At 58.9% G+C, this 115343-nt stretch carries 103 protein-coding genes, 2 tRNA genes, 3 rRNA genes and 1 riboswitch (2 of these 109 only partly in view); of the genes, 36 read left to right on the forward strand and 72 right to left on the reverse strand.

The genetic code is table 11. The annotated features are described in order from the left end of the window. The 14 genes from CFter6_RS22095 to tyrS all read right to left on the reverse strand — a co-directional run. Positions 1-1218 carry the 5' portion of a UDP-N-acetylmuramoyl-L-alanyl-D-glutamate--2,6-diaminopimelate ligase gene (locus tag CFter6_RS22095; RefSeq protein ID WP_061541738.1) on the reverse strand. Its footprint begins 330 nt before the window's first position, so only the first 1218 of its 1548 coding nucleotides appear in the window; the start codon lies at positions 1216-1218; its stop codon lies beyond the left edge, outside the window. Beyond that, the gene (locus tag CFter6_RS22100) at positions 1215-2996 is read right to left on the reverse strand and encodes a peptidoglycan D,D-transpeptidase FtsI family protein (protein ID WP_014007923.1); all 1782 of its coding nucleotides are present in this window, start codon (positions 2994-2996) and stop codon (positions 1215-1217) included. The genes CFter6_RS22095 and CFter6_RS22100 overlap by 4 nt, the downstream gene beginning before the upstream one ends. Beyond that, complete coding sequence (gene ftsL, locus CFter6_RS22105; RefSeq protein ID WP_014007924.1) at positions 2993-3265, reverse strand: cell division protein FtsL; 273 nt, start codon at positions 3263-3265, stop codon at positions 2993-2995. Before ftsL ends, CFter6_RS22100 begins: the two co-directional genes overlap by 4 nt. After that, positions 3262-4245: a 16S rRNA (cytosine(1402)-N(4))-methyltransferase RsmH gene (gene rsmH / locus CFter6_RS22110; protein WP_061541739.1), complete on the reverse strand. Its 984-nt coding sequence runs from the start codon at positions 4243-4245 to the stop codon at positions 3262-3264. Before rsmH ends, ftsL begins: the two co-directional genes overlap by 4 nt. Before the next feature lie 10 nt (positions 4246-4255). Further along, positions 4256-4684, reverse strand: a complete 429-nt coding sequence (gene mraZ, locus CFter6_RS22115) for a division/cell wall cluster transcriptional repressor MraZ (RefSeq protein ID WP_061534628.1) — start codon at positions 4682-4684, stop codon at positions 4256-4258. Positions 4685-5177: 493 nt separating this feature from the next. Next, complete coding sequence (ruvC, locus tag CFter6_RS22120; protein WP_014007927.1) at positions 5178-5720, reverse strand: crossover junction endodeoxyribonuclease RuvC; 543 nt, start codon at positions 5718-5720, stop codon at positions 5178-5180. Between the two features lie 61 nt (positions 5721-5781). After that, a complete protein-coding gene (gene purH, locus CFter6_RS22125; RefSeq protein ID WP_061541740.1) occupies positions 5782-7347 on the reverse strand; it encodes a bifunctional phosphoribosylaminoimidazolecarboxamide formyltransferase/IMP cyclohydrolase in 1566 nt (521 codons plus the stop codon). 138 nt (positions 7348-7485) lie between these two features. Then, positions 7486-7719 carry a Fis family transcriptional regulator gene (locus tag CFter6_RS22130; protein WP_014007929.1) on the reverse strand — a complete coding sequence of 78 codons (234 nt, stop codon included), beginning with the start codon at positions 7717-7719 and terminating at the stop codon, positions 7486-7488. Between the two features lie 117 nt (positions 7720-7836). Continuing rightward, positions 7837-8853 carry a tRNA dihydrouridine synthase DusB gene (gene dusB / locus CFter6_RS22135; protein ID WP_061541741.1) on the reverse strand — a complete coding sequence of 339 codons (1017 nt, stop codon included), beginning with the start codon at positions 8851-8853 and terminating at the stop codon, positions 7837-7839. Positions 8854-8938: 85 nt separating this feature from the next. Beyond that, entirely contained in the window at positions 8939-10069 is a 1131-nt protein-coding gene (locus tag CFter6_RS22140; protein ID WP_061541742.1) for a GGDEF domain-containing protein, read from the reverse strand. A 175-nt stretch (positions 10070-10244) separates the two neighbouring features. Beyond that, positions 10245-10904, reverse strand: coding sequence for a histidine phosphatase family protein (locus CFter6_RS22145; protein WP_061541743.1), 660 nt, complete (start codon positions 10902-10904; stop codon positions 10245-10247). 22 nt (positions 10905-10926) lie between these two features. Beyond that, complete coding sequence (locus CFter6_RS22150) at positions 10927-11562, reverse strand: YbhB/YbcL family Raf kinase inhibitor-like protein (protein WP_061541744.1); 636 nt, start codon at positions 11560-11562, stop codon at positions 10927-10929. Between the two features lie 48 nt (positions 11563-11610). Further along, positions 11611-12069, reverse strand: a complete 459-nt coding sequence (gene dtd / locus CFter6_RS22155) for a D-aminoacyl-tRNA deacylase (RefSeq protein ID WP_061541745.1) — start codon at positions 12067-12069, stop codon at positions 11611-11613. Further along, positions 12066-13337, reverse strand: coding sequence for a tyrosine--tRNA ligase (tyrS, locus tag CFter6_RS22160; RefSeq protein WP_061541746.1), 1272 nt, complete (start codon positions 13335-13337; stop codon positions 12066-12068). Before tyrS ends, dtd begins: the two co-directional genes overlap by 4 nt. A gap of 243 nt (positions 13338-13580) precedes the next feature. Here tyrS and CFter6_RS22165 point away from each other — a divergent pair, with 243 nt between their 5' ends. Together CFter6_RS22165 and CFter6_RS22170 are read left to right on the forward strand one after the other, a co-directional pair. Then, positions 13581-14987, forward strand: coding sequence for a M23 family metallopeptidase (locus CFter6_RS22165; protein WP_061541747.1), 1407 nt, complete (start codon positions 13581-13583; stop codon positions 14985-14987). Between the two features lie 95 nt (positions 14988-15082). Further along, positions 15083-16255: an anhydro-N-acetylmuramic acid kinase gene (locus CFter6_RS22170; protein ID WP_061541748.1), complete on the forward strand. Its 1173-nt coding sequence runs from the start codon at positions 15083-15085 to the stop codon at positions 16253-16255. Between the two features lie 112 nt (positions 16256-16367). Here CFter6_RS22170 and erpA read toward each other — a convergent pair whose 3' ends face one another. From erpA to argC, 4 genes are all read right to left on the reverse strand, one after another. Continuing rightward, positions 16368-16730: an iron-sulfur cluster insertion protein ErpA gene (gene erpA / locus CFter6_RS22175; protein ID WP_014007938.1), complete on the reverse strand. Its 363-nt coding sequence runs from the start codon at positions 16728-16730 to the stop codon at positions 16368-16370. A 234-nt stretch (positions 16731-16964) separates the two neighbouring features. Further along, the gene (locus CFter6_RS22180) at positions 16965-17360 is read right to left on the reverse strand and encodes a bactofilin family protein (RefSeq protein WP_061541749.1); all 396 of its coding nucleotides are present in this window, start codon (positions 17358-17360) and stop codon (positions 16965-16967) included. A gap of 13 nt (positions 17361-17373) precedes the next feature. After that, a complete protein-coding gene (locus tag CFter6_RS22185; protein ID WP_061541750.1) occupies positions 17374-18081 on the reverse strand; it encodes a DUF6776 family protein in 708 nt (235 codons plus the stop codon). A gap of 67 nt (positions 18082-18148) precedes the next feature. Then, a complete protein-coding gene (gene argC / locus CFter6_RS22190) occupies positions 18149-19186 on the reverse strand; it encodes an N-acetyl-gamma-glutamyl-phosphate reductase (RefSeq protein WP_061541751.1) in 1038 nt (345 codons plus the stop codon). A 67-nt stretch (positions 19187-19253) separates the two neighbouring features. On the opposite strand from argC, the gene CFter6_RS22195 reads away from it, so the two are divergent. After that, the gene (locus CFter6_RS22195; protein WP_061541752.1) at positions 19254-19493 is read left to right on the forward strand and encodes a hypothetical protein; all 240 of its coding nucleotides are present in this window, start codon (positions 19254-19256) and stop codon (positions 19491-19493) included. A 1-nt stretch (position 19494) separates the two neighbouring features. Here the strand turns inward: CFter6_RS22195 and rpsI are convergent, their stop codons facing one another. Together rpsI and rplM are read right to left on the reverse strand one after the other, a co-directional pair. Continuing rightward, positions 19495-19887: a 30S ribosomal protein S9 gene (gene rpsI, locus CFter6_RS22200; RefSeq protein WP_014007942.1), complete on the reverse strand. Its 393-nt coding sequence runs from the start codon at positions 19885-19887 to the stop codon at positions 19495-19497. A 9-nt stretch (positions 19888-19896) separates the two neighbouring features. Beyond that, positions 19897-20325 carry a 50S ribosomal protein L13 gene (gene rplM, locus CFter6_RS22205; protein WP_014007943.1) on the reverse strand — a complete coding sequence of 143 codons (429 nt, stop codon included), beginning with the start codon at positions 20323-20325 and terminating at the stop codon, positions 19897-19899. A gap of 527 nt (positions 20326-20852) precedes the next feature. On the opposite strand from rplM, the gene CFter6_RS22210 reads away from it, so the two are divergent. Beyond that, the gene (locus CFter6_RS22210; protein ID WP_014007944.1) at positions 20853-21299 is read left to right on the forward strand and encodes an OsmC family protein; all 447 of its coding nucleotides are present in this window, start codon (positions 20853-20855) and stop codon (positions 21297-21299) included. A gap of 165 nt (positions 21300-21464) precedes the next feature. Here the strand turns inward: CFter6_RS22210 and coq7 are convergent, their stop codons facing one another. The 16 genes from coq7 to CFter6_RS22290 all read right to left on the reverse strand — a co-directional run bounded on the left by coq7 (position 21465) and on the right by CFter6_RS22290 (position 38393). Continuing rightward, the gene (coq7, locus tag CFter6_RS22215; RefSeq protein ID WP_061541753.1) at positions 21465-22091 is read right to left on the reverse strand and encodes a 2-polyprenyl-3-methyl-6-methoxy-1,4-benzoquinone monooxygenase; all 627 of its coding nucleotides are present in this window, start codon (positions 22089-22091) and stop codon (positions 21465-21467) included. A 61-nt stretch (positions 22092-22152) separates the two neighbouring features. After that, a complete protein-coding gene (locus CFter6_RS22220) occupies positions 22153-22974 on the reverse strand; it encodes a DUF3025 domain-containing protein (protein ID WP_061541754.1) in 822 nt (273 codons plus the stop codon). A gap of 32 nt (positions 22975-23006) precedes the next feature. Next, a complete protein-coding gene (cobA, locus tag CFter6_RS22225; protein ID WP_061541755.1) occupies positions 23007-23789 on the reverse strand; it encodes a uroporphyrinogen-III C-methyltransferase in 783 nt (260 codons plus the stop codon). Between the two features lie 20 nt (positions 23790-23809). After that, the gene (locus CFter6_RS22230) at positions 23810-24622 is read right to left on the reverse strand and encodes an ABC transporter ATP-binding protein (protein ID WP_061541756.1); all 813 of its coding nucleotides are present in this window, start codon (positions 24620-24622) and stop codon (positions 23810-23812) included. A 17-nt stretch (positions 24623-24639) separates the two neighbouring features. After that, complete coding sequence (ntrB, locus tag CFter6_RS22235; protein ID WP_417924814.1) at positions 24640-25416, reverse strand: nitrate ABC transporter permease; 777 nt, start codon at positions 25414-25416, stop codon at positions 24640-24642. Between the two features lie 182 nt (positions 25417-25598). Next, positions 25599-26888 (reverse strand): CmpA/NrtA family ABC transporter substrate-binding protein, encoded by a 1290-nt coding sequence (locus CFter6_RS22240; RefSeq protein ID WP_082814941.1) that lies wholly within the window; start codon positions 26886-26888, stop codon positions 25599-25601. A 300-nt stretch (positions 26889-27188) separates the two neighbouring features. After that, positions 27189-27809, reverse strand: a complete 621-nt coding sequence (locus CFter6_RS22245) for an ANTAR domain-containing response regulator (RefSeq protein ID WP_061541759.1) — start codon at positions 27807-27809, stop codon at positions 27189-27191. 163 nt (positions 27810-27972) lie between these two features. Then, complete coding sequence (pyrC, locus tag CFter6_RS22250; protein ID WP_417924780.1) at positions 27973-29019, reverse strand: dihydroorotase; 1047 nt, start codon at positions 29017-29019, stop codon at positions 27973-27975. A gap of 196 nt (positions 29020-29215) precedes the next feature. Further along, positions 29216-29941 carry an amino acid ABC transporter ATP-binding protein gene (locus tag CFter6_RS22255; RefSeq protein WP_014007953.1) on the reverse strand — a complete coding sequence of 242 codons (726 nt, stop codon included), beginning with the start codon at positions 29939-29941 and terminating at the stop codon, positions 29216-29218. A gap of 83 nt (positions 29942-30024) precedes the next feature. After that, positions 30025-30720 (reverse strand): amino acid ABC transporter permease, encoded by a 696-nt coding sequence (locus tag CFter6_RS22260; protein WP_061541760.1) that lies wholly within the window; start codon positions 30718-30720, stop codon positions 30025-30027. Positions 30721-30722: 2 nt separating this feature from the next. Then, entirely contained in the window at positions 30723-31475 is a 753-nt protein-coding gene (locus CFter6_RS22265; RefSeq protein ID WP_014007955.1) for an amino acid ABC transporter permease, read from the reverse strand. A gap of 134 nt (positions 31476-31609) precedes the next feature. Continuing rightward, on the reverse strand, positions 31610-32563 hold the full coding sequence (locus CFter6_RS22270) for an amino acid ABC transporter substrate-binding protein (protein WP_061541761.1): 954 nt from the start codon (positions 32561-32563) through the stop codon (positions 31610-31612). A 157-nt stretch (positions 32564-32720) separates the two neighbouring features. Further along, positions 32721-33626 (reverse strand): amino acid ABC transporter substrate-binding protein, encoded by a 906-nt coding sequence (locus tag CFter6_RS22275; protein WP_061542522.1) that lies wholly within the window; start codon positions 33624-33626, stop codon positions 32721-32723. Between the two features lie 254 nt (positions 33627-33880). After that, the gene (locus tag CFter6_RS22280; protein ID WP_014007958.1) at positions 33881-35167 is read right to left on the reverse strand and encodes a Glu/Leu/Phe/Val family dehydrogenase; all 1287 of its coding nucleotides are present in this window, start codon (positions 35165-35167) and stop codon (positions 33881-33883) included. Between the two features lie 254 nt (positions 35168-35421). Beyond that, positions 35422-36414, reverse strand: a complete 993-nt coding sequence (locus CFter6_RS22285; protein ID WP_061542523.1) for a LysR family transcriptional regulator — start codon at positions 36412-36414, stop codon at positions 35422-35424. A gap of 98 nt (positions 36415-36512) precedes the next feature. Further along, positions 36513-38393 (reverse strand): ABCB family ABC transporter ATP-binding protein/permease, encoded by a 1881-nt coding sequence (locus CFter6_RS22290; protein WP_061541762.1) that lies wholly within the window; start codon positions 38391-38393, stop codon positions 36513-36515. A 72-nt stretch (positions 38394-38465) separates the two neighbouring features. On the opposite strand from CFter6_RS22290, the gene CFter6_RS22295 reads away from it, so the two are divergent. Next, a complete protein-coding gene (locus tag CFter6_RS22295; RefSeq protein WP_014007961.1) occupies positions 38466-38873 on the forward strand; it encodes an acyl-CoA thioesterase in 408 nt (135 codons plus the stop codon). Positions 38874-38892: 19 nt separating this feature from the next. Here CFter6_RS22295 and CFter6_RS22300 read toward each other — a convergent pair whose 3' ends face one another. After that, positions 38893-39711, reverse strand: a complete 819-nt coding sequence (locus CFter6_RS22300) for an IclR family transcriptional regulator (RefSeq protein ID WP_061541763.1) — start codon at positions 39709-39711, stop codon at positions 38893-38895. A gap of 154 nt (positions 39712-39865) precedes the next feature. Here CFter6_RS22300 and CFter6_RS22305 point away from each other — a divergent pair, with 154 nt between their 5' ends. The 4 genes from CFter6_RS22305 to CFter6_RS22320 all read left to right on the forward strand — a co-directional run bounded on the left by CFter6_RS22305 (position 39866) and on the right by CFter6_RS22320 (position 44171). Further along, positions 39866-40867, forward strand: a complete 1002-nt coding sequence (locus tag CFter6_RS22305) for a 2-dehydro-3-deoxygalactonokinase (protein ID WP_061541764.1) — start codon at positions 39866-39868, stop codon at positions 40865-40867. Positions 40868-40891: 24 nt separating this feature from the next. Continuing rightward, positions 40892-41560, forward strand: coding sequence for a 2-dehydro-3-deoxy-6-phosphogalactonate aldolase (locus tag CFter6_RS22310; RefSeq protein ID WP_061541765.1), 669 nt, complete (start codon positions 40892-40894; stop codon positions 41558-41560). A 16-nt stretch (positions 41561-41576) separates the two neighbouring features. Next, positions 41577-42725 (forward strand): galactonate dehydratase, encoded by a 1149-nt coding sequence (gene dgoD, locus CFter6_RS22315; RefSeq protein ID WP_061541766.1) that lies wholly within the window; start codon positions 41577-41579, stop codon positions 42723-42725. A 102-nt stretch (positions 42726-42827) separates the two neighbouring features. Continuing rightward, the gene (locus CFter6_RS22320; protein WP_205631417.1) at positions 42828-44171 is read left to right on the forward strand and encodes an MFS transporter; all 1344 of its coding nucleotides are present in this window, start codon (positions 42828-42830) and stop codon (positions 44169-44171) included. Between the two features lie 95 nt (positions 44172-44266). Here CFter6_RS22320 and CFter6_RS22325 read toward each other — a convergent pair whose 3' ends face one another. The 10 genes from CFter6_RS22325 to CFter6_RS22370 all read right to left on the reverse strand — a co-directional run bounded on the left by CFter6_RS22325 (position 44267) and on the right by CFter6_RS22370 (position 58708). Then, positions 44267-45961 carry a long-chain fatty acid--CoA ligase gene (locus CFter6_RS22325; RefSeq protein WP_061542525.1) on the reverse strand — a complete coding sequence of 565 codons (1695 nt, stop codon included), beginning with the start codon at positions 45959-45961 and terminating at the stop codon, positions 44267-44269. Positions 45962-46079: 118 nt separating this feature from the next. Further along, positions 46080-48695 (reverse strand): alpha/beta fold hydrolase, encoded by a 2616-nt coding sequence (locus CFter6_RS22330; RefSeq protein WP_061541767.1) that lies wholly within the window; start codon positions 48693-48695, stop codon positions 46080-46082. Positions 48696-48719: 24 nt separating this feature from the next. Beyond that, positions 48720-49772, reverse strand: coding sequence for an aminopeptidase (locus tag CFter6_RS22335; RefSeq protein ID WP_061541768.1), 1053 nt, complete (start codon positions 49770-49772; stop codon positions 48720-48722). Next, the gene (locus tag CFter6_RS22340; RefSeq protein WP_061541769.1) at positions 49769-51856 is read right to left on the reverse strand and encodes a molybdopterin-containing oxidoreductase family protein; all 2088 of its coding nucleotides are present in this window, start codon (positions 51854-51856) and stop codon (positions 49769-49771) included. Before CFter6_RS22340 ends, CFter6_RS22335 begins: the two co-directional genes overlap by 4 nt. Before the next feature lie 79 nt (positions 51857-51935). Beyond that, a complete protein-coding gene (gene argE, locus CFter6_RS22345; protein WP_061542526.1) occupies positions 51936-53123 on the reverse strand; it encodes an acetylornithine deacetylase in 1188 nt (395 codons plus the stop codon). 10 nt (positions 53124-53133) lie between these two features. Then, positions 53134-54174, reverse strand: coding sequence for an ABC transporter ATP-binding protein (locus CFter6_RS22350; protein WP_061541770.1), 1041 nt, complete (start codon positions 54172-54174; stop codon positions 53134-53136). Further along, a complete protein-coding gene (locus CFter6_RS22355) occupies positions 54171-55154 on the reverse strand; it encodes an ABC transporter ATP-binding protein (protein ID WP_061541771.1) in 984 nt (327 codons plus the stop codon). The genes CFter6_RS22350 and CFter6_RS22355 overlap by 4 nt, the downstream gene beginning before the upstream one ends. A gap of 7 nt (positions 55155-55161) precedes the next feature. Continuing rightward, complete coding sequence (locus CFter6_RS22360) at positions 55162-56067, reverse strand: ABC transporter permease (RefSeq protein WP_061541772.1); 906 nt, start codon at positions 56065-56067, stop codon at positions 55162-55164. Position 56068: 1 nt separating this feature from the next. After that, complete coding sequence (locus tag CFter6_RS22365; protein ID WP_061541773.1) at positions 56069-57046, reverse strand: ABC transporter permease; 978 nt, start codon at positions 57044-57046, stop codon at positions 56069-56071. A 75-nt stretch (positions 57047-57121) separates the two neighbouring features. Beyond that, positions 57122-58708 (reverse strand): ABC transporter substrate-binding protein, encoded by a 1587-nt coding sequence (locus tag CFter6_RS22370; protein WP_417924815.1) that lies wholly within the window; start codon positions 58706-58708, stop codon positions 57122-57124. A gap of 126 nt (positions 58709-58834) precedes the next feature. Between CFter6_RS22370 and CFter6_RS22375 the strand changes: the two genes are divergently transcribed. The 3 genes from CFter6_RS22375 to CFter6_RS22385 all read left to right on the forward strand — a co-directional run bounded on the left by CFter6_RS22375 (position 58835) and on the right by CFter6_RS22385 (position 61738). Then, complete coding sequence (locus CFter6_RS22375) at positions 58835-60028, forward strand: M20 aminoacylase family protein (protein ID WP_061541775.1); 1194 nt, start codon at positions 58835-58837, stop codon at positions 60026-60028. Positions 60029-60113: 85 nt separating this feature from the next. Continuing rightward, positions 60114-61001 (forward strand): SMP-30/gluconolactonase/LRE family protein, encoded by an 888-nt coding sequence (locus tag CFter6_RS22380; RefSeq protein WP_061541776.1) that lies wholly within the window; start codon positions 60114-60116, stop codon positions 60999-61001. Between the two features lie 188 nt (positions 61002-61189). Continuing rightward, positions 61190-61738, forward strand: a complete 549-nt coding sequence (locus tag CFter6_RS22385) for an acyloxyacyl hydrolase (protein WP_014007979.1) — start codon at positions 61190-61192, stop codon at positions 61736-61738. 184 nt (positions 61739-61922) lie between these two features. On the opposite strand, the gene rrf is transcribed toward CFter6_RS22385, so the two are convergent. From rrf to CFter6_RS22415, 6 genes are all read right to left on the reverse strand, one after another. Next, positions 61923-62035, reverse strand: a 5S ribosomal RNA gene (rrf, locus tag CFter6_RS22390). Positions 62036-62211: 176 nt separating this feature from the next. Continuing rightward, positions 62212-65085: ribosomal RNA gene (locus CFter6_RS22395) — 23S ribosomal RNA — on the reverse strand. 331 nt (positions 65086-65416) lie between these two features. Beyond that, positions 65417-65492 (reverse strand) — tRNA-Ala (locus CFter6_RS22400). Positions 65493-65501: 9 nt separating this feature from the next. Then, positions 65502-65578 (reverse strand) — tRNA-Ile (locus tag CFter6_RS22405). A gap of 125 nt (positions 65579-65703) precedes the next feature. After that, positions 65704-67234, reverse strand: a 16S ribosomal RNA gene (locus tag CFter6_RS22410). The 16S, 23S and 5S rRNA genes sit together here with 2 tRNA genes alongside, the layout of an rRNA operon. A 503-nt stretch (positions 67235-67737) precedes the next feature. Then, positions 67738-68682 carry a methyltransferase domain-containing protein gene (locus CFter6_RS22415; RefSeq protein ID WP_061541777.1) on the reverse strand — a complete coding sequence of 315 codons (945 nt, stop codon included), beginning with the start codon at positions 68680-68682 and terminating at the stop codon, positions 67738-67740. Between the two features lie 181 nt (positions 68683-68863). Here CFter6_RS22415 and CFter6_RS22420 point away from each other — a divergent pair, with 181 nt between their 5' ends. The 3 genes from CFter6_RS22420 (at position 68864) to CFter6_RS22430 (ending at position 70725) form a co-directional block, all read left to right on the forward strand. Further along, the gene (locus CFter6_RS22420) at positions 68864-69562 is read left to right on the forward strand and encodes a ComF family protein (protein ID WP_061541778.1); all 699 of its coding nucleotides are present in this window, start codon (positions 68864-68866) and stop codon (positions 69560-69562) included. Positions 69563-69628: 66 nt separating this feature from the next. Next, entirely contained in the window at positions 69629-70111 is a 483-nt protein-coding gene (gene trmL / locus CFter6_RS22425; protein WP_061541779.1) for a tRNA (uridine(34)/cytosine(34)/5-carboxymethylaminomethyluridine(34)-2'-O)-methyltransferase TrmL, read from the forward strand. Positions 70112-70248: 137 nt separating this feature from the next. Then, the gene (locus tag CFter6_RS22430) at positions 70249-70725 is read left to right on the forward strand and encodes a copper chaperone PCu(A)C (protein ID WP_061541780.1); all 477 of its coding nucleotides are present in this window, start codon (positions 70249-70251) and stop codon (positions 70723-70725) included. A 68-nt stretch (positions 70726-70793) separates the two neighbouring features. On the opposite strand, the gene rfaE2 is transcribed toward CFter6_RS22430, so the two are convergent. The 4 genes from rfaE2 to CFter6_RS22450 form a co-directional block, all read right to left on the reverse strand. Beyond that, positions 70794-71273, reverse strand: coding sequence for a D-glycero-beta-D-manno-heptose 1-phosphate adenylyltransferase (gene rfaE2, locus CFter6_RS22435; protein WP_061541781.1), 480 nt, complete (start codon positions 71271-71273; stop codon positions 70794-70796). A gap of 89 nt (positions 71274-71362) precedes the next feature. Continuing rightward, entirely contained in the window at positions 71363-72220 is an 858-nt protein-coding gene (locus CFter6_RS22440) for a ferritin family protein (protein ID WP_061541782.1), read from the reverse strand. A gap of 215 nt (positions 72221-72435) precedes the next feature. Further along, entirely contained in the window at positions 72436-73092 is a 657-nt protein-coding gene (locus tag CFter6_RS22445) for a PhaM family polyhydroxyalkanoate granule multifunctional regulatory protein (protein WP_061541783.1), read from the reverse strand. Positions 73093-73183: 91 nt separating this feature from the next. Continuing rightward, positions 73184-74464 (reverse strand): branched-chain amino acid ABC transporter substrate-binding protein, encoded by a 1281-nt coding sequence (locus tag CFter6_RS22450; RefSeq protein ID WP_082815054.1) that lies wholly within the window; start codon positions 74462-74464, stop codon positions 73184-73186. 115 nt (positions 74465-74579) lie between these two features. On the opposite strand from CFter6_RS22450, the gene CFter6_RS22455 reads away from it, so the two are divergent. The 4 genes from CFter6_RS22455 (at position 74580) to CFter6_RS22470 (ending at position 78460) form a co-directional block, all read left to right on the forward strand. Beyond that, entirely contained in the window at positions 74580-75716 is a 1137-nt protein-coding gene (locus CFter6_RS22455) for a DUF3108 domain-containing protein (protein ID WP_061541784.1), read from the forward strand. A 49-nt stretch (positions 75717-75765) separates the two neighbouring features. After that, positions 75766-76527 carry a DUF3108 domain-containing protein gene (locus CFter6_RS22460; protein WP_236904447.1) on the forward strand — a complete coding sequence of 254 codons (762 nt, stop codon included), beginning with the start codon at positions 75766-75768 and terminating at the stop codon, positions 76525-76527. Between the two features lie 75 nt (positions 76528-76602). Then, positions 76603-77313 carry a 7-cyano-7-deazaguanine synthase QueC gene (gene queC, locus CFter6_RS22465; protein ID WP_061541786.1) on the forward strand — a complete coding sequence of 237 codons (711 nt, stop codon included), beginning with the start codon at positions 76603-76605 and terminating at the stop codon, positions 77311-77313. A gap of 355 nt (positions 77314-77668) precedes the next feature. Further along, on the forward strand, positions 77669-78460 hold the full coding sequence (locus tag CFter6_RS22470) for a M48 family metallopeptidase (protein WP_061541787.1): 792 nt from the start codon (positions 77669-77671) through the stop codon (positions 78458-78460). A gap of 69 nt (positions 78461-78529) precedes the next feature. Here CFter6_RS22470 and CFter6_RS22475 read toward each other — a convergent pair whose 3' ends face one another. Then, on the reverse strand, positions 78530-82165 hold the full coding sequence (locus tag CFter6_RS22475; RefSeq protein ID WP_061541788.1) for an indolepyruvate ferredoxin oxidoreductase family protein: 3636 nt from the start codon (positions 82163-82165) through the stop codon (positions 78530-78532). A 377-nt stretch (positions 82166-82542) separates the two neighbouring features. After that, positions 82543-83436: a phenylalanine 4-monooxygenase gene (gene phhA, locus CFter6_RS22480; protein ID WP_061541789.1), complete on the reverse strand. Its 894-nt coding sequence runs from the start codon at positions 83434-83436 to the stop codon at positions 82543-82545. 182 nt (positions 83437-83618) lie between these two features. On the opposite strand from phhA, the gene CFter6_RS22485 reads away from it, so the two are divergent. Then, positions 83619-84137 (forward strand): Lrp/AsnC family transcriptional regulator, encoded by a 519-nt coding sequence (locus CFter6_RS22485; RefSeq protein ID WP_061541790.1) that lies wholly within the window; start codon positions 83619-83621, stop codon positions 84135-84137. Here the strand turns inward: CFter6_RS22485 and CFter6_RS22490 are convergent. Genes CFter6_RS22490 through CFter6_RS22505 form a run of 4 tightly spaced genes read right to left on the reverse strand, consistent with a single transcriptional unit; the run spans position 84134 to position 88864 of the window. After that, complete coding sequence (locus tag CFter6_RS22490) at positions 84134-84844, reverse strand: GNAT family N-acetyltransferase (RefSeq protein ID WP_061541791.1); 711 nt, start codon at positions 84842-84844, stop codon at positions 84134-84136. The genes CFter6_RS22485 and CFter6_RS22490 overlap by 4 nt on opposite strands. A 34-nt stretch (positions 84845-84878) precedes the next feature. Beyond that, positions 84879-86105, reverse strand: a complete 1227-nt coding sequence (locus tag CFter6_RS22495) for a multifunctional CCA addition/repair protein (protein ID WP_061541792.1) — start codon at positions 86103-86105, stop codon at positions 84879-84881. Positions 86106-86123: 18 nt separating this feature from the next. Then, positions 86124-86819: a glutathione S-transferase family protein gene (locus CFter6_RS22500; RefSeq protein ID WP_061541793.1), complete on the reverse strand. Its 696-nt coding sequence runs from the start codon at positions 86817-86819 to the stop codon at positions 86124-86126. A 32-nt stretch (positions 86820-86851) separates the two neighbouring features. Beyond that, the gene (locus CFter6_RS22505) at positions 86852-88864 is read right to left on the reverse strand and encodes a lytic transglycosylase domain-containing protein (RefSeq protein ID WP_061541794.1); all 2013 of its coding nucleotides are present in this window, start codon (positions 88862-88864) and stop codon (positions 86852-86854) included. A 33-nt stretch (positions 88865-88897) separates the two neighbouring features. On the opposite strand from CFter6_RS22505, the gene CFter6_RS22510 reads away from it, so the two are divergent. Beyond that, complete coding sequence (locus CFter6_RS22510; protein WP_236904448.1) at positions 88898-89494, forward strand: 5-formyltetrahydrofolate cyclo-ligase; 597 nt, start codon at positions 88898-88900, stop codon at positions 89492-89494. Here CFter6_RS22510 and metF read toward each other — a convergent pair. From metF to metK, 5 genes are all read right to left on the reverse strand, one after another. Next, on the reverse strand, positions 89489-90343 hold the full coding sequence (gene metF, locus CFter6_RS22515; RefSeq protein WP_061541796.1) for a methylenetetrahydrofolate reductase [NAD(P)H]: 855 nt from the start codon (positions 90341-90343) through the stop codon (positions 89489-89491). The genes CFter6_RS22510 and metF overlap by 6 nt on opposite strands. After that, entirely contained in the window at positions 90344-90688 is a 345-nt protein-coding gene (locus CFter6_RS22520; protein WP_041742591.1) for a phage holin family protein, read from the reverse strand. It lies immediately after the preceding gene. Between the two features lie 62 nt (positions 90689-90750). Next, positions 90751-92193: an adenosylhomocysteinase gene (gene ahcY / locus CFter6_RS22525; RefSeq protein WP_041742593.1), complete on the reverse strand. Its 1443-nt coding sequence runs from the start codon at positions 92191-92193 to the stop codon at positions 90751-90753. A 26-nt stretch (positions 92194-92219) separates the two neighbouring features. Continuing rightward, positions 92220-92294, reverse strand: a riboswitch (S-adenosyl-L-homocysteine riboswitch). A 79-nt stretch (positions 92295-92373) separates the two neighbouring features. Next, positions 92374-93441: an AI-2E family transporter gene (locus CFter6_RS22530; protein ID WP_061541797.1), complete on the reverse strand. Its 1068-nt coding sequence runs from the start codon at positions 93439-93441 to the stop codon at positions 92374-92376. 150 nt (positions 93442-93591) lie between these two features. Further along, the gene (metK, locus tag CFter6_RS22535; RefSeq protein ID WP_061541798.1) at positions 93592-94752 is read right to left on the reverse strand and encodes a methionine adenosyltransferase; all 1161 of its coding nucleotides are present in this window, start codon (positions 94750-94752) and stop codon (positions 93592-93594) included. A gap of 276 nt (positions 94753-95028) precedes the next feature. Between metK and CFter6_RS22540 the strand changes: the two genes are divergently transcribed. From CFter6_RS22540 to dapF, 3 genes are read left to right on the forward strand one after another with little or no spacing between them, the layout of a single operon-like run. Next, positions 95029-95892: a lysophospholipid acyltransferase family protein gene (locus CFter6_RS22540; RefSeq protein WP_061541799.1), complete on the forward strand. Its 864-nt coding sequence runs from the start codon at positions 95029-95031 to the stop codon at positions 95890-95892. Continuing rightward, positions 95889-96797, forward strand: coding sequence for an LpxL/LpxP family acyltransferase (locus tag CFter6_RS22545; RefSeq protein ID WP_061541800.1), 909 nt, complete (start codon positions 95889-95891; stop codon positions 96795-96797). The genes CFter6_RS22540 and CFter6_RS22545 overlap by 4 nt, the downstream gene beginning before the upstream one ends. Before the next feature lie 24 nt (positions 96798-96821). Continuing rightward, on the forward strand, positions 96822-97691 hold the full coding sequence (dapF, locus tag CFter6_RS22550; RefSeq protein WP_061541801.1) for a diaminopimelate epimerase: 870 nt from the start codon (positions 96822-96824) through the stop codon (positions 97689-97691). A gap of 3 nt (positions 97692-97694) precedes the next feature. On the opposite strand, the gene CFter6_RS22555 is transcribed toward dapF, so the two are convergent. Further along, positions 97695-99305, reverse strand: a complete 1611-nt coding sequence (locus CFter6_RS22555) for a tetratricopeptide repeat protein (protein ID WP_061541802.1) — start codon at positions 99303-99305, stop codon at positions 97695-97697. A 419-nt stretch (positions 99306-99724) separates the two neighbouring features. Here CFter6_RS22555 and CFter6_RS22560 point away from each other — a divergent pair, with 419 nt between their 5' ends. From CFter6_RS22560 to hslU, 12 genes are all read left to right on the forward strand, one after another. Beyond that, positions 99725-100843 carry a porin gene (locus CFter6_RS22560; protein WP_061541803.1) on the forward strand — a complete coding sequence of 373 codons (1119 nt, stop codon included), beginning with the start codon at positions 99725-99727 and terminating at the stop codon, positions 100841-100843. Between the two features lie 361 nt (positions 100844-101204). Then, positions 101205-102374: a porin gene (locus CFter6_RS22565; protein ID WP_061541804.1), complete on the forward strand. Its 1170-nt coding sequence runs from the start codon at positions 101205-101207 to the stop codon at positions 102372-102374. 193 nt (positions 102375-102567) lie between these two features. Beyond that, positions 102568-103242 carry a DUF484 family protein gene (locus tag CFter6_RS22570; protein ID WP_061541805.1) on the forward strand — a complete coding sequence of 225 codons (675 nt, stop codon included), beginning with the start codon at positions 102568-102570 and terminating at the stop codon, positions 103240-103242. Between the two features lie 30 nt (positions 103243-103272). Then, the gene (gene xerC / locus CFter6_RS22575) at positions 103273-104247 is read left to right on the forward strand and encodes a tyrosine recombinase XerC (protein WP_061541806.1); all 975 of its coding nucleotides are present in this window, start codon (positions 103273-103275) and stop codon (positions 104245-104247) included. 147 nt (positions 104248-104394) lie between these two features. Next, positions 104395-104943, forward strand: a complete 549-nt coding sequence (locus CFter6_RS22580; protein ID WP_236904449.1) for a Fur family transcriptional regulator — start codon at positions 104395-104397, stop codon at positions 104941-104943. Positions 104944-105043: 100 nt separating this feature from the next. Continuing rightward, positions 105044-106099, forward strand: coding sequence for a CobW family GTP-binding protein (locus CFter6_RS22585; protein ID WP_061541808.1), 1056 nt, complete (start codon positions 105044-105046; stop codon positions 106097-106099). A gap of 628 nt (positions 106100-106727) precedes the next feature. Continuing rightward, complete coding sequence (gene dksA, locus CFter6_RS26850; protein WP_041743743.1) at positions 106728-107132, forward strand: RNA polymerase-binding protein DksA; 405 nt, start codon at positions 106728-106730, stop codon at positions 107130-107132. 113 nt (positions 107133-107245) lie between these two features. Further along, positions 107246-107629, forward strand: coding sequence for a hypothetical protein (locus tag CFter6_RS22595; RefSeq protein WP_236904451.1), 384 nt, complete (start codon positions 107246-107248; stop codon positions 107627-107629). Between the two features lie 152 nt (positions 107630-107781). Further along, complete coding sequence (locus CFter6_RS22600; protein ID WP_061541810.1) at positions 107782-109803, forward strand: TonB-dependent receptor; 2022 nt, start codon at positions 107782-107784, stop codon at positions 109801-109803. A 397-nt stretch (positions 109804-110200) separates the two neighbouring features. Then, complete coding sequence (locus CFter6_RS22605) at positions 110201-111580, forward strand: STAS domain-containing protein (RefSeq protein WP_061541811.1); 1380 nt, start codon at positions 110201-110203, stop codon at positions 111578-111580. A 202-nt stretch (positions 111581-111782) separates the two neighbouring features. Beyond that, entirely contained in the window at positions 111783-112319 is a 537-nt protein-coding gene (hslV, locus tag CFter6_RS22610) for an ATP-dependent protease subunit HslV (protein WP_041743744.1), read from the forward strand. Between the two features lie 11 nt (positions 112320-112330). Further along, entirely contained in the window at positions 112331-113698 is a 1368-nt protein-coding gene (hslU, locus tag CFter6_RS22615) for an ATP-dependent protease ATPase subunit HslU (protein WP_061541812.1), read from the forward strand. Positions 113699-113765: 67 nt separating this feature from the next. Here hslU and CFter6_RS22620 read toward each other — a convergent pair whose 3' ends face one another. From CFter6_RS22620 to CFter6_RS22630, 3 genes are all read right to left on the reverse strand, one after another. Then, the gene (locus CFter6_RS22620; protein WP_150118840.1) at positions 113766-114233 is read right to left on the reverse strand and encodes an Ig-like domain-containing protein; all 468 of its coding nucleotides are present in this window, start codon (positions 114231-114233) and stop codon (positions 113766-113768) included. Positions 114234-114246: 13 nt separating this feature from the next. Beyond that, the gene (locus CFter6_RS25810) at positions 114247-115149 is read right to left on the reverse strand and encodes a hypothetical protein (protein WP_150118841.1); all 903 of its coding nucleotides are present in this window, start codon (positions 115147-115149) and stop codon (positions 114247-114249) included. A gap of 82 nt (positions 115150-115231) precedes the next feature. Continuing rightward, positions 115232-115343, reverse strand: the 3' portion of a protein-coding gene (locus CFter6_RS22630) for a type II secretion system protein N (protein ID WP_061541815.1). Its footprint extends 449 nt past the window's final position; only the last 112 of its 561 coding nucleotides appear in the window; the start codon falls outside the window, past its right edge; the stop codon is at positions 115232-115234.

Below are 115343 nucleotides of genomic sequence, written 5' to 3' on the forward strand. Positions count from 1 at the left end.
GGGATCGCGATCGCCGCCGCAACCGAATACGCACCACAACTCGCCGTTGCGCTGCTGCGCTACTTGCCGCAGGGTATTCAAGGTTTTGTCCAGCGCATCAGGGGTATGTGCATAATCGATCACTATCAGCGGCGCGTCCTGGCCGCCGAACTGCTGCATTCGACCCGGCACGGCAACCAACAGTTCAATCGCATTCAGCGCGGCATCCCAGGCCACGCCTTTAGCCAGCAGCACGCCCAGGATGCCCAGGGCATTGCTGACATTAAACTGCCCCACCAGCTGGGTCTTGACCAGCGCCGAACCGAAAGGCGAATCGACATGGAACGCCGTGCCGGTAGCATTGGTGCGGATCGCCGAGGCGCGCAGCAGCGGCACGCCGGATGGGGGTTCCGTTTCTCCGCAGCTATAGGCGATCACCGGCACCGCTGGCTGCTTCTGCTGTAAATGATCAATCAAGCGCAAGCCCATGGCGTCGTCGAGGTTGATCACTGCCTGCCGCAATCCGGGCCAGTCGAACAACATGCGCTTGGCGGCTTCATAGTGTTGTTCGTCGCCGTGGTAGTCCAGGTGGTCGCGGGTGAAATTGGTAAACAGGGCGATGTCGACATGCATGCCGTTCAGGCGCCCTTGTTCCAGCCCGATCGAGGAAGCTTCGATGGCCAGCGCCGCTACTCCTTGCCGGCGCATGTTGCTCAGCGCCTGCTGCAATAGCAGCGCATCGGGCGTGGTGTTGCCGGTTTCCTCGAACTCGCCGCGCTCGCCTTGCGTATAGATTCCTGTGCCCAGGGTGCCGATCACGCCGGTGGCCTGGCCCAGGTGCGACAGCGCATGGCCCAGCCATTGGGTGCAAGAGGTCTTGCCGTTGGTGCCGGTGACGGCAACCACCAGCATGTCTTTGTCTGCCTGGTCGTAATAGCCGTGCGCGATCTGGCCGCTGAGCCGCTTGAGCCCGCTCACTGCGCGATGGGCGACACGCCATGCCGCATCTCCATCCCTGTCCCAGGCAAATTTTTCCTTCTCGTACAACACGGCGGACGCGCCGTTTTCCAGCGCCTGTGCAATATAGGCGCGACCGTCCGCGGCATCGCCGGGATAGGCGAAAAACACATCGCCGGCTTTCACCTTGCGCGAATCCGACACCAGTTCTGCGCCGGCCGGAGCCACGCTGTCCAGCCACTGCTGGATCTCCGGCAATTGCTGTAGCTTAGGCTTTGTCACAAGCCCTCCTGCGGACCGTCGGTCGGGATGATGATGTCGGTGACGCTGGAATCCGGCGGCACGTTCAGCGCCCGCAAGGCGTTTGCCGCAACCGTCGCGAACACCGGGGCGGCGACGTCGCCGCCGAAGTGCGAGCCAACGCTAGGTTCGTCCACCATGACCGCAATGATCAGGCGCGGATCGGAAGCCGGCGCAAAACCGACAAAATCGGCGATATATTTTTTAACGTATTTGCCGCCTTCGATCTTGTAGGCGGTGCCGGTCTTGCCGCCCACCCGGTAGCCAGGGACCTGGGCCTTGGGCGCGGTGCCGCCGGGCGCGGTAACCCGCTCCAGCATGGCGCGCATGGTCAGCGCGGTTTTTTCCGATACCACGCGCTGGCCGACCGGAGGCTCGTTGACTTTCTGGAACGACAGCGGGATCAGGTCGCCGTTGCGGGCAAAGATCGTGTAGGCATGCGCCATCTGGATCAGCGATACCGAAATGCCGTGGCCATAGCTCATGGTGGCCTGTTCGATAGGCCGCCACGATTTGAACGGGCGCACGCGGCCGGCGACCGCTCCGGGGAAACCGAATTTCGGCTGCTGGCCAAGGCCGACAGTAGTGAACATCTCCCACATTTCCTCGGCCGGCATTTGCAGCGCGATCTTGGCGGTGCCGATATTCGACGACTTCTGGATGATCTGCGCGACACTCATGTTCCACACCGGATGCGGATGGGAATCGCCCACGGTGGCGGTGCCGATCGTCATTTTGTCGGGAACCTGGAAGGTGGTGGTGGCCTGCACCCGGTTGGTATCGAGCGCGAGCGCCACGGTAAACGGCTTGAGCGTCGAGCCCGGTTCGAAGGTGTCGGTCATCACGCGGTTGCGCAGCTGCGCGCCGGTCAGTACCGAGCGGTCGTTCGGGTTGTAGCTGGGCAGGTTGGCCAGCGCCAGCACTTCGCCGGTCTTGGCGTCAACTACCACAATGCCGCCAGCCTTGGCCTTGCTCTTGGCCACCGCTTCTTTCAACTGGGTAAAAGCGATGTACTGGATCTTGCTGTCGATCGACAGCACCAGGTCCTTGCCGTCATGCGGCTCCTTGACCGCTTCGATATCCTCGACGATACGCCCGAGCCGGTCCTTGATCACGCGCCGGCTGCCGGTGGTGCCAGCCAGGTTTTTCTGCTGCGACAGCTCCATGCCGTCCTGGCCGGCATCTTCCACATTGGTGAAACCGACCACGTGCGCCATCACCTCGCCTTCCGGGTAGAAGCGCTTGTATTCCTTGCGGGTCTCGATGCCGTCGATGCCAAGCTTGATGATCTGGTCCGACACATCCTGCTCGACCTGGCGCTTGAGGTAGACGAAATTGCGGTCGGAATCGAGTTTTTTGCTGAGTTCGGCATAGCTCATGTCGAGCAGCTTCGCCAAGGCCTGCAGCTTCTCTTTCGGCGCCGCCTGCACATCCTCAGGAATGGCCCAGATCGCTTTCACCGGCACCGACGAGGCCAGCACCTGGCCGTTGCGGTCGGTGATCTTGCCGCGCGTGGCCGGCAGCTCCAGCGTGCGCGCATAACGCGACGCGCCCTGCTTTTGCAGGAAGTCGGTGGAAATCCCTTGCAGCCACAAGGCCCGCACGATCAGCGCCAGGAAGGCCGCAAACATGGCGAACAGCACCACCCGCGAGCGCCAGACCGGCAGCTTGACCTTGAGCATCGGGCTGGCCGAAAACGGCACCCCCTTGCCGGCGGCAATCCGTCCTGCGTGGGAGCTGCGCGGGGGATTGCGCGTCATTTTTCCCCCACCGTCAGGTATTGGGTGCGAGCAGCGGTCAGCGGCACCATGTTCAGGTCGCGCGTGGCGCTGGCTTCAATCCTGGCGTTCTTGCCCAGCGTCGACTGGTCGAGCTGCAGCTGGGCCCATTCGATATCGAGCTGGCGCGACTGGCTGGCCGCCCGTTCCAGCTCGATGAACAGCTGGCGCGCCTGGTACTGCGCGTTGACCAGCGCCAGTGCGCACAGCACCAGCGCCAGCGCCAGGACAAAATTGAGGCGCCCGCTCACGGCTGGACTCCGGCGGCAGCAGAAGCACCGGCAGCAGCCAGGCGCTCGCCGACCCGCATGATGGCGGAACGCGCGCGCGGATTGTCGGCGACTTCGGTATCGGATGGCTTGACCCGCGCCACCAGCTTCAACTCCGGCTGCGGCAGGTCAATGGCGCGAATCGGCAGGCGACGGTCGGGCTGCGGCAGCCTGGCTTTGGAAGCCATGAACTGCTTGACGATCCGATCTTCCAGCGAATGAAAGCTGATCACGACTAATCTCCCTTGCTGGGCCATCTGCCGAAATGCCTGATCCAGTACTATCTCGAGTTCTTCAAGCTCTTGATTGATGAAAATCCGTATAGCCTGAAAGGTACGAGTGGCCGGGTCTTTGCCTTTCTCACGGGTCTTGACGGCGTTTGCCACGATCTGGGCAAGCTGTCGTGTGCCAGTAATGGGCTGGACTGTCCGGCTAGCAACAATCGCCTTTGCAATCTGAACAGCAAACCGTTCTTCCCCATAATCACGTACCACCTTTCCGATTGTTTGTTCATCTGCGACTGCCAGCCAGGCTGCAGCCGACATGCCGCGCGTCGTATCCATGCGCATGTCGAGCGGGCCGTCGGCGCGGAAACTGAATCCGCGGCTGGCGTCGTCCACCTGCGGCGACGAGATGCCCAGGTCCAGCAACACCCCGTCGACTTGTTGAATGCCTCTTTCCTGCAATGCCTGCGCCATCGTCGCAAAGCTGTCGTGCACGATCTCGAAACGTGGGTCGGCTATCTCGGCCGCGGTCGCGATAGCCTGCGGATCCTTGTCGAAAGCGATCAGGCGGCCGCGCGGCCCCAGGCTCTGCAAGATCTTGCGGCTATGGCCGCCACGCCCGAAAGTGCCGTCGACATAAATGCCGTCCGCACGCGCGCCGATAATCGCCAACGCACTGACAGCCTCATCCAATAACACGGTGCGGTGCTGGAACTCGGGCACCACTGGTTCACTCATGGCCGGCCCGTCAGAACGAAAAATTACTTAACACTTCGGGCATGCCAGCCGCAACTGCTTGCGACTCGCTCTCGGCCAGCTTGGCCGCATCCCAAATCTCGAAATGGCTTCCCATGCCCAGCAACATCACCTCGCGCGTCAGGCCGACGGCCGAACGCAACTCAGGCGCCACCAGGATCCGGCCAGCCGAATCCAGCTCGACGTCGGAGGCATTGCCCAGGAAAATCCGCTGCCAGGCGCGCGCCGACATCGGCCAGGCTGCGATCTGTTCGCGGTGGCTTTCCCAGGTCGGGCGCGGAAACAGCAACAGGCAGCCATGCGGGTGCTTGGTCAGCGTCAAACGCCCCTCGCACTGGACGGTGAGCGCGTCACGATGCTTGGACGGCACTGCCATCCGTCCTTTCGCATCGAGATTTAATGCTGACGCACCCTGAAACACCGCACACGCTCCTTAAATTGATCTTGAAAAGTTCTCTGCCGGCACGTAAAAACGTCCTGCAAATGCCCCACAAAAAAACACTTTTCCACACTTCCACCCACTTTAGAGGATGCACTATTCTAGGTCAAGCCATTTAGCTGCCGGCAATTGCAAAATATTCGAGTAAAGTCAATGACTTAGCGCGGGTATCTAACAATGGGGCGAGGATGTTCTTACATTGAATTACTAAATAAATGAAGGACTTAGCGCTGTATGTAAATGTCAGCTCTTAGATATACACATGTGTTTGCCACGATTCTGCTGAAACAAAGGTTCACAATTGAATGAGCCTTCCTACATGCAAAATGAGACAAATCACAGATAAAGCGGGGAGTAGGCGGCTTGATAGCGCGGGATGAACTTCTGCAGATCACGGAACATGATTAATTCCTGCTGCAACGACAGAAACCAGCTTTGAACATTGCACCACAATCGGGAACAGAGCGGAAGCACCTCAACCCACCAGCCGGCCGCCGCGCACCCGCAAGCCCTTCTTCGCCAAGCCTGGCGCCAGCGCACTCAAGTGCGCCAGTGCATCGCCGCTGTGAGCATGGCAGATCGCTACGGCCAGCGCATCGGCGGCATCGGTGCCCGGCAGGCCGGGCAACTGCAGCAGCCGCTGCACCATATCCTGCACCTGCTGCTTTTGCGCCTTGCCATGGCCGGCGACCGCCTGTTTGATCTGCAAGGCGGTATATTCAGCCACCGGCAAATCCGCGCTGACCAAAGCGCAAATCGCTGCACCACGGGCTTGCCCGAGCAACAGCGTCGATTGTGGATTGACGTTGACGAAGACTTTTTCGATCGCCGAGCAATCCGGCGCATAGGTGCGGATGACTTCCGAAACGCTGGCCAGGATCACCTTCAGGCGCTGCGGCAGATCGGCGTCCGGAGTCTTGATGGTGCCCGACGCGATATAGCTGAGCTTGTTGCCCTGCTTGTCGATGACGCCAAAACCGGTGGTCCGCAGACCGGGGTCGATACCGAGGATTTTCATATAACCAGACGATGACCGAAGCGCTTCGCCGTGGCAAGCACGAAGCGCCGGTCGCTGCTACTTAGTGACGGAAGTGACGGGTGCCGGTGAGCAGCATGACCACGCCATGTTCGTCGGCGGCATCGATCACTTCCTGGTCGCGCATCGAACCGCCAGGCTGCACCACGCAAGTAGCGCCGGCGTCGACCACCACATCCAGGCCGTCGCGGAATGGAAAAAACGCATCAGAAGCCACCGCCGAACCGACCAGCGACAAACCCGCATTCTGCGCCTTGATCGAAGCGATGCGGGCGGAATCGACCCGGCTCATCTGGCCGGCGCCGACGCCCAGCGTCATGCCGTTGCCGCAAAACACGATGGCGTTCGACTTGACGAACTTGGCGACGCGCCAGGCAAACATCAGGTCCTGCAGCTGCTGCTGGGTCGGCTGCTTCTTGCTCACTACCTTCAGTTCGCTCAGGGCGACGTTGCGCGCATCCGGCGATTGCACCAGCAAACCGCCGCCGACGCGTTTGAAATCGTGCAAGTTGATGTTGTGCGCCAGCGGGATTTCCAGCAAACGCACGTTCTGCTTGGCAGCAAAAACCTGCTTGGCCTGCTCAGTAAAGGAAGGTGCGATGATGACTTCGACGAACTGCTTGGCCACCGCTTCGGCGGCATTGCCGTCCAGCTCCTGGTTGAAGGCGATAATGCCGCCGAAGGCCGAAGTCGGGTCGGTCTGCAGCGCCTTGCTATAGGCTTCCAGCGGATTGTTGCCGATCGCGACGCCGCAAGGATTGGCGTGCTTGATGATGACGCAGGCGGTTTCGTTGAAAGTCTTGACGCATTCCCACGCCGCATCGGCATCGGCGATATTGTTGTAAGACAGTTCCTTGCCTTGCAGCTGCTTGTAATTAGCCAGCGCGCCTTCGACATGGCGGGTATCGCGGTAAAACGCCGCCGACTGGTGCGGGTTTTCGCCGTAACGCATTTCCTGCACTTTTTCGAAATGCAGGTTCAGCGTCTCCGGATAGGCGCTGCGCGTAGCGTGCTGCTTGTCTTCGCCCAGCGAAGTGAAATAATTGGTGATCGCGCCATCGTACTGGGCGGTATGGGCAAACACCTTCTTCGCCAGCGTAAACTTGGTGCCGTAGCCGACTTCACCGTCATGCGCCTTCAGCTCGCCCAGCACGCCGGCGTAATCGCTGGGGTCGCACAGCACGATCACATCCTTGTGGTTCTTGGCTGACGAGCGCAGCATGGCCGGGCCGCCGATGTCGATATTCTCGATCGCGTCCTCCAGCGAGCACTGCTCCTTGGCGATGGTCTGCTGGAACGGATAGAGGTTGACCACCACCATATCGATCAGCGGGATCTGGTGCTGCGCCAGGGCCGCGACATGCTCTGGAAAATCGCGGCGCGCCAGGATGCCGCCGTGCACTTTCGGATGCAGGGTCTTGACGCGGCCGTCGAGCATTTCCGGGAAACCGGTGTAATCCGCCACTTCGGTGACCTTGATGCCGTTATCGGCCAGCAACTTGGCGGTGCCGCCCGTCGACAGAATATTCACGCCCAGCGCCGACAACTCTTTTGCGAAATCAAGTATCCCGGTTTTGTCGGATACGGAAATGAGGGCTTGTTTAATCATGATGAAAACTCTGGAAGGGAAGGAAAACGGATAAATACATCACTGGCGGATACTCGGCGGGAAGCGCCCCATCCTTTGGCGAGGATGGCAGCTTGCTGTCAGTTTCAGGCTTGGCGCCGCTGATCCCTGGACTGCCTGCTACAAAAGACCGTGCTGCTGCAATTTCTTGCGCAGGGTGTTGCGATTGATTCCCAGCATTTCTGCCGCATGCGACTGATTGCCTTCGGCGCGCGCGATCACGGCTTCCAGCACCGGTTTTTCGACCGTGGAAATCACCATGTCATACACATTCGACGGCGGCTGTTCGCCCAGGTCCTTGAAATATTTTTCAAGGCTTTGCTTCACCACGTCTTGGATACTTTCTTTGCTCATTCTTTTTTACTGTTCTTTTTTTAGGATTCAGGCAATTTCATCGGCGTTGGCTCAACGGCATCATGCCTGATGCCCGCCTGCCGGGAAATTCCTGGTTCTGTTTCTTGTTGATCTGATTCAGGCCGCCAGCATCTGCTCGGCCACACCGTATTGTAACCGCTCCCCAAACGCAAACTGCGATTCGAAGAAGCTATTTACTGCGGCCAGCTGCTGGCCGCAGTCTTCCAGCAGGTTCATGCGTTGCCGGAATGCCTCGCCGCCAGGTAAATCGCGCACATACCAGCCGATATGCTTGCGGGCGGTGCGCACCCCCAGGTAATCGCCATAAAATCCATAATGCGCACGCAAGTGTTCATCCATCAGCTGTTGCACTTCCGTCACCAGCGGCGCCGGCAAATATTCCCCGGTGCGCAGATAGTGTTCGATCTCGCGGAAAATCCATGGCCGGCCCTGCGCTGCGCGTCCCACCATGATGGCGTCGGCCTTGGTGTACTCCAGCACTTGCCTTGCTTTTTCCGGCGTCGTGATGTCGCCGTTGGCCACCACCGGGATCGCGACTGCGGCCTTGACCGCGGCGATGGTCTGGTATTCGGCATCGCCGCTGTAGCCGTCAGCGCGTGTGCGGCCATGCAAGGTCAGCATGGCGATGCCGCTGGCCTGCGCCAGCCGCGCGATATTCAGGGCGTTCTTGTTGAGGCGGTCCCAGCCGGTGCGGAATTTCAACGTGACCGGCACGTCGACCGCGTTCACCACCGTTGCCAGGATCTTCGCCACCAGTTGCTCATCTTGCAACAAAGCGGAACCGCACCAGCTGTTGCATACTTTCTTGACCGGACATCCCATGTTGATGTCGATGATTTGCGCACCGTGATCGACATTGTATTTTGCGCACTCCGCCAGCATCAGCGGATCGGCGCCGGCGATCTGCACCGCCCGCGGCTCCATCTCGCCATCGTGGTTGATGCGGCGCGAGGTCTTCTCGGTCTGCCACAGGCGCGGATTGGAAGCCGCCATTTCCGACACCGCATAGCCGGCGCCCAGCTCTTTGCAGAGCTGCCGGAACGGTCTGTCCGTAACGCCCGCCATGGGCGCTACAAAGACGTTGTTACGCAGGAAATAAGGGCCAATATTCACGACGGCGTCACTGACTCGGGATGGAATCACAAGGGGAAAGGCGTCATTTTATCCCGATTGCCAAGGCAAGCGGGGTTTTGCACAATCAAAGTTCGTCTTCGGCCAAGGTGCTGGAGCTGCGCAGATGCTGGGTAGCGTAGTGGATCAGCTCATCCAGGCCGCGGCCGTCGGCGCCGTAAGTGGCCACTCCTATCGACAACGCGAGCCGGATCGACCAGTTTTCGATGTTCACCGGATGGTGCTTGAAATGGCCGAGGAAAGTCTCGGCCAGGTTATCGGCATCGACCGTGTCGGTAGCCGGCAACACATACAGGAATTCGGTGGCGTTCCAGCGCCCGCCGCTGTCGCTCTTGCGCAGCTGGGCGCCGGTATCCTTGGCGAACGCCGCCAGGATATTGTCGGCCACCGCCCAGCCGTACAGGTCGTTGATCTTGTGGAAGTCGTCCAGCTGGCAGTAGAGGATGGACAATGGCGACTCGTCGATGACGGTGGCCGCCACCGCTTCTTCATAGACGTGCACGATACGGCGCCGCGTCAGCAAGCCGGTCAGCGAATCAAGCTGCGCCTGGCGCGTGAGCAGGTGCGACAGGTTGGACTGTTTCCAGATCACTTCGCAGACATGGCCGAAAGCCTGGAACGAGGCAAACCCGGTTTCCGAAAAATAATCCTCGCTGTCGGCATAAAACACCATCATGCCGTGCATGCGGGCTTTTTCGGAACGCAGCGGTATGGCCAGCGCAGCCTTGGCCGAGCAACGCTCGGGGTGCGCTTGCCAAGGGGTAAACAAGGCATGGAAATCGCTGTCGTGGCCAGCCTCCCAATCGGCGACCTGGGCAAACGGCGCGACGTAGTCGAAACAATCCTTGGCCAGCTGCCAGTTCTCCGACTCGCCCAGCGCCTTGCCGACAATCGCCGCCGGCTTGATGGTTGCTTCCGAATCGTCCTGGCAGAAACCGACCCACACCAGCCGGATATGCGGACTGGCCGGCAGGATCATCTGGCACAGGCGCTTGACGCTTTCACGTCCGCTATAGGCCTGGGGCAGGGTCTGCAACAGCTGGTGCAATACGCCGACCAGCGCCAGCTGCTCATCGTTCAGCGCCGGCGCGGTGACGGCGGGCGCACTCTGTTTCCCCGCGGCCGCATCGACCACATCAGCCAACGGCACAGGGTCAGCGGCACGCTGCGCCCAGGAGGGAAAGAGATTAAGTTTCATGCTGGCAGTCCCGCTGTTGTTTTAATTCTTGTTAGCAAGATTAGCACAAGCACGCTGCTTTTATCGCAACTGTTTTTGCAACAGCTTATACAGATTTATAGCGATTCCCGGCACTTGCCGCGAAAGCCCAACATAAGCGGAAAACCGCCGGCGGCATCAATGTTGCAAACGGCGCTTATTGGTCGATTTCATCCAGCGACAAGGCGTCCAGGTGCGCCACGTCGGCCCAGCCGTCCATCCGCAATGGCTGCGGCCATTCCGGGTTCCAGCTCAGGCGGTTGATGCTGGCATTGAAAATATTACAACTGCGCGCCTGTTCCAGCGGCTGCTTGTGGGCAAAACGGTAAATGCAGTCGAGTACGCCGCCATGGGTCACAACCGCAATCCGGCGCAGATCGCCCGGCGCCAGCAAAGCCGACAAGGCCGCCACCACCCGCGCGTAGAATTCGCGCATGGTTTCCGCCACGTGCTGGCCGGCCGGATAACGGACATCGACAGCGCGCGCCATCAGCGCCGCATAAGCATCAGGAAAACGTTCGGCTGCTTCCGGATAACGCAAGCCTTCCAGCGCGCCGTAGCAACGCTCCCGCAATCCGGCTTCGAGGCGCAGTGCCATGCCGCGTGTCTCAGCCAAAGGCGCGGCGGTCTGTTGCGCACGCTGCAAGTCGCTGCAGAAAACGGCGTCCAGGGCGAGGCCGTCCAGGCTGCGCGCCAGTGCCAGCGCTTGGCGCCGGCCGGCCGGATTGAGCGGGATATCCAGGTGGCCTTGCAGGCGGCGCTCCAGGTTCCAGTCGGTTTCGCCGTGGCGTATCAGCAGGATTTCGGTAGTTGGCATGGGTTTTCTGCAGGGCTGACGCTCACAAAGCGGGATTCAGGGTGTACAGGCTGACGATCGAGGTCTCGGCCAGGATGTGTCCGCGCATGGCGGCCAGCGCTTGCTGCCCGGTGAATTTGCCGTCTACCGGCAAGCGCGCGATGTCCAGCGCGTACACGGTGAAAACATAGCGGTGCACGGTCTCGTCGTTCCACGGCGGGCATGGGCCGTCGTAGCCGAAATAATCGCCGGCCATCGCGGCATCACCGGCAAACCAGCCGGTATAGTCGTTCAGGCCGTGACGCGCGCCTGGGATCGGGCTGCCGTAGATTTCCGGACCTGGCTTGCCGCGCGACGTGACGCGGTCGCTGAAGGTTCCGGCTTCAATCGACGTCGCATGCGGCGGCAGGTCGACCAGCACCCAGTGGAAAAAATCGACGCGCGGCAGCTCGGCCGGCACCGTCTTGCCTTCCTGGTTGACGTCGTCGCCGCGCGACGGCACATCGGGATCGCAGCAGATCAGCGCCAGCGACTTGGTACCGGCCGGCGGTTCGCCCCAGCCCAGGTGCGGGTTGTGGTTGGCGGACAAGGTGACATGGGTCTCGGGATGCACTACCGCGAAAGCAAATTCGCCAGGAATATATGCACCGTCGTTGAAAGAGTGGCTCCAGAGGTTCACGGTAAGCTCCTGTCTGTCGTAAAGTTGTCAGGCTACAGCAAAAGCGGATTACGCTTTAGCGGCCGACGGTTTTACCTGCAGCCAGAAGGTCACCGGACCGTCATTCGTCAAAGACACTTTCATGTCGGCGCCAAAACGGCCGGTCGCAACCTGCTTGTGCCTACTTGCGGCCTGGCTGGCGAAATAGTCGAACAGGCGGCGTCCCTCTTCCGGCGCCGCCGCCGGCGTGAACGAAGGCCGGGTGCCGGACTGGGTATCCGCCGCCAGCGTAAATTGCGGCACCAGCAGCAGGCCGCCGCCGATGTCGCTCAGGCTGCGGTTCATCTTGCCGGCATCGTCGGCGAACACGCGATAGGCCAGCAACTTGGCCAACAGAGCGTCCGCTTCTTTTTCACGATCGCCGCGCTCGGCGCACAGCAGCACCATCAGGCCGCCATCGATGGCGCCGATAGTCAGGCCGTCGACCACCACGCTGGCGTGGCTGACTCGCTGCAGCAGGCCGATCATGCCGTCAAGGTCACCCGGGCGAACTTGCGCTTGCCGACCTGTATCACGAAGGTGGCGGCGTCGACTTTCAAACCCTTGTCGCTGACCACGGCGCCGTCGATCCGCACGCCGCCCTGCTCCACCATGCGCAGCGCTTCCGAGGTCGACGGACAAAGATTGGCTTGTTTCAGCAGTTGGCCGATGCCCAGCGGCGCGCCGCTCAGCGTCAGTTCAGGAATGTCGTCCGGGATGCCGCCCTTGGCGCGGTTGTTGAAATCGCCCAAGGCGTCTTCCGCCGCTTGCTGGCTGTGGAAGCGCGCCACGATTTCCTGCGCCAGCGCAACCTTGATGTCGCGCGGATTCTGGCCGCCGTCGACTTGCGCCTTGTAGCCGGCGATCTGCGCCAGCGACTTGAACGACAGCAGCTCGTAGTAACGCCACATCATGACGTCGGAAATGCTCATGATCTTGGCGAACATGGTGTTGGCCGGTTCGGTGATGCCGATGTAGTTGCCCTTGGACTTGGACATCTTTTCGACGCCGTCCAGGCCTTCCAGCAGCGGCATGGTGAGGATGCACTGCGGCTCCTGGCCGTAATCCTTCTGCAGCTCGCGGCCGACCAGCAGGTTGAATTTCTGGTCGGTGCCGCCCAACTCCAGGTCGGATTCCAGCGCCACCGAATCGTAGCCCTGCATCAGCGGGTACAGCAGCTCGTGCACCGAGATCGGGGTGCCGGCCTTGTAACGCTTGGTGAAATCCTCGCGCTCCAGGATCCGCGCCACCGTGTATTTTGCCGACAGCTGGATCATGCCGCGCGCGCCCAGCTTGTCCGACCATTCCGAGTTGTAGCGGATTTCCGTGCGCGCCGGGTCCAGCACCAGGCTGGCCTGGGCAAAATAGGTCTTGGCGTTTTCTTCGATCTGTTCGCGCGTCAGCGGCGGCCGCGTCACGTTGCGTCCCGACGGATCGCCGATCATCGAGGTAAAGTCGCCGATCAGGAAAATCACGTTATGGCCGAGATCCTGCAGCTGCCGCATCTTGTTCAGCACCACCGTATGGCCGAGGTGCAGGTCGGGCGCGGTCGGGTCCAGGCCCAGCTTGATGCGCAGGGGTTTGCCGCTTTGCTCGGAACGCTGCAGCTTGCGCGCAAAGTCGCTCTCGATCAGCAGTTCGTCGACGCCGCGCTTGGTGATCGCCAGCGCCTCCTGGGTCCGGTCCGACAGGACCAGGGGGGTGTTTTCAACAGCAGCGGCTGCCTTCGGTGATGCGTTTTGGGAATCGTGAGCCATATAGGGAATAAAAATCCAGCGAAAATGAAATCTGAAAAGCTGCGCTTGTGCCTGCGCGAAACGAAATCACGGACATAACGGAAATATAAAACGAATACAAAGGGTTACCATAAAATCAGACTAGTCCTACAACCGCCCAAGATGCCCTAAGGTATAATCCCTGATCCTTTTAACCCGCCGCAAGTCGTTCAATCAAACAACAACACAAGAATCGGTAGCAAACGGCAAATTTTAACGTATTGCATGTCTCTCAAAGATAAAATCATCAACTTGCGGTCCAGTATCAAGCCGTTTTTCAAGCAGATACCCACCCGGGTCTATGCTTCATTTGCTGATTCGACGCCTAAAACCCGTATTGTCTCCGCTTCCGCCGTGTTGCTGACCCTGGTTGCCTTTGGCGCGGCCGGTGTTGCTCCATTGCCAACGGATCCTGACGAAGTATCGGTGAAAGCCATTTCCGCCGAACTGGAACTGCCTAGCCTCAGCGAACAGATCGCAAAACTTGAAGCTCAGCAACAACTTTACGTTGCCGAAGACAAGATGCGCGCCGGCGACACGCTGGCAACCTTGCTGACCCGGCTTGGCGTGGACGACGACCAGGCCAGCAGTTTCATCAAGTCGGACAGCCGCGCACGCGCCGTGCTGCGCCTCAAGACCGGCACCACGGTGCAGGCGCAGACCAGCAATGACGGCGTGCTGCAGATGCTGCGCGCGACGATTGCCGACGGCGACGATACGCCGACCAATCTGCTGATCCACCGCGACGGCGACAAGTTTACCGTCAGCGAAGAAACCGCCACGGTTGAACGGCGCGTCGAAATGCATACCGGCGTGATCCGCTCCTCGCTGTTCGCCGCCACCGACGCCGCCGATATCCCCGACAGCGTGGCCTCGCAAATCGTCGCCATGTTCGGCACCAACATCAATTTTGCTTCCGACCTGAAGCGCGGCGACCATTTTAATGTCGCCTACGAAACATTCTGGCAAAACGGCCAGTTCCTGCGCGCCGGACGCATCCTGGCCGGCGAATTCGTGAATGGCGGCAAGCCGTTCCAGGCAGTCTGGTTTGACGAACCTGGCAGCGGCCAGGGCGGCTACTACGGTTTCGACGGCAAATCGCTGAAAAAGGCCTTCCTGAAATCGCCGCTGACCTTTACCCGTATTTCTTCCGGCTTCTCGATGCGCGTGCACCCTATTCTGGGCAAGTGGAAAAAACATACCGGCGTTGATTTTGCTGCGGCTGCCGGCACGCCTATCCATGCCACCGCCGACGGCGTGATCGACTTTGCCGGCGTTGAAAGCGGTTATGGCAACGTGGTCATCATCAAGCACGATAGCAAATACTCAACGGTGTATGCGCACATGAGCCGCTTTGCGCCGACCTCGCGCAAAGGCGGCAAGGTCAGCCAGGGCGATGTCATCGGCTATGTCGGCATGACCGGCTGGGCTACCGGCCCGCACTTGCATTACGAATTCCGGGTCGCCAACGAACCGCGCGATCCGATGTCGGTGGTGGTGCCTACCGCCAGCCCGCTGGCCGGGGTTGAACTGGAGCGCTTCAAGACGGTGGCGGCCGACATCACCCATCGCTTTAACTTGCTGAGCGGGGAAACGGCTGCCGTGCCAGCGACCAAACTGGCGTCAAAATAAACTTTCGGCGAGCCTGGGGTTTGCCGAATTCGGAATAAACTTAGAACCGTTGTCGAGTCGCTAGTAAAATCAGCTGATCTCACAACGGTTTTATTATGCCCACTCCAACTATCCAAAGCGGCTTGTTCATCGGCCTCATGTCCGGCACCAGCCTGGATGGCGTCGATGGCGTCATCGCGGCATTTCCCGGCACCCCGGGGCAGCATCCGGTAGCCACCCTGGCGTCGGCCTACGTGCCGTTTTCTGCCTCGCTGCGGGCCGAACTGATGGCGCTGCAAACCGCCGGCCAGGACGAAATCGAACGCGAAGCGCTGGTCGCCAATACCCTGAGTTCACATTACGCTGCTTGCGTCGAGCGCCTGCTGGCGGACGCTGGTTTGCGGTCAGACCAGATCCGTGCCATCGGCGTCCACGGCCAGACCATCAGGCACCGGCCCGAACTGGGCTTCACGCGCCAGGCCAACAATCCGGCGCTGCTGGCCGAGCTGACCGGGATCGACGTCATCGCCGATTTCCGCAGCCGTGACATCGCCGCCGGCGGCCAGGGCGCACCGCTGGTGCCGGCTTTTCACCAGGCCGTGTTCGCCGATCCGGCGCAAACCCGAGTGGTGGTGAATATCGGCGGCATCGCCAACATCAGCGTGCTGTATGACCATGAGACGCTGGGCCATGCAACGCCGGGCCAGAGCCGAGACGTCATCGGCTTCGATACCGGCCCGGGCAATGTCCTGATGGATTTATGGATCAAGCGCCATCACGGCAAGGACTACGACGAGAATGGCTTGTGGGCAGCCAGCGGCCAACCGGCGCCGGCCTTGCTCGACGCCATGCGCAAGGAAGACTATTTTGCCGCCGCGCCGCCCAAAAGCACCGGGCGCGATCTGTTCCATGAAGCCTGGCTGGCGCGCCATCTCGGCGGTTTGCCTCAGCTTGCCGCCGCCGACGTACAGGCCACGCTGGCGCTGCTGACCGCTACCACCATCGCCGACGCGATCGCGCAACATGCGCCAGCGGCGCAAACCGTGTATGTCTGCGGCGGCGGCGCTTATAACCCCTACCTGATGCAGCAACTGGCGCAAGCGCTGCAAAAACGCCACCTGGCGGCAACCGTGCAATCTACCGAGGCGCTCGGCATTGCTCCCAACCATGTTGAAGCAGTGGCTTTCGCCTGGCTGGCGCTGCGTTTTGACCAACGTCAGCCGGGTAACCTGCCGCTGGTGACTGGCGCGCGCGATTTACGGATCCTGGGAGCGCTGTATCCCGCTTGAGGGCATCCTGCCGGACACGCAAAGCAATAAAACGGGCAATAAAAAAGGACGCCCGGGGATTCCTCCCGGCGTCCTTTTTCAAGAGCCGCGTGTTGCTTAGGTAATTACTTCATCAAGCCGAGAAGGAAGAACCGCAACCGCAGGTAGTCGTCGCATTCGGATTCTTGATCACGAATTGCGCGCCTTCCAGGTCGTCCTTGTAGTCGATTTCAGCGCCGACCAGGTATTGATAGCTCATCGAATCGATCAGCAGTTGCACACCGTTCTTGCTCATCGTGGTGTCATCTTCGTTGACGATTTCATCGAAGGTGAATCCGTACTGGAAACCGGAGCAACCGCCACCTTGCACGAAAACGCGCAATTTGAGGTCTGGATTGCCTTCTTCTTCGATCAGTTGCGCAACCTTGGCGGCAGCGCTATCGGTAAACACGATCGGCGAGGCGACTACATCTTGAATTTCAGCGACAGCATTCATTTTTGGCTCCTGCGGGGTACATACAATACTGCATTATAGGCGCTTGCCCGGATTCTTGCAGGCTAGTGCAGTGTCTCGCAAATAATGCAACTTCATAAGCGGCGTCTTTTCACGCCAGGCGTCGTTGCAAATCCTCGCGATAGTCCCGCTATCGCTCCGGTTTGCGCCTAGCCTGACGCAAAAATACACCACTTCTGAAGCTCCATTACTTACGAAACACTACACACCCAAATCTCAGCCAGTTTGCGACATGGCAAGTTTCAATACCGGCTCAGCCACATTCTGTTCATGGGTCAGTTTGCCGCTTACCAGGGCGCCGCTGTGCATTTCCAGCGCCTTGTAATTGACATCACCGGTTATGCGGGCTTTTGGCTGCAATTCAAGCAGTTCGGCAGAATAAACATTGCCGCTGATTTCACCGTTGACCACCAGGTGGGCGACCCGCACGTCGCCTTCCACCTTGGCGCTCTCGGAAATCACCAGGACGCTGGTTTCGCCAGGCTCCGCCACTACATTGCCTTTCACATTGCCGTCGATGCGCAGACCGCCCTTGAAGTGGACATCGCCCTGGATGCTGGTCGACGAACCAATCAAGCTATCGATAGTGCTCTTTGCTTTACGGTTGAACATGATGTTTCCTTTTTTACAAATTAGAGGTTTGCTGCGCCCGCATCTGGCCCTTTTCCATGACCTTGGCCTGAATCGCCTTGACCACGGCGCCTTCCGGCAAGGTCAGTTCGGCCTCGACGCGCTGGTAATACTTGAAATCCAGCTGGGAAGCGGTCTTTTCTGCAGCCGTGGCGCTGGCGCCCGGGAAAGTCAGCACCGTGCTTTTACCCGCCACAGTCGCAGTCACCAATAGTTGCACATTTCCAACAAAATTGGCACCCTTGCCGCCCTGCATGATCAACATTCGATAGCGCAATTGTGTAGGCGTCAACAATTCGGCGGTCAGGCGCTGGATGGTGATGCCCTGGCTGCCCGTCGCATTCGGCAGCAGGCCCTCGAAGAATGCGAGGTCCTCTTTCAGCTTGGCATTCTCGGTTTCCAGCACCTTGATTTGCTGGCCCAGCTGTTCCTGCGCCGCTTTCTCGATATTGAGCCGGCTTTCGGCGGCATTGACGGTGCTCGAGAAACGGTCCCGCTCCGCCGTCAAGGCGCCCACTTTTTCATTCAGGTCGGCCAGCTGCTGTTTGCTGACTACCGGGCTGTGGCCGGTGAAATCGCGCCCGAGGTCATATATCCAGAGTGCAATCGCGCCGCCAAAACCCAGCACCAGCGCCAGGAAAAGCGCTTTCAGCGGCCATGGGTAATGGCTCTTCACCGTCATCTTCGGCGCCGAAATCGACATGCGCCGAACCCACAATTTATACTTCATCGCTGCCGGCTCGGCCGCTCAAAAACGCAAACGGATGGCGTCATGGCATGACTGGCACGTGCAGCAAGCCGGTAGTCTCTTCCAGGCCGAACATCAGATTCATGCATTGCACCGCCTGGCCGGCAGAACCTTTGACCAGGTTGTCCTGCACCACCAGCAGCACCAGGGTGTCGCCGTTGTCGGGACGATGCAAGGCGATCCGCAGCATGTTCGAAGCACGGGTGGAACGGGTTTCCGGATGCGAGCCTAACGGCATCACGTCGACAAACGGCTCATCCTTGTAGGCATCTTCAAACAGCGCCTGCAAGGCCGCGTTGTCGATGTCCTTGGTCAGGCGCGCGTAGATGGTCGAATGCATGCCGCGGATCATCGGCACCAGATGCGGCGTGAACAACAGGCCGACTTTCTTGTCGGTCAGCTTGCCGAGCTGCTCCAGAGTTTCCGGCGAATGCCGATGGCCGGACACGCCGTAAGCCTTGAAATTGTCGCTGGCTTCCGAGAACAGCATGCCGATTTCCGTCTTGCGGCCGCCGCCGGATACGCCCGATTTGCAATCGGCGATCAGGTGCGAAGCGTCGACCACGTCGGCTTTCAGCAACGGCGCCAGGCCGAGCTGCATGGTGGTCGGGTAACAACCCGGATTGCCGATAATGCGCGCGCCCTTGATGGCGGCGCGGTTCAGCTCCGGCAAACCGTATACGGCTTCCTTCAGCAGCTCAGGGCAGCTGTGCGGCATCTTGTACCATTTCTCGAACACCGCAGTGTCCTGCAGGCGGAAATCGGCAGCCAGGTCGATCACTTTGACGCCGGCTTCCAGCAGCTCGGGCGTCTGCGCCATGGCGACGCCGTGCGGAGTGGCGAAGAACACCACGTCGCAGTCGGTCAGGCGGGCTTTTTCAGGCGCAGAAAACGCCAGCGCAACACGGCCGCGCAAAGACGGGTACATGTCGGCAATCGGCATGCCGTCTTCCTTGCGCGAAGTCACTGCCTGCAGCTGCGCATGCGGATGGGTTGCCAGCAAACGCAGCAACTCGACCCCTGTATAACCCGTACCACCCACAATCCCGACTTTGATCATCTTTTTTCCTTGCATGGAGCTGTACATTTTCGCAATCCGTCTTTAAACCCGATATGAAAATAGTACGATGTTGGACCCGGTATTCTGGGTGAATTGCCGCCAAGAGCTGGCTATTTTATCAGCCAATGAATCGTTAGGGCGGCTTAACATTGAAATCGGAAATCCCTTGCTGGCGCAGGCGCTGCAGCGTGTTTCCCAATGTTACCTTTTGATAAAGAGCGCAACAGTCAACACAATAATCCAACAGCAAATGGCAAAAAGCCGCCAGGCGCAAACCTGGCGGCTTTTCGATATTCTGAAAGCGTAGATTAGCGCTTGGAGAATTGTTTTGCGCGGCGTGCCTTGCGCAGACCGACCTTCTTACGTTCAACTTCACGTGCATCACGTGTAACGAAGCCGGCTTTGGACAGCTCCGGTTTCAAAGTTGCATCGTAGTCGATCAGTGCACGAGTGATGCCGTGGCGAACTGCGCCAGCCTGGCCGGATTCACCGCCGCCGCTGACATTGACCTTGATGTCGAAAGTTTCGACATGGTTGGTCAGTTCCAGTGGCTGGCGAATCACCATCAGGCCGGTTTCGCGCGAAAAATATTCATTCGCTGGCTTGCCGTTGACGACGATTTGGCCGGAGCCGGACTTGATGAAAACGCGAGCCACTGCACTCTTGCGACGGCCGGTTCCGTAATTGTAGTTACCGATCATGTCTATTCCTTAGAGTTCAAGTGCTTTAGGTTGCTGCGCGGTGTGCGGATGGCTGCCATCTGCGTACACTTTGAGCTTCTTGATCATGGCGTAGCCAAGCGGACCCTTAGGCAGCATGCCCTTGACCGCTTTTTCCAGCGCACGACCTGGAAAACGCTGTTGCATTTTCTGGAAATTTGTTTCGTAGATGCCGCCTGGGTAACCGGAGTGACGGAAATATGTCTTGTCGGTTGCCTTGGCGCCAGTGACGCGCAGTTTGCCTGCATTGATGACGACGATGAAATCGCCGGTATCAACGTGTGGAGTAAATTCCGGTTTGTGTTTGCCGCGCAGTCGGAGTGCCACTTCGCTGGCAACACGTCCGAGGACTTTGTCCGTCGCGTCAATCACGAACCAATCACGCTGGACTTCATGGCCCTTAGCGGAAAAAGTTTTCATGTTGACTTCCTAACTAGTTTAATTCGCTCAAATGGTGGTTCCGCCGCTATCGAAAACCCGGCTTTTAGACCGGAACATCGTCCTGCATCAGCGACAGACTCTTCCTTGTTATCTTTTCCTGAGCAAACGGAAAAGCCGTAAATTATAGCCTTTTCAAGGACTTGGCGTCAAACCGATTGAAAAAAATGACCGTTTGCGCTATGGAATGTTGTAAATGCGGTTGTAACCCAGGTCCTAAACACCTGCAACCGGTGTTCCGGATAAAAGAAAACCCGAACTGCGCTGTGGCGTCGGGTTTAAATCCACTCCTGTGGAGGGGTGGAGGAGACATGGTGTTCGTTGCCGAGAATCAATCTTGCAACGATTAGATTGATCTTAGCAAACAGAATTGTGCATCGCAAGGTAGAGAATCGAGATTTTTAGTAAAAATTTACGGTTTAATTTTCTTTTATGCAACAAAATCCGGCTAAACCGGGTCCGCCAAGAGCAGTTAGAATATGACGACACAATCACTCTCACGAGATCATATGGAATGCACTGTTCGCTGGACCGGCTCGTCCGGCATGACGTTTTTGGCAGAAACCGGCTCCGGCCACATATTGACGATGGATGGTGCGCCGGACGGCGGCGGACGCGACCTGGCGCCGCGGCCGATGGAAGTGGTGCTGGCCGGCACCGGCGGCTGCACCGCTTATGACGTGGTGCTGATCCTGCGCAAAAGCCGCCAGGACATCCGCGGCTGCGACGTCACGCTGAAATCGGAACGGGCAGAGACAGAACCCAAGGTATTCACCAAGATCCACTTCCACTTCACCGTGCGCGGCCGCAACCTGAAACCCAACCTGGTGGAACGCGCAATCAAGCTGTCGCATGAAAAATACTGCTCGGCCTCGATCATGCTGGAAAAAACCGCCGTAATCACCCACTCCTTCGACATCGTCGACGACCTGGCGGAAACCGCAGTCGAAGCCTAGTGTCGTGTCATGCCTCATCTGTCGGTATATCGCGCCGGCCTTGGCCCGTAGCGCTAGGCGTGCCGAGGAGACATAGCGGGGCTATGGCGACGAGGCGCAACGACGCGATACGGGTCAAGGACAAGCGAGATGCCGACAGATGAGGCATGACACGACGCTAGTTCTTCAGATATGGTAGGCGACTGTCGTCATCACTTTCGACATCGCCTGCATCACCTTTTGCACCGGACGCGGCATTTCTGCCGCCCCCAACGCGCGCGCTGCTGCGCCATGGGCGATTTCATCTTCGCGCATCTGCTCGACGATGGCGCGCGACTTGGCGTCCTGCAGCGGCAGCTGTTCCAGATGGCTGCTGAGATGTGCTTCAACCTGACGCTCGGTTTCCGATACAAAACTCAGGCTGCGCACATCGCCCAGGCGCGCCGCCAGCGTCCCCAGCGCATAAGAACCGGCATACCACAGCGGATTGAGCAAGCTGACATGCGAACCCAGCTCGCGCAAGCGTTCCGCGGTCCAGGCCAGGTGGTCTTCCTCTTCCCTGCCCGCTTCGGCGAATTGCTGCTTGATCGGATCGCCTTGGGCGAAACGGCCTTGGGCGTCATACAGTGCCTGGGCGCAAACTTCACCGACATGATTGACCCGCATCAGGCCGGCGCTGTGGCGCTGCTCGGCCGCATCCAGCACGCCGTCGGCAGCCAGCAGCGCCGGATTCGGACGCGAAGCCGAAGCCTGTCCGGTGATCACCCGCAAGGCGTTGTCGAAATCGGTAATGGCTTTGTCCAGGAATTGCATGCGATGAGTCACTTTTAAAATTAAGTAAGTCGATTTTATCAGGCCGGCATCATTTGCCGCCTCACTTGCCGCGCTTTGGGCGAAACACCGCGACGTCGGCATAGAAGGCCTGGTCCTGGCCGCCGCTCCAGCCCGGCACGCCCAGCACTGGCAATGGCGTCAGGCGCCCGATCAGCGCATCAGGCTGCGCCAGTTCGGCGGCAATGCGCTGATCGATCCAGCCGCGCCTGGCTTCATCGGTCAACGCGAAATAGGATTCCGGCACGCCAAGCACCAGGGTGTGCGCCGTAATCGCCTTGTACGGCTGCACCAGTTTTTCCAGCAAGGCGTGGCCGAACAGCCAGATCTCGGCTTCGCCGCCAAACATGTGGCCTTGATCGACAAACACTTGCTGCCATTGGTGCTGGCGCAGGGCAGCGCTGAGCGCCAGCCCCGCGGCGTTATCCGGCACCAGCAGCAAAGCGGCGTTTTCATCAAAGATGGTAGCGGCATCGCGCGCTGCGCCACGCGGCTGGCTAGCGCCGGAGACAGTGCCGGCCTTGGCCAGCTCGGCCGCCTGCAGTGCATTCAGGCGCGCCTTGATGGCCGGGAACGAAAGCCAGATCAGGGCATTCAGGAAATCGTGGAGGTTGTCGCGGGTCGGCACTTTGCCGCTGCTGCCGATGAATGCTTCGTAAGCGGTCGCCGGCGGCAATTCGGCCTGCGCCACAAAACTGATCGGCAGCCCCTGGTAATTGCGGATGCCGCGCTCCTGGGCGAGCGCATTCAAGGCCAGCCGCCAATTATCGGAAACTGAGGCCGCAGTGCTCAGGCGCCGGCCGAGGATGCGGAACGGCTTGAGCCAGGGTTGTGACCAATCGATGAGGGCGGCGGGAGTAGGCATTTGCCGCGCATTTTACCTTGCGCGCAAGCGGTTCAGCCCACAGCCCGCTGCAAATTCTGCTGGCCGAGATCGGCGCAAACCTCGGCGAAAGTATCGGCGCAACGCACTACTTCGCCGATGACGATAATGCTTGGACTGCCAAGGCCGCTGTCTTGCAGGGCCTGCGGCAGCTGGCCGAGGCTGGTCAGCAGTTGCGCCTGCGTCGCCAGGGTCGCCGACTGGATCACCGCGGCGGGCATGGCAGCTGCCATGCCCGCCGCCAGCAGGCTGCGCTGCAATTGCGCACAGCGGGCCACGCCCATGTACACCACCAGCGTCATGCCCGCCGCCACCAGCGCTTTCCAGTTCGGCTGTGCGCTCTCGCTCTTGCCATGGCCGGTCACGAAAATCACGCCCTGGCTATGGTCGCGATGGGTAGCTGAAATGCCGATGCTGGCTGCGGCCGCCATGCCGCTGGTAATGCCCGGCACCACTTCGACCGCCACGCCTTGCCGGCGCAAATGCGCGCGCTCTTCGCCGCCGCGTCCGAACAGATACGGATCACCACCTTTCAGGCGCACTACGCAATGACCCGCCTGCGCTTCCAGCACCATCAGGCGTTCGATGAATTCCTGCGAGGCCGACTGGCAACCGCCGCGCTTGCCGACATGGATCACCCTGGCGCGGCCTGGCGCATGCATCAGCACCTCGGGATTGACCAGGTCGTCCACCAGCAGCACATCGGCTTGCGCGATGGCCTTGACTGCCTTCAGCGTCAGCAGATCGGGATCGCCGGGGCCGGCGCCGACCAGCATCACTTTGCCTTGTGGTTTCATATCTGCACTCCAGGCCGCTTTCACGCCGCTTGCGCCGCCGGATGCGCCTGTTTGCGGTACAGGAATTCCAGCACCGAGGTCCGGTACTCCGCATACAAAGGATCCTGCGCCAGCGCCACGCGTTCACGCGGCCGCTCTAGCCGCACCTGCACGATATCGCCGATGGTGGCGGCCGGACCGTTGGTCATCATCACGATGCGATCGGACAGCAGCACGGCTTCGTCGACATCGTGTGTCACCATCACCACCGTCGATCCGGTCTTGGCGACGATCTTCAGCAACTCGTCCTGCAGGTGGGCGCGGGTCAACGCGTCTAGCGCGCCGAACGGTTCATCCATCAGCAAGACCTTGGGCTCCATCGCCAAAGCGCGGGCGATGCCGACCCGCTGTTTCATGCCGCCGGAAATTTCATGCGGACGCTTTTGCCCGGCCGCGGTCAGCCCCACCATCGCCAACGCGGCCTTGGTGCGCTCCTTCAAGGCGCTCTTGTTTTCGCTGGCGGCAAATACGCGCTCGACGCCGAGATGGATATTTTCGTGGCAGGTCAGCCAGGGCAGCAGCGAATGGTTCTGGAACACCACTGCCCGTTCCGGCGACGGTCCGCCAATTTCACGGCCGGCGCAAATCAGCACGCCGTCGCTCGGCAGCAGCAAGCCGGCGATCAGGTTCAGCAAGGTCGACTTGCCGCAGCCCGAATGGCCGATCAGGGTCACGAACTCGCCCTTGCGCACGGTCAGGTTGATATCGCGCAGCGCGTGAAACTGGCCTTTGCTGGTGTTGAACACCATTTCGGCCTGATGGATATCGATGAATTTGGCGTCGCGTTGTTCCATGTTGTCCTCGACTTCGGTTAATTCGATACCTGTTCATAGGTAAACGTCTTAGCCAGCGCCACCAGCAATTGCTCCAGCAGCAGGCCGACCACGCCGATCACCACAATGGCGATGATGATGTGCGGCACGTTAAGGTTGTTCCATTCATCCCAGACCCAGAAACCGATGCCGACGCCGCCGGTCAGCATTTCGGCGGCGACGATCACCAGCCAGGCGGTGCCGATCGCCAGCCGCACGCCGGTCAGCATGTACGGCAATACCGAAGGGAACAGGATCTTTGTGATGATTTTCCATTCCGACAGGTTGAGCACGCGCGCCACGTTCATGTAATCCTGCGGCACTCGCTGCACGCCGACCGCGGTGTTGATGATCATTGGCCAGATCGAGCAGATGAAGATCGACCAGATCGCCGCCGGATTGGCCGACTTGAACACCAGCAGGCCGATCGGCAGCCAGGCCAGCGGCGATACCGGCTTCAGCAAGCTGATGATGGGACCGAACATGCTGGACAGGAATTTGAAGCGGCCGATCATGAAGCCGAGGGGAATCCCGACCAGCGCCGCCAGGCCGAAGCCGACGCCGACCCGCTGCAGCGAAGCCAGGATGTTCCAGCCTATGCCCTGGTCGTTGGGGCTGGTCCGGTAGAACGGATCGGCAAACAGCTTGAGCGCTTCCTGCAAGGTCAGCAGCGGCGTCGGGAACTGGCTGTTACTCATCGCGATGATCTGCCAGACCAGCACCAGGAACGCCAGGCCGAGCAGCGGCGCGATGATCTGCATCAGCCAGGATGGCATGCTGCTGCGGCGGCTGCCGGTTTTCGGCAACGGCCGGGGCGCAATGGCGACAGTATCGGCGGCAGCCTCCGCCGCCTTGTTATCCATGGTCGCCGCCTGGCGATTTGCATTTGCCGCTGTGTCCATGATTGCGCTCATGATGGCTCCCAAATAAACCGCGGTTGTGACGTATCTGGATTGATCTATGCATGGATCTTGAAGGAGGCGGCATAAGCGGCTGGATTCTTGCCGTCCCACACCGTGCCATCCATCAGTTTCGAAGTCCGCAAAGCGTCTTTCGGCACTGGTGTGTTGGTCATCGTCGCCGCCTCCTTGTAGAGGGCGATCTGGCTGACCGACTTGGCTACCGCCAGGTAGTCCGGATCGGTTTTCAGCAAACCCCAGCGCCGGTGCTGCGTCATGAACCACATGCCGTCCGACAGGTAAGGAAAATTGACCAGGCCGTCGTTGTAGAACTTCATGTAGTTCGGATCGTCCCAGGTCTTGCCGAGGCCGTTCTGGTAACGCCCCATGATGCGCTGGTCGATCACGTCCTTGCTGGTGTTGACATACGATTTGTCAGCGATCGCTTCAGCCATCTTGTTCTTGTTGGCGAGCGAAGCATCTATCCATTTTCCCGCTTCCAGCACGGCAGCGATCAAGGCGCGGCAGGTGTTCGGATTCTTGGCGGCGAACTCTGCGGTGGTGCCCAGCACTTTTTCCGGATGGTCTTTCCAGATTTCCTGGGTGGTGATGGCGGTAATGCCGACGCCGTCGACGATCGCCCGGTGACCCCAAGGCTCGCCGACGCAGAAGCCATCCATGTTGCCGACCCGCATATTGGCCACCATCTGCGGCGGCGGCACCGTAATCACCTTGGCGTCCTTGAGCGGATTGACGCCGTTGGCGGCCAGCCAGTAATACAGCCACATGGCGTGGGTGCCGGTCGGAAAAGTCTGGGCGAAGGTGTATTCGCGCTTGTCGCTGGCCATCAGCTTGGCCAGCGAAGGGCCGTCGACAGCGCCCTTGTCGGCCAGCTTCTTCGACAGCGTAATGGCCTGGCCGTTATTGTTGAGCCCCATCAGGATCGCCATGTCTTTCTTCTGGCCGCCTATGCCCATCTGCACGCCGTAGATCAGGCCCGACAGCACATGTGCCCCATCCAGCTCGCCGTTGGCCAGCTTGTCGCGCACGCCGGCCCATGAGGCTTCCTTGCTGAGCACGATCTTGATGCCGTATTTCTTGTCGAAACCGAGCAGCGACGCCATCACCACCGATGCGCAATCGGTCAGCGGAATGAAGCCGATCTTGACCTCGGTCTTTTCCGGTTTGTCCGAACCCGCGGCCCAAGCTCCAGTTGCGGTGCTGGAAAGTCCTAACATGCTGGCTCCTGCCGCGAGAGTCGCGGTTTGTAATAGTTGACGGCGCTTGCCGTCGACAAGCGTGTTAGGCGTCTCCGGGGTGTCTAGCTGCAGTGCATTGCTTGATTCCATCGCGTGGCTCCAGATTGTTTCCTGCAACAAAAAAGGCGCAAAAAAAGGCGTCGTCCCGCAATGAACAAGTCATGCGGAAAGACACCTTTGTCTTATGTGGAGAAGGCCGCCGTTAGCCGATTCCAGCAGCGCCAGCGTTGGCGCTTGAAATTGACTATGCAAACCACGTGCCAGGAATTTTTTGCAGGGAAAACGCGTAACGGTACACAAGCATGCCGGTTTTTCGCTCAAAAAGCGCACCGGCCTTGTGCAATGCACCAAACAAGCTCGCAGCGATTGGGCGTGCAGTTGACGGCTTGATCAGCCCAACAGGTCAGCAGCGTCGATAATACGTTGCGCCACTTCGGACAGTTTGAGGTTCTTGTCCATCGCCAGCCGCCGCAGCTTTTGATAAGCCTCCTGCTCGCTCAGCTTATGGTGATCCATCAGCAAACCCTTGGCGCGGTCCAGCAGCTTGCGCTCAGCCAGCTTCAGCTTGGTGTCGGACAGCTCCGCCAGCAGCTTCTGCTCTTGCCGGAAGCGCGCCAGCGCCACTTCCAGCACCGGCTTGATGCGCGCCGTCTGCAGCCCCGCAACGATGTATGCGGAAACGCCGGCGGCCATTGCCGCATCCATGCTGGAAGTTTTTGCATCCTCGGTAAACAGGACGATGGGACGGCGCGCATCGCGCGTCGCCACCACCACATGCTCCAGCACGTCGCGGGCGTCGGATTCAGCATCGATGATGACCATGTCTGGTTGCAACTGAGCAATTCTTTCGGGCAGGTAAAGGTCGGCCGGCAATGAAGCGATGATGTTGTAGCCAGCCTCCAGCAAGCCGATGCGCAAAGCCTTGCCACGTGCGGCCTGCGCTTCGAACGCAGGATCGTCGTCGCCTTCGATGGCGACTGGATTGACAACAACGATACGTAGACTTTGCATGCTTGAAATCCGCGTCCCTAACAGGGCCTTTGCTACGATTAGACAGTATGGAGGACAGCTTTATCCACTCCTGCCATTCAAGCATGCAAAAATCGCACCATGTCGATGCAAAAGATGAAAAACGAGGCTTTAAGCGAAGCTTAAAACGAAGCTTTGAATAACTTTACGCGAATTGCCAGTCTATCGTTTCGCCGCCGTTCAGCGGCACCAGGGTGGTTTCCCCCAGCGGCAGTTCCGCCGGTAAAGTCCACGGCTGGCGCTTCAACGTCACCGTGCCCTGGTTGCGCGGCAGGTTGTAGAAGGCCGGGCCGTTAAAACTGGCGAATGCTTCCAGCTTGTCGAGCGCACCGACCTGGTCGAAGGCTTGTGCATACAGCTCCATCGCATGCAATGCGGTATAACAGCCGGCGCAGCCGCAGGCATGCTCTTTCAAACCCTTCGGATGCGGCGCCGAATCGGTGCCGAGGAAGAACCGGCTGCTGCCGGAAGTCACCGCCTGCACCAATGCCTGCCGATGTTCTTCCCGCTTCAGTACCGGCAGGCAGTAATAATGCGGCCGGATGCCTCCCTTGAAGATTTCGTTGCGGTTGTACAGCAGGTGATGCGCCGTGACGGTAGCCGCCACCGGTCCACTGGCGCTCTCGACATACTGGGCGGCGTCCTTGGTGGTGATGTGCTCGAACACCACTTTCAGTTCCGGCATGTCGGACCGCAGCGGCTGCATCACACGGTCGATGAACACCGCTTCGCGGTCGAAAATATCGATCGCCGGATCGGTGACTTCGCCATGCACTAGGAATGGCATGCCGAGCTCCTGCATCACTTCCAGCGTCTTGTAGCATTTGCTGAGGTCAGTCACGCCGGCGTCGGAATTGGTGGTGGCGCCGGCCGGGTACAGCTTGACAGCATGCACGAAGCCGCTGTCCTTGGCGCGCCGGATTTCGTCGGGCGGCGTGTTGTTGGTCAGGTACAACGTCATCAGGGGCTCAAACGCCAGATCGGGCGGCAGCACCGCCAGGATGCGGTCGCGGTAGGCCGCGGCCTGCGCGGTAGTGGTCACCGGTGGCTTCAGGTTCGGCATCACGATGGCGCGGCCGAACTGGCGTGCGCTATGCGGCAGGACGGCGGCCAATGCCACGCCGTCGCGCAGGTGCAAGTGCCAGTCGTCGGGGCGGGTGATGGTCAATGTATCGGTCAAGGCGTCAGTCATGTTCATTCTCTTCTGCAAAAAAACGCTCCGGCATGGCTTGCGGATTAGGGCGTCATTTTACCGCAGCCGGAGCCGGCGCTTCGCGAAATGCCGACGGTTTGCGGCTGGCCGGCGCTGCTGCAGCCGGCTACCCGCAATAAAAAAGCCGCCCGGATATGCTCCGCGGCGGCTTACTGTCTTGGGCGATACTCAGCGATCAGTGGATGATTTTCGCCAGGAAATCGCGAGCGCGGTCGGAGCGCGGCGCACCGAAAAATTCGTCCTTGGTGCAATCTTCCACCACCAGGCCCTTGTCCATGAACACCACGCGGTTGGCGACCTTCTTGGCGAAACCCATTTCATGCGTCACCACCATCATGGTCATGCCTTCTTGCGCCAGGCCGACCATCACGTCCAGCACTTCATTGATCATTTCCGGATCGAGCGCCGAAGTCGGCTCGTCGAACAGCATCGCAATCGGATCCATCGACAACGCACGGGCAATCGCCACGCGCTGCTGCTGGCCGCCGGAGAGCTGGCCCGGGAACTTGTCTTTCTGCGCGATCAGGCCGACGCGGTCCAGGTACTTCAAGCCTTTTTCATTGGCTTCATCCTGGCTGCGGCCCAGCACCTTGACCTGGCCGATGGTCAGGTTTTCGCGGATCGACATGTGCGGAAACAGTTCGAAGTTCTGGAACACCATGCCGATGCGCGCGCGCAGTTTCGACAGGTTGGTCTTGGGATCGCCGACCGAGATGCCGTCGACCGTGATATCGCCCTTCTGGAACGGCTCCAGGCCGTTGACGGTCTTGATCAGCGTCGATTTACCGGAACCGGACGGTCCGCACACCACCACCACGTCGCCCTTGGCCACTTGCGTAGTGCAATCGGTCAGGACTTGAAATTGGCCGTACCATTTGCTGACGTTGTTAAGCTTAATCATGAGTATTTCTCCTAATTCCTGAATTCTGTTTTGCAGTCCGGGCCCTGCCCTTCCTCGGACAGGGCCTGAATTTTATCGAACGATTATCGAATGATTGCAACCCTTTGCTGCAGCTTCTTGACCAGCGTCGACAAACCGAAACTCATCACGAAGTACACCACGGCGACAAACATGTACATTTCCACCAGGCGGCCGTCGCGCTGCGCGATCTTGGATGCAACGGTAACGAAATCCGGCACCGAACCCAGCACATATACCAGCGAGACGTCCTGGAACAGCACGATGGTCTGGGTCAGCAAGATCGGGATCATGTTGCGGAACGCTTGCGGCAGCACCACGTTGCCCATCATTTGCCAGTAGTTCATGCCCAGCGCGTAACCGGCGGAAACCTGGCCGCGCGGAATCGACTGGATCCCGGAACGCATGATTTCGCAATAATACGCTGCTTCAAACAAGATGAACGTGATCAATGCCGACGAAAATGCGCCGACCTGCACCGGCTGTGCCGCGCCGATAATCCAGGCGCCGATATACGGTACCAGGAAGTAGAACCAGAAAATCACCAGCACCAGCGGTACCGAGCGGATCAGGTTGACGTAGCTGGTGGCGATCAGGGAAATCGCCTTGTTGTGCGACAAACGCATCATCGCCAGCACGGTGCCGAACAGGATGCCGCCCACCATCGCCACCAAGGTCAGCGTCAGCGTGAACTTCATGCCGGTAGTGAACAGGTACAGCCAGGAGCGCTGGATGACGTCAAAATCGAAATTCGAAAACATGATTAATGACCTCCCGTGTTGGCGCTGCCGGCAGCAATGAAGCCAGGAATCGCGATGGCTTTTTCAAGCCAGCGCGCCAGCAGCAAGGCAATCCCCGAGATGATCACGTAGATCACCGTGGCGCCCGTGAGGGCTTCGAAAGTCTGGAAGGTGAATTCACGCATCGAGTAGGTAGCGGCGGTCAGTTCCACCAGGCCGATCGTCAGTGCGACCGAGCTGTTCTTGATGATTGCTGCGAATTCGTTGGTCAGCGACGGGATGATGATCCGGAACGACATCGGCAGCAATACGTAGCGATATGTTTGCGGCAACGTCAGACCGAGTGCAGTACCCGCCAGCTTTTGGCCACGGGGCAGTGCATTGATGCCAGCGGATACCTGTACGGCGATCCGCGACGACGTAAAAAAACCCAGCGCCAGGAAGGCGGTGATGAATGATGCGTTCGGCAGGCTCTTGAGCCAGTTGCCTATGCCCGCAGGGACGATTTCCGGCATCACGAAATACCAGAGGAACATCTGCACGATCAGCGGGATGTTGCGAAATAATTCAACGTAGCCGTTGGCCACGCGTACTGCCCATTTGTTCGGCATGGTACGGATCGTACCGATCACGGTGCCGATGACCAGCGCCATGATCCAGGCCGACGCGGACAGCGCAAGCGTCCACTTCAGGCCGGCCAGCAAGGTGTCCATGTAGGTGCTGACACCGTCGGGAGACTCTTGCCAGAAGATGCCCCAGTTCCAGTTGTAATGCATATTAAGTCCCCTCTATTACTCAAATCTCCATCGTTGCGCTGCCAGCCGGCAAGCGCCGATTGTGCATCGCAGCAATTCAATTTCAGAAACAAAACGGGAGGCTTGCGCCTCCCGTTTCATTCTTATCGCCGTTCTTATTTTTTCTTCAACTTCAACGATTGTTTCTGCGCTTCAGGGACGGCAGCATAGGCAGCCGGATCGCCCGAATCGGTAGGCTTGGCAAACGCAGCCTTCAGCTCAGGGCTGACTGGAACGTTCAGGTTGATGCCCTTAGGCGGAATCGCCTTCAGGAACCATTTTGCGTAGATGTCGTTGATCTGGCCCGAGGTGTAGACATTGCTCAGCGCAGTGTCGACCGCTTTCTTGAATGGCAGGTCGTCCTTGCGTTCGATGATGCCGTACGGCTCGACCGACAGCGCTTCCTTGGTGATTTCATAGTCGGCAGGCGCTCTCGAGCTGGCCGCCAGCGATGCCAGCAGGATGTCGTCCATCACGAACGCCGTGGCACGGCCGGTTTCCACCATCAGGAAAGCTTCAGCATGGTCTTTGGCAGCCAGGATGTTCATGCCGAGGTTGCGCTCGCCATTGAGGATCGTGACTTGCTTCAGGTTCGAAGTGCCGGAAGTGGAAACAATGGTCTTGCCCTTGAGGTCGTCCAGCGTCTTGATGTTGGAGGATTTCTTGGCCAGGATGCGGTTCGCGGTCACGTACATGGTCGGCGCAAAGGAAACAACCTTTTGGCGCTCAGCATTGTTGGTGGCGGAATCGCAGGACAGGTCGATGGTGCCGTTGGAGATCAGCGGGATGCGGGTGGCCGAAGTCACTGGAACCATCTTCACGTTCAAGGCGGTCAGGCCGAGCTGTTTCTGAATGGCGGTCGCAGCTTTCAGGCACAAGTCGATCGAGTAACCTTGATACGATTGTTTGTCATCAAGGTAAGAGAATGGAATGGAGGAATCGCGCACACCCAGGGTAATGCTGCCGGTATCCTTGATTTTTTTGAGTGTTCCGGTCAGTTCTTGCGCTTGTACGGAGCCAACCATTACTCCCAAGCCAACCAAAGCAACGACTAATTTTGATGACATCATAACAACTCCCGTAAAAAAATTATCTGTATAGTTTAACAAACTCGCTGCCTCAGCAGCAGACTTAAACCTATGCTTATTTATTATTCTCACCTCTCCTCCAAAAACGTCTGTCTCCACCTTTGCATAAATTACCGATTACAGCCAATTCTGTTTACTTTTAGTTGCCGACCTGGTCCGACGGAAAGCGCAACGACTCCCTGAAAAGATAGCCCATGGGCATGTTCAACACGAGATTGTTTTTTGCCGGAATCGGACTCAGGAACCACTTGGTGTACAACTTGTTGATCTCGCCATCGTGGATGATGCGTCCCATTTCACGGTCGACCACTGCCTTGTAGTTCGGGTCGCCCTTGGGCAGCATGATCGCGTAAGGTTCGGTTGTCAAAGGCTCGCCGACAATGGCGTATGCCGCCGGATCCTTGGCGGTCGCCTTCAGTCCGTACAGCAGCACGTCATCCATCACAAATGCGTCGGCCGCCTTGTCTTCCACCATCTTGAACGATTCGTTGTGATCTCGTCCTTCCACTATGGTCATGTTCAGGGAACGGACCTGGCCGCGGTCGACCAGGGATTTGACGCTGGTCGTGCCTTTGGTCGTCGCCACCTTCTTGTCGCGCAGGTCCGGCCAGTTCTTGATCTTGTCCTCCACCCGCACCAGCATGCGCGACGACGCCATGAAATGCGCGATGGTGAAGCTGACCTGTTTGCGCCGCTCTGCGTTGTTGGTGGTCGAGCCACACTCCAGGTCGATTTTTCCGCTTGCGATCATATCAATGCGATTAGATGAAGTCACTGGCACATAGGCGATATTCAATTGCGGCAGTTTCAATTGCTGCTTCACCGCATCGGCTATCTTGAGGCACAGATCGATTGCATAACCGACCGGCTTTTTATCCTGGTCCACAAACGAGAACGGGAACGACGCTTCCCGGTAACCGATCGTGATGGTCTTGCTGTCGCGAATCTTCGCCAGCACATCTTCCGCATGGACAGCTGTTGCGGCGACGCCCAACGTTACCGCTAACACCGCGCCCAGACCGCCCTTGCGCCACGCGGCCGCAATGCTCCCCTGGCCGCCCTTACCTTTCCCGATTCCCACGCTGCTCTCCCCGTTGACTTGCGCTGTCGATAATGTTTTTATGCAATGAATATACTTAATGCAATATTCAAGCCAGCTGTGTGCATGTCGGCGGCGACTGCTGTTGCGTCGCTCTTTTGCAGACAAGTCCCCGGATGCGACCAGGGCCAGATGACACGCGCTCAGCTGGCTGGCAGCTTGAGCGCGCGCAAAACATCCCGACTATAACGCAACATCAATCAAGGATACAAACCGCGCATTTCACGCGCCTGCAGGACACGGGTACAGGCAACGATAAATGCGGCGGTGCGCAGCGATACCTTCTTCTCTTCGGCCAGTTGCCAGACCGCGGTAAACGCTTCGCGCATGATGCGGGTCAGGCGCAGGTTGATTTCATCTTCAGTCCAGAAGAAGCTGGAGAAATCCTGCACCCATTCGAAATAACTCACCGTCACGCCGCCTGCATTGGCGATCACGTCAGGCACCACCAGCACACCCTTTTCATGCAGGATGTCGTCCGCAGCCGGGCTGGTCGGGCCGTTGGCGCCTTCCAGGATGATCTTGGCGCGGATGGTGGGCGCATTCTCCACGGTGATTTGTTGCTCCAGAGCAGCAGGCACCAAAATATCGCAATCGACAGCCCAAAACTGCGCACGGTCGCTGATTTCTTCGCCGCCCTTGAAGCCGGCAACGCTGCCGGTTTCATTGACGTGGGCTTGCAACGCCGCCACATCGAGGCCGCTGGAACGCACCACGGTCGAGATATGGTCTTGCACCGCCACCACTTTGGCGCCGGCTTCCGAGAACAGGCGCGCGGCAATGCCGCCGACATTGCCGAAACCCTGCACCGCAATCTTGGCGCCATGGATATCCAGGCCGCGCTTGACCGCCGCTTCACACCCCACCACGAACACGCCGCGGCCGGTGGCTTCGCGCCGTCCCAGGCTGCCGCCCAGTGAAATCGGCTTGCCGGTGACCACGCCCGATGCGGTGCTGCCCTGGTTCATGGAATAGGTATCCATCATCCAGGCCATGATCTGTTCGTTGGTGTTGACGTCGGGCGCCGGGATGTCCTTGTTGGGGCCGATGATGATGCCGATCTCGCTGGTGTAACGCCGCGTCATGCGCTGCAATTCACCTTGCGACAAGGTCTTCGGATCAACCCGGATGCCGCCCTTGGCGCCGCCGTACGGCACGTTCACGGCCGCGTTCTTGACCGTCATCCAGGCCGACAGGGCCATCACTTCGGACAACGTCACGTCCTGGTGGAAACGCACGCCGCCCTTGCCTGGGCCGCGCGAGGTGTTGTGCTGGACGCGATAGCCTTCGAAGTGGGCAATGGTGCCGTCGTCACGTTCGATAGGGACGTCGACGATCAGCATCCGCTTCGGACGTTTCATGGTCTCGACCCAGCGGGCCAGATTGCCGAGGTAAGGTGTTACGCGATCGATTTGTTCGAGATAGTCGCCCCATGGGCCGATGCCATGTTGCGTGAGATAGGATGGAACTTCGTGCTTGATAGTCATATTTTTGCGCGCTCCTGGAAGTTGCAGACCGGCCCCCTGAACAAGGACAACAATAAGGACAACAGGGGAACTGACAGCGGGGGCTAAATCGATCTAGTGGCGAATCGTAGGACAACGGCACAGGGCAAAGCCAATGCTTTGTGCGCATGTAACTATGCATTTTTTGCATTAATATCAAAAATACAATTTCACCATGGCAGACACGACTTTCGCGCAACATCCTGCATGTGCAGCGGGCCGGCGCTTTCGGCGATTTATGCGAGCGCTGCCGGCGTTTTACGTTTTGCGTTTTTGGCGGCTTCCTTGGCTGCTTCTTTGGTTGCCTGTTCCTGCTGCTGCAGCAGGTAAGCCCATAACCGCGCCACCACCGGCTTGCCCGGCCTTTGCACGGTAGGACGCTCGCGGTACAGGCGGATTTCCATGGTCGCTTCCCACTCGGGAGCGTTATGGTCGACGCTGGCCAGCTGCTTCAACTTGACTTCGCGGGTCACCGCCGACTCTGGCAGAAACGCCACGCCATGCCCTTCCAGCGCCATCATTTTCAAACCTTCCGCCATGTCCGTCTCGTAGCGTTTCTCAAGGTAGAGCGGCTTCTTGGCGTCGGCCAGAATCAATTCCACCATACGCCCGAGATAGGCATTGCTGGTATAGGACAAGAACGGCAAAGGCGCGCCGGCGCTGCCGGGAAAGACATAGTCCGGCACGCCGGCCTTGTTGCAATGGGCATAGGCGCGCAGCACCTCGCTGCCCAATGTGATCAGGTCGTAGCGCCCGGTATCGAGCTGCACCGGCTGGCGCGGATGGTGATAGCACAGCAGCAGGTCGCAGCCGCCGTCCACCATCGCCATCACGGCGTCATGCACGTTCAAGGCCAGCAGGCGCGTATTGAGCGGCCCGAAACCGCTCTCCAGCAAACGGATCCAGCGCGGCACATAAGTCAGCGACAAGGTATGCGGCACGGCGAAATCGACCGTGCTCAAAGCGGTCGGACGCTTGCCCCGCATCAGCGCACGGGCATTGTTGATCTGGCCCAGCATCTCCAGCGCCTGCTCGTAAAACACTTCGCCGGCGGCGGTCAGCCGCGTCGGATAGGAAGTGCGGTCGATCAGATCGGCGCCCAGCCATGCTTCCAGCGACTGGATGCGGCGCGAGAAGGCCGGCTGCGTGACATGACGCAATTCTGCAGAGCGGCTGAAACTATGGGTTTCCGCCAACGAAATGAAGTCTTCTAACCATTTGCTTTCCATGCCGCTATCGTAACGCGAGTCGGCGGCGGCAGCATAGAAAATTGGCGCAGCCGCGGCTGACAATCTGCATCGGCGTTGTACTTCTGCACCTTGTACTTCTACACCACCTGCACCACGTTCTCAGGATAAGCGCCATCGATTCCCGGCGACGGGCTTTCCACTTCTTCCGGATGCGCTTGCTGGCGTTGCCACATCTGCGCGTAAGCGCCGTCTGCCGCCAGCAGCTGGACGTGGGTGCCGCGCTCGATGATGCGGCCGTGGTCCAGCACCAGGATCTGCGCCGCGTCGGCAATGGTCGACAGGCGGTGGGCGATCACCAGCGTGGTGCGGTCCTTGGCGATTTCCTTTAACTGCGCCTGGATCGCCTGCTCCGATTTGGAATCGAGCGCGGAAGTGGCTTCGTCGAAAATCAGCAGCGCGGGATTTTTCAGCAAAGTGCGCGCGATCGCCACCCGCTGCTTTTCGCCACCCGACAATTTCAAGCCGCGTTCGCCCACCATCGAATCGTAGCCGTCCGGCAGCGACTCGATGAAATCGTGGATATGCGCGGCCTTGGCGACCGCGACGATTTCCGCCTTGCTGGCGCCCGGCTTGCCGTAGGCGATGTTGTATTCGATGCTGTCGTTGAACAGCACCGTATCCTGAGGCACGATGCCGATCGCCTGGCGCAGCGAAGCCTGGGTGATGTCGCGCAAATCCTGGCCGTCGATCGTGATGCGGCCGTTGCTGATATCGTAAAAACGGAACAGCAAACGCGACAGGGTCGACTTGCCGGAGCCGCTGTGGCCGACCACCGCGGTGGTGGTGCCGGCGGCAATCGTGAAATCGACATCGAACAGGATCTGGCGTTTGCTCTCGTAGCTGAAATCGACGTGCGTAAAACGCACTTGCGCGCCGCCGGTCAGCAGCGGCCGCGCCTCGGCGGCATCGGCGATTTCGCGATTCTCGTCAAGCAGGTGGAACAACCTTTCCATGTCAGCCAGGCTCTGCTTGATTTCGCGGTAGATGACGCCGAGGAAATTCAGCGGGATATACAGCTGGATCATGAAGGAGTTGACCAGCACCAGGTCGCCCAGCGTCATCTTGCCGTCGATCACGCCCTGCGTGGCGCGCCACAGGATCAGCGTCACCGCGATGGCGATGATCAGAGATTGCCCGGTATTCAACAGGGACAGCGAGGTCTGCGATTTCACCGCCGCGGTTTCGTAGCGCATCAAGCCATCGTCGTAGCGCCGCGCCTCGTATTCTTCATTACCGAAATACTTGACGGTTTCGTAGTTGATCAGCGAATCGATGGCCTTGGTGTTGGCGCTCGAATCGAGGCTGTTCATGGTGCGCCGGAAATGGGTGCGCCATTCGGTGACCGTGACAGTAAAAAAAATGTAGCTGACCAGCGCCACCACGGTGATGCCGGCGAACCAGATATCGTAGTGCAGCACCAGGTAACCCAGCACCAGCGAGATTTCGATCAGGGTCGGCAAGATGCTGAATAGCGCGTACGACACCAGCGACGAGATGCCGCGCGTGCCGCGTTCGATATCGCGCGTCATGCCCCCGGTCTGGCGGTTCAGGTGAAAACGCAGCGACAGCGAATGCAGGTGGCGGAACACTTGCAAGGCGATGGTCCGCACCGCACGCTGGGTCACGCGCGCGAACACGAACTCGCGCAATTCGGTGAACAAGGTGGTACTCAGGCGCAGCGCGCCGTAGGCCACCAGTATCCCCAGCGGCAGCACCAGCATCGCCTGCGGATGGCTGACCGTGATGGTCATGCTGTCGACCAGTTTCTTCAGCACCAGCGGCACGCCGACATTGGCCAGCTTGGCGCCCAGCATGAACAGCAGCGCCAGCGAGACCCGCCACTTGTAGGTCCAGAGATAGGGCAGCAAAGTCTTGAGCGTGGCCCAGTCGCTACGCTTTGGCTGGCCGCTGCCGGTAACTGCGGCAGGCTCTGGCGACGTGGAAGAATGGTGGCGCATAGGGTGACAATCTTAAAGAATAGTTTAAGCTACGGATACAAAGCCAATTGTAGCTCTCAGGGGAAATAACAGATGACTGATCAAAACAACAATCAATTGCCGCCCGACACCATGCCGCAACTGCGGGTGATGCCGATGCCGTCCGACGCCAATGTGCACGGCGACGTCTTCGGCGGCTGGATCATGGCACAAGTCGACATTGCCGGTTCCCTGCCGGCCACCCGTCGCGCCAACGGCCGTGTCGCCACGATCGCGGTGAACTCTTTCCTGTTCAAGCAACCGGTGTTTGTCGGCGACCTGCTGTCGTTTTATGCCGAGATCGTCAAGGTCGGCAATACGTCGATCACAGTCAACGTCGAGGTGTATGCCGAACGCAACCGGCTGCAGACAGAGGTCGTGAAAGTGACCGAAGCGACGCTGACTTATGTCGCCACCGACGCTCAGCGCAAGCCGCGTCAGCTGCCGCCGCTGGCATCCTGACGATTTCCTGGCTCGGTTCCTAGGGCGCGCCGAGCTCGCTGGAGATGCCGGCCGCCGCCGCCTGCACTACAGCGATCAATGACTGCATCCGTTCCAGCGACATGTAAGGCAGGGTGCTGGAAACGCTGATGGCGGCGACAATCGCGTGGCTGGCGTCGTAGATCGGCGCCGCCACGCAGCGTATCGACGGCTCGTTGTCTTCCAGGTCGAAGGCATAACCGCCTTTGACGTATTCACGCATCTGGTCGCGGAACTCAGTCCAGCTACGCTTGGGCAACAAGCCGGAAGCATGGCTGCCGGCCGCGCTGCTGCGCTTCTGGTACAAGTTTTTCCATTCCTCTTCGTCCATGCCCAGCATCAAAGCCTTGCCGACGCCGGTAGTGGCGATGGGCATCCTGTGCCCCACGCGCGAACGCATTTCCAAACCCTTCTTGCCCGGAATCTTGTCCAGGTAGAGCACATCGTCGGCGTCCTGCAAAGCCAGGTGGATGGTGTCGCCCGACTGTTCGGCCAGCCGCTCCAGGTAGGGCCGCGCCGCTATGCTCAGCGAGACTTCTTCGCGCGCCTGGAAACCCAGTTCGATCAGTTTCGGGCCGAGCACATAACCTGCGCTCGGCGTAAAACGCAGATAACGCTCCTGCACCAGGCAGTTCGCCAGCCTGTGGGTAGTGCTGCGCGTGGTGCCCAGCATTTGCGCGATCTGTTTCAGGTCGCGCGCGCCACCGGCCACCGCCTGCAATACTCCCAGCCCGCGTGTCAGGGTCTGGGTGCCGGTCGGGGCGGCAGTTCCCTCGCCCACATTGCCAGGCAACTCCGCTGAGTCCTGCGATTTGCGCATGATTAGAACCTGTCAGAAAATATCCAAAATCCCATATATTGGGACATAATATCATATATTGACAGAAAATTGCAGCCGGAATAAAGTACGCCACATCACGGGCCACGCAGATCCTGCCCGCAATTTTTGAAACGCATTTAAAACCAAGCAACCCATGCCGCCTGTACCGCATCAAACGCACTTGATCGCCCTCGACTGGGGGACTTCGTCGCTGCGCGCCTATCGGCTCGGAGCGCATGGCCAGACGCTGGAGTTGCGCGCCCTGCCCTGCGGCGTCATGCAATTGCCGGCAGCCGATGGCGACGGCAAAGACGGTTTCGAAGCCGCTTTCGAGCAAGCTTGCGGTGACTGGCTGCACGCTGCGCCGGGCACGCCGGTGATCGCGGCCGGCATGGTGGGCAGCCGCCAGGGCTGGCTGGAAGTCCCGTATCTGGAAGTGCCGATCGCCGTCGACCGCATCGGCGCCAGCTTAAGTACGCTGTGCAATCGCCATGGCCAGATGATCCACCTGGTGCCGGGCCTGATCGAAAACTCCATGCTGCCGAACGTCATGCGCGGCGAAGAGACCCAGGTGGTCGGCGTGCTCAATGCCCTCAACCAGGACTTGGCAGAGACCGATATCCTGGTCGGCCTGCCCGGCACCCATTCCAAGTGGGTGCAGATACGGCGCGCAGGCAAGCAATGCCAAGTAGCGCATTTTGATACATTCATGACCGGCGAAGTGTTTGCCGCCTTGTCCGGACATACCATCCTCGGGCGCGGCATGCAGGCTGGCGGCGACCAAGCGGAGGCCGGGCAGCGCGCGTTTGAGCGCGGCGCCCTGGTGGCGCGCAGCGCGGCAGGCCAGGCCGGCGTATTGTCGACCATATTCAGTACGCGCACGCTGGGACTGACCGGCGTGCTGGACGGCGCCGGCCAGCGCGAATACCTGTCCGGACTGCTGATCGGCCACGAAATCGCCGCCTTAAAAACCATGTTGCTGGAACAAGGGCGGCAACCCTCGCAAGTGATGCTGGTCGGCGAAGCCGGCTTGTGTGCACGCTACACGCAAGTGCTGCGCGCCTATGATTTTGGAGCAGTCGAAGTCGTCGCCCAGGCCACCGAACGCGGCCTGTGGCAACTGGCGCTGACGGCTGGACTATTAAAACATGCCTAGCAACGGGAATACCGGGAAACCATCATGTTAAGAAATGCAATGAAACAATGCGGACTGATCGCCATCCTGCGCGGCGTCGAGCCGCATGAAGTGGCGGCGATCGGCCTGAAACTTTACGAAGCCGGTTTCCGTATCATAGAGGTGCCGCTTAATTCGCCCCAGCCGTTCGACAGCATCCGCAGCCTGCGCAACGCCTTGCCTGCCGACTGCATGGTCGGCGCCGGCACGGTCTTGACGACCGACCAGGTGGCGGCGGTCAAGCGCGCCGGCGGCGAGATCATCGTCATGCCGCACAGCGATCCGGAAGTGATCGCTGCCGCCAAACAGGCCGGCCTGGCTTGTGCGCCGGGCGTCGCCACGGTAACCGAAGCATTCGCCGCGCTGGCCGCCGGCGCCGATGTCTTGAAAATGTTCCCGGCCGAACAGCTGGGGTCGAACGTAGTCAAGGCGTGGCGGGCGGTAATCCCGCGCGAAGTGGCGTTGCTGCCGGTAGGCGGCATCACGCCGGAAAACCTGGCGACATTCATCAGCGCCGGCGCTTCCGGATTCGGCCTCGGGTCTGCCCTGTACAAACCGGGCCTGAGCGCCGAACAGGTCGGCCAGAACGCCAACCGGTTTGTCGCGGCATGGTGCGCAATACAAGAAAATTCAAACACTGCAGAAACAGCGGAAACGCCAGAAACAAAAAATTGAACAGGAGACGAGCTTAATGAAGATCACCAAACTGACCACTTACATCGTACCGCCGCGTTGGTGTTTCCTGAAGATAGAAACCGACGAAGGCGTGGTCGGCTGGGGCGAACCGGTGGTCGAAGGCCGCGTGCACAGCGTGGCGGCGGCTGTCGAAGAACTGTCCGACTACCTGATCGGCAAGGATCCGCGCCATATCGAAGACCATTGGACGGTACTGTACCGCGGCGGCTTTTATCGCGGCGGCGCCATCCACATGAGTGCGCTGGCCGGCATCGACCAGGCGCTGTGGGATATCAAGGGCAAGGCGTTAGGCGTCTCGGTCAGCCAGCTGCTGGGCGGCCCGGTGCGCGACAGCATCCGCGTCTATTCCTGGATCGGCGGCGACCGCCCGGCCGACACCGCGGCAGCGGCCAAGGACGCCGTGGCGCGCGGTTTTACCGCGGTGAAGATGAACGGCACAGAGGAACTGCAGTTTGTCGATTCCTATGAAAAAGTGGAAGCGACATTGGCCAACGTCGCCGCCGTGCGCGCGGCGGTCGGCCCGCACATCGGCATCGGCGTCGACTTCCACGGCCGCGTGCACAAGCCGATGGCGAAAATCCTGATCAAGGAACTGGAACAATTCAAGCTGATGTTTATCGAAGAGCCAGTGCTCAGCGAAAACTACGAAGCGCTGAAAGAGCTGGCGCCTCTGACCAGCACGCCGATCGCGCTGGGCGAACGGCTGTACTCGCGCTGGGATTTCAAGCGCATCCTCAGCGAAGGTTATGTCGACATCATCCAGCCCGATGTTTCCCACGCCGGCGGCATCACCGAAACGCGCAAGATCGCCACCATGGCTGAAGCCTACGACGTCGCCGTGGCGCTGCACTGCCCGCTCGGCCCGATTGCGCTGGCCGCCTGCCTGCAGGTGGATGCGGTGTCGTACAACGCCTTTATCCAGGAACAGAGCCTGGGCATCCATTACAACAAGAGCAACGACTTGCTCGATTACGTGAAAAACCCTGAAGTCTTCGCCTACGACAAGGGCTACGTGACCATTCCGCAGGGACCGGGACTGGGCATAGAAATCAATGAAGAGTATGTCAAGGAGCGGGCTGCCGTAGGCCATCGCTGGCGCAATCCGATCTGGCGCCATAAGGACGGCAGTTTCGCCGAGTGGTAAGACACAGGCTTCATTGGTTCAGCAGGGAAATGATTTTAAAAAGAGAGCAGCATAGCCCTCAAATGCCACCATTGGTCCGGTTAACCCGGACAGGAGATCGTTATGCAGGAGCAGGTGCTTGAAGTAGAACGGCTGTCGACGGCAAACCAGGCAACGCAACCGCCACCGCAGCAAGCACCCAGCCGCAAACGCTTCCTGATCATGCTGCTGCTGTTCGTCACGGTCGTGATCAATTACCTGGACCGCAGCAACCTGTCGATCGCCGCGCCGGAATTGATGCGCGAACTGGCTATCGACCCGGTCCATGCGGGCTGGATTTTTTCCGCTTTCGGCTGGACCTATGCCGCCATGCAAATCCCCGGCGGCTGGCTGGTGGACCGGGTGACGCCTAGGGTGCTGTATGCGCTGGCGCTGGCCCTGTGGTCGCTGGCCACCATCTTCCTCGGTTTTATCGGCAGCTTCGCCGGGCTGTTTGCGCTGCGCCTGCTGGTGGGGGCGCTGGAAGCGCCGGCTTATCCGATCAACAACCGTGTCGTCACCACCTGGTTTCCTGAACGCGAACGGGCCACCGCCATCGGCTTCTACACCTCCGGCCAGTTCGTCGGACTGGCGTTCCTGACGCCGCTGCTGGCCTGGCTGCAGCAGGCTTACGGCTGGCACATGGTGTTCGTCAGCACCGGCCTGACCGGCATTGCCTGGGCCGCAATCTGGTATCTCGTCTATCGCGAGCCGCGCCAGTTCAAGGGCGCCAATGCGGCGGAAATCGAATTGATCCGCAGCGGCGGCGGCCTGGTCGATATTGCCCAGGCGGCGAGCGCGCAAAAACCGGGCTTCAGCGTGGCCGACCTCGGGCTGGTGCTGAGCCGGCGCAAACTGTGGGGCATCTACCTCGGACAGTACGCCGTGAATTCCACGCTGTGGTTCTTCCTGACCTGGTTCCCGACCTACCTGGTCAAATATCGCGGCATGGATTTCATCAAGTCCGGTTTCCTGGCCTCGCTGCCGTTCCTGGCGGCCTTCCTCGGCGTGCTCAGCTCCGGCGTCTTTTCCGACTGGCTGATACGCAAGGGAGCATCGGTGGGACTGGCGCGCAAACTGCCGATCATCAGCGGCTTGCTGATTTCTACCTGCATCATCGGCGCCAACTACGTCGACTCGACCGCCTGGATCATCGTCTTCATGGCAGTGGCCTTCTTCGGCAACGGCTTTGCGTCGATTTCATGGTCGCTGGTGTCGTCGCTGGCGCCGGCCAAGATGCTGGGGCTGACCGGCGGCGTCTTCAACTTCATCGGCAACCTGGCCGCCATCACGACGCCGCTAGTGATCGGGTTCCTGATCAGCGGCGACAGCTTCGCGCCGGCCATCACCTATATCGCCGTGATGGCCCTGGTGGGAGCGCTGTCGTATATCCTGCTGGTCGGCAAAGTGGAACGCATCACCGCCTGACGCTCTCGCAAAAAAACAAACCCCGGATGCGCTTGTCGCACATCCGGGGTTTTTCACAACCGTGGCCTCCGGCAAGACGCCACTTTTTCCAAATCTCAGGCTGCCTGTTTTTGCTCCGCCGGTTTTTCGTCACGCAATTCGCGCCGCAGGATCTTGCCAACGTTGGTCTTCGGCAGGTCGGTGCGGAACTCGATATATTTCGGCCGCTTGTAGCCGGTCAGCTGCTCACGGCAATAAGCCATCAGTTGCTCGGCAGTCAGCGACGGATCCTTGCGCACCACAAAAATCTTCACCACTTCGCCGGCATGTTCGTCCGGTACGCCGACGCATGCGCATTCCAGCACGCCGGGATGCTGCACCACCACACCTTCGACTTCGTTCGGATAGACATTGAAGCCTGACACCAGGATCATGTCTTTCTTGCGGTCGACGATCTTGGTATAGCCGCGCTCATCCATGATGCCGATATCGCCCGACTTGAAAAAGCCGTCCGCAGTCATGACCTTGGCGGTTTCGTCGTCGCGGTTCCAGTAGCCGCGCATGACCTGCGGTCCGCGGATCGCGATTTCGCCGGCCTGGCCCAGCGCTACCGGGTTACCGGCGTCGTCCAGGATGGCGATCTCGGTCGACGGCAAAGGCAAGCCGATAGTGCCGCTGTATTCCTTGATGTCGCACGGATTGGCGCAAGCGATAGGCGAAGTTTCCGACAAGCCGTAGCCTTCGATGATCGGACAGCCGGTGATTTCCTTCCACTTGTCGGCAACCGCCTTTTGCACCGCCATGCCGCCGCCGACGCAGACCCGGTAACCGGAGAAATCCAGCTTGGCGAAGTCGGGATGGTTCAGCAAGGCGTTGTACAGCGTATTGACCGCCGGGAAGGTATTGATCTGGTATTTCGACATTTCCTTGATCAGGCCGGCGATGTCGCGCGGATTCGGGACCAGCAGGTTCAAGGCGCCCTCGCGCATGCCGAGCATGCCGCACACCGTCAACGCGAAGATGTGATACAGCGGCAAGGCGCAGACAAACACCAGTTGCTCGATTTTGGGGCCGTTGGTCAGGCCCGGGGTGAGCCAGGCTTCAGCCTGCAGCACATTGGCCACCACGTTGCGATGCGACAGCGTTGCCCCTTTCGAGACGCCGGTGGTGCCGCCCGTGTATTGCAGGAAAGCGGTGTCGTCCGGCGTCAGCACAACCGGCTTCAACTGCAGCGAAGACGCTTGCGACAAGACGCTGTTGAACGGCACGGAACCGGGCAAGGAAAAACTCGGCACCATCTTCTTGACATGGCGCACCACCAGGTTGACCACCAGGCCTTTGACGCCCATCAGGTCACCCATGCTGGCAACCACCACATGCTTGACCTTGGTGCGGGCGATGACCTGCTGCAAGGTGGTGGCGAAATTTTCGAGTATGAAGATGGCTTCCGCGCCCGAGTCGTTCAGCTGATGCTCGAGCTCGCGCGGCGTGTACAGCGGATTGACGTTGACCACGATATAACCGGCACGCAAGATGGCGGCAATCGCCACCGGATATTGCAGCACGTTAGGCATCATGATGGCGACCCGCGCGCCTTTTTCCAGGCCCTTGCCCTGCAGCCAGGCCCCGACCTTGCGGGACAGCTGGTCAACTTCGGCATACGTCAGGTATTTGCCCATGCAGGCATAGGCGTTGCGCGGCGCGTATTTCTGGAACGCCTCTTCCAGCAACTGCGCCAGCGACTGGTATTGGGAGTAGTCAATCTCCGGGGCGACGCCTTCCGGATACGATTTGAGCCAAAATTTGTCCACGTATTTATCCATACTCTGCCTTTAGTCTCTGCTTGTTATAAATGCATTCTTTTTGGCTTGTTTCACTGGAAGAAAACGCGCCTGTAAGGGGATATTGCCGGGATATTGCCGGCCACCGCTAAAAAAGCACGGTTGTATTTTTTTGTTCTACCGCGATGCTATCGGGCAAAGCGTCCGCATGCAAGCGTTTTGACGCATATTTGAGCAAATCATCGGCGCTAAGCTTCATGTTGTGGTGCAGCAAAACCTCTGCCTGCAAATGCTGGACACCCTCCTCGTCCGGACTCCATTTCACATGAGCAACTGCCACCGCCGGATGCTCGAACAAGACTTCTTCGATCTGCCGCGGGAACACGCGCCGGCCATTCCGTATTCCCATATTACTCTTGCGGTCGATGATGGAAACAAAACCGTCTTCGTCGATGCTGGCGACGTCGCCGGTGGCCAGCCAGCCGTCGTACAAACGTTCCTTGCTTATCTTCCTGGCAATCAGGTTCAACGCGGATGCGCCAGCCCCGGCGGCGCCGGCAGGGCCATGATCGTAGCCAGAGAACAGCTGCGGCCCGCGCACCCACAACTCGCCCAGGGTATCGCTGGGCAATTCGGCATCCGTATCCAGGTCGACCACTTTCACTTCCGTATCCGGCAACGGCACGCCGACCACGCCCTGGATGCGGCGCGCCGCCAGCGGCATGGCCAGCACCGCAGGCGAAGCCTCGGTCAGGCCATAGGCTTCGACCAGGCGGCCGCGCGTCAGCTTTTCGAATTCTTCGCGGATTTCCTGGGCCAGCGGCGAACCGCTGACGGCGCAGACCCGGATCGAGGCCAGGCCGTAGCGCCGTATGCCCGGCGTGTGCGCCAGCTCGCGCACCATGCGCGGCGTGGTCGGGAAATAGGTCGGCCGCATTTTCTTGACGGTCTTCAGCAAAGGCTCCAGTTCAGCACCCGGCAACAGGATCAGGGTTGCGCCCAGATACACGCCAAGGTGCAGCAAGCCGGTCAGGCCGTAGGCGCTGGACAAGGGCTGCTGCGCCAGGAAACGTTCATCGCCCGGCCGCGACTCCGGCAGCCAGTGACGCAGCTGCAAGGCGTTCGCCGCCAGGTTGCGGTGCGACAGCGCCACCGGCAGCGGCGTACCGCTGGCGCCGTAGGTGTACACCACCACCGCGATGTCGCCGACATCCTGCGCCAGCTCTGTCGGCGCTAGCGAGCCGCGGCCCAGAACCTGATTGAATTTCAGGTAGCGCCGCTCATGCCGGCGATGCTGCTTGTCCTGTCGGAACCAGGGCAGCCAATGCCCTTCCTGCACATGATGCAAGGCCGCGAATTTCAGTTTTTCGCGCCAGCTCATGTGATCGATCATCGACGCGAATATGACACGCCGCAGGCCAGCCGCGCGGCGGTCGCTCTGCAGCTCATCGCGCAATTCGTCGTAGCGATTGGTGGTGGTCACCAGCATCACGGCGCCTGCATCTGCTATCCGCGTCAACAGGGTTTCCTTGGGCGTGGCGGCATCGCTCAGCACCGCTACCGCGCCGGCTTTCAGGATGCCAAAATAGGCGATCACCAAAGACGGTATGTTCGGCAAAGCCAGCAAAACACGCTCGCCGGGCTTGATGCGCAAGTCGAGCAAGCCATGGGCAAAACGATTGGCTTGCCGGTCCAGTTCACGCCAGTCGATCTTGCCGCCGCGGTAAGACAGCGCCGTGGTTTTGCCAAAGCGCCTGGCAGTCGCTTCCAGCAAGCGCGGCAAAGGCACGGTCGGCATCCTGATGCGGTACGGGGTGCGGGCGTCATAGAATTTCAGCCACGGACGTTCTGCTTCCAGCTGCTTGCGCGCCGTACGCCGCTCAGCTTTTTGCCGTGCCCGCCGCTCCGCCAGCTCTGACGGATCGGACTGCATCTGCAGGAAGCGCTGGATGGCGCGGTTCACCGCGTCGGGCCGCTCCACCATCACCTGATGCGCAGATACCGGCACCACCAGTTCTTCCGCGCCCGGGATCAGGCGCGCTACTTCCTTGTAGGCTGCTTCGTCGAACAGGATATCGCGGTGACCCAGGATCACCAGCGTCGGCACCGTGATCGCGCGCAGATATTCACTGCCGTCCCACGGCAGCAAGGCATTGCGGTTTTGCAGGTACACCACGTGCGACGGCGGATAAATGCGGGCAGCGGTGATGCCGACATACGGCATCAGCTTGCGTACCATATCGAATATGCGCGGCGGCATGCGCAGCACGGTGCGCCCGGCCAGGCGCAGGCGGAAGCGCGCCGCCGAGGCGATCATGACCAGCGCCGATATGCGCCCTGGATACTGCTTGAGGAAATAGGAAGACAGCGCGCCGCCGAACGAGTGGCATACCAGGATAAAACGCTGCGGCACTTCCAGCTGATCCAGCGCGGCGGCGATGTCGGCGACCAGTTCCGGCACATCGTAGCTGGCGCCTTCGGCCGCCGTCGGCGCATCGCTGTAGCCGTGGCCGCGCAGGTCGAGCGCGATCACACGGTAGTCGAGCTGGAATTGTTCCAGCTGGTATTCCCAGTAGGCCGCGCGGCCGCCGAAGCCATGAATAAAGACCATCGTGGGCTGTTGGCTGCGCGGCCCGCGATCATATTCTGGCCCGGCATCCAGCACACTCATTTCCAGCGCACTGTCATAGACTCCGCTGCCGTTGCGCGCCAGGCGGTTCGGCAGTTTCAGCGTGCTGCGGTGCAGGTCGGCATTAAATGTCATCTTGGCATTGTAACCAAGATAGATTTATGTGGGCCGGGATTTCGCCAGCTCTTCCAGCCGGCGGTGCCTTTCTTCCTTGCTGAGCGCAGCCAGTCCGGCGACCGCTGCATAAAATTTCTTGAGGGTCTGTTGCTGGGCCAGCAGGGCCTTGAAACCTGGCACCAAATCGTAATAGGTCGCCACCAGCGCCAGATGGGCGTTCGACAATGGCTCGGCAAACCAGTGGTCGTAGCCGGCGTAGCCGCCCCACTTTACCTTGAGCACCTGGTAATCCGCTTGCAGGGCGAGGAAAATCGCCGCCTTCTGCTGCAGCTTTTGCGCATCGCTGAGTCCGCTCGCGTAATTGCTTGCCAGCCGCTGCCGGTACTGCAGCAGCAGCGCCAGGAATTCTTCCTTGCGTCCTTCGAACTGGACGTAGGCGTCGCGCGTCTTTTGGCTGCCGGCCGCCGCCAGCCAGCGCTCGACGCCGACCTGCTCGACCGTGGTGGCGAACGATTCGTTGAATTGCGTATCGTCCTTGGCGTACACCGTCTGGTGCGCCAGCTCGTGGAAAACCAGGCGCGCCAGTTCGCCGTCGGGATAGCGGATGAAGGTCGACAACAGCGGATCGTTGAACCAGCCGAGTGTGGAATAGGCGGGCACGCCGCTGACTTGCACATCGTAGCCTTGCTGGCGCAGGCTGGCGGCGAATTTTTTTGCGGCGTCCTGCTTGAAGTAACCGCGGTAGTTGACGCAGCCGGCAATCGGGAAACACCACTGCTTGGGCTCCAGCGACAAAGCCGGCGCCGCAATCACGTTCCACAAGGCGAAGCGCCGCTTCAGGTCGGCATATTCGGTGTAGCTGCGGTTGTCCGGCAGGTCCAGGTCGGTTATCGCGAAGCGGCGGATCTGCTTGGTGAGCCTGAGCTTGGCCTTGAGGCCGGCATCGACGCTCGGATCGGCCAGCCATTCGTCAACCGAATGGGCCTGGTCCAGCAGGGAGAACTGGCCGTTGGCCGCCTGGCCGTAGTAGGCAAGCTGGGCGCAACCGGCTGCCAGCACGGCGAACAGCAGGACCGTGGGCAGCCGGACATTCATGCGGGCGCTTTTTCCACTTCCACCAGGACATCGTAGAAGGTCGGCGCCCGTCCCATGTCGGTCAGGCGCTGGCTGGTCACCTCGTTGGCGTTCTTGCCGTCGCTGGCCATTTTTTTCCACCAGATCGACAAGCCCACCACCAGTCCGATCCGCGCCTTGTCAGTCACTCTCAGCCTGGCGTTGAAACTGCCGCGGTCGTTATAGATGCGCACGGTATCGCCGCTGGCCAGGGTTCTCGCTGCAGCGTCGGCCGGATGCATGTCCAGGTGCGGCTCGCCTTCGGTATCGCGCAAGCTTTTCACGTTAACGAAACTGGAATTGAGGAAGTTGCGCGCCGGCGGCGAAATCATCGCCAGCGGGTACTTCCTGGCCAGCTGCGGATTGCTGGCCGGCGATTCATAGGGAGCGATATAGGTCGGCAAGGGATCGAGTCCGTCCTTCAGCATTTGCGCGCTGTAGAACTCGCACTTGCCGGATGGCGTCGGAAAACCGCCGTGCGCGAATGGCGCATCCGGCACGTTCAGTTTTTGCCAGCCCTTTTGCTTCAACGCGTCCCAATCGAAATGGACCGCCCGCTCATTTTTCCGGTCAAATGCCTGTGCCGCGATTTCATCGTCGCTTTCGCGGAAACATGGGTCGTCGAAACCTAGACGCGCCGCCAGCAGGCGGAAAATTTCGGTATTCGGCTTGGCTTCGCCCAACGGTGCAATCGCGGCGTTATTCGCCAGCATGTACAGATGGCCGTAGGCCGAATGGGCATCCACGTGTTCCAGCTGGGTGGTGGCCGGCAGCACGATATCGGCGTAATCGGCGGTGTCGGTCTGGAAATGCTCCAGCACCACGGTGAATAAATCTTCGCGCGCAAAACCGCGGGCGACGGCGCCGGACTCCGGCGCTACCGCGACCGGATTCGAGTTGTACACGATCAGGGCTTCGATTTTCGGCCCGAACTCAGGCGAGGCCTGGCGCAACAGGTCGTCGCCGATGGTGCTCATGTTGATGGTGCGCGGCGCGATTCCCTGCTTGAGCAGGAAATCGGGACGCTGCAAGAACTGGTTGTTTTTTGGAAAACTGTCCGAGGTCGATAGCTGCACGCCACCGGCGGCATGGCGCCAGGCGCCGACCAGCGCCGGCAGGCAGGTGATATTGCGCACCGCCATGCCGCCGCCGCGCACACGCTGCAAGCCGTAGTTGACCCGGATCGCCGCCGCTTCGCCGCGTTGCGCAGCACCGCCGTAGCTGCGCGCCAGTTCCAGGACTTCATCGGCGCTGATGCCGCACACTTCGGCGGTCCTCTGCGGCGTCCAGCTCGACACCTGCTGTTTCAGCTGCTCGAAGCCCAGCGTGTATTGCGCGATGTAGTCGTGGTCCAACAGGTCCTCGGCAATCAGCACATGCATCATGCCCAGCGCCAGCGCCGAATCGGTGCCCGGCAACAGGGCGATGTGCTGATGGCATTTGTCGGCGCTCAGGGAGCGATACGGATCGATTGCGATCAGTTTGGCGCCGCGCCGTTTTGCTTCCTGCGCGCGCATCCAGAAATGCAGGTTGGAAGCTATCGGATTGCCGCCCCAGATCAGGATCAGCTTGGCGTTCTGGAACTGCTCAAGGTCGGTGCCTATCCTGGCGCCTATCGTGTATTTGTAGCCGGTGCCGCCGGCCGAGGCGCAGATGGTGCGGTCCAGCAGCGAAGCGCCGATGCGGTTGAAAAAACGCATCGCCATCGATTCGCCCTGCACCAGGCCCATGGTGCCGGCGTAGCTGTAAGGCAGGATGGCTTGCGGATTGCGTCCGGCGATCTCGCCCAGCCGCCCGGCGATTGTCGCGATCGCCTCGTCCCAGCTGATCTGTACGAATTTCCCTTCGCCTTTTTTGCCGATCCGCTTGAGCGGATGCAGCAGGCGATCCTTGTGATAAGTCCGTTCTGTGTAGCGCGCGACCTTGGTGCATAGCACGCCAGCTGTGGTCGGGTGGTCCGGATCGCCGCGCACCTCGGTGGCGACGCCGTCGGTGACGGTCACCAGCAGTGCACAGGTGTCGGGGCAATCGTGCGGACAAGCAGCACGGACGGTCGCAGTAGTCATAGTGTCATCAAAACCAAGGTGCTTCAATCCGCTACTTTAGCAAAATCCGCTAAAACAAGCTGGTTTTAGCGACTTCTGCTTACTTTGCGGCCGGCAGCTGCATCTCTGGATCCATCAGGCGCAACATGAAGGCTTCGCACTGGACCAGCTGTTCCAGCGCCACGAATTCATTCGGCCGGTGCGCCTGTTCGATGCTGCCGGGGCCACAGATCACAGTAGGAATGCCGGCGCGCTGGAACAAGCCGGCTTCGGTGCCGTAGGAAACCGCGCCGTTCGGCTTGTTGCGCGCCAGCGCCGCCGCCAGCTGGACCACGGCGTCGCTCTCCTGCATGTTGAGGCCGGGAGCGGAGGCCAGCCATTCGAAATCGATGGCGGCGTTCGGTTCGACTTTTTGCATTTCCGGCAGCAAAGTGGCGGCGAAATCCTGGATTTCCCGGTACAGGCGTTCGGCATCGATGCCCGGCATGGTGCGCGCCTCGAAATCGAACTTGCAGTCCTTGGGCACGATATTCGCCGCCAGCCCGCCGTGGATCAGGCCAGTCTGCATGGTGGTGTAGGGCACGGTAAAACCGTAATCGCGCGTTTCCAGCTGAGCGAAGCGGTCTGCCATCTGGCGGATATAGACGATGATGCGCGCCGCATACTCGATCGCGTTGACGCCCATGGTGGTGTAGCTGGAATGCGCTTCGCGGCCGCGCACGCAGCAGCGGAAGCGATGCGTGCCTTTATGCGCAATGATGGGCTGCATCGAGGTTGGCTCGCCGACAATGCAGGCCGCCGGCTTCAATCCCAGTTCCTGCAGATCCTTGATCAAGCCTTGCACGCCGATGCACCCTACTTCTTCGTCGTACGACAGTGCAAAGTGCAAAGGCGCCGCCATGTCCGCTGCCAGGAATTGCGGCGCCAGCGCCAGGGCGGTGGCGATGTAGCTTTTCATGTCGGCCGAGCCGCGGCCGTAGAGCAAGCCATCCTTGATGGTCGCCTGGAACGGATCGGTATCCCAGACCTGGCCCTCGACCGGCACCACATCGGTGTGGCCGGACAAGATCAGGCCAGGCTTCGGGCCTTCGCCCAGCGTCGCAAACAGATTGGCTTTCTTGCCGCTGGCGTCATAGGTCAGGCGCGACTTGACGCCGAGGCCGGCCAGGTAGTCGCGGGTCCATTCGATCAGTCCCAGGTTGGAATCGCGCGATACGGTCTGGAACGCAATCAGGCGTTCGATCATGGCCATGGTTTCGGCCGAAGGAGTCAATTGTCGAGTATTCATATACTGTCCTTTATGCCAGTCCATCATTGAGATGGCAGGCGGAAAAATGTTTGGCGCTGACTTCTTTTAATGCCGGCTTTTCTACTTTGCAGCGCGGCATTGCATGCGGACAGCGCGGATGAAAATGACAGCCCGGAGGCGGATGCAGCGGCGACGGGATTTCTCCCTTGACCGCAAAAAATTCCGTGCGCCGGACTTCCAGCTTGGGCGCCGATGCCAGCAGCGCCTGGGTATACGGATGATTGGCGCGGGCAAATACCGTATCGGCAGAAGCCGACTCGACGATACGCCCAAGATACATGATCACCACCCGGTCTGACAAATGCCGCACCACGCCCAGATCATGGCTGATGAACAAGTATGTCAGGTCCAGTTCGTCGCGCAGCTTGATGAACAGGTTCAGCACCTGGGCCTGGATCGATACATCCAGCGCCGCCACCGCTTCGTCGCAGACCAAGAATTCCGGCTTGACCGCGAGCGCGCGCGCAATGCCCACACGGGCCCGCTGGCCGCCGGAGAACTGATGCGGGAAACGGCGCAGCATGGCGCCGTCCAGCCCGACCCGCTGCAGCAGGCTTTCGACATACTCGCGCTGTTGCTGCGCATCGACCAAACCATGCACCAGCGGCGCTTCGCCGACGATATCCTGCACCCGCATGCGCGGATTCAACGAGGCATAGGGATCCTGGAAAATCATCTGGATCGCCAGCTGCTTCTTGCGTCTTTCTGCAACGTCCAACTGCTCCAGTGACTGTCCTTTCCACAAGCGCGTGCCGGCAGTCAGGCTATGCAAGCCGACCGCCATCCGCCCCAGCGTCGATTTACCGCAGCCGGATTCCCCCACCAATCCCACTACTTCACCGCGCCTGATGTCCAGGCTCACCTCATCCACCGCATGCACCACTTCCTGCTGCATGCCGGCGCCCAACAGGTTGGCGATCCTGGCCGCGCTGTCGAGTCTCTTGACGAACTGCTTGCTGACCGCCTGCAGTTCCAGCAGGTTGGGAGCGGATGGCGGTTGCGCCATATTGTTGTCGACGGCCTGGCTCATGACGCCACCTCCGCCACGCTGTCCCGCAATGGATGGTAGCAACGCAGCATGCGCTGCTCCACTTCGCGCAACTGCGGCGTCTGCTGGCATTCAACCGTGGCATGCCCACAACGCGTGCGGAATGCGCAACCTTCCGGCAGGTTCAGCAGCGACGGCGTCATGCCGGGAATTTGCTGCAGCGGCTGGCCGCGCGGGTTGCGCGACGGCGCCGATGCGATCAGGCCATGGGTGTAGGGATGGCGCGGATGCTCCAGCACCTGCTGCACCGTGCCGCTTTCGACGATGCGGCCGGCGTACATTACCGATACCGTATCGGCCAGCCCGGCCACCACTGACAGGTCGTGGGTGATCCAGATCAGGGCCGTGCCGGACTCGCGGCACAGTTTCTGCATCTCGTACAGTATCTGCCCTTGTATCGTCACATCCAGCGCAGTGGTCGGCTCGTCGCAGATGATCAGGTCGGGCTGGTTGAGCAAGGCGATCGCAATCGCCACCCGTTGCCGCATGCCGCCGGAAAACTGATGCGGATATGCCTGCAGGCGTTCATCCGGCGATGGAATGCCGACCCGCACCAGCGCTTCGCGCGACATCTCGCGCGCCACCATCCGACTCACATCCTGGTGCGCGCGCACTGCTTCCATCATCTGGGTATCGATGCGCAGCACCGGATTCAAGGTCATCATCGGATCCTGGAAAATCATGGCGATCCGGTTGCCGCGGATCTTGCGCATGGCTTCCGCCGGCAAGCTGCGCAGATCTTTGCCTTGCAGCAGGATCTCGCCGGCGACGATCTTTCCCGGCGCGTCGACCAGGCCCATGATGGAATAGCCGGTCATCGATTTTCCCGATCCGGATTCTCCGACCAGGCCCATGATCTCGCCGCGCTTGACCGAGAACGAGACCTGGTCGACCGCCTTGACCAGGCCGGCGCGGGTGGCAAACTGGGTCTGCAGGTTATTGACGGTAAGTGTCGTGTCCATATCGAGCCTATTGCGTTTGCAAGCGCGGGTTGAGCACATCGCGCAACTGGTCCGCCACCAGGTTGATGGTCACCACGGTCACCAGCAGGGCGATGCCGGGAAACACGCTGATCCAGTATTTTCCGGACAACAGGTATTGAAAGCCATTGGCGATCAGCAAACCAAGCGAGGGTTCGGTGATCGGCAATCCGAGGCCGAGGAAAGACAAGGTCGCTTCCAGCGAAATCGCCGATGCCACTTGCAGGGCGGCCACCACGATCAGCGGCGGCAGGCAGTTAGGCAGCAGATGGCGGAACATGATGCGCAGCGGCGACAGGCCGAGCGCGGTCGCCGCTTCGATGTATTCCTTCTTGCGCTCCACCAGCGCCGCGCTGCGTGTGGTGCGCGCGTAATAAGCCCATTGCACCGCCACCAGCGCGATGATGATCTTGTCGATGCCGCGCCCGGTCAGCGCCAATAAAATCAATGCGATCAGGATGGGCGGGAACGACAACTGGATATCCGCGACCCGCATGATGAAGGCTTCGATGCGGCCGCCTGCATAACCGGCAAGCAGCCCAAGCGACAGGCCCAGCGACAGCGCGATGCAGGTGCTGACCACACCGACCATCACCGAGATGCGTATGCCGTACAGGATAGCCGACAGCATGTCGCGGCCCTGGTCGTCGGTGCCAAGCAGGTAGGTCATGCTGCCGTCGACCGATGCCTGGCCCGGCTCCAGGCGCGAATCCATCACATCCAGCTTGGCAAGGTCGTAGGGATTCTGGGGTGAGATGACGGGCGCGAATATCGCCGCCAGCACAATCAGCACCAGCAGCACGAATCCTGCAGCGGCAATCCTGCTGCCAAAAAAATTGCGGACAAAACGTTGCCAGGGCGTTTCCGCCGCATTGGACATTGGTGTCAGTTCCATCTCAGCCTTTGCTTTCTGCCAGGCGCACGCGTGGATCGAGCAAGGAGTACAGCATGTCCACCACCAGGTTGATCAGGATGAAAATGGTGACGATCAGCAGCAGGTAAGCGACGATCACCGGCCGGTCCAGCACACGGATCGAATCGATGATCAGCTTGCCCATGCCGGGCCAGGCAAACACCGTCTCGGTGACGATGGAAAAGGCAATCACCGAACCGAACTGCAGCGCCACCACGGTGACGATAGGAATCAGGATATTTTTCAGGACATGGACGCCGATAATGCGGCTGTTGCGCAAGCCCTTGGCGCGGGCGAATTTGACATAGTCCTGCATCAGCGCCTCCTGGGCGCCGGAACGCGTCAGCCTGATCACCAGGGCGATGTTGAACAAGGCCAGGTTGAAAGCCGGCATCAGCAAATGGCGCAGGCCGTCCCAGCTCAGGAAGCTGACCGGCACCCCGAACAGCAATTGCGTCTCGCCGCGGCCGCTGGTCGGCAGCCAGCCCAGCTGCACCGCGAACACCATGATCAGCATCAGGCCGACCCAGAATGTCGGCAACGAGAAGCCCAGGATCGACGCCGCCATGATGGTTTTTCCGATCAGGCCGTTTGGCCTCAGGCCTGCAAGCAGGCCCAGCGGCAGTCCCAGCACGACAGACAGCAGGATCGCTGCCGACGACAGTTCCAGCGTGGCAGGCATGCGCTCGAAAATCAGTGTCAGGGCCGGCGTCGAATAGGCAAACGAGCGGCCCAGGTCGCCGCCGGCCGCGTTCTTCAGGAAGATGAAATACTGCAGCCAGAGCGGCTTGTCGAGGCCGAAGGCGACGATCACCTTGGCGCGTTCTATCTGGTCGGCGTCGGGACTGATCAGCACGTCGATCGGATTGCCGATCGCATACACTCCGACAAACACCAGCAACGACATCACCAGCAGCACAACCAGGCTTTGCAATACGCGGCGGATAATAAAAGCCAGCATCGTTTATCCTAGATTCTTCCATAAAAAATCCGCTCGCCACCTCGGTGAGCGGATGTACGCGCGATTCCACCCGCTTTACTGCGGGTAGAACTGGTAAGCGTGGGTACGCTCATCGGTGCGCGGGACATATACGATACCTTTTTTTGTGGCCCACGTGGTCACTTGCTGGTGAATCGGGATCACGCCGCCGTCATCGATGACGATTGCCGTGGCTTGCTGCAACAGGCTGGAACGCTCCTTGTCGTCGACGCTGTTCAGGGCTTTGGCCAGCAGCGCGTCCATTTTCGGGTTGCAGTATTTCAGCCAGTTGACCGCGCCCATGCCTTTGGCCGGATTGTCGCAAGCCACCATGGCCCGCAGCGGCGACGACACTTCGCCGGTCTGCGCGCCCCAGCCCAGCAAGCCGATCGAATATTCGCTCTTGGCGCCGCGCGCCGCATACACCGACATCGGCGCACCCTCGACCTTGGTGGCAATGCCGATGCGCGACCACATCTGGGCGATGGTTTGCGCGATTTTTTCATCATTGATGTAACGGTTGTTCGGCGTATGCATGGTGAGGCCGAAACCGTTGGGATATCCTGCCTCCGCCAGCAGTTTTTTGGCCGCTTCGGGATCGTATTTGGGCGGCTTGAGATTCGGATTGTGGCCGAACAAGGCCGCCGGCACCAGGTTGATGGTCGGTTCGGACAAGCCCTCCATGATCCGGTCGCGAATCGCATCGCGGTTGATGGCGATCGACAATGCGCGGCGCACGCGCACGTCCATCAACGGATTCTTGTCCAGCGGCTGGCCGTCCTTGTCGGTGACGAACGGCGATTTCTCGCGACGGGTATCCGGGTACAGGTAAATCACGCGATGCGACACCTTGGAATAAAAACTCAGGTTCTTGTCCGCACGGACTTTCGCCAGGTCCGGCGTCGGCACGTTTTCGATGGCCTGCACATCGCCGGCCAGCAGCGCCGCCAGGCGGGTCGCATCGTTCGGGATGAAACGCAGGGTGACCTTGCTCCAGGCCGGCTTCTTGCCCCAGTAATCGTTATTGCGCTCCAGTTCTATGCGGTCGTCGCGCTGGAACCTGACGAACTTGAAAGGACCGGTGCCTATCATGCCCTTGCCGCTGGCGAAGTCGTCGCTGCTCAGGCCCTGCGTCGCTTTCTTCGACACGATGTAGATCGAAGTCAGGTCAGCCAGCAGCAAGGGATACGGCTCTCTGGTCGTAAGCTGGATAGTGTAGGGGTCGATGATTTTCTTGTTGATGATGGCTTTGGTATAGGTGTCGAATTTTCCCGGGCTGCCGACGATAGTGGCCGGCCGGTCCAGCGACCAGGCGACGTCTTCCGCCGTCAGCGGGCTGCCGTCGTGGAACTTGGCGCCTTTGCGCAGCTTGAATTCCCAGGTCAGGTTATTTACCAGGGTCCAGGATTCGGCCAGCGCAGGAATGATGTGGCTGTCGGCATCCATCGCCACCAGCTGCTCGAAGATGTGGTCGGAAACGTTGATGTTGGGAAACAAATTATAGAAGTGGGGATCCATCGAAGTCGGCGGAGAACTCATCGCCAGTTTGAATTCCTGCGCCGCGGCAGGAGGCGCCGCGGAGGCAAACAACAGCAGGCAGGAAGCCGCCAGTAATACACGCAATCCCATTCTTGGCCATGACATCAGACGCATAATGCTCTCCTGTGAATGAACACCGACGGACCGTGTAGGCGTAATATACACATTCTGGACGTTACGCCATTCACCATTTTTGTAGGCAAAAGGCGTGCCACATATCAGGAGCACAACATGAATTTGATCGATCCCATTATCGCCTTCCAGGCAGAATTGCAGGCAATCCGACGAGATCTGCACGCACATCCCGAACTCAACTACGAAGAAAAGCGGACCTCCGATGTGGTCGCCCGCAAACTTACCGAATGGCAGATTCCGATAGTGCGCGGCCTCGGCATCACCGGCGTGGTCGGCATCGTGAAAAATGGCAGCAGCAACCGCGCCATCGGCCTGCGCGCCGATATGGACGCCTTGCCGATGCAGGAATTGAATACCTTTCCGCATGCCTCCCAACATCAGGGCAAGATGCACGCTTGTGGACATGATGGCCACACGGCGATGCTGCTTGGCGCGGCCCATCACCTGGCGCAGCACCGCAATTTCGATGGCACCGTATATCTGATTTTCCAGCCGGCGGAAGAAGGCGGCGGCGGCGCGCAGCGCATGATCGACGACGGCCTGTTCGAGCAGTATCCGATGGAAGCGGTGTTCGGCATGCATAACTGGCCGGGCATGCCGGCCGGCAGCTTCGGCGTAACGCCGGGTCCGATGATGGCTTCCAGCAATGAGTTTGAGGTGATCATCAAAGGCAAGGGCTCGCATGCCGCGCAGCCGCATAAAAGCATAGACCCCGTCATGGTCGCGGTACAGATAGCGCAGAGCTGGCAAACCATCGTCTCGCGCAATATCAATCCGAACGATCCGGCGGTCCTGTCGGTGACGCAGATCCATAGCGGCAGCGCCACCAATGTGATTCCCGACGAAGCGACGCTGATCGGCACCGTGCGCACTTTTTCAGTGGCGGTGCTGGATGTGATCGAAACGCGCATGCGGGAAATCGCGCAGCATACCGCTGCTGCTTTCGGCGCCGAAATCGAGTTCAAATTCCACCGCAATTATCCGCCGCTGGTGAACCACGCCAAGGAGACTGCGTTTGTAGTCGAGGTGCTGCAGGCGATGGTCGGCAACGGCAATGTCAATCCACAGGTAGAACCCACCATGGGTGCGGAGGATTTTGCCTTCATGCTGCAGAACAAGCCTGGCTGTTATGTCTTCATCGGCAACGGCGAAGGCGCTCACAGGGATGGCGGCCATGGCCTCGGTCCCTGCAACCTGCATAACGCCAGCTACGATTTCAACGACGATCTGCTGCCGATCGGCGCCAGCTACTGGGTCAATCTCGCGGAAACTTATCTGAAGAAGATGTAGTTGCCGCGCTGCCCCGGCCCTGGCGCCAGGGCAGCCGTTTTCGTTCGTGTCCCGATCCATCCTGCCTTTTTCCATCATCAAACTCATGAATCAAATTGAAATCGCCTACGACCAGCCCATGCAATTAGGCGAGTGCCCGCTGTGGCATGCCGGCGAAGCTGCGCTGTACTGGGTCGACATCTCGGCCATGCAGGTGCACCGGCTGCGCCCTGCCGACGGCGTCCACGCCATGTGGCAGCTGCCTGCCGAACCTGGCTGCATCGGCCACCATGCCGGCGGCGGCCTGGTCGTCGCCATGCGTACTGGCGTGGTCCACCTGAATACCGACAGCGGCGAGCTCACCCATATCGCCGATGCGCCTTACGACACTGCCACCGCGCGGTTTAACGATGGCCGTTGCGACGCCGCCGGGCGCTTCTGGGCCGGCACCATCTACGAACCGCGCGACCACGCCGGCGCCCAGTTGTACACCATCGAAAAAGATAGCATACGGCCCGCAGGCAATCCGGTGACAGTGTCCAACGGCCTCGGCTTCAGCGGCGACGGCCGTACGCTTTATCACAGCGACACCACGGCGCACCGGATCTGCAGCTATGAATTCGATCTGGAGAATGGAGTAATCGGCGCTGGCCGGGTGCTGAAGCAGTTCGCCATGGACAAGAGTGCTCCTGACTATGGCGGCCGTCCCGACGGCGCTGCGGTTGATAGCGAAGATGCCTATTGGTGCGCGATGTATGAGGGCGGCAGGCTGTTGCGTTTAACACCGGCAGGCGAGGTGCTGCAGGAAGTGATCTTGCCGCTACGCTGCCCGACCATGATGGCGTTCGGCGGCGCCGATTTGCGTACGCTGTATGTCACCAGCGTGAGTGAAAAGCGCAGTGCTGCCGAACTTGAAAAATATCCCGCATCCGGCTGCATCCTGTCGCTGCGGGTTGACGTGCCTGGCCGGATTGAGCCAGCTTATATTGCCTGATGCGGGACAAGAATTCACAGTTTTACGACAGGAATTGCCCGTAGTTCGGCAACAATCCCGGTTTTCGACTATTCTTTAGGGCTGTAGCTGCGCGCCGCGGGGAGTTGCATATGCGGTCAGCGCCGCCTTTCATCTGAATATGGCGACGACTTGTTTCGCTTTTTTATTTTTACGTTCGAAAGTCTTTCATGCAAAAAAAACATACCGGACTCAAACTCTTGGCTGCAGCCGGCCTGCTGGCTGGCGTTCACTCAACCAGCTTTGCCGTGGACTCCGCATCCTTCGAACTCGGCACCGGGAACAAGAGCCAGCTGGCTCGGGTTGCCGCGCAATGGAACTGGAACACGGCCTTGTGGCAAGGCAGCAGCACGCAACTCGGCGGCTACTGGGACTTGAGCCTGGCTGAATTCCGCCAGAACCAGTACCAGAATATTCCCGGCCAGAAGAAAAACCTGACCGATATCGGCTTCACGCCGGTGTTCCGTTTCCAGGCCAACGATAAAAAGGGCTTGTATGGAGAAGCCGGCATCGGCGTGCATCTGATGTCGCACCTGTATGACAACAACAGCCGCCGTTTTTCCACCGCTTTCGAGTTTGGCGACCATATCGGCACTGGTTATGTGTTCAGCAACGGCCTGGATATCGGCCTCAAGCTGCAGCATTTCTCCAATGGCGGCATCAAGAAGCCAAACAGCGGTGCAAACTTTGCTGTGCTGCGGGTAGCTTATCCGTTCTAAGCCAGTTTTTGATCCAGATGCTAGAAGGCCGGTTGCGCAAGCTGACCGGCTTTTTTTTCGCCGGATGATTGAGGGTAGTTGATTGAAGTAATACGAAGAGCGACGGTATCGCACACATGGCCACAAACCGTCGTCCCAAAGCAAAAACCCTCTGCTGGTAAGAGCAGAGGGTTTTTTAATAAAAGCCTGACGATGACCTACTTTCACACTGGTTGCAGCACTATCATCGGCGCAAAGTCGTTTCACGGTCCTGTTCGGGATGGGAAGGGGTGGTACCAACTCGCTATGGTCATCAGGCATAACTTGTATCGTTTTTGTTCTCCGATTGGAGCAACAAAGAACGCAATTTAGAAGAAGTAGTTTTTTATACCGAACTCACTAGGGTGAGTGAGTCCGGTTGGGTATGAGTGTCCAAACGATTCTTTCGAATCTTGGCAAACAAATAAGCTCATCATATAACCTGCTAAGGTTATAGGGACAAGCCTCACGGGCAATTAGTATCAGTTAGCTTAACGTATTACTACGCTTCCACACCTGACCTATCAACGTCCTGGTCTCGAACGACCCTTTAGGGGAATCTAGTTCCCGGGAAATATCATCTTAAGGCAAGTTTCCCGCTTAGATGCTTTCAGCGGTTATCTCTTCCGAACTTAGCTACCCGGCAATGCCACTGGCGTGACAACCGGTACACCAGAGGTTCGTCCACTCCGGTCCTCTCGTACTAGGAGCAGCCCCTTCAAATTTCCAACGCCCACGGCAGATAGGGACCAAACTGTCTCACGACGTTTTAAACCCAGCTCACGTACCACTTTAAATGGCGAACAGCCATACCCTTGGGACCGGCTACAGCCCCAGGATGTGATGAGCCGACATCGAGGTGCCAAACTCCCCCGTCGATATGAACTCTTGGGAGGAATCAGCCTGTTATCCCCAGAGTACCTTTTATCCGTTGAGCGATGGCCCTTCCATACAGAACCACCGGATCACTATGTCCTACTTTCGTACCTGCTCGACTTGTCAGTCTCGCAGTTAAGCACGCTTATGCCATTGCACTATTAGCACGATGTCCGACCGTACCTAGCGTACCTTCGAACTCCTCCGTTACACTTTGGGAGGAGACCGCCCCAGTCAAACTGCCTACCATGCACTGTCCCCGATCCGGATAACGGACCAAGGTTAGAACCTCAAACAAACCAGGGTGGTATTTCAAGGTTGGCTCCACGAGAACTAGCGTCCCCGCTTCAAAGCCTCCCACCTATCCTACACAGATTGGTTCAAAGTCCAATGCAAAGCTACAGTAAAGGTTCATGGGGTCTTTCCGTCTAGCCGCGGGTAGATTGCATCATCACAAACATTTCAACTTCGCTGAGTCTCGGGAGGAGACAGTGTGGCCATCGTTACGCCATTCGTGCAGGTCGGAACTTACCCGACAAGGAATTTCGCTACCTTAGGACCGTTATAGTTACGGCCGCCGTTTACTGGGACTTCAATCAAGAGCTTGCACCCCATCATTTAATCTTCCAGCACCGGGCAGGCGTCACACCCTATACGTCCACTTTCGTGTTTGCAGAGTGCTGTGTTTTTATTAAACAGTCGCAGCCACCTTTTTATTGCAGCCCTTTCGTCCTTCTGGCGCAGGCCAGTCAAACTACATGGGCGTACCTTATCCCGAAGTTACGGTACAAATTTGCCGAGTTCCTTCTCCCGAGTTCTCTCAAGCGCCTTAGAATACTCATCTCGCCCACCTGTGTCGGTTTGCGGTACGGTCTCGTGTGACTGAAGCTTAGAGGCTTTTCTTGGAACCACTTCCGATTGCTTCACCAATAAATTGGCTCGTCCCATACCCTTGAATTACGCTGCCGGATTTGCCTAACAGCCTTCTCTGATATAGGAACCGGGACTTCCAACACCCGGACAACCTTCCGCGATCCGTCCCCCCATCGCATCACACGACGGTGCAGGAATATTAACCTGCTTCCCATCAGCTACGCATCTCTGCCTCGCCTTAGGGGCCGACTCACCCTGCTCCGATGAACGTTGAACAGGAAACCTTGGGCTTACGGCGTGGGGGCTTTTCACCCCCATTATCGCTACTCATGTCAGCATTCGCACTTCTGATACCTCCAGCATCCTTTACAAGACACCTTCGCAGGCTTACAGAACGCTCTCCTACCATATCAATAAATTGATATCCGCAGCTTCGGTGACTGGCTTAGCCCCGTTACATCTTCCGCGCAGGACGACTCGATCAGTGAGCTATTACGCTTTCTTTAAAGGATGGCTGCTTCTAAGCCAACCTCCTGACTGTTTTAGCCTTCCCACTTCGTTTGCCACTTAGCCAATCTTTGGGACCTTAGCTGGCGGTCTGGGTTGTTTCCCTCTTGACGTCGGACGTTAGCACCCGGCGTCTGTCTCCCAAGCTCGCACTCATCGGTATTCGGAGTTTGCAATGGTTTGGTAAGTCTCGATGACCCCCTAGCCATAACAGTGCTCTACCCCCGATGGTGATACTTGAGGCACTACCTAAATAGTTTTCGGAGAGAACCAGCTATTTCCAAGTTTGTTTAGCCTTTCACCCCTACCCACAGCTCATCCCCTAATTTTTCAACATTAGTGGGTTCGGACCTCCAGTGCGTGTTACCGCACCTTCATCCTGGCCATGAGTAGATCACTTGGTTTCGGGTCTACACCCAGCGACTGAACGCCCTATTCGGACTCGATTTCTCTACGCCTTCCCTATACGGTTAAGCTTGCCACTGAATGTAAGTCGCTGACCCATTATACAAAAGGTACGCAGTCACGGAACAAGTCCGCTCCTACTGTTTGTATGCACACGGTTTCAGGATCTATTTCACTCCCCTTCCGGGGTTCTTTTCGCCTTTCCCTCACGGTACTGGTTCACTATCGGTCGATATCGAGTATTTAGCCTTGGAGGATGGTCCCCCCATGTTCAGACAGGATTACACGTGTCCCGCCCTACTTGTTGCAAGCTTAGTTCCACAATGATCATTTCGTATAAGGGGCTATCACCCTCTATGGCCGACGTTTCCAAGTCGTTCTACTATGTCCACTGCTAAAACTTGCGGCTGTTCCCATTTCGCTCGCCACTACTTTGGGAATCTCGGTTGATTTCTTTTCCTGCAGCTACTTAGATGTTTCAGTTCGCCGCGTTCGCTTTGCATACCTATGTATTCAGTATGCAATGACCACTAGGGCCGGGTTTCCCCATTCGGAAATCTGCGGATCAAAGCTTGTTTGCTAGCTCCCCGCAGCTTATCGCAAGCTACTACGTCCTTCATCGCCTGATATCGCCAAGGCATCCACCATGTGCACTTATTCACTTGTCCCTATAACTTTAGCCTCTGAGTGCGTTCACACCCAAAAAGCGGTTATAGAGGTATTTCTATGAGTTTAGCGTTTGCCGTATCCAAAGTGTTTTCGCATGTCCATGCAGCTTGCGCCCATGGACTCTTTTGAGAACTCTTTACATACTTTTTGATTTGATACAATCATACCCATCCACAACAATGTCTTGTCATGGACGAATCTTTACTACTTCTTCTAAATTGTTAAAGAACAGTTATTGCTTTTGATCTTAAAAAGACCAAACCTAAATCCCAGTGCCTATCCTTCGCACCGACTTAGGTTTGATATTTCACGATTCTCACCAAGGAAACTTGGTGGAGGTTGACGGGATCGAACCGACGACCCCCTGCTTGCAAAGCAGGTGCTCTCCCAGCTGAGCTAAACCCCCGGAAATCTTTGGTGGGTCTGGTTGGGCTCGAACCAACGACCCCCGCGTTATCAACACGGTGCTCTAACCAACTGAGCTACAGACCCGCTTGGATCAGTACGAGCCTACCATCAACTATCGCGTATCTCTACGCAACAGCCTTTGACCGATACCTGTTCTTCTTAACTAACAGACGATAAGTGTGGACGCTTAACTTTCATGCAAACTCTAGAAAGGAGGTGATCCAGCCGCACCTTCCGATACGGCTACCTTGTTACGACTTCACCCCAGTCACGAATCCTACCGTGGTAAGCGCCCTCCTTACGGTTAGGCTACCTACTTCTGGTAAAACCCGCTCCCATGGTGTGACGGGCGGTGTGTACAAGACCCGGGAACGTATTCACCGCGACATGCTGATCCGCGATTACTAGCGATTCCAACTTCATGTAGTCGAGTTGCAGACTACAATCCGGACTACGATACACTTTCTGGGATTAGCTCCCCCTCGCGGGTTGGCGGCCCTCTGTATGTACCATTGTATGACGTGTGAAGCCCTACCCATAAGGGCCATGAGGACTTGACGTCATCCCCACCTTCCTCCGGTTTGTCACCGGCAGTCTCATTAGAGTGCCCTTTCGTAGCAACTAATGACAAGGGTTGCGCTCGTTGCGGGACTTAACCCAACATCTCACGACACGAGCTGACGACAGCCATGCAGCACCTGTGTTACAGCTTTCTTTCGAACACTCCCAAATCTCTTCGGGATTCTGTACATGTCAAGGGTAGGTAAGGTTTTTCGCGTTGCATCGAATTAATCCACATCATCCACCGCTTGTGCGGGTCCCCGTCAATTCCTTTGAGTTTTAATCTTGCGACCGTACTCCCCAGGCGGTCTACTTCACGCGTTAGCTGCGTTACCAAGTCAATTAAGACCCGACAACTAGTAGACATCGTTTAGGGCGTGGACTACCAGGGTATCTAATCCTGTTTGCTCCCCACGCTTTCGTGCATGAGCGTCAGTGTTATCCCAGGGGGCTGCCTTCGCCATCGGTATTCCTCCACATCTCTACGCATTTCACTGCTACACGTGGAATTCTACCCCCCTCTGACACACTCTAGCCTTGCAGTCACAAATGCCATTCCCAGGTTAAGCCCGGGGATTTCACACCTGTCTTACAAAACCGCCTGCGCACGCTTTACGCCCAGTAATTCCGATTAACGCTTGCACCCTACGTATTACCGCGGCTGCTGGCACGTAGTTAGCCGGTGCTTATTCTTCAGGTACCGTCATTAGGGGACCGTATTAGGATCCCCCGTTTCTTCCCTGACAAAAGAGCTTTACAACCCGAAGGCCTTCTTCACTCACGCGGCATTGCTGGATCAGGGTTGCCCCCATTGTCCAAAATTCCCCACTGCTGCCTCCCGTAGGAGTCTGGGCCGTGTCTCAGTCCCAGTGTGGCTGGTCGTCCTCTCAGACCAGCTACTGATCGATGCCTTGGTGAGCCTTTACCTCACCAACTAGCTAATCAGATATCGGCCGCTCTATGAGCATGAGGTCTTGCGAGCCCCCACTTTCATCCGTAGATCGTATGCGGTATTAGCTAGTCTTTCGACTAGTTATCCCCCACTCAAAGGTACGTTCCGATATATTACTCACCCGTTCGCCACTCGTCAGCGGAGCAAGCTCCCTGTTACCGTTCGACTTGCATGTGTAAGGCATGCCGCCAGCGTTCAATCTGAGCCAGGATCAAACTCTTCAGTTCAATCTCTGTTTTGTGGCATTGCTGCCTAGCATCTCTGCTATCGCTCACTCAAAATACTGACAGGCCACTTTCTTTCAAAAGCGCCTATTTTCTTCTTTTGTGAACATTTAATGTTTTAAGTTATACGCCACCCATTTACATGAATGACGCTGCACTTCCATCAAACGCCCACACTTATCGACTGTTAATTGTTAAAGAACCGTCTACTTCGCGTCACCAGCACTTCAGTTCGCGGCACCAACAAATCGTTTTGTTTGTCAGCAGCAGAGAGATGAGATTATGTGGTGTTTCCAGCTTTTCGTCAACTACTTTTTTACTACTTACCGAAAAACTTTTACCTGCCCACATCACCCTCAAACCTACTTTTCCCCTCTCAAACTCCACTTACAAAACAGCTCTAACTTCTCTTCGCTGTCTCGGTAATTTCGCGTCGTTCTCAACGGGAGGCGAACTATAGCAACCCTCATTCTTCCCTGCAAGTACTTTGTTAAATATATTTTCATTTATCTGTTTTTACCCAAATTCCACTGCACGATGGACTCGCCGCCACTGGTGGTTTTAGGTACGGGCCGGAATGCATGGCCATAGATGATTTCAAAAGTGAGCGGCAACTTGCCGTCCGGCCGGCGCCTGGCTTCCAGTGCGGCCTTGATGCGGGCTCCGGCGGCGCGCCCCAGCAAGCCGCGGCCGCGCGTCGCCAGCGGATTGCCGCCCCAGGCGCGGACGTCGGCCAGCAGTTTCTCCACAGTGCCATAGGTAACCGTGATGGTTTCCATGTCCATGACCGGCGTCGAGAAGCCGGCATTGACCAGCATGTCGCCAAAATCATGCATGTCGACGAAAGGCAGGACGTGTGCGCCGCCATCGATGCCGGCAAACGCATTGCGCAATTCCTTAAACGTGTCGGGACCAAAGCAGGAAAACATCAGCAAGCCATCCACCCTTAATATGCGCCGCCACTCGGCGAAAACCCGATCCGGCTGCGGATGCCAGTGCAGGGCCAGGTTGGACCAGACCAGGTCGATCGTGTTCGGCGCCAGCGGCAGCTGGGCAAAGTCGCCGCATAGCAGGTCAGACGCCAGCTCATCGCTATTGCCGGTAAACGGCAACCACTTCTTTAACAGGCGATTGACCGACAGCTGCGCAGTCTGGCGTTGCTCTTTTGCTATCGACAACATGGCGGAGGATGCATCCAGCCCGATAACGGCGGCTTCGCTGAAGCGCTGCTGCAGCGTATATATATCCGGGCCGGCGCCGCAACCGGCATCCAGCACCCGCTGCGGGGTCAGTTTCACCAGAGCAAGACGTTCATGCATTCGGCTTGAGATTTCACGGCGCATGAATTCGGATTCACGCACCAGCGCAGGCTGGGCAAACAACTGGCGTACCCGGCGCAGGTCGATCGGCGCACTTTGGCTGGTTTCAAAAGGAGGCAGTGAGGTAGACATCGGAATCCGGCAGGTGAGATGAAATGCGATAATCGCCAGTAGTTTACACGCTTGATAGCGTGTAGGCTGAGCGTGCCGCTATCCATCCGACAAGAACGGCAACAAAAACGAGACTCGCCCCGTGTTATTTCCCCGGTTACGCCACTGGCCGCGACAGCAACTTGCCCATCTCCTGGCGAGCATGCCCTCCTGCTGCGCACTGTGCGGACAAAACGGCAAGCGGGTCATTTGCGACGGCTGCAGCAGGCATTATTTTTCCGGCCGGCCACCGCGCTGTAAGCAGTGCGCGAATCGCCTGCCCCGGTTCGACGGTGATAATCAGGCGTTATGCGGCAATTGCCTGAAACAGGCTCGCGCCTTCGATGCCACCATCGTGGCCTGCGACTACGCGGCGCCGGCAGACCAGCTGGTTCTGGCGTTAAAATTCGGCGGACAGCTGGCGTTGGCGCCGGCGTTTGCGCAAATGTTGTGCGAAGCAAGCCGGATTGGCGTTCATCCCGGGCAGCAGCCGGATTTGCCGGATATCTTGACGGCGGTGCCGCTCAGCGCCCAGCGCTTGCAACAGCGCGGCTTCAACCAGGCGCTGGAGATAGCCAGGCCCTTGGCGCGTTTGCTTGGACTTGGCTTGCAACATAGACTACTGCTGCGACAACGCGATACCCTGCCGCAGTCGCTGGCGCCAGACCTGGAACAAAGGCGCCGCAACCTGCGCCAGGCGTTTGTCGTGCCGCCGGCCGCCATGGCGCAGATACGCGGCCGCCACATAGGCGTGGTCGATGACGTCATGACTACCGGCGAAACGCTGCATGCGCTGGCGCAAACGCTGCGCCGGCATGGCGCCAGCCGCATTACCAATTTTGTGTTTGCAAGGACGCCATGAGCACCCTTGCGGCGCGTTGATTACTGCATTGACATCACAGTTACTATATACATCAGGAGAATCACGTTGTTCCACGTCGTACTGGTTGAACCGGAAATCCCGCCGAACACCGGCAACATCATCCGCCTGTGCGCCAATACCGGTGCGCAATTGCATCTGATTGAGCCGCTCGGTTTCCCCCTCGATGACAGCAAGATGCGCAGGGCCGGCCTGGATTATCACGATTACGCCACCATGCAGGTGCATGCCGACTGGAACGCTTTCGTGGCCAGCATGCGCGACGCCGGCAACTATGATCCCAGCCGCATGTTCGCCATGACTACCCACGGCTCGACGCCGTTTGCCAGCCTCCGGTTCCAGGCCGGCGACGTCTTTGTATTCGGCTCGGAAACGCGCGGGCTGGATCCGGCGCTGCGTGAATCGTTTGCGCCCTCACAGCGCATCCGCTTGCCGATGCGGCCGGACAACCGCAGCCTGAACCTGTCCAATACCGTAGCGGTCGTGGTGTATGAAGCCTGGCGCCAGAACGGCTACAGCGGCGGTGCATGAACCGATTTCCATTGGTAAAGGAACAATCAGGCAGTGATTGTTATAATCCGTCATCTTGCCAATAAGCATGATGTTTCCCGTCACCGCGCTTTCTTCGATTTGCTGTTGGTATTTCCCAATTTAATCAAAGGTCCATCATGTCTTTACGTTCCGTTTCCCTGTTTGTCTGCGCCCTTGCCGTCAGCGTCTCCGCCTATGCCCATGAATACGATCTCGGCAGCCTGCACATCGGCCATCCTTATGCGCGCGCCACCGTACCCGGCCAGCCAAGCGGCGGCGCATTCCTGAGTATCGAGAACAAAGGCAAGGAAGCGGATAAACTGATCGGCGTCAGCTCGCCGGCCGCCAAAAGCGCCGAGATCCACACCATGTCCATGGATGGCAATGTCATGAAAATGCGCGAAGTCGGCGAGATTGAACTGGCGCCGGCAAGCACCATCGAGATGACGCCGGGCCACGGCTATCACATCATGCTGATGGGCCTGGCCCAGCCACTGAAGGCCGGCGACAAATTCCCGCTGACGCTGACTTTCCAAAAAGCCGGCAAAGTCGAAGTGTCGGTACATGTCACCGACCTCAGCGGCAAGGCAGCCGACGCATCGCACCAGCACTGAAGAGAAACGGCAGCTGCATAAAAAAAGCGCGGATTCCGCGCTTTTTTTCATCCTGCCGCTAGCTGCGATCAAGAGCCTTGACGCACCTTGTCCAGCAATTTGCTGGTCGAACGGTCATGTGCAAACGGGATCGCCACCACCTGGCCGCCGTATGCCAGCACCGCCTGCCCTTCCGGAATGGCATCCATCTGGTAATCGCCGCCTTTGACATACACTCCGGGCTGCGCTTCCCGCACCACTTCCAAGGCAGTGTCTTCATCAAATTCAACCACCAGGCTGACGGCTTCCAGCGCCGCCAAAACGGCCATGCGGTCGGCGCAGCTATTGATCGGCCGGTCGTCGCCCTTGCCCAGGCGCTTGACCGAAGCGTCGGTATTCACCGCCACCACCAGCGCAGCGCCCTGCTCGCGCGCCTGCGCCAGGTAGGTAACGTGGCCGCGGTGCAGGATATCGAATACGCCGTTAGTCAACACCACCGGCTGCGGCAAGGCCGCCACGCGTGACTTCAATTCGGCGCGGGTACATAGTTTGGTTTCAAATTTAGGCATGGCGAATATGAAAAAGCCGCAACAACTGCGGCTAGGGATCAGACAAATTGTCCGCGAACGCGGCGGCGCCAAAACCTGGCGCCGTCACATCAGACTGCCGGGGCTGGCGTCAGCGTGGCCAGGCGGGCCACAACTTCCTTGCGATAGCGGTTCAGTTCCTGCACCGTATCAAAGGTGCGTTCGAACAGCAAAGACATGTTGTGCAAAATACGATCGACCACTTTCTTTTCCCAGACGCCGTCGAACTTGATCTGGTCGTCCAGCCAGCGTTCCAGCCATTCCGGATCGGGCAGGCGGCTCTGCACCGTATCGTTCGGGAACAGCGACTGGTTCACGTGCAGGTTGGTCGGGTGCAGCGGTTTTTCAGTGCGGCGGGCCGACGCCATCAAGACGCCGATCTTGGCGAATGCGGCAGACGCGCTGTCGCCTACTTCCGACAAAGCCTTCTTCATGTAGCGCAGGTAAGCGCCGCCGTGGCGCGCTTCGTCCTGGCTGATGATCTTGTAGATCTGCTTGATCACAGGCTCGGTGTGCCAGTCGGAAGCGCAGCGGTACCAGTGGTTGAGGCGGATCTCGCCGCAGAAATGCATCATCAGGGTTTCCAGCGGCGGCGCCGGGTCGAATTCGAAACGCACTTTGTCCAGCTCGGCTTCGGTAGGCACCAGTTCAGGCCGGAAACGGCGCAGGTATTCCATCAGCACCAGGGAATGCTTTTGCTCTTCGAAAAACCATACCGACATGAAGGCGCAAAAATCGCTGTCGCCGTGGTTATCGCGCAAGAACATCTCGGTTGCCGGCAGCGCCGACCACTCCGTAATCGCATTCATGCGAATAGTCTGAGCTTGTTCGTCGGACAGCTGGGTGGCGTCAAACTTGTCCCATGGAATATCGGTCTCCATGTTCCAGCGGACTTGTTCAAGCGATTTAAACAGTTCTGGATACAGCATACATACCTTAAGCAAGTGAGTTAACTGTTCGATTTTACCAAGAATTTGTTACAAGACCGTTTATAAACCGGCTGGCGGCCGAGTTTTTCCTGAAAATCCTGCTCAAATCACAACAAAGTCAAGGCATCACTTAGAGTTTTCCATCCAAGCACCGGTCTTTAATCATCGCACGTATCCGACGCGAGTCAAGCTGTCCCCAAAAAACCGCCTTGTCATTATTTTGAAACAATCCTGGCTTTGCTTGTGCGCGGAGCCGCCTTGCCGCCGGCAGCCGCGCCATTTTTCTTGCCTGCGGGTTTCGACGGCGCACCGCTTGCCTTGCCTCCCGGCTTGGCTGCCGGCTTGACCTTCGCTGCGGTGTTGGCCGGCATCACCATTTTTTCTGCCGCAGCTACGCTATTGACCGCTTGCTTGAATTGATTCTGCAGCAAATCCCACCAGGCGTTGGAATTGCCCAGCGACGGTTCGGCTGCGCCGCTTGCTGCCGGTGGTTTTTCAGCTTCGGCAGCTGGCGGCGCAGCTTGCGCCGCCGGGGTAGCCGAATCCTGCGCCGGATTCATGAACGAAAACGGAAAACCGGCCGCGCTCGCCCATGCGCTTGCATTCGACTCGGCAGCGCTGCCGTCTTGCCGTTCGGCGCTGGCCTGGTTGACCGCCGCCATTGCCTGCAGCGCGGAAATGGTCCCGCTCTGTACCTCAAGCGCCTGTATCGTGGTGCGCAGCATGTTGAGATTGAGATTCAGCCACGATTCCACGGCTTTCAGATCGCTGATCTTCTTGTTGATTTCTTCCACCGACAAGGTAGGAACAACCATGCCCGGCACACCCATGCCGCCCCACATTTTCTTGATGAATTCGAGACTATCTTGCATTGCATCGGCTCCTGGAATACTTGAACGGCTCATCACATATCTCCTTCAGAGATCATCTACAACAACCATCGACTTACGCCGGAACGTCGTCTCAGGGACGCCGCATCTGGCAAGTACTGGCCGCCGCCGTTGCCGCCGGCGCCAGATAACGTTCGGTCTTGAAGCCGTAGCCGCTGCCTTCATTATCAAACCGGATGCCGCCGTCGGCAAGCCTTTGCATCACGGCCACGTACAAGGGCTGTATCAGCTGGTGATCGCTGGCGCGCATGCTGGCTTCATGGAATTTGCTCTTGTAGCGGGCGCCTTCCAGCGCCCGCGCCACGGCGACCGCGTCTGTGCTCCCGGCTTTCTCGATAGCCGCCGCCAGCATGTCGATCATGACATCCATACGCAAAAACAGATAGTCATCTTTCGGCTGCGGATAACGCTGGCGGAAACTGCGATAGAAGGCATCGCTGGCGGCATTGCCGTCAACCGCGTTCGGATGCCACTCGGCCACCGCGCGCACCGTGCCCACCCCAGCCTCGCCGATTGCTGCCGGCGCGCCCAGGCTGTTGGCATAAAAGGTATAGAACTTGAGGCGCAGGCCCGCCTCCTTCGCCGCTTTCACCAGCAGGGTCAGGTCGTTGCCCCAGTTGCCGGTAATGACCGTATCGGCGCCGCTGGCGCGAATCTTGGCGATATAAGGCGCAAAGTCCTTGACCTTGCCGATCGGGTGCAATTCATCGCCGACAATCCGGATATCCGGCCGCGCTGCCTGCAGCTGCCGGCGCGCGGCCTTGGCGACCTGCTGGCCGAAACTGTAGTCCTGGCCGATCAGGTAAACGCTTTTTGCCTTGCTGTCGTTTTTGATGACATCCACCAGCGCCTGCATGCGCATGTCGGCATTGGCGTCAAAACGGAAATGCCAGAAGCTGCATTTTTCGTTGGTCAATACTGGATCGACCGCCGAATAGTTCAGGAACAGCACACGATTATCCGGAGTCCGTGCATTATGTTTGTTGATTGCTTCCACCAGCGCACCGGCAACCGCAGAGCTGTTGCCTTCCAGCACGAAAGGGATTTTCTGGTCGGTCAATTGCTTCAGCTGCAATAACGCGTCCTCCACCCCTTGCTTGTTGTCGAACACAGTCAGGCTCAGGAAATGTTTGCCGTCCGGCAAGCGGACACCACCGCGAGCATTAACCTGCTCCACGGCAAAGCGGATGTTGCGCTCCACGGCTTCGCCGGCATTGGCGAAAGGACCCGACATGCCTTCGATCATGCCCAGCCGGATCGGCGGCAAATCGCTGGACGCGGCCTGCGCCACGTTACCCAGGGCCAGCGTGCATGCCAGCGCGAGACTGGCGGCTTGATATATTCGGGGCGGCATCGGTGCTTGTTCTTGTTTGATGTAAATGCAATATTTTACGTGGTTTATCTGGTTCGCCATGGTTGCCCGGCTTAGTTGCCAGCTCAATCATGGCGGATACGTTTACACTATGCGGATGTCGTCTTCTTCCGCATCCCCCACAATTCCGAGCGATCCCTTCGCCAGCCGCAGCCGCTGGCTATGGGTGCTGCTGCTCACGCTGTTGCTGCACATACTGCTGATTGTCTGGGGCAACCGCCAGTTCGGCGTGCCGTTGCCGGTCAATCGGCCCGAACCCGTGGTCATGGCAAATCTCACGCCTTTGCCGCCGGTGGAAAAACCGGTGCTGCTGCCGCAGGAGCCCAAACCGGCGCCGCAGGCAACCAAACCAACAACCAAACCCAGCGCCCCGGTGCGCCCGAAAGCAGCGCCGGAGCCAAGCGTGGAAGTACCGGATACGCCGATCAGGGAAACCGTGACGCCTATCGTCGACGCCGGGCCCGCAACGCCAGCACCGGCGGATCCTGCGGCTGCCGCCAGTCCGCCGGCAGTCGAACCCGCTCCGGCGCAGGCCGAAGCCGCGCCACCGGCCGGCAAGCACTATCAAACCAATCCGCCGCCGTCGGCGGAGCTGAAATACGATGTGCAAGCATTGCAAAAGGGCCAGAATTATCACGGCAGCGGCAAGATCACCTGGCAAACCGACGGCGGCAGCTACACCGTCAACGGCGAGGCCGGCATCCTGTTTTTTACCGTCCTTGATTTCAAGAGCGAAGGCGAAATCAATGGCTTTGGCGTGAGCCCTGTGACTTTTACGCAAAAGCGCAGGAACAAACCTCCCACCCAGACCATTTTTCATCGCGAGCTGAATCGCATCATTTTTTCGTCTTCGCCGCAAAGTTATCCTCGCAGCGGCGGTGAGCAAGACCGCTCCAGCGTGGTCTGGCAACTGGCCAGCATAGGCCGCGGCGACAGTACGCAGTTTGCTCCGGGAGTGGTCATCGACCTGTTCGTTGCCGGCCCGCTGGATGCGGAAACATGGCGCATGCAAATCGTCGGCCAGGAAAAGGTCAGCGTCGACGGCAACGATGTCGATACCTGGCATGTAATTCGCATTCCAGAAGCCGGTTCACATGAGCAGCGGCTGGACATCTGGCTTGCGCCCCAGCAGGAATGGTATCCAGTCAAAATACGCTTTACCGATAAAAATAACGACTATATCGACATGTCGCTGTCCAAATTGAAACCGCTGGGCCTGGCTGCCGCGCATTGAACCGGGCCCGGCATCAAAATTTTTAAATGTAATGTTTTTTTGGAAAACCATGAAACCATCCCTAGTCCGCCTATCCCTGGCCGCCGCACTGTGCTGCAGCATGCTGACCGCTTCCGCCGCGACCGCCGATCACCCTGCGAGCAAGTACAAGACCGATCTGCCGCCGTCAGCTGACCTGAGCTATGCGATCCAGGCCAAGCAGAGCGGCATTACGCTGGGCGGCGAAGGCAGCGTCAAATGGCTGGCAGACGACAAGCATTTCAGCGTGAAGTCGGAAACCCGCGCCATGCTGTTCGGGAAAATCCTTGAAGCGTCCAGCGAAGGCGCTGTCGACAGCTTCGGCCTGGCGCCCACCCAGTTCATCAACAAGCGCTTCCGCAAGGAGGCGACCACCACTACTTTTCATCGCGACAGCGGCACCATCGGCTTTTCCGAATCCAGCGAGAGTTATCCGATCAAGGGCGGCGAACAGGATCGCACCAGCATCATCTGGCAGCTGATTTCGGTGGCGCGGGCAGCGCCGCAGCAATTCAAGCCAGGTTCGGAATGGACCTTCTTCGTGGCCGGCATGCGCGATGCGGAACCGTGGACGTTCAAGGTCGTCAATACTGAAAAAATCAAGACACCGCTGGGCGACCTGGACACAGTCCATATTTTCAAGGCACCGCCGCCGGACGCCAAGGACCAGCAGCTCGATATCTGGCTGGCGCCGTCGCTGGAATGGTATCCGGTGCGCTTGCGGTTTACCGATCCGAACAAGGATTTTGTCGAGCAGACCCTGCAGCAGGTCAGCAATAAAGACGGCAAATGAGGTGGCAAATGCGCGGCGAATACGGCTGGAAATAAGGCATACAATCTCTTCTTGAATATTTGAACAGCAAATCACATGACTACACCAAACGGCGCCATCGTCCTGTTTAGCGGCGGCCAGGACTCCACCACTTGCCTGGCCTGGGCTTTGTCGCGCTATGAGCGGGTCGAGACGATCGGTTTCGACTACGGCCAGCGGCATGCTGTCGAACTGACCGTGCGTCCGGTCCTGCTGCAGAAAATCCGCGCCCAGTTTCCGCAATGGGCCGGCAAGCTGGGTGAAGACCACCTGATCGACCTGTCGCTGATTTCCAAAATATCGTCGACCGCGATGACGGAAGACGTTGAGATCGTGATGCAGGAAAACGGCTTGCCGAACACCTTTGTGCCCGGACGCAACCTGCTGTTCATGACGGTGGCGGCTACGGTTGCCTATCGGCGCGGCTTGAATGTGCTGGTTGGCGGCATGTGCGAAACCGATTTTTCCGGCTATCCGGATTGCCGCGACGACACCATGAAAGCCCTGCAGGTGGCGCTGAACCTGGGCATGGCGACCCAGCTCAAGGTGGAAACACCCTTGATGTGGATAGACAAGTCGGAAACCTGGAAACTGGCGCAGGACCTCGGCGGCGACACCCTGGTTGACCTGATCCGGGCCGATACCCATACCTGCTACCTGGGCCAGCGCGGCGCGCTGCATGACTGGGGTTATGGCTGCGGCACCTGCCCGGCTTGCGCCTTGCGCGCGCGCGGATACCAGCAATTCAGGTCAACCGAAGGCGTTTGACCGAATCGCGCCAGCTGGCGCATAAGTAAAAGTCCCGATGAAACCTGGCCAGGCGTCAGCAGCAATAGCGGCTGCGGATGCCAGATTGGCCACGCCCCTTCCCCAATCTCCGATGCAAATCCCTCAATAACCGGGGAAGCCATTTGCAATTGCGAAGAAGAAATATATTTGCGCCCTGTTAATATATTTATCAAGATGCTAAGTACAATCGATGCAAGCGCTGACACCGTGGCGATGTTGCAAGGGGAAGGCAGTTGGGCGATCGCCCGATTGCCGACAAATGGAAAAGCACATCCGCCATACGTGCATGAATGCCGCGTGAACAATGTGTACCACTTAAATTCGGAGAAATTAAATGTCACAGACGGTCGCTACGCTTCGCACACAGAAAGAAAAAACCTACCAGGCGCTGATGATAGGTTTCGGCATCTTGCTTTGGATCGCCATTGCCGCAACAGTGGCGGCATACTGGTTGGATCCAAAGATGGCGCCGACCTTGCGCATCTATATCGGGTATGCCGTGGCAATCACGCTTTTTTACTGGATCGCAGCCGCGGTTTATCGCGCGTCGGCATTCGGCAACATGATTCTTTTGGGCCCCGAGCAATTCCCCGCACTGCACCAGATGGTGGTCGCCGGATCGCAGGAAATCGGGCTGTCCGAACCGCCGAAAACCTTCCTGTACAACTCCAACGGCGTCTTCAACGCCTTTGCCCGGCGTTTGCTCGGCGGCCGTTACGTATTCCTGACCTCGGCCTTGGTCGATGCCAATAGCGATGCCCAGGTACGCTTTGTCATCGGCCACGAACTCGGGCACCATGCCGCCGGACATTTGAACCCATGGCTCAACACGCTGAAATTGCCGGCCCATATCGTTCCGTTTTTGGGGAAAGCCTATTCCCGTTCGCGCGAATACACTTGCGACAACATCGGCGCTTATTTGTCCAAGGATTTCGAGGCATCGCGCAGTTCCCTGCAGATGCTCGGCTGCGGTTGCCGCCGATTGAACCAGACGATGAGTTGCGAGTCTTTCGTGGCGCAAGAAGCGATGGTGCCGCCGGTATTCGGTTTCCTCAACGAGATTTGCCGCACTCACCCGCGCCTGACACGGCGGGTTGCAGCGATCAAGGAACAGATCGACAACTGACTATAACCGGCAAGGGAAAGATATTGATGGGTGCATGAGCGACCCATCAATATCTGCCGGTTCAGCTAACTAAGCAGCAATCGAGCGCGATGCCCCCGCTTTGAGTTCTGGCTCGGGATGGTTGAACTGATTGAGCAACTGCGTTTCCTTGGCGCGTGCTGCCGCCAGGTGCCGTTCCTTGACGTGGCCGTAACCGCGGATCTCTTCAGGAATGCTGGCGATCGCCACAGCAGCGGCCAGGTTATCGGCAGTCAACTGCGGCAACAGGGAAGCAACGATGTCCTTGTAATGAACGATCAGGCCACGCTCTTCCTTGCGCTCAGCCGTGTACCCGAAAACATCCAGGGCGCCGCCGCGCAGGAATTTCAGTTTCGCCAGCAGGCCGAAAGCGCGCATCATCCACGGACCAAATTCCTGCTTGACCAGATGGCCGTGCGCATCGTGCTTGGCCAGCAGCGGCGGCGCCAGATGGAACTTGAGTTTGTAATCGCCTTCGAACATGCCGGCAATCTTGGCCTTGAAAGCGCCGTCGGTATATAAGCGTGCGACTTCATACTCGTCCTTGTAAGCCATCAGCTTGAACAGGTAAGTGGCCACCGCGATGCTCAGGCGCTGCGCTGCGCGCCCGCTCTCGACATGCGGCAACTGCGCTTCGGCGGCCTGCACCTGTTCGACAAATGCGCGGTATTGCTCGGCATAGGCGGCATCCTGGTAAGAGGTCAGGACAGCGACACGGCGCTTGACCAGCTCATCCAGATTCGGCGCGCGCTTGAATTCGATCACTTGCGCCGGCGTATCGCTGAGGCGGGTACGCTTTTCCAGCCCGGCCAGATCGCAAGCCGCGGTGCGGCCCCAGACGAACGCTTGTTTGTTGAAGGCTACCTGCAAGGCGTTCAGTTCAATCGCCCGCATCAGCGAGGCCTCTTGCAACGGTACCCAACCCTTTTGCCAGGCATAACCGAGCATGAACATATTGGTTGCGATGGCGTCGCCCATCAAGGCGGTAGCGATGCGGCCGGCGTCGATGAATTCCACGCGGTCGCTGCCGCACGCCGCACGTATGTCCTGCTCTGCCGCGGCATCGGGGAACTGCCAGTCCGGATTCTTGACGAAAGCGGCGGTAGGCGTGCGGGTAGCGTTGATCGCTGCGTAGGTGCGTCCCTCGCCCATGCGCGACAAGGCGTCGCGGTTGGCGCTGACGATGGCGTCGCAGCCAATCACCAGATCGGCATCGCCGGTGCCGACACGGGTCGAATAGATATCGTCCGGGTGGTCGGCCAGCCGCACATGCGACATCACCGGCCCGCCTTTTTGCGCCAGGCCGCTCATGTCCAGCACCGAACAGCCTTTGCCTTCGACGTGGGCCGCCATCGCCAGGATCTGGCCGATGGTCACCACGCCGGTGCCGCCGATGCCGGTCACCAGTATGCCGAACGGTTTTACCGTATTCGGCAGCACCGGCGACGGCAAGCTGGCCACCGGCGCCGCAGCTGCGGTCGGCGTCGCGGCTATTTTTGCCGGCTTCTTCAAGCTGCCGCCTTCGACCGTGACGAAACTCGGACAGAATCCGGTGACGCAGGAAAAATCCTTGTTGCATGAAGACTGGTTGATCTGGCGCTTGCGGCCGAATTCGGTTTCCAGCGGTTCCACCGACAGGCAATTCGACTGCACGCTGCAATCGCCGCAACCTTCACACACGGCTTCATTGATCACGGCGCGTTTGGCCGGATCCGGATATTCGTTGCGTTTCCGGCGGCGGCGTTTTTCCGAGGCGCAGGTCTGGTCGTAAATCATGGCCGAGCAGCCTTCGATCTCGCGCAGTTCGCGCTGCACGGCATCGAGTTCGCTGCGATGGCGAATCGTCACGCCCGGCGCCCAGTCGACGCTCGAACCGTATTTTTCCGGTTCGTCCGTCACCACGATGATCGGCGTCACGCCTTCCGCCGCGATCTGCCGTGAAATCATGGCCGGATCGAGCGGGCCGTCGAAAGCCTGGCCGCCGGTCATGGCGACCGCATCGTTAAACAGGATCTTGTACGTGATGTTGACCTTGGCTGCGACCGAAGCGCGGATCGCCAGCAGGCCGGAGTGGAAATAAGTACCGTCGCCGAGGTTGGCGAACACGTGCTTTTCCGAGGTAAATGGCGCCTGGCCGACCCAGGTCACGCCTTCGCCGCCCATGTGGGTAAACGTCGACGATTCGCGGTCCATCCACAACACCATGTAGTGGCAGCCGATGCCGGCCAGGCCGCGGCTGCCGTCCGGCAGTTTGGTCGAGGTATTGTGCGGACAGCCGGAGCAGAAATGCGGGACGCGGTCCTTGTTCGGATCGGGCTTGCTGCTGATGTTCAGCAGCGCTTCCTTGGCTTCCAGGTAAGCGACCCGCTGCTGCACCCGCTGCGCCACCGGATGGCCGGCAAAGTATTTCGAAATGCGGGTCGCAATCGCCCTGGCGATCTGCGCCGGATTCAGTTCGTAGGTCGCCGGCAGCAGCCAGTCGCCGTGGCCTTCGCCGCTGCGGTTGCTCCACTCGCCGGTATCGTCGAACTTGCCCACCACGCGCGGCCGCACATCGTCGCGCCAGTTGTACAGTTCTTCCTTGACCTGGTATTCCAGGATCTGGCGTTTTTCTTCCACCACCAGGATTTCTTCCAAACCTTGCGCAAACTCGCGCACGCCTTCCGCTTCCAGCGGCCAGGTCATGCCGATCTTGTACAGGCGGATGCCGATGTCGCGCGCCACGCTTTCGTCGATGCCGAGGTCGGCCAGCGCCTGGCGCGTATCGAGATAGGATTTGCCGGCGGTGATGATGCCAATCTTGGCGACCGGGCTGTCCCAGATGATCTGGTTCAGCTTGTTGACACGCGCATACGCCAGCGCGGCATACCATTTGTAATTGTTCATCCGCGCTTCCTGGCCCAGCACGGTATCCGGCAGGCGGATGTTCAAGCCGTCCGGCGGCAGTTCAAAATCGGTCGGCAAGACAATCTTGACCCGGTCCGGATCAAGGTCGACCGAAGCGCCGGACTCGACCAGGTCGGTCACGCATTTCATCGATACCCACAGGCCGGTATAGCGGCTCATGGCCCAGCCATGCATGCCGTAATCGAGGTATTCCTGCACCGAGGACGGGTACAGCACCGGGATGCCGCAGGCTTTCAGGATATGTTCGCTTTGGTGCGCGGTAGTCGAGGACTTTGCCGCGTGGTCGTCGCCGGCCAGCACCAGCACACCGCCATGCTGGGAAGTGCCAGCCATGTTGGCATGCTTGAAGACGTCGCCGCAGCGGTCGACGCCAGGGCCTTTGCCGTACCACAGGCCGAATACGCCGTCATATTGCGCGCCAGGGAACAGGTTGACCTGCTGCGTGCCCCAGACGCTGGTCGCGGCCAGGTCTTCGTTCATGCCGGGGTGGAACTTGACGTGATGCGCGTCCAGGTATTTTTTAGCCTTGGCCGCGGTCAGGTCGACGCTGCCCAGCGGGGAACCACGATAGCCGGTAACAAAACCGGCGGTGTTCAAACCTGCCAGGACATCGCGTTGCCGCTGCAGCATGGGCAAACGAATAATGGCCTGTGTGCCCGTCATGAAAGCACGGCCACGTTCTAGTGTAAATTTATCATCAAGGGAAATGCCATCAGCTTCAGACGCTTGCGCCGATTGTGTGGGCAGCAAGGCTTGCGCCGATTTGAGTGGTGCGTTCATTCAGTCTCCGTGCCAAAAATTATGTTTTTGATTGCACTGCGTGGAGGTTATCCTACGCGGTAAAACGTCTTCGCCTTGTGGGCAAATCGTCCTGTTTTTTTACTGCTCATTGCGGCTCCCAGATTATCACAAGCGGCTAGTTCCCTCAATGCACGCCGCAACAACTGAATAGGGCAACTGAGCGCGGCGAAATGGGCGTAACAACTGTAACAACTGGTAAATCAAATAGGAATGGGAATCAACCAGGCGTGTAATGGCAACTTGTCTGATGTGGCTGAATACCCTCCCCAGGACCAGCCGCGTCGGGCATTCCTCCCTCTAGTGTTCCCATTATCACTAGTTTGCGGATTCTGCTCTCCCCGGCAGAATCCGCTTTTTTATTTCAACGCCAGGTTGGTTTCGCCAGGCAACAATGTGTTTGCCGGCAACGGTTGCAGCGCCTTCAGCCGCTCGTACATCGGCGTGAAATCCGGCGCCGTGTCGTTGAACAGCTGCTGGAAATCGTCAATCACGAAATAAGTTTCCTGGTAGGAATCGATCTTGTACAAGGTCCGCATCACGCGTTCGACATCGAACGGCAGCCGCAGCGAGGCCGGACTGGTCAGGCAATGTTCGATTTCGCCGCCCGACGACAAGATCCCGGCGCCATAGACACGCAAACCCTCAGGGCTCTGGATCAGGCCGAATTCGACGGTATACCAGTACAGGCGCGCCAGCATGGCCAGGCCGTCCAGTTTCATCGCCTTCAAGGCGCCCTTGCCGTACTCTTGCAGATGGTCGGCGAAAATCGGATTGAACAGCAGCGGCACATGGCCGAAAAAGTCATGGAATACGTCCGGTTCGACGATGTAGTCGAACTCTTCCGGATCGCGCAGCCAGACCGTGACCGGGAAGCGGCGATTGGCCAGGTGCTCGAAGAAAGTATGGTCCGGCACCAGGCCCGGCACCGCCACCAAAGTCCAGCCGGTAGCCTTGAACAGCAGGGCCGAACTGTCTTCGAAGCGCGGAATGCCGTCGCCGATGTTAAGCAGTTCCAGGCTTTCGATGAACACATCGCAAGCCCGTCCCGGGATCAGCTTGGCTTGCCGCTGGTACAGGCGGCGCCATAACGCATGCTGCTCCGGCGTGTAAGCATCCCAATCCTGCTTGACCACGTATTGGGCGTCGATCTTGCTGTAATCCCCGCGCAACGCCGCACCGTCCGATTTTTCGGCGACGGTGGCAAAAAAATCGTCGGTATTGACGCCCATGTTCTTTACCTTTGCATCCATTTTTTCTTTCTTGACGAATTTTCCTGACGAACTTTCCTGACGAACTTTCCTGAATTAAGCACGCCCTGCGCTCCAATACCCACAGTATAAGGCCGAGTTGATGGCAGTTAATTGCAAAATTCGCCCCTCGTGGAAAAATTTGCGCAATAATAATATGAAAATCATTCTCTTTAGGGTCATTTATGCCAACGATTGCAATGGATGCAACAGACCGCAAAATTCTGGCGATCTTGCAGGAGGATGGCCGCCTGAGCAACCAGGAAGTGGCGGAACGGGTCAACCTGTCGCCGTCGCCGTGCCTGCGCCGCATCAAGCAGCTGGAGCAGGCCGGCGTGATACGGCAATACGTGGCGCTGCTGGAGCCCGACAAGATCGGCCTGGGCCTGCTGGCCTACATCAACGTGCGCCTGGAAAAACATAGCGACCCGCAGTACCTCAGCGGCACCAAGGCGGCGGCGCAGCACCAGGCCATGTCGCCGCGCGCCTCTTTTTCCGCTGCGGTCGAGCAGTGGCCGGAAGTGGTAGCCTGTTACGCCATGACCGGTGAAATGGATTTCCTGCTGCGGGTGCACGTGGAAGACATGACGCATTTTTCGCGCTTCATGATGGAGACATTGCTGCGTCATCCGGCGGTGCTGGACGTCAAATCAAGTTTTGCCCTGCAGCGAATTAAAGATACGACGGCGCTGCCTCTGCTTTAGTCGCGCTTAATGCCGGGCAAGCTGCCCAGCCATTTCAGCGCGGCGCGCAAGTTCGCCTTGAGCGTGTAATCGAGCGTCGCCACCTGTTCCTGCATGGCTTCCTGCAATACGCTGGCCGGATTGGCCGGCGGCAGCTTCAGGTAAGCATCGGCCTCGCCGTAATCGCGATGGATGGCCATGCCGGCTTTCTTGGCGATGTGCATCATCACCTTGTTCGACGACAGGCAGTGCATGTACAAGGTATCGATATCGACGTTGCGGCAACGGATCGCAGCCCGTTCAAACAAGCGGCTGCCGACCCCCATGCCGCGTGCCGAGGCAGCCACCGAGACGCCGAATTCGGCTATCCGTTCCTTGCTGGTGGAAGCGCTTACCGAGGGCAGCGCTGCGCGCGGCGCAAACGCCAGGTGGCCGACGCCGAGCAAGCGCAATTTGCGGTCGTAGACGCCAAACACCGTGTCGCGCGAGAAATCGATATTTTCGACATAACGGCTAAGCAGCTCATCCGACAATACCGAACCGAAGCGCAGCAGGCGATCGCCGCTGCTCAATGCCAGGAAATGGCGCAGTAAACGCCTGCGGGCGCGGCGCGACAATTCCTTGACGAAAATGGTTGGCCGCGATGCCTTGCTTTTGTCCGGACCGGCGCTGCCGGTTTTGCCCGGCGCCTGATTTGCGCTACCTGCCTTGGCATCTGTAGTTGTCATCCCGGCTTTCCCTTTCGGACAAGCTTATCTCGGATCATGAATGCTGTGCTTGCACTACCTGCTCAACCATTTCGACCCGCGCTGCATGGATCGCTTCGGGTATCCGTTGCGGCTGCTGCTGGAACATGCCGGCGATCACGCCGGCATTGACCGATTGCGCCGCCTTCAAGGCGGCTTGCAGGTATGCGAGCTGCGGAAATGGCTTGCCGGCGTAACCGGTCCGGCCGCGATAGTCGCATTCGGTAGCGCGCAGCATGTCGATGAAGCGCTGCGGTTTACGAAAGGCGTCGCAACGGCCCAGCAGGTTGACGATAGTGTTCGCGCGCAGCTCGAATGCACGGCCGACATTGCCATGTTCGCGCGCCGTCATCAACGCCAGGTCGCGCGCCTCGCCCGGCACCTTGAGGCGCTGGCAAACCCGCTCCACCAGCTCCACGCCCAACCCTTCATGACCGTGATGGCTAGGCCAGCCCGCGGCCGGCGTCGCGCCTTTGCCGAGATCATGCACCAATGCGGCAAAGCGCACCGGCAACGCATAATTTTCGCCGGCAGCAGTATCGACCACCATCATCACGTGTACGCCAGTGTCGATTTCGGGATGATATTTTTCCGGCTGCGGAATGCCCCACAAGACATCCAGTTCCGGCAGGATGCGCGCCAGCGCCCCACAGGCGCGCAAGACCTCGAACATGCGCGACGGCCGGGTTTCCATCAGGCCGCGCGCCAGTTCCTGCCAGACCCGTTCCGGCACCAGCGCGTCAACCTCGCCGGCAGCCACCATGCGCTGCATCAGTGCATTGGTTTCCGGCGCTACCGTAAAGCCGGTAAAGCGCGCGGCAAACCTGGCGACGCGCAAGATGCGTACCGGATCTTCGGCGAAGGCTTCGGAGACATGGCGGAATATCCGGTCTTGCAAATCCTGGCGGCCGTTGAACGGATCGGCCACGGCGCCGTCCTCGGCGCGGGCGATGGCGTTGATGGTCAGGTCGCGGCGCACCAGGTCCTGCTCCAGCGTGACATCGGGATCGGTATGGAACACAAACCCCTTGTAGCCGGGCGCGGTCTTGCGTTCGGTGCGCGCCAGCGCATATTCCTCGTGGGTATGTGGGTGCAGGAACACCGGAAAATCCTTGCCGACCGGGCGGAACCCCTGCGCCAGCATGTCGTCCGGCGTAGCGCCGACCACCACGTAGTCGCGGTCTTTGACCGGGAGTCCGAGCAACTCGTCGCGCACCGCGCCGCCGACTGCAAAAACTTTCATGATTGGGATTGAACCTTGTTAATCCGGCAGTACTTCGGTTTCCGCCAGCGCTTCCTGCATCCAGCGCGCCACGGCAGGATGGGCTTGCACCCGGTCGGCGTAGGCTTGCAAGGCAGGCGCCAGCGACACGCCGTAGCTGCGGAAACGCATCACCACCGGCGCAAAATAGGCGTCGGCAATCGAGAAAGCGCCAAACAGGAATTGATGGTGGCCGAATTCGGACAAGCAGGTTTCCCAGATTTCAACCACCCGCGCAATGTCGGCCTGGGCCCCGGCCGTGCGGCCGTATCCCGGCTTGTGGGCGCGGATATCCATCGGCATGTCTGAGCGCAGCGCCGCGAAGCCGGAATGCATTTCCGCGCATATCGAACGGGCGGTGGCGCGCGCCAGCAAGTCTTGCGGCCACATGCCGAGATCGGGAAACTGCTCGGCCAGGTATTCGCAAATCGCCAGCGAATCCCAGATCGCCGTCTCGCCCACCATCAGGATCGGCACCCGGCCGCTGGCCGAATAGCGGCCGATCCGGTTTGCGGTGTCGGCCTGGCGCAGCAGGATCTTGAGCTCTTTGAACGGAATGCCGAAAGCGGTCATCGCCACCCATGGCCGCATCGACCATGATGAATAATTCTTGTTGGCGATCACCAGCAGCAAACCGTCCGCGCCGGCTTTTTGCAAAGCGGCGGAAAGACTGGGATCAAGCTCGGTGGTTTGCATAAGTCACTCCGGATTCCGCATTCTATGCCATATCAAGGCAGGGCCGATTCAACAAATCCCTTGGGCGCGACGGTGCCTAGCCGCGCCTTCAGGGATTGCGGCTTGCCGTCGAACAAGGCGGCGTAATAGGTCGCGTTGGACAACACGTTCTTGACATAACCGCGGGTTTCGCTGAACGGGATCGATTCCGCAAAAACCGCGCCTTCGACCGTGCCCGGCAAGGTCGAACGCCAGGCGCGCGGCCGGCCGGGACCGGCGTTGTAGGCCGCCGACGCCAGCGCTTGCGAGCCATCCAGGTCGGCCAGCACCATGCTCAGGTAATTGGTGCCCAGCAGGATGTTGGTGTTGACGTCGGATATCTGGTCGTTGGTGAAGCCGCTCAAGCCGATCTTTTTGGCCACCCAGCGCGCCGTCGCCGGCATCACCTGCATCAGGCCGCTGGCGCCGACATTCGAGCGCGCGCTCCGGATAAAACGCGACTCCTGCCGGATCAGACCGTAGACCCAAGCCATGTCGAGCCCCAGGTTCTGGGTATTGGTGGTCATCACATCGCGGTGGGGCGAGGGGAACCGCTGGTTGAAATCGACTTCAACCTTGGTGCGGTCGGAAGTATTCACCATGCGGTCCAGGACATTGTTCTGGCGGGCGAATTCGGCCGCCGTCAGCAGTTGGCGATCAGTCATCTTGCGCAACTCCCAGTTCCACTCGCGCACGCCTTCGAAACGCAGGTTCATGTCAAAAAACCGCAACGCGCGGCGGAACCCTTGGTTATTTGCCATCGGCGCCATTTCCGCCGGGCTGAAGGCCTGGCTGGAAGAAACCGCAATGATTTTCTGGCCCAGCTCTTCCAGCGCCAATTGGCCGTAGAAGTTGGTCTGGTCGGCGATCGACTGGAACTGCTGCTGCGCCTGCTCGGATTTGCCCTGGGACTGGTCGGCCCGGGCTTGCCAGTAGACCCAGGCCGGATCGCTGCGCAAAGCTTCCGGCATCGCCTCGACGCCGCTGCGCACCAGCTTCCAGTCGCCGGCGCGCAACGCGGAACGGACGCGCCACTGATAGGCGTCGCCCGACAATACCGCATTGCTCTTTACCTGGCGCCAATAGTCGATGGCCTGCGGTTCCAGCTTGAGCGCCGACTGCAGCGCCACCTGCGCCCATGCCAGCGAGCGCTCGGACGAAGTCAGCTGGTCAGAGCCGGCGCTCAGCGCCGCCGCTGCGCGGCCGCTATCGTTCTTGGCTACCCGCCCCAAGGCGAGGATGAACAATTCGTGGTTGCTGCGGCCGGCGCCCGGACCGCGCGCAAGCACCAGCGCCGATTTATCGATGGCTTGCGCCACCTGGGAATCGTCGGCGTCGATGTACGGCGTCATGCGGCGCGCAACGCCGGCAAAACCGGCTTCTACCGCTTGCCGGATCTGGAACCAGACATCGTCGGCGCTGAACTGGCCGTTTTGCGCCAGCATGCCGATCAGCCCGGTGCAACCCTGGCCGTAATCCTTGGGCGTAGTCAGCAAGGCGCGTGCTTCATTGGCGACATTGACGCCTTTCAAGGCGGCCGAGGTCAGCGCATAACATTTCAGCTGGGTATCGTCGTCGAGGACAAATTTCGGATATTGCTCGTCGAAGGTGTTCCAGTCGCCGGCCTTGCCCAGTTCCAGCAGCCAGTCATTGCGCAAGCGGTCGGCGATCGCACTGCCGTCGTAGCGCGCCAGGTAGTCGCGGATATCCGACTGCGGCGCCACCAGGTCCTTGATCAGCGGTTTCAGGCGGTAATAATCGACATAGGAAGGAATGTCATAATCACTTAAAGTAGCAGCCAGCAGCTCTGCTTTATCCGCATTGTTGGCGCGGGCGGCATCGCGCAGGGCCAGGAAACTGTCATCCTGGCCGGCGTAGCTGGCTGCGGTGGCGCCGTTTGCGGAACGTTTCTGGGCATAAGCAGCGCTTGTCATCACAGCGGAAGAAGCCACGGCGACGGCGATGACAACAAGCCATTTGTTTTTGAACTGCGTTTTGAACCGCGTTTTAAACTGCGTATTAAACATATAACTGCCAACCTTATTTTACGAGTGCGAACGATGACGTCTAGCATAGCATGTGATGCCAGGGATGCAACACCTGGACCGGACAAAGCGCAGCTGCGGCGTACCTTGCTGGCAACGCGGCAGGCTATCGACCCGGCGCACCGGCGCGATTGGGATGCGGAACTTGGAAAACGGGTGATCGCCTGGGCGATCGGCTGGGGCCAGGCGCATCCAGACAGCACGCTGGGCGTCTATTGGCCGATCCGTGGCGAACCCGATTTGCAACCTGCCTATGCCGAACTGGCGGCGCGTGGCATGCGCCTGGCGCTGCCGGTAGTGATTGGCGTCGACAGCCCGCTGCGCTTTGTCGGCTGGAGCCCGGGTGAAGCCATGGTCAAGGATAGTTTCGGGGTCGCCATACCGGCCAGCTATGTGACCGTCATGCCGCAGGCCTTGCTGATTCCCTGCGTGGGTTTTAACCGGAACAAGATACGGCTGGGTTACGGCGGCGGCTTTTACGACCGCACGCTGGCGCCGCTGGCGCGTCCGCAGACAGTCGGCATCGCCTACTCCTGCACACTGGCGGAATTTGACGGCGCAGCGCACGATATCGCGCTGGACGCCGTCATCACTGAAGCGATGAGTTTATAACTTGAGGCGCTGCCAGATGGCGATGGTCGCCGGCGATTGGTTCAGCGTGTAGAAATGCAGGCCGGGCGCGCCGCCCGCCAGCAAACGTTCGCACAGCTGGGTCACCACATCCAGGCCGAAGGCCCGGATCGAATCGCTATCGTCGCCGTAGCTGGCGAGCTTGAGGCGGATCCAGCGCGGGATCTCGGTGCCGCACATGTCTGAAAAACGCATCAGCTGCGAATAATTGGTGATCGGCATGATGCCTGCGATCACCGGCACCGCAGCACCCAGTTTCTGCGCTTCGTCGACAAAGCGGAAATACGCATCGGCATTGTAGAAATACTGCGTGATGGCGCCGTTGGCGCCCGCCTTCACCTTGCTGACAAAACGCTGCACGTCGTCTTGCGGCGACTTCGCCTGCGGATGCATTTCAGGATAGGCTGCGACTTCGATATGGAACCAGTCGCCGGTTTCGGCACGGATGAATTCCACCAGCTCATTGGCGTAACGGAATTCGCCGGAAGAAATATCCATCGCGCCGTAACCGCTCGGCAAATCGCCGCGCAACGCTACCAGGCGCTTGATGCCATGGTCCTTGTATTGCGTCAGGATGGTCCGCAGCGATTCGCGCGAACTGCCCAGGCAGGACAGATGCGGCGCTGCCTCGTGGCCTTCGCCGCGGATGTCGAGCACGGTGTCCAGCGTACCCTTCTGGGTCGAGCCGCCGGCGCCGAAGGTGACAGAAAAATACCGCGGATGCAGCTCGGCCAGCTTGGCGCGCGTCACCCGCAGTTTTTCCGCGCCCTCGGGTGTCTTGGGCGGAAAAAACTCAATGCTGAAATTCTTTTGGGCGTTTTTTTGTGACATCTAATTCTTCTTCAATAGCAAGGTGGACAGCGCCCACGAAACGATGCTGTACAAGATGGCGCCGCCGACCGCAGACCAGAAACTGGCCACGTAAAACCCGCTCACCAGGTGCGACACCAGCCAGAACATCAGGCCGTTGATGATGAAGATGAACAAACCCAGCGTCAGCAAGGTCGCCGGCAAGGTCAGCAGCAGCAGGATCGGACGGATCAGGGTATTGACGAAACCCAGCACCAGCGCCGCGATCAGCGCCGCGCCGAAACTGGCGAACTGCACCGAATGCATGAGATACGGCACCGCCAGCAGGGCCAGGGTATTGATCAGCCAGGTAATCAGTAAGCGCATCGTGTGTTCCTCTTGATGTTGCAGGATCTGCGCATCGACGCTTGCCGATGCGCAGCCGGCGATTAGTAGCGGTAATGTTCCGGCTTGTAAGGACCGGTTTGTTTGACGCCGATGTAAGCAGCCTGCTCTTCGGTCAAGACCGACAGCTGCGCATTCAGCTTTTTCAACTGCAGGCGCGCGACTTTTTCATCCAGGTGTTTCGGCAAGGTATAGACGCCGACCGGGTAGGCCTTGGTGTTGACGAACAATTCGATCTGGGCGATGGTCTGGTTGGCGAACGACGAGCTCATCACGTAGGACGGATGGCCGGTGCCGCAACCCAGGTTGACCAGGCGACCTTCAGCCAGCAGGATGATGCGCTTGCCGTCCGGAAAAATGATGTGGTCGACTTGCGGCTTGATGTTTTCCCAGGTGTACTGCTTCAGCGCGGCGACTTCGATTTCGTTGTCGAAGTGGCCGATGTTGCAGACGATTGCCTGGTCCTTCATCTTTTGCATGTGGGCATGGGTGATCACATGGTAGTTGCCGGTGCAGGTGACGAAGATGTCGCCGTGCTCGGCCGCATATTCCATGGTCACCACGCGATAGCCTTCCATCGCCGCCTGCAGGGCGCAGATCGGATCGACTTCAGTCACCCAGACCTGCGCCGACAGCGCGCGCATGGCTTGCGCCGAACCCTTGCCGACGTCGCCGTAACCTGCGATCACGGCAACCTTGCCGGCGATCATGACGTCAGTCGCACGCTTGATGCCGTCGACCAGCGATTCGCGGCAGCCGTACAGGTTGTCGAACTTGGACTTGGTGACCGAATCGTTGACGTTGATTGCCGGGAACGCCAGCTTGCCTTCCTTGTGCATCTGGTACAGGCGATGCACGCCGGTAGTGGTTTCTTCGGTCACGCCCTTGATCTGGGCCAGGCGGGTCGAATACCAGTTTGGCGCAGTCGCCAGCTTTTTCTTGATGGCGTTGAACAGGCAGATTTCTTCTTCCGAGCCCGGATTGTTCAGGACCGAAATATCTTTTTCCGCACGGGTGCCGAGATGCAGCAGCAGCGTTGCATCACCACCGTCGTCCAGGATCATGTTGGCTTGCTGTTCGCCCGGCCATTCGAAAATGCGGTGCGTGAAATCCCAATAGTCGTCCAGCGATTCGCCCTTGAAGGCGAACACCGGGGTGCCGGCGGCAGCAATCGCGGCGGCGGCGTGATCCTGGGTCGAATAGATATTGCAGGATGCCCAGCGCACCTTGGCGCCCAGTGCTTCCAGGGTCTGGATCAGCACTGCGGTCTGGATCGTCATGTGGATCGAACCGGTGATGCGTGCGCCCTTGAGCGGCTGGGCGGCGGCGAATTCTTCACGGATCGCCATCAGACCCGGCATTTCGGTTTCGGCGATCTTGATTTCCTTGTCGCCCCAGGCGGACAAGCTGATATCGGCGACCACGTAATCGTGGCTGGTGGAAGTTGTCGAGGAATGTGTAGATGCGTTCATGACTGCGGCGTTCATCACGCCCTCCTTTCGTTAGAAAAAAAGTAACGTGAGCGCAGTTGCAAAATGACTGTACCAAGCCTGGCAGACCATGTCTGTCGCAACGCTCCTTGGATACGAGCCGCCATTTTAAAGCAAACGGCAAGCTTTCGGCTAGCTGAAGCGCGTATTCCGGCTATCTCGCTTGGCGAATAAACCTCAGACCCAGCCCATTTCGTGCAACTCGCTCTTGATATAGGCATAGTAAATCGGCGCCGCCACCAGTCCCGGCAAGCCGAACGCGGCTTCGGTCAGGACCATCACCAGCAGCAACTCCCAGCTGCGCGCATTGATTTGCGAGCCGACGATGCGCGCGTTCAGGAAATATTCGAGCTTGTGGATCACGACCAGGAATACCAGCGCCGCCAGCGCCACATAGATAGATACCGACAAGGCCACCAGCACGATCAGCGTATTCGAGATCAGGTTGCCTATCACCGGCAGCAGGCCCGCCAGGAAAGTGACGACGATCATGGTCTTGGTCAACGGCAGGTGGATGCCGCCGAGCCGCAGCACCACCAGCAGGAAGATCGCCGTCAGGGTGGTGTTCAGCAGCGAAATCTTGACCTGGGCGAACACCACGCGGCGAAACGCATCCGCCAGCAGCTGCGCCCGTCCCAGCAATTCGGCCGCCAGCGGCTGCAGCAACGGCATCGGATGGGCGGCGTTCAAGGCCACCATGGCGCCCAGCACCATGCCCACCAGCACGTGGACGAATACCTGCACCGCTTCCTTGCCGGCCAGTTGCACTTCGCCGCGATGCGATTGCAGCCAATCGCTGATGATTTCGCGGATGTCGTCGATATCGTCCGGCAGGTATTGCTGCAGCCAGGCTGGCAGCTGGGTGCGGGCCTGGTCCACCACTACCATCAGCTTCCCTTGCAGCACCTGGATGCGGTCGGGGCCACCGTGGAAAAAAGCCGCCAGGCCGACTATCGCCAGCGTCAGCGCGCCGATGATGATCGCAGACAGGAACACTACTGAAATCAGGTGTGCGCGCTGGCTGGTCAGGCGGCGCTGCACCAGCGGCGTCAACGCGCGCACCAGCTCGTATACCAGCAGGCCGGCCAGCAGCGCAGTCAGCATGTGCAAGGTCATCACCAGGAACAACGCAGTGAGCGCAACCAGCCAGGCAGCCAGGCGGAAACGCGGCAAGGTGGTCACCACGGGACGCAGAGGCGGACGATCGGCGGATGAATCGGAAACGGATTGGGGGGCGGAGGCCATGGCGGACTTGTTTCTTTTATCGTAGTCACTGAGGTGGTCAGTGTAGCAAGTCGCCACCATCGTGCAAAGCACGATTCTGGCATCGCCGACGTTTGGTCCGGCATGGCGGGGAAAGGGAACATCCATCCCCGCCATGCCGGCAGGCGGCAATTACAGGGCGGCAGCTTTCAAGGCAGCGGCCTTGTCGGTGCGTTCCCAGGTGAATTCCGGCTCTTCGCGGCCGAAATGGCCGTAGGCTGCGGTCTTCTGGTAGATAGGGCGCAGCAGGTCCAGCATCTGCACGATGCCTTTAGGGCGCAGGTCGAAATGCTCCAGCACCAGCTGCGCCAGTTTTTCGTCGCTGATCTTGCCGGTGCCGAAGGTGGTCACCATCACCGAAGTCGGCTTGGCGATGCCGATGGCGTACGACACCTGGATCTGGCAGCGGGTGGCCAGGCCGGCGGCCACGATGTTCTTGGCGACATAACGACCGGCATAAGCTGCCGAACGGTCGACCTTGGACGGGTCCTTGCCGGAGAATGCGCCGCCACCGTGGGGCGCTGCGCCGCCGTAGGTGTCGACAATGATCTTGCGCCCGGTCAGGCCGCAATCGCCTTGCGGGCCGCCGATGACAAAACGGCCGGTCGGGTTGATCAGGTAGCGGGTATTCTGCAGCCACTCCTTCGGCACCACCGGTTTGATGATTTCCTCGATCGCCGCTTCTTCGATCGCCTTGTGCTGCATGTCCGGCGCATGCTGGGTCGACAGCACCACGGTGTCGATCGCCACCGGCACGCCATCGACGTATTTCAGCGTGACTTGCGATTTTGCATCCGGACGCAGCCATGGCAAGCGGCCATCCTTGCGCAACTGCGACTGGCGTTCGACGATCCGGTGCGCGTAATAGATTGCGGCCGGCATCAGTTCCGGCGTTTCGTCGCAGGCATAACCGAACATCAGGCCCTGGTCGCCGGCGCCCTGGTCAAGATCGATGCCCTTGCCTTCATCCACGCCCTGGGCGATGTCCGGCGATTGCTTGTCGTAGCCGACCAGCACCGAGCAGCTCTTGTAGTCGATGCCGTAGTCGGCGTTATCGTAGCCGATACGCTTGATGGTTTCGCGCGCGACGGCGATGTAATCCACGTTGGCAAAGGTGGTGACTTCACCCGCCAGCACGACCAAACCGGTATTGCACAAGGTTTCGGCGGCGACCCGCGCTTGCGGGTCCTGGGTAAAGATGGCGTCGAGGATGGCGTCGGAGATCTGGTCCGCGACTTTGTCGGGATGACCTTCAGAAACGGATTCGGAAGTGAAGAGGTACTCATGTGCCATAACAGGCTCCTACAAAAAAACAGTGGTGACCATGTCGCAGTCAAACCTGTTGAGCCTGCGACGCTTTAGCGAAATTTGTATTCCGCCTCGCAAGTTGTCTATTAACTCGGCGGATAATGCTAATTACTATATATTAAGATAATTCCTGCAAGCAATCTATCGGCTTCCAAAAACACCTTGCAACCATATTCGGTTTTGAAACTATTATGCTATTTTACGCCTCTTGAAAAAAATCGGCAAAATCCACCCTCTTTTAGCTCTCGATGAGCTCCTCCAATGCTTGTAATACTCTTCCGCCTGCTGTCGACACTCCCTCTATTTTTCCTGCATGCAATAGGGACGCTGGGCGGCTGGCTGGTCTACCTGGCCTCGGCTTCGTACCGCGGAAAATTGAAAGACAACCTGTTCCGGGCCGGCTATCAGGCGGCTTTGCCGCAGGCCATCAGTGAATCCGGCAAGAGCATGTTCGAGCTGCCGTTCATCTGGTGCGCCGCGCCGCAACGGGTGCTGCGCACCGCCGCCATCGAGAACTGGGAGCTGGCGCAAGCGGCGCTGGACGCCAAGACCGGGGTGATCTTCCTGACCCCGCACCTGGGCTGTTTTGAAATCATCGCCCAGGCGATCGCCACCAAGACCCCGCTTACCGCGCTGTACCGGCCGCCGCGCAAAGCCGCGCTCAAGCCCTTGATCGAAGGCGCGCGCGGACGGCACAACCTGCTGCTGGCTCCGGCCAACCTGGCAGGCGTGCGCACCCTGTTCAAGGCGCTCAAGAAGGGCCAGGCGATCGGCCTGCTGCCGGACCAGGTGCCGCAAAACGGCGAAGGCATCTGGGCCGATTTTTTCGGACGCCCGGCCTACACCATGACGTTGCCGGCCAAGCTGCAGCAGATGAGCGGCGCCCCGATTATCCTGTCTTACGCTGAACGTTTGCCGTTCGGGCGCGGCTATGTGATCCGCTTCGTGCCTTTCGATGAAACCCCCGGCCACACACCCGAGCAACGCACGCTGGCCATCAACCTGGCCATGGAGAAGCTGATCGCACGCTGCCCGGCACAGTACATCTGGAGCTACAACCGCTACAAGACGCCGCCCGGAGTCGTGGCGCCGCCGGCATCGGCCGCACAGGAGCCGCAAGCATGAGGGCCCTGCTCGGCTTGCTGTGGCTGGCGCATTTCCTGCCGCTGTGGATCCTGGGTCCGGTCGGCGAAGCCTTGGGCTCGCTGCTGTTCGTCATCATGAAACCGCGGCGGCACATCACGCTGACCAACCTGCGGCTGTGTTTTCCGAACATGACGGAAGCCGAGCGCGTGGTGCTGGCGCGCCGCCACTTCCAGGCTTACTCGCGCAGCGTGATGGAGCGCAGCGTGTTGTGGTGGGCTTCGGAGAGTCGCCTGCGGCGGCTGATCAAGATCGAATCCGACTTGCCGCTCAGCACGCTGCAGGCCGGCCCCACCATCCTGCTTTGCCCGCATTTCGTCTGCCTGGAAATTCCCGGCATCGCCCTGGTGCTGAATTCCTCGCTGTCGATCTGCACCATCTACACGCGCCAGCAAGATGCAGTGACCGATGCCGCGCTGCTGAAAGGCCGTTCGCGTTTCCGTCCGGTCAAGCTGTTTACTCGCGAACAAGGCGTCAAACCCATCATCCGCGCCATGCGCGAAGGTTTTCCCTTCATCATGCTGCCCGACATGGACTTCGGTTTGAAGGATGCAGAGTTTGTGCCGTTTTTCGGCATCCCGACGGCGACGCTGACCGCTACCGCCCGCATTGCCGCCGCCACCAAAGCCAGCGTGGTGCCGATGATCGCGACTTTCCTGCCTGGCTACAAGGGCTGGAAAGTGACCTTCTACCCGGCCTGGGAAAATTATCCGGGCGACGACATGACGGAAGCCACGCGCCGCATGAACGCATTTATCGAAGCCCGCATCCTGGAAGCGCCGGCAGAATATTTCTGGGCACACAAACGCTTCAAGACGCGTCCCCCGGGGCAGGCTGACGTCTATTCCCCGGCAGCGCCGGAGCAGGCCGACACTGCTGCGCGCTAGCGCCGTTTCCATCATAATGGGCGCATGAAACTCAAATTCACAAAAATGCACGGCGCCGGCAATGATTTCGTCGTGATCGACGCGATTCACCAGCATGTCGATTTCACTCCGGCGCAGTGGCAGCGCCTGGGCGACCGCCGTTTCGGCGTGGGCGCGGATCAAATGCTGGTGGTGGAAAAATCGCAGGCCGACGGCGTCGATTTCCGCTACCGGATTTACAACGCCGATGGCGGCGAGGTTGAACAATGCGGCAACGGCGCCCGCGCCTTCGTCAAATTCGTCACCGACAAGGGCCTCACCAGCAAGCGCGCGATCCGGGTGGAAACCATGTCCGGCATCATCGAGCCAAGGCTGGAAGACGACGGCCGCATTACGGTAGATATGGGCGCGCCTGTCCTGGCGCCGGCCGCGGTGCCGTTCGACGCCAGCAACCTGGACAGCCGGACGATGGGCGAAGATGCGCTCTGGCCGCTGGATGTCCAGGGCAAACAGGTATGGATCTCAGTGGTGTCGATGGGCAACCCGCATGCGGTGCAGGTAGTCGAGGACAGCGAGGCGGCGCCGGTGCTGGTCGACGGTCCGCTGATAGAACATCACCCGCGCTTTCCACGGCGGGTCAATGCCGGCTTCATGCAAGTCGTCGATCGCCACAGCATCAAGCTGCGCGTATTCGAGCGCGGCGCCGGCGAAACCCTGGCCTGCGGCACCGGCGCCTGCGCTGCGGTGGTTGCCGGCATCCGGCGCGGCCTGCTGGACTCGCCGGTGGCGGTGCAGACCCATGGCGGCGAATTGTCGATCGCCTGGGCTGGCGGACAGCAGGCGGTCATGATGACCGGTCCGGCAGTATCGGTATTCGAGGGTGAAATCGAGATCGCTGCGGCTGATCAAGCGTAAGCGTTAAAGGACTTCATCTGCTTCCGCCGCTGCGGACGGCACCGCAGTCTTGAAGCGGTACAGACGCTGCCGATAATTGCCTTCAGGTCCGTTCGGACCGCAATCCACATCTTCAAACAGGCGGGCGATCCGGGTCAGGGCCTGGCGCTCGTCGCCGGTCTGGATCAGTATCAAACGGCGTTTGCTGCGCGCATAGTGGGCGCGGATATCTATCACCAGGCAATGGCCGCAATCGGCCTGGTTCAAATCCAGCAGCAAAGCCTCGGGCCGGCTCAAACCGAACAACACGGCCAGTTCGATCCGTGCGGCCAGGAACGGGTGCGCCTTGACTTGTTCACGCGTCAGTTGCTGCTTGGCTGCTTCCGCCCAGGCCGCCGGCTGTGCGCTGTCGGCGATTCTCGCCAGCAGGTTGGCCGCTTCGCCGCTGCCTTGCGCCGCCGCTTTTTGCAGCCAGTAGACCGCGCGCACGTCGTTGGCAAGTTTTTCGCGCCGGTTGCGCCAGGCGCTCAACCCACATTCCAGCTGCGCCGCGCAATGCCCCATTTCGGCAGCGTGTTCCAGATGGCGCTGCATATCGACCAGGTTGCGCTGCGAAAACTCCGACTTCAGGTAGATGCGCGACAAGGCATACCAGGCATCCGCCAATCCGGCTTCGCCGGCCAGCGTCAGCCAGCGGATTGCTTTTTTATAATTGGCAGACCCGGTCCCCACCAGCAGACGTTCGCCGTCGCTGTTCATGCGGGCGTACCACAGGCCCAGCGCCAGCTGCGCAGCCTTGTCGTCGCCATACGCGGCCAGTTCCAGAAACTGCTGCACCTCGGCTGCATCGAAGCTGTCGCTGGTCTGCAGCACTTGGGCGCTGCGGAGCAACAAGGACAGGTTTTCTTCTCCTAACTGGCGCGCCAGGGTTTCCGACGGTACGTTCAACTGCGCCAGGATATCGGCATACTGTTCCGACAACGCCCTCGCCAGCGGCAACGCTCTTTCCAGGAACACCGGCCAGTCGGCTTTTTCCCAAGCCAGTTGCGCCAGCGACTGCTGCGCCTGCATCACGCCGGCGTCGGCTGCACGCGCGGTCCATTTCAGGGTCGCGTCTTGCTCCGGCTTGGACTCAGTCTGAGTCTCAGACTGAACCCCGGCCAGCTGCTCGCTTGGCGCCGCGCGGCCTGGCGGCGGCGCGCTATCGGCATGCTGCGCCAGCAGCCATTGCGCTTCGGCGATGCCGCCGTGTGCAGCGGTTTCCAAAGCCTTGATAGCTTTGCCGTGCAAGCCCGGCAGTACTTGCAGATTGCCGTCTTCGCGATTCAGCACCAATTGCGCCAGCACCAGGCCCGCCTGCATCAGGCCGGCGTCAAAAGCGCGTTCATACCAGACGCAAAGCGCCAATGGATCGCTCGCCGCTTCAGCCACCTCCAGCGAAATATGACGGCCGATCAGCATCCATGCTTCGGATTCTTGTTGTTGTGCGGCGCGATCCAGCCAGTGCAGCGCCGTCGACAAGCTTTGCGGCAAACCATTGCCGCCGAATAAATAGCGCTTGCCTAGGGCCAGCTGTGCGGCAGCTTGCCCGGCACGCGCCGCGCGAATAATCGCCAGGTCTTCACGTTTAGCCATAAATGCTCATTACCAAAACGTAAATTATCCTCGATAAATACATGAAATTTTGTTTTTGCTTAATTTTTACAATATGTGAATCTTCTACGCAACACAAGTGCCCTGCGGACGGAGGTGCCCAGAGGATGCTGCGCTCCGGCTCGCGTCAAACATCGAAGGACAATTCCTACAACTTCGCTTAAATTGTGTCAAAAATGGTCAATTCAACTTAACAATCAAAAAAATCGAGGCCAGCGCAAACTTTTTTCTTGATAAGCGTAGTAAAAATACAACGAATTTACCGGATACATGCAGTTTTGACAAATTTATAAATCCACAACAAACCAAACTGCAAGAAGTCCGGGCAACTGCCTTTAAGGTTCAATCCTCCGACAAGACGTACGGATGCTTAAGACCGTTTTCTATTTAAAGGACGTCAAATGAAAAAATCACTAATCGCACTGACAGTACTCGGCGCAATCGCAGGTGCAGCACAAGCTCAAAGCTCCGTCACCATCTACGGTACCGTTGATGCTGGCGTCACCTACTCCAACAACAATGTTCCAGCTGGCAACGTGGATGCAAACAGCCGCCTGGGCGGCAGCAAGTTCGGCGTAGGCTCCGGCAACATCGATACTTCGCGTATCGGCTTCAAAGGTGTGGAAGATCTAGGCGGCGGCCTGAAAGCCCTGTTTCAACTGGAAGCTGGCTTCAATACCGACACCGGCGGTTTCGAACAAGACAAGTCCCTGTTCAACCGTAAATCGGTAGTCGGCCTGGGCGGCAACTTCGGTAGCGTATTGCTGGGCCGTCAGTCGGACGTCCTGGACGACTACGGTCACCAGTACACTTCAGTCAAGGACTTCGGCAATTTCGTCGGCAGCCCGCACGTCGGCGACCGCCTGGAAGGTTCGCGTACCCAGAATTCGATCCGCTATAACTCGCCAAGCTTCAGCGGCGTTACAGCCAGCGCCATCTATGGCTTCGGCGAAGAAGCAGGCGCCAATTCCAACGGCCAAGCCTTCGGCGGCGGCGTTGCCTATGACAACGGCCCATTGGGCGCGTACCTCGGCTATTACCAGTCGAAGGCAGGCAAGAACTCTGCCGACACCGCGCCACTGTTCCAGTTGAACACTGTCAAAGAAGGCGACACCATGAACAAGACCTTCAGCCTGGGCGCTAGCTACCAGGCTGGTCCAGCCCGCCTGTATGGCAACTGGTCGCGCATCAATGTTCCTGAGCAATACAAGCAGAACATTTTCGAACTAGGAACCGACTACGCCCTGAGCGCTCCGCTGCATCTGCTGGCTTCGGTGCAGCACACCCAGTACTCGCTGGATGGCAACACTGAAGGCAACAGCTCCAAGCCGCAAGTAACCCAAGTCAACCTGGGCGTGGATTACTACCTGTCCAAGCGTACCGATCTGTACACCCTGGCATCCTACGCCAAGGGCAAGAACGGTGCGCCAGTCGGTGACTATGCAAACCCCGCCGTGCAGAACGACGCTGGCAAGAGCAACCAGACTGCTGTTGCAGTCGGCATCCGCCACAAGTTCTAATATAAGTTAGCCGCCTGGCGGCAAAGCTTGTTTTTGCAATACCTCCCGGGCGGCCGTACCGCCCGGGGCTTTTCACCAGCCCTGGCAAAAAGCCTGATATCAGTTACGCAACATGCGTAATTGCCAAATTACAAATCCGCATATCCCAATTTGCGCAAGTCTGAGCCGCCACAAGCGTTGCTCACGCCCTTCCCTGCCTGTCACAAAAATACAACACAATTAACAATCTTCTTCAATTTCGACCAATTTATAGCATCACAGGAAACCAAACCGCCAGCATAGCCAGCGAGACACCTTAATGTTCATCCATCCGGCAAGATGTACGGATCCTTAAGACAGTTTTCTAAATAAAGGACGTCAAATGAAGAAATCACTAATCGCACTGGCCGTACTCGGCGCAATCGCAGGTGCAGCACAAGCTCAAAGCTCCGTCACTATCTACGGTATCGTTGATACTGGCATCGTTTACACAAGCAAAGCTCTGACATCGACCGGCGACACCGGCAGCAAATTCGGCATCAACTCCGGCATCATCCAAGGCTCGCGCCTGGGTTTCAAGGGCGTTGAAGATCTGGGCGGCGGTCTGAAGGCTCTGTTCCAATTGGAAGCTGGTTTCAACAACGACACTGGCGGCCTGCAAGGCGACAAGGGTACAACTACTCTGTTCCGTCGTAAGTCGGTAGTCGGTCTGGGCGGCAACTTCGGTTCCGTTCTGCTGGGTCGTCAAACTGACATCCTGGACGACGTCAGCCAATGGACTTCGGTTCAAGACTTCGGTGGCGTAACTGGTTCCGTCGGTCATAACCTGGACCGTTTGGAAGGTACACGCACCAACAATTCGATCCGTTACAACACTCCAGACGTATCCGGTTTCACTGGTAGCCTGATCTATGGCTTCGGCGAAACAGCTGGCCAAACTTCGGCTGGCCAATCGTTCGGCGCTGGCGGTCAATACGCTAACGGTCCTCTGGGTCTGTTCGCTGCTTACTACCAATCGAAACTGGGTTCGACATCCAGCGACACTTCGCTGATCAACGGTTCGCAAGTAGCTAACTTCTCCGGCAAATCCGGCGACACAGCTCTGAAGACATTCAGCATCGGTGCTAGCTACCAAGCTGGTCCAGCACGTCTGTACGGTAACTGGTCGCGCGTCAAGCAGCCTTTGGCTACTAGCTCGAACTCGGCTACTACCGGTATCCTGCAACCAGGCAGCTTCACAGTTGGCAGCTTCAACAACACCAAGGCTGACATCTTCGAACTGGGCGTGAACTACGCTGTTACAGCTCCTCTGCACCTGCTGGCTAGCGTTCAATACAACAAGCTGACATTTGCTGATGCTGGCGCCGACAAGGGCAAGCTGACCCAATTCAACCTGGGTACAGACTACTTCCTGTCGAAGCGTACTGACCTGTATGCTTTCGTTTCGAACCTGCGCGCTAAGGATGCTGTCAATCCAGGCGTCTACGGCGACAGCCTGGGCGACACTGGCAACCAGACAGCAGTTGCTGTTGGTATCCGCCACAAGTTCTAATTTAAGCTGGCCGAACCCGCGGCAGCAAGCGGGCAAGGTTGCTTGACTAGAGATGTAAAAGGCCCACATGGCTTGCCATGTGGGCCTTTTTTATTGTCCGCCCGGCAGGCGGCTCAGGTTGTCATGCACCGGCATAGCGGTGTACCCTTGATCATTCTCTTTTTTCATCACCGATTTCATCACCGATACGCACATGAGCCTCCAACTTGATCCCGATACTGTCGCCCAATATCTGATCGACTCTCCCCATTTTTTTGAAGAACATGCCGAACTGCTGGCCAAGATCCGCCTCAGCAGCCCTTTGCTCGGCCGCGCCGTTTCGCTGCAAGAGCGGCAAATGGAAGTGCTGCGCGAAAAAATCAAGGTGCAGGACCTGCGCCTGGCCGACATGATGCGCAACGCCCAGGAAAACGATGCAAGCTCGCACAAGCTGCACGCCTGGACCCGCAGCCTGCTGCTGGCGCGCAATGACGTTGACTTGCCGCACACTCTGGTCGACGGCCTGCGCACCAGTTTTGGCGTGCCCCAGGCCACCTTGCGCCTGTGGGGCGTGGCCGAGGATTATTCGCATACATGGTTTGCCGCGGAAGCTTCCGAGGACGCCAAGATTTTCGCCAATGGCTTGAGCCTGCCGTTTTGCGGCAGCAACAATGACTTCGAAGCGGCCGCCTGGCTGGAGCATGACGTCCAGTCGGTCGCCATGCTGCCCTTACGCAACACCAGCAGCGGCGCCGCCGTCTCGGCAACCTTCGGCCTGCTGGTGCTGGGCTCGCCCGATCCGCAACGCTTCAGCGCCGACATGGCCACCGATTTCCTGGTGCAGATTGGCGAGACCGCAAGCGCGGCGCTGGCCTGCTTGCTCGAATAACTCGAATAAGCCCGCGAACATGCACAGATCATGAGCGCCGACGCCAACCAGGCTTACCTCAGCGGCTATCTGGACAGCCTGGCGGGCCAGCGCCAGTTGTCAGCGCATACCATCAGCAACTACGGCCGCGACCTGAGAGAACTGGCAAGCCTGACGCAAGCATTAGGCAACAACTGGCAGTTCGCCGCCGTGACCCATTTCCACATCCGCAAATTTGCCGCGCAATTGCATTCGCGCGGTTTGAATCCCAGCTCGATTGCACGCAAGCTGTCGGCCTGGCGCGGTTTTTTCGAATGGCTGGCGGAGCAGACCACGCTCGCCAGCAATCCCGTCGAAGGCGTCAAGGCGCCCAAGCGCGCCAAACCGCTGCCGAAAGCGATGGCGGCGGATGACGCGATACACCTGGTCGCTAGCGGCAACCCGCTGGCCGATGCCGGCTCCAGCATGGCGCTGTGCAACCAGGCTATGTTTGAATTGCTGTATTCCAGCGGCCTGCGGGTTTCGGAACTGGCCGGGTTGGACCTGCGCTATAGCCGCCAGGCAGACCACGAATCGGCCGGCTGGATCGACCTTGACGCCGCCGAAGTGACGGTCACCGGCAAAGGCGGCAAGAAACGCAGCGTGCCGGTAGGAAAACCGGCGATACAAGCGATTGCAGCCTGGCTGCCGCAACGCGCGGCCCTGCTCAAAAGCGACCAGGGCGAGCATGCGGCAGCCTTGTTCCTGACCGAACGCGGCACCCGCGTCTCGCCGCGCGTGATCCAGTTGCGCCTGAAACATCATGCACAGTCGCTCGGCATCGCCAGCAATGTGCATCCCCATGTGCTGCGCCATTCATTCGCCTCGCACATGCTGCAGGGTTCAGGCGACTTGCGGGCCGTGCAAGAACTGCTGGGACATGCGTCGATTGCCGCCACCCAGGTCTACACCTCGCTTGATTTCCAGCGCCTGGCGCAGGTGTATGACGCCGCCCACCCGCGGGCAAAAAAAATCACCGACAAATAACGCACATGCAACTCGCATGCAGCAAGCGCTTGAAAGGCCAATTTGAAACTCAAATATGCAACTGAATTGCATTTCAGGCATAATTGAGGCCTTAGCTATCCATATCGCACTATGAACCCAGGCCCAAAATCCAAATCTGCCGCGACCATGGCCGCCGCCAGCTCCCGCCCGCATGCGGCAGCATTGGCCGAGGCGCAGCTGCGCGAGGTCGCACTGCGCATTACCCCTGCCCGCATCAAGGTACTGGCCGCCCTGCTGGAAGCGCGTTGCGCTTTTTCCCATCAAGACATGCAAGACCAGTTTACCGAAATGGACCGGGTGACCTTGTACCGGGCCCTCGATTGCCTGACGGACGCCGGCCTGGCGCACAAGATCGCCGGCGACGACCGCGTATTCCGCTATAGCGCCGGCACCGAACACAGCGAAGCCAGCCATTCCGGCCACGCGACCCAGCACCAGCACGGCCATTTCAAGTGCACCCGCTGCGCCAAGGTGTTCTGCCTGGACGGCAGCGGCGACGCCGGTTTCCTCGACAGCATGCTGTCGCTAGGCGACAGCCATGCCGGCAGCACCACCACGCCCGCCAAACTGCGCAAACAGCTGCAGCAAGCCTTGCAAGACACGCTGGGCAAAGGTTTCCAGGGTCATGAGATCGAACTGACCATCAAGGGCTGGTGCGCAGACTGCACACATTGATTTGCAGCAGCGTGCAGCAGCACAGCAACGACTGGTCCAGCCGACCTCTCCCGCGCATTGTCTCAACCCCATATCGTTTTTTATTTTTCCGGATCCCGTCATGGCACTTATCCCCACCACTATCCTGACCGGCTTTCTCGGCGCCGGCAAAACCACTTTGCTCAACCGCATCCTGCAACAGCAGCACGGCCATAAAATCGCCGTGATTGAAAATGAGTTCGGCCAGGAAAATATCGACAATGAAATCCTGGTGCAAGACAGCACCGAACAAATCGTCGAAATGAACAACGGCTGCATCTGCTGCACGGTGCGCGGCGACCTGATCGTCGCCCTGACCACGCTGGCGCGCCGCCGCGCCGCCGGCGAACTGAACTTCGACCGGGTAATTATCGAAACCACCGGCATGGCCAACCCGGGGCCGGTAGCGCAAACCTTCTTTGTCGACGACGAAGTGGCGATGCACTTCATGCTGGATGCAATCGTCACCGTGGTCGATGCCAAACACGCGATGATGCAGCTTGACCAGCAGGAAGAAGCGCAGCGCCAGGTCGGTTTCGCCGACAAGCTGCTGCTCTCCAAAACCGACCTGGTGGCGGCGCAAGAGGTGACCGCCCTGACCAGCCGTCTCAAGCGCATCAATCCGCGCGCGCCGATCATTACCCTTGATCCGCAGCACACGCCGATAGAAGAAATCCTGGATATCCGCGGTTTCAACCTCAACGCCAAGCTGGAAATCGATCCTGACTTTTTGGCAACAGAAGAAGAACATGCCCACGAACATAGCGGCGACGATTGCGACCACCCCTCCCACCAGCACGAAGGGCATGGCCACCACGACCATCACCACGCGCACCACGATGATGAAATCGCGGCTTTTGTTTTCAAAAGTGAAAGACCTTTCGATACTGCTCGCCTGGATGAATTCCTGGGCGGCCTGGTGCAAGTCTACGGACCGCGCATGTTGCGCTACAAAGGCGTATTGTTGATGGATGGCGCCGACCGCAAGGTGGTGTTCCAGGGAGTACACCAGATCATGGGCAGCGACGTTGGCGGCAAATGGGACGCAAATGAGACACGCGGCAGCAAAATGGTCTTCATTGGCAAGAATCTGCCGAAAGACATCTTTATTCGCGGTTTGGAGCAATGTTTGGTATAAACTATGGCAGTTTTGCGCTGGGAAATCACTGGATAGCGGGCCAATCACACCATTGCTTGGCCGCTGATTAAGGGAGAGGACCATGAACCTGACCGTTAAAAAGACCGTTGCCAAGAAGGCACCGGCCTCGCTAGGCAAATCGACGCCGAAAGCCGGGCAGGCTGGAGCTCCCGCCAGCAGTAAAGTTAAAAGCGCAGCCAAGAGCACCGTGGCAGGCATTGCTAAAGGCACGGCAAAAAGCACGGCCAGCAGCGCAAAAGTAGCTGAAAAATCAGCAAAACTCTCCGCCAAGGCGCCGCGGAAGACCGAGCCCCCTGTTGCCACCGCAAGCAAGGCTGTGTCCAAAGTCGCCAAACCCGATCCCAAACCTGTTGTAAAATCCCTAGCCAAGAAAACGGCGATTGCCAAGTCATCCTCCTCCACGGTGGCGGCAGACAAGGCAGCGCGCAATACCCAGGCCAGTAGTTCTGTAACAAAGAAACTGAGTTCCCCAACGGCCAGATCCGGCGCCAGCAGCACCAGCAACAAGCCCGCAAGCGCCGGATTAACGGATAAAATTGAAAAAAACGTCGTATCGAAAGCAAGCGAAGTGGCTACTAAAACAACCAAACCAACATCTGATTCCATTCTGTTGACCGAAGAGCAAATCCTCAAGATGGGCGAAAAGGACTACATGAATGAAGCGCAACTGGCTTTCTTCAAGGCGCGTTTGCAGCAGTTAGAAATCGACCTGCTCAAGAACGCCGGAGAAACCACGGAACATTTGCGCGAAACCGTCCTGGTGCCGGATCCTGCGGACCGCGCCACCATCGAAGAAGAACATGCGCTGGAATTACGCACCCGTGACCGTGAACGCAAGCTGCTGAAGAAGGTGCAGCAATCGATCGCATCGATTGACGCCGGCGAATACGGCTGGTGCGAAGAAACCGGCGAACCGATCGGCATTCCTCGTTTGCTGGCGCGTCCGACTGCGACCCTGTCGCTGGAAGCGCAACAACGTCGCGAACTGAAACAAAAGCTTTACGGCGATTGATTTCCGGAGCGGTCCGGCAGCGGGAAAACACCAGCCAGAGCAACGGCCTTGCTTCCCCTGCCTGACCGCTGTCGCTTTTCCTGCTGCCGTGTCCCGCTTATCCGGATTCCTTGATGTCAGTCCAAGCCCTCAGTTCGAGACGACTCCAGCACGCCGCCGCGGCGCCGATGCTGGCGCTTGTGCTGATATGCGCGATCCTGTTCTCGCAATGGCTGGGACTGACGCATAGCATCGTCCATGCTGCCTGGGAAAACAAGCAGGCGACCAGCCTGACGCACATCACATCGGTGATTGAACGCGTCATCGAAGGCGGCGGCAAAGCGCATCACTCTTGCGCCGCGTTCGACGACGCCACCCTTGCCGCAACCATCTACTCGGTGCCCCTGAATCTGCCGCCGCTGCCCGGCAAGCACCTGCTGGCCTTGTGGCAGGCATTCGCTTCCTGGGATGCTCCGTTCACCTGCCATTTCTCATCACGCGCACCACCCCGCTCCTGACAGGACGCAGTCAACCGCTTTGCTCATCGCGAAGTATCGAATCATTTATCGCCGTCGTCCGGATCATGCGAACCATGCATGACTGATCGCGCTCTTGCGCGCATTCCACATTGCTCCGGAAAGCGACGGCCATTACCTGTCTAGGAATCATCATGCTTGTCCAACGTACGCTGTTATCCAGTGCGGTCCTGTCCGCGCTGGCCGTTCTATCGTCTGCCGCATCAGCCCAGACCGACACCGCCGAACCGGCCAAGACCTTGCCGCCCATCGTGGTCAGCGCCAGCCCGCTCAATGCCAACGTCGACACCCAGATCCTGGCCCCGGCCAAGGTATTGTTCGGCGAAGAACTTCGCAACAAGACCGGCGCCTCGCTGGGCGACACCCTGTCGCAGGAACTCGGCGTGTCTGCCTCCGGTTTCGGCGCCGGCGCTTCCCGCCCCATCATCCGCGGCATGGAAGGTCCGCGCGTCAAGATCCTGCAAAACGGCATGTCGGTGGCCGACGTCTCCAGCCTGTCCAACGACCACGCGGTAGCCACCGAAGCCGCGACGGCGCGCCAGATTGAAATCCTGCGCGGCCCGGCCGCATTATTGTATGGTTCCGGCGCGATCGGCGGCCTGGTCAACGTCGTCAACGACCGTATCCCTACCGAACTGCAAAAGGGCGTCAGCGGCGAAGCCGAGGCCCGCTACAGCAGCGGCGACAATGGCCGCAGCACGTCCCTGGTGCTGGACGGCTCTGCCGGCCCGATAGGCATGCACCTGGACGGCAACTGGCGCGACACCGGCAACTACAAGATCCCGGAACACGCTACCCGCAACGACGCCGATTCGGCATCAGGCCGCCTGCCGAATTCGTTTACCCATGAAACCGGGGTCGGCGCCGGCGCCTCCTACATCGCATCCTGGGGTTACATCGGCGCCTCGGTAGCAACGCTGGATGACCACTACGGCATCCCTACCGCGGAAAAATCCTTCATCGACCTGCACCAGACCCGTTACGACATCGCCGGCCAGATCGACGACCCGCTGGCCGGTTTCGAAAAACTGACATTCAAGCTGGGCCACACCGACTATACCCATACCGAGAAACAGGAAAACGGCACACCGAATACGATCTTTTCCAACAAGTCGACCGAAAGCCGGTGGGAGCTCGCGCACAAGCCTATGGCCGGCTGGCATGGCACTTTCGGCATGCAAACCGAAGACACGCGCTTCTCGGCCCTGGCTGCCGAAAGCGGATTGCCGGACACAGTGCCGCGCACCAAGTCGACTTCGATCGCCGCCTTCCTGGTGGAGGAACGCAACTTCGGCCCGGTGCTGGCCAGCGCCGGCCTGCGCCTTGAATCGGTCAAGCGCCGTCCTGATGCCGACTCAGGTTTCGCCGACCGTAAATTCAACCTGGCGTCCTATTCGGTCGGCGCCTTGTGGAGCTTCATGCCAGGATACGGCTTCGGCCCGACGGTTTCGATCGCACAGCGCGCACCGGCTGCCGAGGAACTGTATTCCAACGGCCCGCACGAATCGACTGCCACTTTCGATATCGGCGACCCCACCTTGAAAAAAGAAACCTCGCGCAATATCGAACTGACCCTGCAAAAAACCAGCGGACTGATCCGCTGGAAAGCCAACCTGTTCCAGAATCACGTCAGCAATTACGTGTTTGGCCGTAACGCCGGCACCGTTGACGAGAGCGGCGCGCCTGATGCGGACGGCGAGTTCACCGAACGCTTCTGGTCGCAGGCGGACGCCACCATCCGCGGCGCCGAAGCGGAAATCAGCTACAACCTGCGCGGCGAAGGTTTTTCGGTACGCGGCTTTGCCGATACCTCGCGCGGCAGGCTGGATAACATGGGTAACCTGCCGCTGCAGCCGGCCAGCCGCTATGGCGTCGATCTCGGTTATGCGCAAGGTGCATGGCGCAGCGGCCTCACCATCCTGCGCGCGCAACAGCAGGACCGGCTGGCGACCTTTGAAAACAGCGAGACGCCGGGCTACACCAAGATCGATGCCAATCTTTCTTATACCCAGCACGTCGGTTCGCTGCAGCTCACCTGGTTCGCCTTGGCCAAAAACCTGTTGAACCAGGATATCCGCCTGGCAACCTCGGTGCTGAAAGATGTCGCGCCGCAGCCTGGACGCAGCTTCATCCTTGGCGTGCGCACCAAGTTCTAAGCTGGAAAAAAACGGGATTGCGAGGCCAGCAAAACTTCAGGCAGCAAACTGCCGCGCAGTCCCGGCTTGCACCGAAAGCCGTAGATAGAATGATCGTTCTCATCATTCGATATTCAAAAAACATAACATATTTATGTCGCAACTTAGGGGGTCCAGACATACTTCCTGAGTTGCTTTGTGTTACCTTTAGCAGTATCGATTGATCGTGCTTTTTTAGCCTGGCAATGGGCAAAAGCGGGAACAGTCTCAAAACAAAAATGTAGCCATGAACATAGCAGGCGCCATGGCAAATGCGATGATAAAAACGCAATGCGCGGAATCTGCGCCGGAACAGGCGCGCCACTCCGCTACATATAAAATCGCAGCTTTGATAGCAACTTACTTTCGGGATTAACACGTGGGGATTTTCTCGCTCTTCGGCAAAAATAATCGTCCAAACGGCGCACCGCCGGAGGATGACAAGGTACCAGCCGCAGCAGACAATCAAGCGCCAGTTCTGTTTGGCGAAAGCCATGAGCGACTGAGCAATTCGACCACGCTGCGCGATGGTTCTGCACGCAGCACCACGACCATGAAGATCGATGCGATCGAATCTGAAATGTCGTCCGAGTTCGTCCATCTGCCGCCCTCTCCCAAGCCGACCGGTCCAGACAGCGTGGCGCCGGTCACGCTTACCCATGGCAACACCACCCAGCTGACGCTGCCGGTGATGAGCAGGACCACCGAATACCTGGACGACCAGTCGCGCAGCGGCAGCATCGAAGTGTCGGTGTCCGATACCCCCGAAGTCATTGAAGAGGCGGCAGTACTGTTCGCCAGCGACCAGAGCGACATCGCCGAAGCGCTCCTGCTAAGCGCGATTGCGGAAAACAATCTCGGCTCATCCACCCACATCGTCTGGTGGATGCTGCTGGATCTGTACCAGATCACCGGCAAGCAGCAGGAATTCGACAATCTCTCGGTCGACTTCGCCAACAAGTTTGAAACTTCGCCGCCCACCTGGATCGACATCATGACCCTCGATCCGCAAGCCAAAACCCAGGAAAAAGCAGGCGCCCCGCCGGCCGTGGCCTTCTCCGGCAAACTCGACGCCAATATCGGCAAGCAGCTGGAACGCGCGCAAAAACTGAGCGCCACCCATCCGGCCGTGCGCCTGGAGTTTACCCGGGTCAGCTCGGTCGACCCGATCGGCTGCGGCCTGCTGCTGCGCATGTTGAAAAAACTGCAAAAATCCGGACTGGACCTGATCCTGGTCGGCGCCGATGAACTGGCCGACAAGATCCGCGAGATCCTGCTGGTCGGACGGCGCGACGAAACCGCCGCGCCATGGCTGCTGCTGCTGGAGATCCTGCATCTGCTCAACCTGGAACAGGCCTACGAAGACGCCAGCATAGATTATTCGATTACGTTTGAAGTCTCGCCGCCGCCGTTTGTCGCCCCCCACTCCAAGATCATCACGGCGGCCGAGGACAATACCCAGAGCGTAAGCCTCAACGGCAATAACAGCCTGCTCATGCCGGTACTGATCGAAGGTCGCACCGAAGAGCTGCTGACCAAGATCCAGACCCACGCCATCGCCCACAGTCCTGCGATCATCGATTGCTCGCGCCTGGTCAGGGTCGACTTCAGCGCAGCCGGCGAGCTGCTCAACGGGCTGTCATTACTCACCAGCAACGGCAATGCAATCGAGTTCCACAGCGTCAACCACCTGGTGACCGCCCTGTTCAAGGTGGTCGGCATACAGGAAATCGTGCGCGTAGTGCCGCGCAAAAATTAAGTTTTTGACAAAGCCCACCTCCAGCAGTCATAAAAACAACGCTAAATCCACGTAATTCAGCGCTTGTAATCAGACCGGCCGTCCCCATTTTTTTGGGACAGTATCGATTTGTCATTCGATAGCGAATCACATGCAGTCCCGGCGCCTTGCGCCCTGCATGCGCGGCCAGGCTACCCCGGCCGCATTTTCTGAGGCTAGCAAAATGGAACAATTTCACGGCACCACCATCCTCTCGGTACGGCGCGGCAACAGCGTTGCGCTGGGCGGGGATGGCCAGGTCACACTCGGCAACGTCGTCATGAAGGGCACCGCCCGCAAAGTCCGCAAGTTATATCAAGGCAAGGTACTGGTCGGTTTCGCCGGCGGCACCGCCGATGCATTCACCTTGCTCGACCTGTTCGAAGCAAAACTGGAAAAGCACCAAGGCAACCTGATGCGGGCCTCGGTCGACCTGGCCAAGGAATGGCGCACCGACCGCATGCTGCGCCGGCTGGAAGCGATGCTGCTGACCGCCGACCGCGAAACCACGCTGGTGATCACCGGCAACGGCGATGTGCTGGAACCCACCGATGGCATCGGCGCGATCGGCTCAGGCGGCACTTTCGCCCAGTCGGCCGCCAAGGCGCTGCAGGAAAACACCGAGCTGTCGCCGGCCGATATCGTCAAGAAATCGCTGGTCATCGCCGGCGAGCTCTGCATCTACACCAACCAGTCGCACATCATCGAAACTCTCGATTAAGACCCAACACCATGAACATGACTCCGCAAGAAATCGTTTCAGAACTGGATAAACATGTAGTCGGCCAGGATCGCGCCAAGCGCGCGGTGGCAATCGCCTTGCGTAACCGCTGGCGCCGGCAGCAGATCGCCGAACCGCTGCGCCACGAAATCACGCCCAAGAATATCCTGATGATCGGCCCTACCGGCGTCGGCAAGACCGAGATCGCACGGCGCCTGGCCAAGCTGGCCGACGCGCCTTTCATCAAGATCGAAGCCACCAAGTTTACCGAAGTCGGTTACGTCGGGCGCGACGTCGACACCATCATCCGCGACCTGATCGACATCGGCATCAAGCAAACCCGCGAAGCGGAAATGCGCAAGGTCCGGACACGCGCGGAAGATGCCGCCGAAGACCGGGTGATCGACATTCTGGTGCCGCCAGCGCGTGATTTCGGCTTCCATCCCGAGCAGAGTTCAGGCGACGGCGAAAACGCCGGCGGTCAGGGTAACGACAAGGGCAGCAATACCCGCCAGACTTTCCGCAAGCGGCTGCGCGAAGGCGCGCTCGATGACAAGGAAATCGAGATCGAATTGTCGGAAGCAGCATCGCAAATGGAAATCATGGCGCCGCCCGGCATGGAAGAAATGACCGAACAGATCAAGTCCATGTTTTCCGGCATCGGCAGCAACCGCAAGAAGAACCGCAAGATCAAGATCAAGGATGCAATGAAGGTCCTGATCGAAGAAGAAGCCGCCAAGCTGGTCAACGAAGATGAACTGAAGCAGAAAGCGATCAGCAACGTTGAGCAGAACGGCATCGTGTTCCTGGATGAGATCGACAAGATCGCCACCCGTTCGCAGAACAGCGGCGGCGCCGATGTCTCGCGTGCCGGCGTGCAGCGCGACTTGCTGCCGCTGGTCGAAGGCACTACCGTCAACACCAAATACGGCATGATCAAGACCGATCACATCCTGTTCATCGCTTCCGGCGCTTTCCACCTGGCCAAACCGTCGGATCTGATTCCGGAACTGCAAGGCCGCTTCCCGATCCGGGTCGAGCTCGATTCCTTGTCGATCAGCGATTTCGAAAGGATCATGACCGGCACCGACGCCTGCCTGACCAAGCAGTATGAAGCGCTGCTGGCGACCGAAGGCGTGACGCTCGAGTTCGCCAAGGAAGGCGTGCAGCGGCTGGCGGAAATCGCTTTCTCGGTCAACGAAAAGACCGAGAATATCGGCGCTCGCCGGCTGTACACAGTGATGGAAAAACTGCTGGAAGAAATCTCGTTTTCGGCGACCAACGCCACCGAGAAAACCATGGTGATCGACGCTGCTTATGTCGATGAGCGTCTGGGGGCCTTGGTAGTGAACGAAGATTTGTCGCGTTACGTTCTGTAAATGGCAGCGTTGCCACCGCGTTCAATCTCGGTGGCAACGCCTGTCAACATGACCGGTAAATCCCCCTCTACTGATCTGGATCTATATCAAAATATACATAATTAAAGCCAGATTTTTCAGGCGTGTTATACAGCACTAACAACTGCCCAATCGTTACCCCTGAATTATCAGAAAGCGCAGTGACCAGACCATCATTACTTACTGAGAACACGTCTCTACCAACCACATCATAAAACATTGCAGGGTTCGCAGTGACGTCGCTTCTCATGCCGCTGGATTCAATCATCTCAACCGTAAGTTGTACGCTTTGTCCTTTCGTAAGCGGAATTAAGCTTTTATCAAAGGCGGCTCGCAGTTCCTGTTCCGTTAGTGTCGATGATAATTTTTCTAATTCCCGTTCACCTGCAACTGCTTGACCATTGATACTAACTTGCAACTCGACATTTGGGGCATCGCCCTCATAACCCCCGATAGCAGCGCCAAATGTACTGGAAACGGTAAAACAAAATATAAAAACAATCGGAATCCGCATCATGTGAATCCTCCCATTATTTTTCAACAACGTTCTGTACATCATTCTGCTGGATACAATTTCGCCTCACATTATTGCGATTTTTTGCCACAATTAAATTTGCTACTGCCGCTTCAAGAGCATTATTCTGCTCCGAAATGCATTCATTAATATAACCACCCACCTCATCCCAATCAGGTAACACGCCACATCCATTCGTATTCAATGCGCCTTGAAGATCTTGCTTAATATGATAGTCGGCCATCCATTTCTCACAGGAACGTTTACGAACATAGCGCGGCAGTAGATTATTTTGCTGGCGACATTCCTCAATTACCTCATTCCACTTCCCAGATTTATCAAGAAATGGTTGCACAAAAGCCGGCACAACCTTGGTCAGCCATGTCTTATCTTTCATTTGAGGACGGTTGCCGCAAGAATATTTGGCGACACAGCGCTGATTGATCACAAAGCCATTGGTTGGATCGTTTGGCGGTTGCGGAATTTTATCCAGCTCTTCCACCATCGCATAGCACGCGTCATTTGGCCTCATATAGAATACGCGCACCGTATCTGATGCCTCGCACTGAGGAAGTGGCCACGGCTTATGTAGCCAGCCTATCAACTCAAAATTGTTGCTCCCTTCCCATAGTGTTGTAGTAACGGGATAATGGAAATACTCCATTTCATCGGCAAATTCGATAACGGAACCATAGCCGTCATGAAGGATACCGACTTGTATCCATCCGTCACGGATGGACGGGCTACTGGATGCCGTACTGTTGACGGTTTCAACCCGCAAGACATCATTGGTACGGACAATACTGTTATCGGCCGGTGACGTTAAATGAAGTTGAAGACTGCATGATTGTGCGCTGGCAGAAGAACACCACCCTGTCACTACGAATACCGCTATCCACCATGGAAAAATATGATGCACGCCACACTCCCGTCAAGACTGTCGGAAACAGTCTAAAACGAGGATGTTTTTTATGATATTGGGGTTTTCTTAATTTACGATTCTATTTGTCCTGCACCGGCACCGCCGGCTGTTCCGGCGGCAGATCCTGGTTAGGCGCCTGCTGCATCATCTGGGCCGGCACTGGCGAAGCGCCGCCCAGTCCCGCGCCGTTC

Source organism: Collimonas fungivorans (genome assembly GCF_001584145.1).
GTDB lineage: Bacteria > Pseudomonadota > Gammaproteobacteria > Burkholderiales > Burkholderiaceae_D > Collimonas > Collimonas fungivorans.

What these genes read in the sequence shown, in the direction of transcription:
- tyrS (WP_061541746.1), bottom strand. Translation starts at nt 13,337, where the DNA reads ATGGCTCACGATTCCCAAAACGCATCACCGAAGGCAGCCGCTGCTGTT.
- CFter6_RS22145 (WP_061541743.1), bottom strand. Translation starts at nt 10,904, where the DNA reads ATGCCAACTACCGAAATCCTGCTGATACGCCACGGCGAAACCGACTGG.
- CFter6_RS22530 (WP_061541797.1), bottom strand. Translation starts at nt 93,441, where the DNA reads ATGGCCTCCGCCCCCCAATCCGTTTCCGATTCATCCGCCGATCGTCCG.
- cobA (WP_061541755.1), bottom strand. Translation starts at nt 23,789, where the DNA reads ATGAAACCACAAGGCAAAGTGATGCTGGTCGGCGCCGGCCCCGGCGAT.
- CFter6_RS22545 (WP_061541800.1), top strand. Translation starts at nt 95,889, where the DNA reads ATGAGGGCCCTGCTCGGCTTGCTGTGGCTGGCGCATTTCCTGCCGCTG.
- CFter6_RS22510 (WP_236904448.1), top strand. Translation starts at nt 88,898, where the DNA reads ATGACGTCTAGCATAGCATGTGATGCCAGGGATGCAACACCTGGACCG.
- CFter6_RS22455 (WP_061541784.1), top strand. Translation starts at nt 74,580, where the DNA reads ATGTCGTCTTCTTCCGCATCCCCCACAATTCCGAGCGATCCCTTCGCC.
- CFter6_RS22320 (WP_205631417.1), top strand. Translation starts at nt 42,828, where the DNA reads ATGCAGGAGCAGGTGCTTGAAGTAGAACGGCTGTCGACGGCAAACCAG.
- phhA (WP_061541789.1), bottom strand. Translation starts at nt 83,436, where the DNA reads ATGGATGCAAAGGTAAAGAACATGGGCGTCAATACCGACGATTTTTTT.
- CFter6_RS22580 (WP_236904449.1), top strand. Translation starts at nt 104,395, where the DNA reads ATGGCCGCCGCCAGCTCCCGCCCGCATGCGGCAGCATTGGCCGAGGCG.
- CFter6_RS22415 (WP_061541777.1), bottom strand. Translation starts at nt 68,682, where the DNA reads ATGTCTACCTCACTGCCTCCTTTTGAAACCAGCCAAAGTGCGCCGATC.
- CFter6_RS22430 (WP_061541780.1), top strand. Translation starts at nt 70,249, where the DNA reads ATGTCTTTACGTTCCGTTTCCCTGTTTGTCTGCGCCCTTGCCGTCAGC.
- CFter6_RS22185 (WP_061541750.1), bottom strand. Translation starts at nt 18,081, where the DNA reads ATGTCGATTTCGGCGCCGAAGATGACGGTGAAGAGCCATTACCCATGG.
- hslV (WP_041743744.1), top strand. Translation starts at nt 111,783, where the DNA reads ATGGAACAATTTCACGGCACCACCATCCTCTCGGTACGGCGCGGCAAC.
- queC (WP_061541786.1), top strand. Translation starts at nt 76,603, where the DNA reads ATGACTACACCAAACGGCGCCATCGTCCTGTTTAGCGGCGGCCAGGAC.
- metF (WP_061541796.1), bottom strand. Translation starts at nt 90,343, where the DNA reads ATGTCACAAAAAAACGCCCAAAAGAATTTCAGCATTGAGTTTTTTCCG.
- ahcY (WP_041742593.1), bottom strand. Translation starts at nt 92,193, where the DNA reads ATGAACGCCGCAGTCATGAACGCATCTACACATTCCTCGACAACTTCC.
- xerC (WP_061541806.1), top strand. Translation starts at nt 103,273, where the DNA reads ATGAGCGCCGACGCCAACCAGGCTTACCTCAGCGGCTATCTGGACAGC.
- rfaE2 (WP_061541781.1), bottom strand. Translation starts at nt 71,273, where the DNA reads ATGCCTAAATTTGAAACCAAACTATGTACCCGCGCCGAATTGAAGTCA.
- hslU (WP_061541812.1), top strand. Translation starts at nt 112,331, where the DNA reads ATGAACATGACTCCGCAAGAAATCGTTTCAGAACTGGATAAACATGTA.
- CFter6_RS22370 (WP_417924815.1), bottom strand. Translation starts at nt 58,708, where the DNA reads ATGTCATGGCCAAGAATGGGATTGCGTGTATTACTGGCGGCTTCCTGC.
- CFter6_RS22585 (WP_061541808.1), top strand. Translation starts at nt 105,044, where the DNA reads ATGGCACTTATCCCCACCACTATCCTGACCGGCTTTCTCGGCGCCGGC.
- CFter6_RS22210 (WP_014007944.1), top strand. Translation starts at nt 20,853, where the DNA reads ATGGAATGCACTGTTCGCTGGACCGGCTCGTCCGGCATGACGTTTTTG.
- erpA (WP_014007938.1), bottom strand. Translation starts at nt 16,730, where the DNA reads ATGAATGCTGTCGCTGAAATTCAAGATGTAGTCGCCTCGCCGATCGTG.
- CFter6_RS22230 (WP_061541756.1), bottom strand. Translation starts at nt 24,622, where the DNA reads ATGGAACAACGCGACGCCAAATTCATCGATATCCATCAGGCCGAAATG.
- ruvC (WP_014007927.1), bottom strand. Translation starts at nt 5,720, where the DNA reads ATGAAAATCCTCGGTATCGACCCCGGTCTGCGGACCACCGGTTTTGGC.
- CFter6_RS22365 (WP_061541773.1), bottom strand. Translation starts at nt 57,046, where the DNA reads ATGCTGGCTTTTATTATCCGCCGCGTATTGCAAAGCCTGGTTGTGCTG.
- CFter6_RS22380 (WP_061541776.1), top strand. Translation starts at nt 60,114, where the DNA reads ATGAATCAAATTGAAATCGCCTACGACCAGCCCATGCAATTAGGCGAG.
- CFter6_RS22500 (WP_061541793.1), bottom strand. Translation starts at nt 86,819, where the DNA reads ATGCAAACCACCGAGCTTGATCCCAGTCTTTCCGCCGCTTTGCAAAAA.
- CFter6_RS22130 (WP_014007929.1), bottom strand. Translation starts at nt 7,719, where the DNA reads ATGAGCAAAGAAAGTATCCAAGACGTGGTGAAGCAAAGCCTTGAAAAA.
- CFter6_RS22300 (WP_061541763.1), bottom strand. Translation starts at nt 39,711, where the DNA reads ATGCGCAAATCGCAGGACTCAGCGGAGTTGCCTGGCAATGTGGGCGAG.
- CFter6_RS22570 (WP_061541805.1), top strand. Translation starts at nt 102,568, where the DNA reads ATGAGCCTCCAACTTGATCCCGATACTGTCGCCCAATATCTGATCGAC.
- rplM (WP_014007943.1), bottom strand. Translation starts at nt 20,325, where the DNA reads ATGAAAACTTTTTCCGCTAAGGGCCATGAAGTCCAGCGTGATTGGTTC.
- CFter6_RS22385 (WP_014007979.1), top strand. Translation starts at nt 61,190, where the DNA reads ATGCAAAAAAAACATACCGGACTCAAACTCTTGGCTGCAGCCGGCCTG.
- CFter6_RS22310 (WP_061541765.1), top strand. Translation starts at nt 40,892, where the DNA reads ATGTTAAGAAATGCAATGAAACAATGCGGACTGATCGCCATCCTGCGC.
- CFter6_RS22195 (WP_061541752.1), top strand. Translation starts at nt 19,254, where the DNA reads ATGTTGGACCCGGTATTCTGGGTGAATTGCCGCCAAGAGCTGGCTATT.
- CFter6_RS22285 (WP_061542523.1), bottom strand. Translation starts at nt 36,414, where the DNA reads ATGGAAAGCAAATGGTTAGAAGACTTCATTTCGTTGGCGGAAACCCAT.
- CFter6_RS22140 (WP_061541742.1), bottom strand. Translation starts at nt 10,069, where the DNA reads ATGAAACTTAATCTCTTTCCCTCCTGGGCGCAGCGTGCCGCTGACCCT.
- CFter6_RS22240 (WP_082814941.1), bottom strand. Translation starts at nt 26,888, where the DNA reads ATGGAATCAAGCAATGCACTGCAGCTAGACACCCCGGAGACGCCTAAC.
- CFter6_RS22245 (WP_061541759.1), bottom strand. Translation starts at nt 27,809, where the DNA reads ATGCAAAGTCTACGTATCGTTGTTGTCAATCCAGTCGCCATCGAAGGC.
- CFter6_RS22620 (WP_150118840.1), bottom strand. Translation starts at nt 114,233, where the DNA reads ATGATGCGGATTCCGATTGTTTTTATATTTTGTTTTACCGTTTCCAGT.
- CFter6_RS22440 (WP_061541782.1), bottom strand. Translation starts at nt 72,220, where the DNA reads ATGCTGTATCCAGAACTGTTTAAATCGCTTGAACAAGTCCGCTGGAAC.
- CFter6_RS22305 (WP_061541764.1), top strand. Translation starts at nt 39,866, where the DNA reads ATGCCGCCTGTACCGCATCAAACGCACTTGATCGCCCTCGACTGGGGG.
- CFter6_RS22475 (WP_061541788.1), bottom strand. Translation starts at nt 82,165, where the DNA reads ATGAACGCACCACTCAAATCGGCGCAAGCCTTGCTGCCCACACAATCG.
- CFter6_RS22495 (WP_061541792.1), bottom strand. Translation starts at nt 86,105, where the DNA reads ATGAAAGTTTTTGCAGTCGGCGGCGCGGTGCGCGACGAGTTGCTCGGA.
- CFter6_RS22330 (WP_061541767.1), bottom strand. Translation starts at nt 48,695, where the DNA reads ATGACATTTAATGCCGACCTGCACCGCAGCACGCTGAAACTGCCGAAC.
- CFter6_RS22470 (WP_061541787.1), top strand. Translation starts at nt 77,669, where the DNA reads ATGTCACAGACGGTCGCTACGCTTCGCACACAGAAAGAAAAAACCTAC.
- CFter6_RS22595 (WP_236904451.1), top strand. Translation starts at nt 107,246, where the DNA reads ATGTCAGTCCAAGCCCTCAGTTCGAGACGACTCCAGCACGCCGCCGCG.
- dtd (WP_061541745.1), bottom strand. Translation starts at nt 12,069, where the DNA reads ATGATCGGCCTGCTGCAGCGAGTCAGCCACGCCAGCGTGGTGGTCGAC.
- purH (WP_061541740.1), bottom strand. Translation starts at nt 7,347, where the DNA reads ATGATTAAACAAGCCCTCATTTCCGTATCCGACAAAACCGGGATACTT.
- rsmH (WP_061541739.1), bottom strand. Translation starts at nt 4,245, where the DNA reads ATGAGTGAACCAGTGGTGCCCGAGTTCCAGCACCGCACCGTGTTATTG.
- dgoD (WP_061541766.1), top strand. Translation starts at nt 41,577, where the DNA reads ATGAAGATCACCAAACTGACCACTTACATCGTACCGCCGCGTTGGTGT.
- CFter6_RS22350 (WP_061541770.1), bottom strand. Translation starts at nt 54,174, where the DNA reads ATGAGCCAGGCCGTCGACAACAATATGGCGCAACCGCCATCCGCTCCC.
- CFter6_RS22555 (WP_061541802.1), bottom strand. Translation starts at nt 99,305, where the DNA reads ATGGCTAAACGTGAAGACCTGGCGATTATTCGCGCGGCGCGTGCCGGG.
- CFter6_RS22340 (WP_061541769.1), bottom strand. Translation starts at nt 51,856, where the DNA reads ATGACTACTGCGACCGTCCGTGCTGCTTGTCCGCACGATTGCCCCGAC.
- ntrB (WP_417924814.1), bottom strand. Translation starts at nt 25,416, where the DNA reads ATGCCATCCTGGCTGATGCAGATCATCGCGCCGCTGCTCGGCCTGGCG.
- CFter6_RS22100 (WP_014007923.1), bottom strand. Translation starts at nt 2,996, where the DNA reads ATGACGCGCAATCCCCCGCGCAGCTCCCACGCAGGACGGATTGCCGCC.
- CFter6_RS22255 (WP_014007953.1), bottom strand. Translation starts at nt 29,941, where the DNA reads ATGATTAAGCTTAACAACGTCAGCAAATGGTACGGCCAATTTCAAGTC.
- CFter6_RS22220 (WP_061541754.1), bottom strand. Translation starts at nt 22,974, where the DNA reads ATGCCTACTCCCGCCGCCCTCATCGATTGGTCACAACCCTGGCTCAAG.
- CFter6_RS22180 (WP_061541749.1), bottom strand. Translation starts at nt 17,360, where the DNA reads ATGTTCAACCGTAAAGCAAAGAGCACTATCGATAGCTTGATTGGTTCG.
- CFter6_RS22270 (WP_061541761.1), bottom strand. Translation starts at nt 32,563, where the DNA reads ATGATGTCATCAAAATTAGTCGTTGCTTTGGTTGGCTTGGGAGTAATG.
- argE (WP_061542526.1), bottom strand. Translation starts at nt 53,123, where the DNA reads ATGAATACTCGACAATTGACTCCTTCGGCCGAAACCATGGCCATGATC.
- CFter6_RS22520 (WP_041742591.1), bottom strand. Translation starts at nt 90,688, where the DNA reads ATGCGCTTACTGATTACCTGGCTGATCAATACCCTGGCCCTGCTGGCG.
- CFter6_RS22560 (WP_061541803.1), top strand. Translation starts at nt 99,725, where the DNA reads ATGAAAAAATCACTAATCGCACTGACAGTACTCGGCGCAATCGCAGGT.
- CFter6_RS22355 (WP_061541771.1), bottom strand. Translation starts at nt 55,154, where the DNA reads ATGGACACGACACTTACCGTCAATAACCTGCAGACCCAGTTTGCCACC.
- metK (WP_061541798.1), bottom strand. Translation starts at nt 94,752, where the DNA reads ATGGCACATGAGTACCTCTTCACTTCCGAATCCGTTTCTGAAGGTCAT.
- argC (WP_061541751.1), bottom strand. Translation starts at nt 19,186, where the DNA reads ATGATCAAAGTCGGGATTGTGGGTGGTACGGGTTATACAGGGGTCGAG.
- CFter6_RS22445 (WP_061541783.1), bottom strand. Translation starts at nt 73,092, where the DNA reads ATGCAAGATAGTCTCGAATTCATCAAGAAAATGTGGGGCGGCATGGGT.
- CFter6_RS22335 (WP_061541768.1), bottom strand. Translation starts at nt 49,772, where the DNA reads ATGAATGTCCGGCTGCCCACGGTCCTGCTGTTCGCCGTGCTGGCAGCC.
- CFter6_RS22170 (WP_061541748.1), top strand. Translation starts at nt 15,083, where the DNA reads ATGCCCACTCCAACTATCCAAAGCGGCTTGTTCATCGGCCTCATGTCC.
- pyrC (WP_417924780.1), bottom strand. Translation starts at nt 29,019, where the DNA reads ATGACTGACGCCTTGACCGATACATTGACCATCACCCGCCCCGACGAC.
- CFter6_RS22165 (WP_061541747.1), top strand. Translation starts at nt 13,581, where the DNA reads ATGTCTCTCAAAGATAAAATCATCAACTTGCGGTCCAGTATCAAGCCG.
- CFter6_RS22600 (WP_061541810.1), top strand. Translation starts at nt 107,782, where the DNA reads ATGCTTGTCCAACGTACGCTGTTATCCAGTGCGGTCCTGTCCGCGCTG.
- CFter6_RS22260 (WP_061541760.1), bottom strand. Translation starts at nt 30,720, where the DNA reads ATGTTTTCGAATTTCGATTTTGACGTCATCCAGCGCTCCTGGCTGTAC.
- CFter6_RS22375 (WP_061541775.1), top strand. Translation starts at nt 58,835, where the DNA reads ATGAATTTGATCGATCCCATTATCGCCTTCCAGGCAGAATTGCAGGCA.
- CFter6_RS22565 (WP_061541804.1), top strand. Translation starts at nt 101,205, where the DNA reads ATGAAGAAATCACTAATCGCACTGGCCGTACTCGGCGCAATCGCAGGT.
- coq7 (WP_061541753.1), bottom strand. Translation starts at nt 22,091, where the DNA reads ATGCAATTCCTGGACAAAGCCATTACCGATTTCGACAACGCCTTGCGG.
- CFter6_RS22360 (WP_061541772.1), bottom strand. Translation starts at nt 56,067, where the DNA reads ATGGAACTGACACCAATGTCCAATGCGGCGGAAACGCCCTGGCAACGT.
- CFter6_RS22540 (WP_061541799.1), top strand. Translation starts at nt 95,029, where the DNA reads ATGCTTGTAATACTCTTCCGCCTGCTGTCGACACTCCCTCTATTTTTC.
- CFter6_RS22420 (WP_061541778.1), top strand. Translation starts at nt 68,864, where the DNA reads ATGCCCTCCTGCTGCGCACTGTGCGGACAAAACGGCAAGCGGGTCATT.
- CFter6_RS22290 (WP_061541762.1), bottom strand. Translation starts at nt 38,393, where the DNA reads ATGCGCCACCATTCTTCCACGTCGCCAGAGCCTGCCGCAGTTACCGGC.
- CFter6_RS22265 (WP_014007955.1), bottom strand. Translation starts at nt 31,475, where the DNA reads ATGCATTACAACTGGAACTGGGGCATCTTCTGGCAAGAGTCTCCCGAC.
- dapF (WP_061541801.1), top strand. Translation starts at nt 96,822, where the DNA reads ATGAAACTCAAATTCACAAAAATGCACGGCGCCGGCAATGATTTCGTC.
- CFter6_RS22460 (WP_236904447.1), top strand. Translation starts at nt 75,766, where the DNA reads ATGAAACCATCCCTAGTCCGCCTATCCCTGGCCGCCGCACTGTGCTGC.
- CFter6_RS22295 (WP_014007961.1), top strand. Translation starts at nt 38,466, where the DNA reads ATGACTGATCAAAACAACAATCAATTGCCGCCCGACACCATGCCGCAA.
- rpsI (WP_014007942.1), bottom strand. Translation starts at nt 19,887, where the DNA reads ATGATCGGTAACTACAATTACGGAACCGGCCGTCGCAAGAGTGCAGTG.
- CFter6_RS22505 (WP_061541794.1), bottom strand. Translation starts at nt 88,864, where the DNA reads ATGTTTAATACGCAGTTTAAAACGCGGTTCAAAACGCAGTTCAAAAAC.
- CFter6_RS22450 (WP_082815054.1), bottom strand. Translation starts at nt 74,464, where the DNA reads ATGCCGCCCCGAATATATCAAGCCGCCAGTCTCGCGCTGGCATGCACG.
- CFter6_RS22280 (WP_014007958.1), bottom strand. Translation starts at nt 35,167, where the DNA reads ATGACTATCAAGCACGAAGTTCCATCCTATCTCACGCAACATGGCATC.
- CFter6_RS22490 (WP_061541791.1), bottom strand. Translation starts at nt 84,844, where the DNA reads ATGACAACTACAGATGCCAAGGCAGGTAGCGCAAATCAGGCGCCGGGC.
- CFter6_RS22485 (WP_061541790.1), top strand. Translation starts at nt 83,619, where the DNA reads ATGCCAACGATTGCAATGGATGCAACAGACCGCAAAATTCTGGCGATC.